The 110,971-nt window shown below is 69.8% G+C and carries 105 protein-coding genes and 7 pseudogenes (2 of these 112 only partly in view); 54 read left to right on the top strand and 58 right to left on the bottom strand.

Annotated elements, in window-relative coordinates; all coding sequences use genetic code 11:
- The 4 genes from ABTX78_RS08810 to ABTX78_RS08795 form a co-directional block, all read left to right on the top strand.
- On the top strand, positions 1-193 hold the final stretch of the coding sequence (locus ABTX78_RS08810; RefSeq protein WP_352206085.1) for a TspO/MBR family protein. It extends 335 nt beyond the left edge of the window; the window shows 193 of its 528 coding nt (coding positions 336-528); its start codon lies beyond the left edge, outside the window; its stop codon occupies positions 191-193.
- A 110-nt stretch (positions 194-303) separates the two neighbouring features.
- Positions 304-459: a DUF6131 family protein gene (locus tag ABTX78_RS08805; RefSeq protein WP_313942358.1), complete on the top strand. Its 156-nt coding sequence runs from the start codon at positions 304-306 to the stop codon at positions 457-459.
- 319 nt (positions 460-778) lie between these two features.
- Entirely contained in the window at positions 779-1,177 is a 399-nt protein-coding gene (locus tag ABTX78_RS08800) for an ACT domain-containing protein (protein ID WP_352206084.1), read from the top strand.
- A 140-nt stretch (positions 1,178-1,317) separates the two neighbouring features.
- Positions 1,318-2,013 (top strand): L,D-transpeptidase, encoded by a 696-nt coding sequence (locus ABTX78_RS08795; RefSeq protein ID WP_352206083.1) that lies wholly within the window; start codon positions 1,318-1,320, stop codon positions 2,011-2,013.
- 327 nt (positions 2,014-2,340) lie between these two features.
- Here the strand turns inward: ABTX78_RS08795 and ABTX78_RS08790 are convergent, their stop codons facing one another.
- Complete coding sequence (locus ABTX78_RS08790; RefSeq protein ID WP_352206082.1) at positions 2,341-2,487, bottom strand: hypothetical protein; 147 nt, start codon at positions 2,485-2,487, stop codon at positions 2,341-2,343.
- Between ABTX78_RS08790 and ABTX78_RS08785 the strand changes: the two genes are divergently transcribed.
- Positions 2,486-3,220, top strand: a complete 735-nt coding sequence (locus ABTX78_RS08785) for an NPP1 family protein (RefSeq protein ID WP_352206081.1) — start codon at positions 2,486-2,488, stop codon at positions 3,218-3,220. The two genes, ABTX78_RS08790 and ABTX78_RS08785, sit on opposite strands and share 2 nt — an antisense overlap.
- 66 nt (positions 3,221-3,286) lie before the next feature.
- Here the strand turns inward: ABTX78_RS08785 and ABTX78_RS08780 are convergent.
- From ABTX78_RS08780 to ABTX78_RS08770, 3 genes and pseudogenes are all read right to left on the bottom strand, one after another.
- Positions 3,287-4,140 (bottom strand): annotated as a pseudogene (locus ABTX78_RS08780) (alpha/beta fold hydrolase).
- Positions 4,141-4,238: 98 nt separating this feature from the next.
- The gene (locus ABTX78_RS08775; protein WP_352206080.1) at positions 4,239-5,195 is read right to left on the bottom strand and encodes an anti-sigma factor RsbA family regulatory protein; all 957 of its coding nucleotides are present in this window, start codon (positions 5,193-5,195) and stop codon (positions 4,239-4,241) included.
- A complete protein-coding gene (locus tag ABTX78_RS08770) occupies positions 5,192-6,019 on the bottom strand; it encodes an MEDS domain-containing protein (protein WP_352206289.1) in 828 nt (275 codons plus the stop codon). The genes ABTX78_RS08775 and ABTX78_RS08770 overlap by 4 nt, the downstream gene beginning before the upstream one ends.
- 394 nt (positions 6,020-6,413) lie before the next feature.
- Here ABTX78_RS08770 and ABTX78_RS08765 point away from each other — a divergent pair, with 394 nt between their 5' ends.
- Positions 6,414-7,637 (top strand): PP2C family protein-serine/threonine phosphatase, encoded by a 1,224-nt coding sequence (locus ABTX78_RS08765; RefSeq protein WP_352206079.1) that lies wholly within the window; start codon positions 6,414-6,416, stop codon positions 7,635-7,637.
- Between the two features lie 127 nt (positions 7,638-7,764).
- On the opposite strand, the gene ABTX78_RS08760 is transcribed toward ABTX78_RS08765, so the two are convergent.
- Complete coding sequence (locus ABTX78_RS08760) at positions 7,765-7,929, bottom strand: hypothetical protein (protein WP_352206078.1); 165 nt, start codon at positions 7,927-7,929, stop codon at positions 7,765-7,767.
- Positions 7,930-8,059: 130 nt separating this feature from the next.
- Between ABTX78_RS08760 and ABTX78_RS08755 the strand changes: the two genes are divergently transcribed.
- The gene (locus ABTX78_RS08755; protein WP_352206077.1) at positions 8,060-8,578 is read left to right on the top strand and encodes a hypothetical protein; all 519 of its coding nucleotides are present in this window, start codon (positions 8,060-8,062) and stop codon (positions 8,576-8,578) included.
- A gap of 202 nt (positions 8,579-8,780) precedes the next feature.
- Here the strand turns inward: ABTX78_RS08755 and ABTX78_RS08750 are convergent.
- Positions 8,781-9,720 (bottom strand): annotated as a pseudogene (locus ABTX78_RS08750) (alpha/beta fold hydrolase).
- Positions 9,721-9,899: 179 nt separating this feature from the next.
- Between ABTX78_RS08750 and ABTX78_RS08745 the strand changes: the two are divergent.
- The 5 genes from ABTX78_RS08745 (at position 9,900) to ABTX78_RS08725 (ending at position 13,646) form a co-directional block, all read left to right on the top strand.
- Positions 9,900-11,105, top strand: a complete 1,206-nt coding sequence (locus ABTX78_RS08745) for an LLM class flavin-dependent oxidoreductase (RefSeq protein WP_352206288.1) — start codon at positions 9,900-9,902, stop codon at positions 11,103-11,105.
- Positions 11,102-11,719, top strand: a complete 618-nt coding sequence (locus ABTX78_RS08740; RefSeq protein WP_352206076.1) for a CE1759 family FMN reductase — start codon at positions 11,102-11,104, stop codon at positions 11,717-11,719. Before ABTX78_RS08745 ends, ABTX78_RS08740 begins: the two co-directional genes overlap by 4 nt.
- Before the next feature lie 90 nt (positions 11,720-11,809).
- The gene (locus ABTX78_RS08735) at positions 11,810-12,262 is read left to right on the top strand and encodes a VOC family protein (RefSeq protein ID WP_352206075.1); all 453 of its coding nucleotides are present in this window, start codon (positions 11,810-11,812) and stop codon (positions 12,260-12,262) included.
- 335 nt (positions 12,263-12,597) lie between these two features.
- Positions 12,598-13,209, top strand: a complete 612-nt coding sequence (locus ABTX78_RS08730; RefSeq protein ID WP_352206074.1) for a dihydrofolate reductase family protein — start codon at positions 12,598-12,600, stop codon at positions 13,207-13,209.
- Positions 13,210-13,247: 38 nt separating this feature from the next.
- Positions 13,248-13,646, top strand: a complete 399-nt coding sequence (locus ABTX78_RS08725) for a hypothetical protein (protein WP_352206073.1) — start codon at positions 13,248-13,250, stop codon at positions 13,644-13,646.
- 50 nt (positions 13,647-13,696) lie between these two features.
- Here the strand turns inward: ABTX78_RS08725 and ABTX78_RS08720 are convergent, their stop codons facing one another.
- The 3 genes from ABTX78_RS08720 to ABTX78_RS08710 form a co-directional block, all read right to left on the bottom strand.
- A complete protein-coding gene (locus tag ABTX78_RS08720) occupies positions 13,697-14,776 on the bottom strand; it encodes a sensor histidine kinase (protein WP_352206072.1) in 1,080 nt (359 codons plus the stop codon).
- Positions 14,769-15,491: a response regulator transcription factor gene (locus tag ABTX78_RS08715; protein ID WP_352206071.1), complete on the bottom strand. Its 723-nt coding sequence runs from the start codon at positions 15,489-15,491 to the stop codon at positions 14,769-14,771. Before ABTX78_RS08715 ends, ABTX78_RS08720 begins: the two co-directional genes overlap by 8 nt.
- Before the next feature lie 66 nt (positions 15,492-15,557).
- On the bottom strand, positions 15,558-16,262 hold the full coding sequence (locus tag ABTX78_RS08710) for a VanZ family protein (RefSeq protein WP_352206070.1): 705 nt from the start codon (positions 16,260-16,262) through the stop codon (positions 15,558-15,560).
- A gap of 221 nt (positions 16,263-16,483) precedes the next feature.
- Here ABTX78_RS08710 and ABTX78_RS08705 point away from each other — a divergent pair, with 221 nt between their 5' ends.
- Positions 16,484-16,837: a VOC family protein gene (locus ABTX78_RS08705; protein ID WP_352206069.1), complete on the top strand. Its 354-nt coding sequence runs from the start codon at positions 16,484-16,486 to the stop codon at positions 16,835-16,837.
- A 103-nt stretch (positions 16,838-16,940) separates the two neighbouring features.
- Here ABTX78_RS08705 and ABTX78_RS08700 read toward each other — a convergent pair whose 3' ends face one another.
- On the bottom strand, positions 16,941-17,489 hold the full coding sequence (locus ABTX78_RS08700) for a DUF1062 domain-containing protein (protein WP_352206068.1): 549 nt from the start codon (positions 17,487-17,489) through the stop codon (positions 16,941-16,943).
- A 207-nt stretch (positions 17,490-17,696) separates the two neighbouring features.
- Positions 17,697-18,011, bottom strand: coding sequence for a hypothetical protein (locus ABTX78_RS08695; RefSeq protein ID WP_352206067.1), 315 nt, complete (start codon positions 18,009-18,011; stop codon positions 17,697-17,699).
- Positions 18,012-18,168: 157 nt separating this feature from the next.
- Here ABTX78_RS08695 and ABTX78_RS08690 point away from each other — a divergent pair, with 157 nt between their 5' ends.
- The gene (locus ABTX78_RS08690) at positions 18,169-18,915 is read left to right on the top strand and encodes a DUF1838 family protein (RefSeq protein WP_352206066.1); all 747 of its coding nucleotides are present in this window, start codon (positions 18,169-18,171) and stop codon (positions 18,913-18,915) included.
- A gap of 72 nt (positions 18,916-18,987) precedes the next feature.
- On the opposite strand, the gene ABTX78_RS08685 is transcribed toward ABTX78_RS08690, so the two are convergent.
- On the bottom strand, positions 18,988-21,990 hold the full coding sequence (locus tag ABTX78_RS08685) for an AfsR/SARP family transcriptional regulator (RefSeq protein ID WP_352206065.1): 3,003 nt from the start codon (positions 21,988-21,990) through the stop codon (positions 18,988-18,990).
- A gap of 162 nt (positions 21,991-22,152) precedes the next feature.
- On the opposite strand from ABTX78_RS08685, the gene ABTX78_RS08680 reads away from it, so the two are divergent.
- From ABTX78_RS08680 to ABTX78_RS08655, 6 genes are all read left to right on the top strand, one after another.
- Complete coding sequence (locus ABTX78_RS08680) at positions 22,153-23,895, top strand: glycoside hydrolase domain-containing protein (protein WP_352206064.1); 1,743 nt, start codon at positions 22,153-22,155, stop codon at positions 23,893-23,895.
- 36 nt (positions 23,896-23,931) lie between these two features.
- Positions 23,932-24,930, top strand: coding sequence for a penicillin-insensitive murein endopeptidase (locus ABTX78_RS08675; protein ID WP_352206063.1), 999 nt, complete (start codon positions 23,932-23,934; stop codon positions 24,928-24,930).
- 38 nt (positions 24,931-24,968) lie between these two features.
- A complete protein-coding gene (locus ABTX78_RS08670; RefSeq protein WP_352206062.1) occupies positions 24,969-25,706 on the top strand; it encodes a D-Ala-D-Ala carboxypeptidase family metallohydrolase in 738 nt (245 codons plus the stop codon).
- Between the two features lie 63 nt (positions 25,707-25,769).
- On the top strand, positions 25,770-26,087 hold the full coding sequence (locus ABTX78_RS08665) for a hypothetical protein (RefSeq protein WP_352206061.1): 318 nt from the start codon (positions 25,770-25,772) through the stop codon (positions 26,085-26,087).
- A gap of 44 nt (positions 26,088-26,131) precedes the next feature.
- The gene (locus ABTX78_RS08660; RefSeq protein WP_352206060.1) at positions 26,132-26,416 is read left to right on the top strand and encodes a hypothetical protein; all 285 of its coding nucleotides are present in this window, start codon (positions 26,132-26,134) and stop codon (positions 26,414-26,416) included.
- A gap of 235 nt (positions 26,417-26,651) precedes the next feature.
- Complete coding sequence (locus tag ABTX78_RS08655) at positions 26,652-28,166, top strand: SpoIIE family protein phosphatase (RefSeq protein WP_352206059.1); 1,515 nt, start codon at positions 26,652-26,654, stop codon at positions 28,164-28,166.
- 13 nt (positions 28,167-28,179) lie between these two features.
- Here the strand turns inward: ABTX78_RS08655 and ABTX78_RS08650 are convergent, their stop codons facing one another.
- The gene (locus ABTX78_RS08650) at positions 28,180-29,058 is read right to left on the bottom strand and encodes an alpha/beta fold hydrolase (RefSeq protein WP_352206058.1); all 879 of its coding nucleotides are present in this window, start codon (positions 29,056-29,058) and stop codon (positions 28,180-28,182) included.
- Positions 29,059-29,171: 113 nt separating this feature from the next.
- On the opposite strand from ABTX78_RS08650, the gene ABTX78_RS08645 reads away from it, so the two are divergent.
- A complete protein-coding gene (locus tag ABTX78_RS08645) occupies positions 29,172-31,181 on the top strand; it encodes an AfsR/SARP family transcriptional regulator (protein WP_352206057.1) in 2,010 nt (669 codons plus the stop codon).
- A gap of 24 nt (positions 31,182-31,205) precedes the next feature.
- Here ABTX78_RS08645 and ABTX78_RS08640 read toward each other — a convergent pair whose 3' ends face one another.
- Entirely contained in the window at positions 31,206-32,312 is a 1,107-nt protein-coding gene (locus tag ABTX78_RS08640) for an AI-2E family transporter (protein WP_352206056.1), read from the bottom strand.
- Positions 32,313-32,561: 249 nt separating this feature from the next.
- Here ABTX78_RS08640 and ABTX78_RS08635 point away from each other — a divergent pair, with 249 nt between their 5' ends.
- Positions 32,562-33,137 (top strand): AMIN-like domain-containing (lipo)protein, encoded by a 576-nt coding sequence (locus tag ABTX78_RS08635; RefSeq protein ID WP_352206055.1) that lies wholly within the window; start codon positions 32,562-32,564, stop codon positions 33,135-33,137.
- A gap of 491 nt (positions 33,138-33,628) precedes the next feature.
- Here ABTX78_RS08635 and ABTX78_RS08630 read toward each other — a convergent pair whose 3' ends face one another.
- From ABTX78_RS08630 to ABTX78_RS08620, 3 genes and pseudogenes are all read right to left on the bottom strand, one after another.
- Positions 33,629-36,454, bottom strand: coding sequence for a SpoIIE family protein phosphatase (locus tag ABTX78_RS08630; RefSeq protein WP_352206054.1), 2,826 nt, complete (start codon positions 36,452-36,454; stop codon positions 33,629-33,631).
- Between the two features lie 166 nt (positions 36,455-36,620).
- Positions 36,621-37,247 carry a DUF402 domain-containing protein gene (locus tag ABTX78_RS08625; protein ID WP_352206053.1) on the bottom strand — a complete coding sequence of 209 codons (627 nt, stop codon included), beginning with the start codon at positions 37,245-37,247 and terminating at the stop codon, positions 36,621-36,623.
- Positions 37,248-37,413: 166 nt separating this feature from the next.
- Positions 37,414-38,087, bottom strand: a pseudogene (locus ABTX78_RS08620) (alpha/beta hydrolase fold domain-containing protein); the annotation flags it as partial.
- Between the two features lie 122 nt (positions 38,088-38,209).
- Here ABTX78_RS08620 and ABTX78_RS08615 point away from each other — a divergent pair.
- On the top strand, positions 38,210-39,658 hold the full coding sequence (locus ABTX78_RS08615; protein WP_352206052.1) for a DUF1775 domain-containing protein: 1,449 nt from the start codon (positions 38,210-38,212) through the stop codon (positions 39,656-39,658).
- A gap of 153 nt (positions 39,659-39,811) precedes the next feature.
- On the opposite strand, the pseudogene ABTX78_RS08610 reads toward ABTX78_RS08615, so the two are convergent.
- A pseudogene (locus tag ABTX78_RS08610) lies at positions 39,812-40,177 on the bottom strand (FAD-dependent oxidoreductase); the annotation flags it as partial.
- 76 nt (positions 40,178-40,253) lie between these two features.
- Entirely contained in the window at positions 40,254-41,621 is a 1,368-nt protein-coding gene (locus ABTX78_RS08605; RefSeq protein ID WP_352206051.1) for a pyridoxal phosphate-dependent decarboxylase family protein, read from the bottom strand.
- 389 nt (positions 41,622-42,010) lie between these two features.
- On the opposite strand from ABTX78_RS08605, the gene ABTX78_RS08600 reads away from it, so the two are divergent.
- Positions 42,011-42,646: a DUF1345 domain-containing protein gene (locus ABTX78_RS08600; protein WP_352206050.1), complete on the top strand. Its 636-nt coding sequence runs from the start codon at positions 42,011-42,013 to the stop codon at positions 42,644-42,646.
- A 72-nt stretch (positions 42,647-42,718) separates the two neighbouring features.
- Here ABTX78_RS08600 and ABTX78_RS08595 read toward each other — a convergent pair whose 3' ends face one another.
- Complete coding sequence (locus ABTX78_RS08595; protein WP_352206049.1) at positions 42,719-45,019, bottom strand: FdhF/YdeP family oxidoreductase; 2,301 nt, start codon at positions 45,017-45,019, stop codon at positions 42,719-42,721.
- Positions 45,020-45,051: 32 nt separating this feature from the next.
- Positions 45,052-45,570: an SRPBCC family protein gene (locus ABTX78_RS08590; RefSeq protein ID WP_352206048.1), complete on the bottom strand. Its 519-nt coding sequence runs from the start codon at positions 45,568-45,570 to the stop codon at positions 45,052-45,054.
- A 932-nt stretch (positions 45,571-46,502) separates the two neighbouring features.
- Here ABTX78_RS08590 and ABTX78_RS08585 point away from each other — a divergent pair.
- The 3 genes from ABTX78_RS08585 (at position 46,503) to lexA (ending at position 48,964) form a co-directional block, all read left to right on the top strand.
- On the top strand, positions 46,503-47,240 hold the full coding sequence (locus ABTX78_RS08585; protein WP_352206047.1) for an MFS transporter: 738 nt from the start codon (positions 46,503-46,505) through the stop codon (positions 47,238-47,240).
- Positions 47,241-47,352: 112 nt separating this feature from the next.
- Positions 47,353-48,039, top strand: a complete 687-nt coding sequence (locus ABTX78_RS08580; RefSeq protein ID WP_352206287.1) for a DNA alkylation repair protein — start codon at positions 47,353-47,355, stop codon at positions 48,037-48,039.
- Between the two features lie 235 nt (positions 48,040-48,274).
- Complete coding sequence (lexA, locus tag ABTX78_RS08575) at positions 48,275-48,964, top strand: transcriptional repressor LexA (RefSeq protein WP_352206046.1); 690 nt, start codon at positions 48,275-48,277, stop codon at positions 48,962-48,964.
- 105 nt (positions 48,965-49,069) lie between these two features.
- Here lexA and ABTX78_RS08570 read toward each other — a convergent pair whose 3' ends face one another.
- The 4 genes from ABTX78_RS08570 to ABTX78_RS08555 form a co-directional block, all read right to left on the bottom strand.
- On the bottom strand, positions 49,070-49,543 hold the full coding sequence (locus ABTX78_RS08570; RefSeq protein WP_502993810.1) for a hypothetical protein: 474 nt from the start codon (positions 49,541-49,543) through the stop codon (positions 49,070-49,072).
- 171 nt (positions 49,544-49,714) lie between these two features.
- Positions 49,715-49,927: a hypothetical protein gene (locus ABTX78_RS08565; protein WP_352206044.1), complete on the bottom strand. Its 213-nt coding sequence runs from the start codon at positions 49,925-49,927 to the stop codon at positions 49,715-49,717.
- Between the two features lie 219 nt (positions 49,928-50,146).
- Positions 50,147-51,385, bottom strand: a complete 1,239-nt coding sequence (locus ABTX78_RS08560; protein ID WP_352206043.1) for a serine hydrolase domain-containing protein — start codon at positions 51,383-51,385, stop codon at positions 50,147-50,149.
- Positions 51,386-51,429: 44 nt separating this feature from the next.
- Positions 51,430-51,756: a hypothetical protein gene (locus ABTX78_RS08555; RefSeq protein WP_502993808.1), complete on the bottom strand. Its 327-nt coding sequence runs from the start codon at positions 51,754-51,756 to the stop codon at positions 51,430-51,432.
- 158 nt (positions 51,757-51,914) lie between these two features.
- Between ABTX78_RS08555 and ABTX78_RS08550 the strand changes: the two genes are divergently transcribed.
- Complete coding sequence (locus ABTX78_RS08550) at positions 51,915-52,523, top strand: GOLPH3/VPS74 family protein (RefSeq protein WP_352206042.1); 609 nt, start codon at positions 51,915-51,917, stop codon at positions 52,521-52,523.
- 110 nt (positions 52,524-52,633) lie between these two features.
- On the opposite strand, the gene ABTX78_RS08545 is transcribed toward ABTX78_RS08550, so the two are convergent.
- From ABTX78_RS08545 to ABTX78_RS08530, 4 genes are all read right to left on the bottom strand, one after another.
- Positions 52,634-53,176 (bottom strand): GNAT family N-acetyltransferase, encoded by a 543-nt coding sequence (locus tag ABTX78_RS08545; RefSeq protein ID WP_352206041.1) that lies wholly within the window; start codon positions 53,174-53,176, stop codon positions 52,634-52,636.
- Positions 53,177-53,245: 69 nt separating this feature from the next.
- Positions 53,246-54,181, bottom strand: a complete 936-nt coding sequence (locus ABTX78_RS08540; protein WP_352206040.1) for a DUF5996 family protein — start codon at positions 54,179-54,181, stop codon at positions 53,246-53,248.
- A gap of 183 nt (positions 54,182-54,364) precedes the next feature.
- Positions 54,365-55,303: an NADP-dependent oxidoreductase gene (locus ABTX78_RS08535; protein WP_352206039.1), complete on the bottom strand. Its 939-nt coding sequence runs from the start codon at positions 55,301-55,303 to the stop codon at positions 54,365-54,367.
- 420 nt (positions 55,304-55,723) lie between these two features.
- Complete coding sequence (locus tag ABTX78_RS08530) at positions 55,724-56,473, bottom strand: SDR family NAD(P)-dependent oxidoreductase (protein WP_352206038.1); 750 nt, start codon at positions 56,471-56,473, stop codon at positions 55,724-55,726.
- Positions 56,474-56,601: 128 nt separating this feature from the next.
- On the opposite strand from ABTX78_RS08530, the gene ABTX78_RS08525 reads away from it, so the two are divergent.
- On the top strand, positions 56,602-57,036 hold the full coding sequence (locus ABTX78_RS08525; RefSeq protein WP_352206037.1) for an Rrf2 family transcriptional regulator: 435 nt from the start codon (positions 56,602-56,604) through the stop codon (positions 57,034-57,036).
- A 550-nt stretch (positions 57,037-57,586) separates the two neighbouring features.
- On the opposite strand, the gene ABTX78_RS08520 is transcribed toward ABTX78_RS08525, so the two are convergent.
- From ABTX78_RS08520 to katG, 6 genes are all read right to left on the bottom strand, one after another.
- Positions 57,587-59,002, bottom strand: coding sequence for an amidase (locus tag ABTX78_RS08520; protein WP_352206036.1), 1,416 nt, complete (start codon positions 59,000-59,002; stop codon positions 57,587-57,589).
- 131 nt (positions 59,003-59,133) lie between these two features.
- Positions 59,134-59,571 carry a glutaredoxin domain-containing protein gene (locus tag ABTX78_RS08515; RefSeq protein ID WP_352206035.1) on the bottom strand — a complete coding sequence of 146 codons (438 nt, stop codon included), beginning with the start codon at positions 59,569-59,571 and terminating at the stop codon, positions 59,134-59,136.
- Positions 59,572-59,823: 252 nt separating this feature from the next.
- Positions 59,824-60,330 (bottom strand): acyl-CoA dehydrogenase family protein, encoded by a 507-nt coding sequence (locus ABTX78_RS08510; protein ID WP_352206034.1) that lies wholly within the window; start codon positions 60,328-60,330, stop codon positions 59,824-59,826.
- 129 nt (positions 60,331-60,459) lie between these two features.
- Complete coding sequence (locus tag ABTX78_RS08505) at positions 60,460-60,681, bottom strand: helix-turn-helix domain-containing protein (RefSeq protein WP_352206033.1); 222 nt, start codon at positions 60,679-60,681, stop codon at positions 60,460-60,462.
- Entirely contained in the window at positions 60,681-61,178 is a 498-nt protein-coding gene (locus tag ABTX78_RS08500) for a DUF2975 domain-containing protein (protein ID WP_352206032.1), read from the bottom strand. Before ABTX78_RS08500 ends, ABTX78_RS08505 begins: the two co-directional genes overlap by 1 nt.
- 236 nt (positions 61,179-61,414) lie before the next feature.
- The gene (gene katG, locus ABTX78_RS08495; RefSeq protein WP_352206031.1) at positions 61,415-63,631 is read right to left on the bottom strand and encodes a catalase/peroxidase HPI; all 2,217 of its coding nucleotides are present in this window, start codon (positions 63,629-63,631) and stop codon (positions 61,415-61,417) included.
- A gap of 619 nt (positions 63,632-64,250) precedes the next feature.
- Here katG and ABTX78_RS08490 point away from each other — a divergent pair.
- Positions 64,251-64,661: a Fur family transcriptional regulator gene (locus tag ABTX78_RS08490; protein WP_352206030.1), complete on the top strand. Its 411-nt coding sequence runs from the start codon at positions 64,251-64,253 to the stop codon at positions 64,659-64,661.
- Between the two features lie 221 nt (positions 64,662-64,882).
- Positions 64,883-65,254: a VOC family protein gene (locus ABTX78_RS08485; protein ID WP_352206029.1), complete on the top strand. Its 372-nt coding sequence runs from the start codon at positions 64,883-64,885 to the stop codon at positions 65,252-65,254.
- Positions 65,255-65,390: 136 nt separating this feature from the next.
- Here the strand turns inward: ABTX78_RS08485 and ABTX78_RS08480 are convergent, their stop codons facing one another.
- Positions 65,391-65,540 (bottom strand): hypothetical protein, encoded by a 150-nt coding sequence (locus ABTX78_RS08480; RefSeq protein ID WP_502993806.1) that lies wholly within the window; start codon positions 65,538-65,540, stop codon positions 65,391-65,393.
- A gap of 255 nt (positions 65,541-65,795) precedes the next feature.
- On the opposite strand from ABTX78_RS08480, the gene ABTX78_RS08475 reads away from it, so the two are divergent.
- The 4 genes from ABTX78_RS08475 to ABTX78_RS08460 all read left to right on the top strand — a co-directional run bounded on the left by ABTX78_RS08475 (position 65,796) and on the right by ABTX78_RS08460 (position 69,239).
- Positions 65,796-67,256, top strand: coding sequence for an MFS transporter (locus tag ABTX78_RS08475; RefSeq protein WP_352206028.1), 1,461 nt, complete (start codon positions 65,796-65,798; stop codon positions 67,254-67,256).
- 242 nt (positions 67,257-67,498) lie between these two features.
- Complete coding sequence (locus ABTX78_RS08470; RefSeq protein ID WP_352206027.1) at positions 67,499-67,711, top strand: hypothetical protein; 213 nt, start codon at positions 67,499-67,501, stop codon at positions 67,709-67,711.
- A 95-nt stretch (positions 67,712-67,806) separates the two neighbouring features.
- Complete coding sequence (locus tag ABTX78_RS08465) at positions 67,807-68,280, top strand: carboxymuconolactone decarboxylase family protein (RefSeq protein WP_352206026.1); 474 nt, start codon at positions 67,807-67,809, stop codon at positions 68,278-68,280.
- A gap of 35 nt (positions 68,281-68,315) precedes the next feature.
- On the top strand, positions 68,316-69,239 hold the full coding sequence (locus ABTX78_RS08460; RefSeq protein ID WP_352206025.1) for an RNA polymerase sigma-70 factor: 924 nt from the start codon (positions 68,316-68,318) through the stop codon (positions 69,237-69,239).
- Positions 69,240-69,324: 85 nt separating this feature from the next.
- Here ABTX78_RS08460 and ABTX78_RS08455 read toward each other — a convergent pair whose 3' ends face one another.
- A complete protein-coding gene (locus tag ABTX78_RS08455) occupies positions 69,325-69,582 on the bottom strand; it encodes a hypothetical protein (protein ID WP_352206024.1) in 258 nt (85 codons plus the stop codon).
- Positions 69,583-69,868: 286 nt separating this feature from the next.
- Here ABTX78_RS08455 and ABTX78_RS08450 point away from each other — a divergent pair, with 286 nt between their 5' ends.
- Positions 69,869-70,819: an aldo/keto reductase gene (locus tag ABTX78_RS08450; RefSeq protein WP_352206286.1), complete on the top strand. Its 951-nt coding sequence runs from the start codon at positions 69,869-69,871 to the stop codon at positions 70,817-70,819.
- Between the two features lie 114 nt (positions 70,820-70,933).
- On the opposite strand, the gene ABTX78_RS08445 is transcribed toward ABTX78_RS08450, so the two are convergent.
- Positions 70,934-72,112 carry an aminotransferase class V-fold PLP-dependent enzyme gene (locus tag ABTX78_RS08445; RefSeq protein WP_352206023.1) on the bottom strand — a complete coding sequence of 393 codons (1,179 nt, stop codon included), beginning with the start codon at positions 72,110-72,112 and terminating at the stop codon, positions 70,934-70,936.
- A 240-nt stretch (positions 72,113-72,352) separates the two neighbouring features.
- On the opposite strand from ABTX78_RS08445, the gene ABTX78_RS08440 reads away from it, so the two are divergent.
- Positions 72,353-72,991, top strand: coding sequence for a TMEM175 family protein (locus ABTX78_RS08440; protein WP_352206022.1), 639 nt, complete (start codon positions 72,353-72,355; stop codon positions 72,989-72,991).
- Between the two features lie 59 nt (positions 72,992-73,050).
- Here the strand turns inward: ABTX78_RS08440 and ABTX78_RS08435 are convergent.
- A pseudogene (locus ABTX78_RS08435) lies at positions 73,051-73,427 on the bottom strand (iron chelate uptake ABC transporter family permease subunit); the annotation flags it as partial.
- A gap of 290 nt (positions 73,428-73,717) precedes the next feature.
- Here ABTX78_RS08435 and ABTX78_RS08430 point away from each other — a divergent pair.
- From ABTX78_RS08430 to ABTX78_RS08420, 3 genes are all read left to right on the top strand, one after another.
- Positions 73,718-74,167, top strand: a complete 450-nt coding sequence (locus tag ABTX78_RS08430) for a helix-turn-helix transcriptional regulator (protein WP_352206021.1) — start codon at positions 73,718-73,720, stop codon at positions 74,165-74,167.
- Between the two features lie 5 nt (positions 74,168-74,172).
- The gene (locus tag ABTX78_RS08425; protein ID WP_313942272.1) at positions 74,173-74,583 is read left to right on the top strand and encodes a VOC family protein; all 411 of its coding nucleotides are present in this window, start codon (positions 74,173-74,175) and stop codon (positions 74,581-74,583) included.
- 447 nt (positions 74,584-75,030) lie between these two features.
- Positions 75,031-77,436 carry an ATP-binding cassette domain-containing protein gene (locus ABTX78_RS08420; RefSeq protein WP_352206020.1) on the top strand — a complete coding sequence of 802 codons (2,406 nt, stop codon included), beginning with the start codon at positions 75,031-75,033 and terminating at the stop codon, positions 77,434-77,436.
- Between the two features lie 100 nt (positions 77,437-77,536).
- Here ABTX78_RS08420 and ABTX78_RS08415 read toward each other — a convergent pair whose 3' ends face one another.
- Together ABTX78_RS08415 and ABTX78_RS08410 are read right to left on the bottom strand one after the other, a co-directional pair.
- Positions 77,537-77,938, bottom strand: coding sequence for a hypothetical protein (locus ABTX78_RS08415; protein WP_352206019.1), 402 nt, complete (start codon positions 77,936-77,938; stop codon positions 77,537-77,539).
- A 232-nt stretch (positions 77,939-78,170) separates the two neighbouring features.
- Positions 78,171-78,347: pseudogene (locus ABTX78_RS08410) on the bottom strand (helix-turn-helix domain-containing protein); the annotation flags it as partial.
- A gap of 128 nt (positions 78,348-78,475) precedes the next feature.
- On the opposite strand from ABTX78_RS08410, the gene ABTX78_RS08405 reads away from it, so the two are divergent.
- Entirely contained in the window at positions 78,476-79,123 is a 648-nt protein-coding gene (locus ABTX78_RS08405) for a dihydrofolate reductase family protein (protein WP_352206018.1), read from the top strand.
- A gap of 81 nt (positions 79,124-79,204) precedes the next feature.
- Here ABTX78_RS08405 and ABTX78_RS08400 read toward each other — a convergent pair whose 3' ends face one another.
- Together ABTX78_RS08400 and ABTX78_RS08395 are read right to left on the bottom strand one after the other, a co-directional pair.
- A complete protein-coding gene (locus tag ABTX78_RS08400; RefSeq protein WP_352206017.1) occupies positions 79,205-79,570 on the bottom strand; it encodes a transglycosylase family protein in 366 nt (121 codons plus the stop codon).
- 272 nt (positions 79,571-79,842) lie between these two features.
- Positions 79,843-80,388: an EF-hand domain-containing protein gene (locus ABTX78_RS08395; protein ID WP_352206016.1), complete on the bottom strand. Its 546-nt coding sequence runs from the start codon at positions 80,386-80,388 to the stop codon at positions 79,843-79,845.
- Positions 80,389-80,665: 277 nt separating this feature from the next.
- On the opposite strand from ABTX78_RS08395, the gene ABTX78_RS08390 reads away from it, so the two are divergent.
- The 5 genes from ABTX78_RS08390 to ABTX78_RS08370 all read left to right on the top strand — a co-directional run bounded on the left by ABTX78_RS08390 (position 80,666) and on the right by ABTX78_RS08370 (position 85,774).
- Positions 80,666-80,890 (top strand): hypothetical protein, encoded by a 225-nt coding sequence (locus ABTX78_RS08390; protein ID WP_352206015.1) that lies wholly within the window; start codon positions 80,666-80,668, stop codon positions 80,888-80,890.
- Positions 80,891-81,328: 438 nt separating this feature from the next.
- Positions 81,329-81,517: a hypothetical protein gene (locus tag ABTX78_RS08385; RefSeq protein WP_502993804.1), complete on the top strand. Its 189-nt coding sequence runs from the start codon at positions 81,329-81,331 to the stop codon at positions 81,515-81,517.
- Positions 81,518-81,818: 301 nt separating this feature from the next.
- The gene (locus tag ABTX78_RS08380) at positions 81,819-82,700 is read left to right on the top strand and encodes a serine hydrolase (RefSeq protein ID WP_352206014.1); all 882 of its coding nucleotides are present in this window, start codon (positions 81,819-81,821) and stop codon (positions 82,698-82,700) included.
- Positions 82,701-83,313: 613 nt separating this feature from the next.
- On the top strand, positions 83,314-83,982 hold the full coding sequence (locus tag ABTX78_RS08375; RefSeq protein WP_352206013.1) for a DUF427 domain-containing protein: 669 nt from the start codon (positions 83,314-83,316) through the stop codon (positions 83,980-83,982).
- Positions 83,983-84,034: 52 nt separating this feature from the next.
- On the top strand, positions 84,035-85,774 hold the full coding sequence (locus ABTX78_RS08370; RefSeq protein ID WP_352206012.1) for an MOSC domain-containing protein: 1,740 nt from the start codon (positions 84,035-84,037) through the stop codon (positions 85,772-85,774).
- Between the two features lie 70 nt (positions 85,775-85,844).
- On the opposite strand, the gene ABTX78_RS08365 is transcribed toward ABTX78_RS08370, so the two are convergent.
- Both ABTX78_RS08365 and ABTX78_RS08360 read right to left on the bottom strand, forming a co-directional pair.
- On the bottom strand, positions 85,845-86,219 hold the full coding sequence (locus ABTX78_RS08365; protein WP_352206011.1) for a hypothetical protein: 375 nt from the start codon (positions 86,217-86,219) through the stop codon (positions 85,845-85,847).
- Positions 86,220-86,364: 145 nt separating this feature from the next.
- Positions 86,365-86,913, bottom strand: coding sequence for a GNAT family N-acetyltransferase (locus ABTX78_RS08360; protein ID WP_352206010.1), 549 nt, complete (start codon positions 86,911-86,913; stop codon positions 86,365-86,367).
- A 108-nt stretch (positions 86,914-87,021) separates the two neighbouring features.
- Between ABTX78_RS08360 and ABTX78_RS08355 the strand changes: the two genes are divergently transcribed.
- Positions 87,022-87,198 (top strand): hypothetical protein, encoded by a 177-nt coding sequence (locus ABTX78_RS08355; RefSeq protein ID WP_352206009.1) that lies wholly within the window; start codon positions 87,022-87,024, stop codon positions 87,196-87,198.
- Between the two features lie 72 nt (positions 87,199-87,270).
- Here ABTX78_RS08355 and ABTX78_RS08350 read toward each other — a convergent pair whose 3' ends face one another.
- Entirely contained in the window at positions 87,271-88,326 is a 1,056-nt protein-coding gene (locus ABTX78_RS08350) for a PP2C family protein-serine/threonine phosphatase (RefSeq protein WP_352206008.1), read from the bottom strand.
- Positions 88,327-88,832: 506 nt separating this feature from the next.
- Here ABTX78_RS08350 and ABTX78_RS08345 point away from each other — a divergent pair.
- Together ABTX78_RS08345 and ABTX78_RS08340 are read left to right on the top strand one after the other, a co-directional pair.
- A complete protein-coding gene (locus ABTX78_RS08345; protein WP_352206285.1) occupies positions 88,833-89,744 on the top strand; it encodes a permease in 912 nt (303 codons plus the stop codon).
- Positions 89,741-90,499, top strand: a complete 759-nt coding sequence (locus ABTX78_RS08340; protein WP_352206007.1) for a TIGR03943 family putative permease subunit — start codon at positions 89,741-89,743, stop codon at positions 90,497-90,499. The genes ABTX78_RS08345 and ABTX78_RS08340 overlap by 4 nt, the downstream gene beginning before the upstream one ends.
- A gap of 73 nt (positions 90,500-90,572) precedes the next feature.
- On the opposite strand, the gene ABTX78_RS08335 is transcribed toward ABTX78_RS08340, so the two are convergent.
- The gene (locus ABTX78_RS08335) at positions 90,573-92,858 is read right to left on the bottom strand and encodes a SpoIIE family protein phosphatase (protein WP_352206006.1); all 2,286 of its coding nucleotides are present in this window, start codon (positions 92,856-92,858) and stop codon (positions 90,573-90,575) included.
- Between the two features lie 275 nt (positions 92,859-93,133).
- Between ABTX78_RS08335 and ABTX78_RS08330 the strand changes: the two genes are divergently transcribed.
- On the top strand, positions 93,134-94,096 hold the full coding sequence (locus ABTX78_RS08330; protein ID WP_352206005.1) for an SLAC1 family transporter: 963 nt from the start codon (positions 93,134-93,136) through the stop codon (positions 94,094-94,096).
- Between the two features lie 24 nt (positions 94,097-94,120).
- Here the strand turns inward: ABTX78_RS08330 and ABTX78_RS08325 are convergent, their stop codons facing one another.
- The 5 genes from ABTX78_RS08325 to ABTX78_RS08305 form a co-directional block, all read right to left on the bottom strand.
- On the bottom strand, positions 94,121-95,362 hold the full coding sequence (locus tag ABTX78_RS08325) for a cation:proton antiporter (protein WP_352206004.1): 1,242 nt from the start codon (positions 95,360-95,362) through the stop codon (positions 94,121-94,123).
- A gap of 287 nt (positions 95,363-95,649) precedes the next feature.
- On the bottom strand, positions 95,650-98,691 hold the full coding sequence (locus tag ABTX78_RS08320) for a 3-keto-alpha-glucoside-1,2-lyase-like domain-containing protein (protein ID WP_352206003.1): 3,042 nt from the start codon (positions 98,689-98,691) through the stop codon (positions 95,650-95,652).
- A 604-nt stretch (positions 98,692-99,295) separates the two neighbouring features.
- On the bottom strand, positions 99,296-99,874 hold the full coding sequence (locus ABTX78_RS08315) for a snapalysin family zinc-dependent metalloprotease (RefSeq protein ID WP_352206002.1): 579 nt from the start codon (positions 99,872-99,874) through the stop codon (positions 99,296-99,298).
- A 252-nt stretch (positions 99,875-100,126) separates the two neighbouring features.
- Entirely contained in the window at positions 100,127-100,573 is a 447-nt protein-coding gene (locus ABTX78_RS08310; RefSeq protein WP_352206001.1) for an ankyrin repeat domain-containing protein, read from the bottom strand.
- A 159-nt stretch (positions 100,574-100,732) separates the two neighbouring features.
- Positions 100,733-101,569 carry an alpha/beta fold hydrolase gene (locus tag ABTX78_RS08305; RefSeq protein ID WP_352206000.1) on the bottom strand — a complete coding sequence of 279 codons (837 nt, stop codon included), beginning with the start codon at positions 101,567-101,569 and terminating at the stop codon, positions 100,733-100,735.
- A gap of 246 nt (positions 101,570-101,815) precedes the next feature.
- Between ABTX78_RS08305 and ABTX78_RS08300 the strand changes: the two genes are divergently transcribed.
- The 4 genes from ABTX78_RS08300 to ABTX78_RS08285 all read left to right on the top strand — a co-directional run bounded on the left by ABTX78_RS08300 (position 101,816) and on the right by ABTX78_RS08285 (position 105,042).
- Positions 101,816-102,367, top strand: coding sequence for a DUF1707 SHOCT-like domain-containing protein (locus tag ABTX78_RS08300; RefSeq protein ID WP_352205999.1), 552 nt, complete (start codon positions 101,816-101,818; stop codon positions 102,365-102,367).
- A 412-nt stretch (positions 102,368-102,779) separates the two neighbouring features.
- Complete coding sequence (locus ABTX78_RS08295; protein ID WP_352205998.1) at positions 102,780-103,235, top strand: acyl-CoA thioesterase; 456 nt, start codon at positions 102,780-102,782, stop codon at positions 103,233-103,235.
- A 150-nt stretch (positions 103,236-103,385) separates the two neighbouring features.
- A complete protein-coding gene (gene nadE / locus ABTX78_RS08290; protein WP_352205997.1) occupies positions 103,386-104,249 on the top strand; it encodes an NAD(+) synthase in 864 nt (287 codons plus the stop codon).
- Between the two features lie 295 nt (positions 104,250-104,544).
- Positions 104,545-105,042, top strand: coding sequence for a pyridoxamine 5'-phosphate oxidase family protein (locus tag ABTX78_RS08285; protein ID WP_352205996.1), 498 nt, complete (start codon positions 104,545-104,547; stop codon positions 105,040-105,042).
- A 188-nt stretch (positions 105,043-105,230) separates the two neighbouring features.
- Here the strand turns inward: ABTX78_RS08285 and ABTX78_RS08280 are convergent, their stop codons facing one another.
- The 6 genes and pseudogenes from ABTX78_RS08280 to ABTX78_RS08255 form a co-directional block, all read right to left on the bottom strand.
- A complete protein-coding gene (locus ABTX78_RS08280; protein ID WP_352205995.1) occupies positions 105,231-106,307 on the bottom strand; it encodes a mechanosensitive ion channel family protein in 1,077 nt (358 codons plus the stop codon).
- A gap of 204 nt (positions 106,308-106,511) precedes the next feature.
- Positions 106,512-107,411: pseudogene (locus ABTX78_RS08275) on the bottom strand (aminoglycoside phosphotransferase family protein).
- A gap of 188 nt (positions 107,412-107,599) precedes the next feature.
- Positions 107,600-108,238 carry a histidine phosphatase family protein gene (locus ABTX78_RS08270; protein ID WP_352205994.1) on the bottom strand — a complete coding sequence of 213 codons (639 nt, stop codon included), beginning with the start codon at positions 108,236-108,238 and terminating at the stop codon, positions 107,600-107,602.
- Positions 108,239-108,287: 49 nt separating this feature from the next.
- Complete coding sequence (locus ABTX78_RS08265; RefSeq protein WP_352205993.1) at positions 108,288-109,511, bottom strand: DUF418 domain-containing protein; 1,224 nt, start codon at positions 109,509-109,511, stop codon at positions 108,288-108,290.
- 171 nt (positions 109,512-109,682) lie between these two features.
- A complete protein-coding gene (locus tag ABTX78_RS08260) occupies positions 109,683-110,786 on the bottom strand; it encodes a sensor histidine kinase (protein WP_352205992.1) in 1,104 nt (367 codons plus the stop codon).
- A protein-coding gene (locus ABTX78_RS08255; RefSeq protein WP_352205991.1) for a response regulator crosses the window boundary here: on the bottom strand, positions 110,783-110,971 show its end. 477 nt of this gene lie beyond the right edge of the window; 189 of the gene's 666 nt are visible here — the last part of the coding sequence; its start codon lies beyond the right edge, outside the window; its stop codon occupies positions 110,783-110,785. The genes ABTX78_RS08260 and ABTX78_RS08255 overlap by 4 nt, the downstream gene beginning before the upstream one ends.

Raw genomic sequence — 110,971 nt, 5'->3', positions numbered from 1 at the left:
CCCGCGTGCCGGCCTCCTCGGCACCCTGGCGCTGGACCTGAGCAACACCCATCTCCTCGTCCGCACCGCGATCAGCAGCCGGTCGGCGGGCGCCGCGCTGGTGCCGTACGCCGCCTGGTGCGCGTTCGCCACCGTCCTCAGCGCCGACCTGGCCCGCCGCAACCCCGGCAGCGTCCGACGGCGGCCGGCGTGAGCGGTCCTGGGCGTATGCCACAGCATCAATGACGGATGCGGATCTCGCGTGGTTTATCGCGTCGAGATGAGGCAACCCGGCTGGTGCGGGACCCACCATCGGAGGACGCAATGATCATTCTCGGTCTCATCCTGCTCATCATCGGTGCCATCGCCGGCATAGGCATCCTGTGGACCATCGGTCTCATCCTGATCGCGGTCGGAGCCGCTCTGTGGATTCTGGGAAAGGTGGGCCACGCCGTCGGTGGTCGCCAGCACTACTGGTGACCCCTGCTGACCGCCGTTTCGCCGGCCGGTGAAGCGGTGCGCCCGCACAACGGGACAGGGCAGGCACCCCTCGGGTTCTCAGGGGCGCCTGCCCTGTCGCTGTCCGTGGTCGACCGGGTTTGAGGAGTGACCCGCGCGGGGCCCTGGGTGCTCGCGGCATGAGCGTTTGCCGCGTGACGGCCGCGAGCCGGGTGTGAGCACCACCGGTGGGCGGTTCTCCGCAGCCCCCGAAGCGATGGCCCGTTCCGCGCCGCTGCCCGAAGCCGCGGAAGGTGCCGGCCCGCGTCCCGGTGCCCCTCCGGCGGATAGCGTAGTGATCATGAGTGGTGAGCGGGACCTTCGGAAACTGCTGAGCGGTATGCGCCCCGAGCTGAACCCCGGACGCTTTGTCTTCACCTCGGTCGACGGCGTTGTCCCCGGCGGCGTCGACCCCGTGGTCACGGTCACGGAGCCGGAGGGGCTGACGTTGGTGCTGCCCGTCGAGGAGGCCGACGCGGCCGGGCTGGCCTACGACTACGTCGCGGGCTGGATCACTCTGCGCGTCCACTCGGCCCTGGACGCCGTGGGTCTGACCGCCGCGGTCGCCGGCGAACTCGCCGATGCGGGCCTGAGCTGCAACGTCGTCGCCGGATTCCATCACGACCACCTCTTCGTCGCCCATGAGCGCGCGGTCGAGGCTCTCGGTCTGCTGGAGGGGCTGGTGCGGCGTTCCGGATGATCTGACATGACTCGTACCTTGCTGTGGCTGTTGTCACATACGGGCCCAGGGGGTGGAACTGGTGCGTGGTGCAACTAATGTGGCTTCCCTGCCGTCTTCCAGGCGTCAGCGCACCACTGCACGAACGAGGAGTGTCAGCCGTGGGGGACATACGTCGCCGGGGTGCCGTCGTACTCGGGATAGCCGCCCTGGCCGCCCCGCTCTCGGTGGTCGTGGGGAGCACGACCGCCCAGGCGGCTTCCTGCACGGCAGGGACCGGGACCTACCAGAAGCAGGTCGAGAGGTTCCTCGGCCGCCCGGTTGACGGCAAGCAGTCGGTCAGCGACTGCAAGGCGATCCGAGCGTTCCAGACCAAGCACGCGATCAGCCCCGACAAGGGCCTGGCCGGCCCCGTCACCTGGGGCGTCATGGATCTCATGAACCGGCAGAAAGCCGTCGGCCGGAACCCGAACAAGGCCGGCACGTGCCCCGTGAACAAGGGCCGGATCGCCTGTGTCGACCTGACGCTCCAGCTCAGCTGGATCCAGGACGGAACGAAGCTCGTCCACGGACCGGTACCCGTGCGCACCGGCCGTGACGGGGACGAGACCCGTACCGGCCTCAAGAAGGTCTCCTGGCGCGACATCGACCACGTCTCCGGCCTGTACGACGCGCCGATGCCGTACAGCCAGTTCTTCGACGGCGGCCAGGCCTTCCACTCGGTCGGCATCAGCGTCTGGGCGCAGCCCGGCTCGCACGGCTGCGTGAACATGACCAAGACCGACGCCGCCGCGTACTGGAAGCTGCTCCGCACCAACGACGACGTCTTCGTCTACGGCCGCAAGCCGGGCACCTGAGCGCACCGCGGTTCTCACGGCAGTCGTCCGACGGCCGGTCCCTCTGAAGGGCGTGCGCGACCGGCCCGGCCGATGAGTGAGCCAACTCCGGTCACAGTGCAGCCATTCGCCTGCGTCTCCTGAACAACACCGGGCAGAATCTGCGCTGTTCGGCTTCATGCCCATGCCGTGCGGGGGGCATCCGCGGGCCCAACTCCCCTTCCCGTATGCAGTATTGGGCGTTCCTTCACCGGAGCGACATCTGTCCACTCTCCGAAGAGCGACGGAAGTGGGAGACGGTGCTCCGGGCATGCCGCAGCCGGGCTGCCCGTCCCGCCACGGTGTCGATCAGGAGGACGCAGTGAACAAAAGATGGTCGTCGAAGGCCTTCGGGCGCCCCGCGCAGCCCGCCGTGTCCACGGACGGTGCCTCCACGGCCAGGAAGCCGGCCAGGAAGCCGGGCCGGTCGCTGCGGCTGGGCAGACTGTCGCTCATGAGCTTCGCCGGAGCCGTCGTCCTGGTCGTGGCGTCGCCGGCCACCGCCTTCGCCGACCCTCCGCGCGCCCTCCCCGGCAACGCCAACGGTCTCGAGCAGACATTCCAGCCCGCCTACGACTACGACCGCGACGGCTGCTACTCCTCTCCCGCCATCGGCCCCGACGGGACGATCGCCCCGGGCCTGAAGCTCGGCGGTGACGTCAACGGCAGCTGCCGCGATCTGTCCGACCTGGAGAACACCAACGGGTACTCCCGGGAGAAGTGCAACAACGGGTGGTGCGCGATCGTCTATGCGCTCTACTTCGAGAAGGACCAGGTGTCACTCGGCGGCGGCAGCCTCGGTCACCGCCACGACTGGGAACACGTCGTGGTGTGGGTGCAGAACAACCAGGTCGAGTATGTGTCGACCTCCGCGCACGGAGGGTTCACGGTCCACAACCGTTCCCAGATTCGCTTCGACGGGACGCATCCCAAGATCGTCTACCACAAGGACGGCGTGAGCACCCACACCTTCCGTGCCGCCAACTCCGGTGACGAGCCGCCGGAGAACCACAGGGGTACGTGGCAGTTCCCGACGCTCGTGGGCTGGAACGGCTACCCCGCGGGCCTGCGCGACAAGCTGAGCGCGGCCGACTTCGGCAGTGCCACCCTGGGCATCAAGGACGATCAGTTCAACTGGCACCTGTCCAGGGCCAAGCCGGCCAACATTCCCTTCGACCCGAACGCCTGACGGTCGGTCCCGGCCCCCCTCCGCATGCGGACGGGGGCCGGTGTCTGTCGCGGTCTCCGGTGACCGTCATGCGGGACGCCCGGGCTGCTGCTGGGCGAGGAACGCGCCCACGGTGTCGCGGAAACGGAGCGGGGCGTCGAGCCACGGGTAGTGCCCGGCGCGCGGCTGGACGGCCAGTTCGGCACGGGGAAACAACTCCGCGATGGCGGCGGCGACACGGGGGAGCGGACCACTGTCCAGGGCCCCGGCGAGAACCAGCACCCGGGCGTCCAGGGAGGCCATGACGGCCCGCGCTGCGGAAGGGTCGAAGGCCCCATGGGTGGCGTACTCCTCCGCCGCCTCGGCGTTGCTCTGTTCGACCTCGGATGCCGCGTGTGCCTGCGCTGCCGTGTCCCAACGGCCGTATAGGGGCTGATCGCGTCCCAGTCGGCGTCGGTCGCCGAGCCCGCCCAGACGGCTTCCCACGCGTCCTGGGCGGATGTGAACCACGGCTCGGCGGTGCGCAGGGCAGCGGCTCGTGGCGGTGCCCCTCGGTGAAGTCGATGCCGAGCGCACGCGCACGGGCGGTGATCAGTGAGAGGGAGCGCACCCGCTGCGGGTGTCGCGCAGCGTGGAGCAGCGCGAGATCACCGCCCGCGGAGTGGGCGAGTACGTCGACGCGATCGAGTCCGAGATGTTCCCGCAGCCCTTCGATGTCCTCGACCTGCCGGTCGCAGTGATAGGTCGCGGGGTCGTCGGGAAGGCCTGATGCGCCGGTGCCCCGCAGGTCGAGCAGGCCGGCGTTGCTTCGACAGCCCGCCGAGATCGCCCAGATACGCGGAAGCGCGCATGGGTCCGCCCGGAATGCAGAGCAGCGGTTCACCCTCTCCCACGAGGTGATAGGCGAGTACGGTCCCGTCGGAGGCGGTGAAGGCAGGCATGTGACAACCCTCGTACGACGTGGACGATCACAGCAAGTCGATGGTCCCAACGGCCCCTTGCGGTGGTGCCGTTGGCGGGCGGGCGCTCGCCCGCGTTGTCAGCGGGTGAGCGCCATGTGGAGTCGTAGCGTCAGGCCCGTATCCGCGGCCCGTACCTCGACGAGGTCGCAGAGGTGGTGGATCATCCAGAGGCCTCGGCCACCGTTGGCCGAGGTGATGGACGGCCGGCGGCGGCCCGCCAGGGGGTTGGACAGCCGACCGCTGTCGCGCACTTCAGCCACGGCCGAGCCGCTGTCGTTCGTCCACAGGCGCAGTGTGCCGCTGCCGCCGCCGTGAGCGATCGAGTTGGCGGTCGCCTCGCTGATGGCGAGTACGAAGTCGCTGCGTCGCCCGAAGTCGAGTGAGGTGCCGAGAGCCCACGTCTCGGCGTGTTCGCGTACGAGACCGAGCTGGCCCCCGCTGTAGGCGATCGAGGACGCCTCGGCCGGTTCCGGAAGCGGCTCGTCGCAATCGGCGCAGACGACGGCGGGGTCGACGTACGCGGGACTGGCCAGGTGGCTGCCGTCCTCGATCAGTGTGGGGTGGGTGCGGCGGGCGTCCGCGACGATCGACTCGCCGAGCCGGTCGACGTCGTAGGGACAGAGAATGGTGGCCGCTCGGCCAGCGAATGCCGTGTTGATGAGTGCTTCGTGCCGCGTTGCTTCGAGGACTTCCTCATGGGAACGGGACGGCCAGATCGGCTCGCCGACGATGCGGGCGGACCGCCCCGCGTGGCGGTCGGCGAAGCCCTGCAGAGCGGACAGGATGCGCCCGGGGTTGACGCCGAGGACGGTCATGTCCTTGAAGTCGACACCGTGTCCCGGATCGCCGATGCTGTCGCGCAGCGCGGCCAGCTGTGGCCCGGGTACGGCCACGAGCACGGGTTCGTCCGCCTCCAGCGCCCGGGTGACGAAGCCGCCCACCTGAGCCACGTACTCGTCGAGACCGCGGTAGAAGAGGCCGGGGTGGACGAACGCTTCGGTCTGCGGCTCCCGGGGAACCTGCGTTTCGCTCATGCTGCCACCTCCAGCACCGTGCACTCGTCGGGGAACAGTTCGGCCATCCGTTGCAGCGAGGGTGGCGGCCACTGCAGTACGAGGCGGCGGCCCTGACTCCTGATGGTGCCTGCCGTCTCCACCAGTGCTCCCACCGCGGCCAAGCCGAAGAACCGTGTTCCGGAGAGGTCGAGACGGACCACGTTGCCGGGCATGCGGGGCAGGGTGTCCAGTACGGCCGACAGGACGGTGCCGGTGTCCGTGTCGGCGTCGCCGCGCAGCCGCAGGCCGGATCCTTCGGTCAACGGGACGGCCGTCAGGGGCGCGTCGACCCCCGCGACTTCGGTGAGCGAGGGCGACAGATGGAGGTGATGGGCGGCGAGCAGGACGTCCGAGGGCGTGTCACGCCGGTCGTAGAGACATATCCCGGTCAGCGGGAGATCCGCGTACACCTCTGCCTCGACCCGCAGTTCGTACTCCAGCAGCCGGTCGCCCCCCGGTGGTCGCCGCAGGTGCCAGTTCATCTCGCCGACCACCCGCAGCCCCGGATATCCCTGAGCCACGGCTTCTCCGCAGGCTTCGCGCAGCCCCGCGATCAGCAGATCCGGGTCGAAGGGGAGCCGCTCCAGGTAGCTCCGGTGGGTGTCCGTCACCCGCAGCTGCCCGCTGCTCAGCAGCGTGTCCACGTCCACGCCGCCGGAGCGGAGCAGGGAGGCGATCGCCGACGGCTCGGCCGTGTCCGCGAAGAAGTGGACCCGCTGGCCCTGCGCCACTCCCTCACGCACCGACGCGGTCACCGTCGCGGCCCACTCCGCGCGACTGCGATAGGCATGGCAAGCGTGCACGCCCCGTGGCGGGGCCGGTCGACCGCCGCTGACTGCAGGCACCGTTCCTCCTTGCCAAGCGGTGGTTCCCTGACGCCTCCGTGTACCGCCCGAAGGTCGAGACTACAAGGCCGGAATTCGCCGCGCAGAGGATCCGCCCCGGAGAGTGACGGAGGTGGCCGCCGGGCCGCGTCGGTGTAGTCGGTGTCCTCGGTGTCGTTCGGCGGAGGGCGTGGGCACCAACCGACGGGCGGGGAGGCCGGGCCTTCCCGATCCCGACCCTGCCCATCGGGTCACACGGTCGCTGTCCCTCGTGCTCCGCATGCCAACCCTCGCGGAAGGGGCAGAAGGCTCGTAAATTGATCAGTGGTGAGTGGTGAGCGGCGAGGCAGCAGACATGTGAGCACGTGATGCCATGAGACTCGACTACGCAGCGTTGTTCTTCGCGACGCCCAGTCCCTGTCTCGTGCTGGACCCGGATCTCATCATCGTCGACGCCAACCTCGCGTATCTCCGGGCGACGGTCCGCACCAGGGAGGATCTGGTGGACCGCTACGTTTTCGACGCCTTCCCCGACAACCCCGGAGACCCCGACGCGGAGGGCGTGCCGAGCCTGGCGTCCTCTTTCCGCCGAGTCCTGGAGACCCGCAAGCCGGATTCTCTGGCGCCGCAGCGCTACGACATACCGCTCGTGGACACCCCCGGGCAGTTCGAGGAGCGGTGGTGGTCCACCACCAACACGCCCGTCTTCAGCCCGACCGGCGATGTCGCCTGGATCCTCCACCGGGTCGAGGATGTCACCGCCTTCCTCCAGGACATTCGCCGGCAGGATCCCGACAGGCAGCGGGAGGCGGGGATGGAAGCGGAACTCTACGCCCGTTCCCGGGAGTTGCAGCGCGTCAACGAGGAACTGCGGCAGGCGCACGCACGCGAGCGCCAGGTCGCGGTGGCCCTCCAGGAGGCGATGCTCCACGTGCCCGACCTGGACAAGCACCAGGACATCGCCGTGCGCTACCTGCCCGCCGTCGGATCGCTCAACGTGTGCGGTGACTGGTACGACGTCGTCGACCTCGCGCAAGGCGTCTTCGTCCTCGCGGTGGGGGACGTGGTGGGGCACGGTTTGCAGGCGGCCACCGTGATGGGCATGCTGCGCAGCGCCCTGAGCGCCTCGGCGCGAGCCGTCGAAGGACCGGCCAAGGCTCTCGAAGTGCTCGGTCTCTACGCCCGTTCCGTCGAGGGAGCCGTGGCCACCACCGCCGCCGTGGTGACCGTCGACACCAGCCGGTGTCTCATGACCTACAGCTGCGCCGGTCACCCGCCACCCATCCTGATGCGCCCGGACGGCAGCTGGGAAGCGCTCGACCAGGCGACTGATCCGCCCCTGGGCGCCCGCCCCTCCCACGTCTCCCGCCCTCAGGCGAGCCGCCCCTACACCCCCGGCGCCATGCTCGCCCTCTACACGGACGGACTCGTGGAGAGACGGGGCGAGGACATCGACGTCGGACTGGGCCGCCTCGCGGGCGCCCTCTCCCACCACCGGGAACTCGGCGCGGAACGCCTGGCCGACACCGTGCTGCGCGAACTCGACGTCAGCGGCGGGGCGGCCGACGACATCGCGCTGGTCATCGTCCGGCTGTGACCGCGCGGGGCGGGGCCGCTGTCGCCCCGCCCCGGGGGCAGTCCTCGGGGGTCGGCGGAAGGAGCGCGGCGCGGACCCCCCGGCCGGCTCCCCAGGGTGGCCTTCGTCCCGGCCGCCTGACGGCCCGTCACCCGGACATCGGAGCAACGGCCAGTGCGGCGGTCCAGGGGTGGTAGCGCTTCTGGGCGCGTGCGGAGTAGACGGGCCCGTGCTGGTCCAGGTGCACGAAGTGGTGCAGCCGGCATGCCTGAGTACTCCTGGCCTGACGGCTCGTGGTGGGACGGTGTCCCATCCGGCCACCCTCGCGGCGTGCCCCACATGTGATCAGCGGGAGATGTGATCTTCATGCCGCGTTCATCTCGTACTCACGTTTGATCCAAGCCCTGGGGGGGCCTCAGCCATGTCCGAAATACCGCCGACCCTTGACCGCAGACGCCTGCTCCGCCTCGCTGCCGCGGGTGCGCCGTCGCGGCTGGGGGGGGACCTTCGCCGGGCCCGCGTCCGTCGCGACGGCCGCTCCCGTCCCCACACCGTTCCCCGGGATTCCGCGCTCCCTCGCCCTGAGCGTCCCGCGCGGTGTCGACGGGAGCGCGCCACTGCCGCCGCTGCCCGACCCGATCTCCGAGGGCCGGATCGCCAAGCCGAGCCGGAGCATCCCGCACGCCCCGGGTGCACCCGACCCCCGGACGGTCACCGACGACGTTCCGACGGAGCTGCCGTTCGCCTTCAACCGGACCGGGTACACGATCGCCACCGATCTGCCCGACTACCTGCGGCCGTGGCGGGACCGTCCCACCACGTGGGCGAACGTCACCCCCAACTCGGAGCACGTCTATCTGGATTCCCAGGGCGTCGTGCAGTACCGGCCGGGCTGGAACGAGCCCGGCTACGACCAGCCCGTGTGCCCGTCCGTCGTGATCTGGTTCGCCGCGACCCAGTAGCCGGTCAGTGCGCCGGCGGTGATCTGGCACATCGGCCGGCCGTTGACGATCGCCCTGCGGTCGAAGGGCGCGTTGGACGGGTTGGCGAACGCGACCGTCTTGTCGCGCGCAGCGGTCGTGACCGCCTGTCCTGCGGCCGGACTTCACGCGGGGGCGGCGGTCGGCGGGTGCCCGGTCACAGGCGGCCTCTCGACAGCCGGGCTCAAGCGCAGGCTGTGAGGAAGTCGATGAGCGCCGCGCTCACTTCGGCCGGACGCTCCTGCTGGGTCCAGTGACCGCAACCCGCCAGCTCGATGGGCTTGCGGTACAGGCGGGGCAGCAAGTCGGGCAGGCGCTCGATGAGTTCGGGCGTGCCGGGGAAAGCGGGCACCGGGTCCCGGTCTCCGTAGATGTAGAGGGCGGGAGACGTGACGACGGCGCCGTGCCACGGCGCGGTCAGTTCCCAGTTGCGGTCGACGTTGCGGTACCAGTTCAGCGCCCCGGTGAAGCCCTGGGCGAAGCTCTCGGCGAGGGCGTCGAGATCGTCCTCGGTGAACCACTCCGGCAGTGCCTCGGGGTCCGGCATGGTGGCGAGCCAGCCCCGCTCGGGGTCGACCAACGGCTGTTGCCTGGCGTCGGGGGCATCGCCGGATGCCGCGTAGAAGATCTTCCGCAGAGCGGTGCGCCGGTCTCTGTCGAACTCGGCGTCGGCGACACCGGGGCGGTTGAAATGGTTCCAGTAGAAACGGCCGTCGAACTTCTTCTCTATGACCTCCAGCGGAGGTGCCGCCACGGAAGGGAGGCGGCACGCTCAGGCCGGCCACGCCGCGCACCATGTCCGGCCGCAGCAGAGCGGTGTGCCAGGCGACCGGGGCGCCCCAGTCGTGCCCGACGACGTACGCCTTCGCCTCGCCCAGCGCCCGGATCAGGCCGACGACGTCACCGACCAGGTGGAGGATGCTGTACGCCTCCACGACGGCGGGGTGATCGCTGAGGCCGTATCCACGCTGGTCGGGCGCGGCCACCCGGAAGCCCGCGCCGGACAGCGGGGCGAACTGGTGGCGCCAGGAGTGCCACGACTCGGGGAAGCCGTGCAGGAGCACGACCAGGGGGCCCGAGCCTTCCTCGGCGATGTGCAGCCGCACCCCGTTCACGTCGATCATCCGTTGCTCCACCATGTGATCGAGCCTACGCTCCGTGATCTTCCGCTGCGCGCGCGCGTGACGCCGGCTGGAGGGGTGCGCAGGGGTTCTGCGGGACAGGATCGTGCGTGACAAAATGGGAGAGCCCCGGGCAGTAGAGCCAGAGGGAGCTCGGAATGGAATCTTCCGAAGCGTCTGGGATGCAATTCGGGATCTTCACGGTCGGTGATGTCACGGCAGACCCCACGACGGGGCGCACCCCTGCCGAGTCGGAGCGCATCCAGGCCACCGTCGCGATAGCGCGCAAGGTGGAGGAGGTCGGACTCGACGTCTTCGCCACGGGCGAGCATCACAACCCGCCGTTCGTGCCCTCCTCGCCGACGACGCTGCTCGGTTACATCGCCGGACAGACCGAACGCATCATTCTGTCGACCTCGACCACCTTGATCACGACCAACGACCCGGTCAAGATCGCCGAGGACTTCAGCGTGCTCCAGCATCTGTCCGGCGGACGCACCGACCTCATGCTGGGACGAGGGAACACCGGCCCGGTCTACCCGTGGTTCGGGCAGGACATCCGCAAGGCCATCCCGCTGACCGTGGAGCACTACGGTCTGCTGCGCCGCCTCTGGCGCGAGGAGGTGGTGGACTGGGCGGGGGAGCTGCGTAGTTCGCTCCAGGGCTTCACCCTTGCGCCGCAACCCCTGGACGGTGTCCCTCCCTTCGTGTGGCACGCGTCGATCCGCACGCAGGAAGTGGCTGAGCTGGCGGCCTACTTCGGTGACGGATTCTTCGCCAACCACATCTTCTGGCCCGCCTCCCACACACGATCGATGGTTGAGCTGTACCGACGGCGGTTCGCGCACTACGGCCACGGCCGGCCGGAGCACGCCATCGTGGGTCTGGGCGGGCAGGTCTTCATGCGGCGCAACAGCCAGGACGCGGTCGACGAGTTCCGGCCCTACTTCGACAACGCGCCGGTCTACGGGCACGGCCCGTCGCTGGAGGACTTCACCTCGATGACGCCGCTGACGGTCGGATCACCGGCTGAGGTGATCGAGAAGACGCTGGGTTTTCGTGAGTACGTCGGCGACTACCAGCGTCAGCTCTTCCTCATCGACCACGCCGGCCTCCCCCTCAAGACGGTGCTCGAACAGCTCGATCTGCTCGGGGAGGAGGTGGTACCGGTACTCCGCAAGGAGTTCGCGGTCGGCCGGCCGGCGGATGTCCCGGCTGCACCGACTCATGAGTCCCTGCTGCGGGCCCGGCGGCGCGAGGAGAATCACGTGCCCGAGGACGGGCCGGCGAACTCATCCGAGCAGAAAACCGGGAACAAAGCCGAGAACGAACCCGGGAACAAAGCCGAGAACGAACCCCAGAACGACGACGATCCGGATACGCGATGAAACTCACCATCATCTCCGGCGGCCTGCGTGAGCCGTCGTCGACGCGACTCCTCGCCGACCGACTGGTCACCGCACTGACCGGTGAAGTCGAGAAGTCCGGCGACCCTGTCGAGGCGTCGTTCGTGGAACTGCGCCGGCTCGGCCACCCCATCATGGACGCGATGCTGACCGGATTCGCGGGGGAGTCCCTGGAGTCGGCCTTTGCCAGGGTCGCGGAGGCGGATGGTGTCATCGCTGTCACCCCGGCGTTCAACGCCTCCTTCGGCGGGCTGTTCAAGTCGTTCTTCGACGTACTGCCGGAAGACACCCTTGCCGACATGCCCGTACTCATCGGCGCAACCGGTGGGACCGAGAGGCACTCTCTGGTCCTCGAACACGCTCTGCGGCCGATGTTCTCCTATCTGCACGCGATCGTGTCCCCCCGCGCGGTCTACGCGGCCACCAGTGATTTCGGTTCTCAGACGGGGGCCGCCCTCGGCGAACGCATCACGGCCGCCGCGGCCGACTTCTCCCGCCTCCTGCGTGCCTGTGGTCCGCGGGCCCGCCGGGAGGTGGCCGACGAAGACCTCGCGTCCATGCAACAGCTGCTGGGCGGTGCGGTGGCCGGCCCCTAAGGTCTGTCGTTTCCGGCAATCCAAACGAGAGGCCCTGGATGTAGCCCGGCCCGCGTCGACCGCGGCGTCCACAAGGTGAAGGGCTGTTCCATGCGTAACGAAGATCTTCCGGCCCCCGAGACAGGGTTGGTCCTCACACACTTCCTCACCGTGGCGGACGTCCCGCGATCACGTGCGTTCTATACCGACGTCCTCGGTGGCGAGGTCGTCCTCGAAGAGAACCCGTGCATCGTCAAGCTTGCGAACAGCTGGCTCCTCATGAATCCCGGCGGCGGACCGACCCCCGACAAACCCGACGTCACGCTGCACCCGCCGACCGATCCGACGACGGCCACGAGCTTCCTCAACATACGCGTGGCCGACATCGAGAGCGTCTATCGCGAATGGAGCGCCAAAGGTGCCGAGTTCCTCACTCCACCGATCGACAGGAAAGCCGAGATCCGGTGCTATGTCCGCGACCCGGACGGGTATCTCATCGAGGTCGGGCAGTCCACGGGGTTGTTGAAGGGGGTTCTTGCCGACCCCCCGGCCGGCGATGAATGACGGGTCTCAGGGCGTCGGCACGGGCGTGCCGGTCGGTGCGTGCGCAGACACCTCGACGGGTGTGTGCGGCTGAGGTGTGGCCCGACTGCTCGGGTGGGCACGAGTGTGTCTGCGGGACGACCGCGACGCCTTCGGACCTCCGGCGAGGGCCGTAGAAACCCCCCTCGCCAACCTGATCATCAGCATGCACGGGCATCGTTCCAGACGTCCGAACCAGACCCGTCCACGTTGATCAAAGACATAGTGGCACCCCCTGACCAGGCGCCATCCCGCACCGGCGGCAAGGTTTCACGGCTCGGCGATGAGTCCGGGCCGCGGATCGGGTCTGCCCTTGTATGACGCGCATCATCGCTGACATCTCGGTCTCCCTCGACGGCTTCGTCACCGGCCCCGATCCCGGCCCCGACAACGGCCTGGGCACCGGTGGTGAGGTTCTGCACACCTGGGCGTTCTCCGACGACCCCGACGACCGCCGGGTCCTGCGCGAGGCGACCGCCCGCTCGGGCGCCGTCGTCCTCGGACGGCGGCTCTTCGACATCGTCGACGGGCCGAACGGCTGGGACGACACGACCGGCTACGGCGCCGGCGAGGTCGGCAAACCGGCGTTCGTCGTCGTGACGGGTTCCCCGCCGGATTCGGTGCGGCTCACCGACCTGGACTGGACGTTCACCGCCGATCTGTCCGACGCCGTCACTGCCGCGCGCGAACGTGTCCTGGCGGCGTCGTCGGCCGGCGGCAAGGACCTCGACGTCGTCCTCATGGGCGGCGGCGCCACGATCGGCTCGGCGCTGGACGCCGGACTGGTCGACGTGCTGACGTTGCACCTCGCGCCCGTCGTGCTGGGCGCGGGGACGCCACTGTTCACCGGCGGAGCGCCCCGCACGCTGGTACAGCGGAGCGTGATCGTGACATCCACGGCGACGCACCTGACGTACGACGTTCTCTGACAGCGTCCGTGGAGTCGGTGCTCGCCTAGGCTGATCGGATGTTCAATCGGTTGCAGGTCGGAGTGTTGCCGCCGGGACATCGGTGGCCTGCCCAGGCGCAGCTGCGGATCGACGGCGAGGACGCGGTCGCGCAACTGGTGGGCGAGGGGGGCCGCGGCCCACTCGCGGACGACGTGTTGCCTCCTGGAGGTCTCGGCCCGCTGTGGGCGACCGGCGAGGGGCGACGGGTGGAGTTGGGGGAACCCGAGTGCACCGGTGGTTGCTGCGGCTTTCTCTCGGTGTTCGTGCAGCGGCACGGGGACGTTGTGGAGTGGTCCGACTGGCAGACGCCCGGTGACGAACCGCGGCCACCGGAGTTCCACTTCGAGGCCGATCTGTACGATGCCGAACTGACCCGAGCCCTGGCAGAGAGACGGCGGCAGCTCCCCACCGCGTAGCCTCGCCCGGCTGCTCGACGACACAGCGGGCCATGCTCGGGATGCCGCCCCTACCGCGTGCCGGGCAGCCGGACCGTGACGAGGAGACCGCCGGCGGAGCGGGGGAGGAGATCGAGGGTTCCGTCGTGGGCGCGCACGACGCTGTGCACGATGGCCAGGCCCAGGCCGACGCCGGCGTGCTCGTCGGTGCGTACCCGTTCCGTGCCGCGCTGGAAGGGTTCGGTGAGCGTCGGTACCAGTTCCGGCGCGAGCCGGCGGCCCGAGTTCTCGACCCGCAGCACGCTCGTGTCGCCGTCCGCCTCGGTGTGGACCGTCACGGTGCCGTCGGCGGGGACGTTGTGGACGACGGCGTTCTGGACGAGGTTCGTCACCATCCGCAGCAGGAGCTCCGCGGAGCCGCTGGTGCGGGTCGGCCCGCCGGTGACATCGAGCGTGATACGGCGCGTTTCGGCGAGGGGAAGCAGTGTTTCGGCGGCTTCCTCGGCGATGAGGGAGAGGTCGACGCTCTCGCGGGTGAAGTTCCCGCGGTCGCCGCGGCTCAGCAGCAGGAGCGCCTCGGTGAGGTCGATCGCCCGCGTGTTGACCACGTGCAGGCGTTCGATGAGTTCGCCCCCGTCCCGCGTGGGGTCCTTGCGGGCGACGTCGAGGAGCGTCCGTGAGATCGCCAGCGGGGTGCGCAGTTCGTGGGAGGCGTTCGCGGCGAACCTCTGCTGTTCCGCGACGTGGGACTCGAGTTGTCGGAGCATCGAGTCGAAAGCGTCGGAGAGCTCCCGGAATTCGTCCTGGCGGCCCTTCATACGGATCCGGTGGGACAGTGATCCCGACTCGGCCGACCGTGCCGCATCGGTGATCTGTGTGAGGGGTGCCAGCATCCGGCCGGCGAGGATCCAACCCCCCAGCAGGCCGAACACGAGCAGGAGGACCATCGCCACGGCGGCGGCGGGGGCGAAGATGCGCACCAGGAGGTAGCGGTTGGGCGCGATCCCGAGAAGGCCCTGGGTGTTGTCGGGGACGTAGCGCAGCAGGAACACCCACACCACGGCCAGCAGGAGAGCGCCGGCGACGGCGAGGAACCCTGCGTAGCTGAGGGTGAGTTTCCATCGGACGCTGAGCCCGGGGCGTCTATCCATGCGTCGTGCGGGGGGTAGTGCCCGTGCCGGGGCTGGTGTCCGTACCGGGACCCGTACCGGTGTCGATCCGGTAGCCGACGCCGGGCACCGTGGCGATGATCCACGGTTCGCCGAGCCGTTTGCGCAGGGCGGAGACGGTGATGCGCACGGCGTTGGTGAGGGGGTCGGCGTTCTCGTCCCAGGCCCGTTCCAGCAGCTCCTCGGCGCTGACGACCCCACCCTCGGCGGCGACGAGGACTTCCAGCACGGCGAACTGTTTACGGGTGAGCGCGACGTAGCGTCCGTCGCGGAAGACCTCCCGGCGGAAGGCATCGAACCGCAGGCCCGCGATCTCCCGGACCGGGGGCCGGGCGTACGCACGTCTGCGGTCGAGCGCCCTCAGCCGCAGGACGAGCTCCCGCAGCTCGAAGGGCTTGGTGAGGTAGTCGTCGGCGCCGAGTCCGAACCCGGTTGCCTTGTCGTCGATGCGGTCGGCAGCGGTGAGCATGAGGATCGGGATGCCGCTGCCGGAGGCGACGATGCGCCGGGCGACCTCGTCGCCGGAGGGGCCGGGGATGTCGCGGTCGAGAACCGCGAGGTCGTAGGAGTTGACGCCGAGCAGTGCCAGGGCGGTATCGCCGTCGCCGGCGATGTCGGCGGCGATCGCCTCCAGCCGGAGACCGTCACGGACGGCTTCCGCCAGGTAGGGCTCGTCCTCCACGATCAGTACGCGCATGACCGAAGCCTAAGCAGGAGACCCTATCGCCGACGTATGCGAAGACCTGCGCCACCGGCCGGCGACTCAGCCCGCCGGTGCCATCGCGGGCCGAGACCGGTCCGACGGCGCTTCCACCGCGGTACGCCACCAGCGGCGCGACGCCAGCGCGGCCAGCACGGCGCCGGTTGTATTGACCAGTACGTCGTCCACGGAGGACACCCGGTCCAGCCGCAGGACGTACTGTGCGGTCTCCACGAGGACCGAGCACCCCGCCCCGAGCGCCAGGATCCGCGGTACGGACGTCACCGCCGCGAACCGCATCGGGGCGAAGAACCCGAGCGAGGCGAAGACCAGCAGGTTGCCGACGATCCCCAGCGGCCCCATCGTGACCAGATCGCGCAGCGGTACCAGGCTCACCCGGGCGGGGACGATGCCTGCCCCGCCGCCCGGCATCATGGTCAGCCACAAGAACGGCACCGTCCCGTGGACCATGCCCACGTCGGCGAGCGACATCCGCCACGCCGATCCGACTCCCGCGGTACGCCGGCGGCGCGCCAGAGCCCACACCACCAGCGCGGACAACGGCAGTGCGACCAGCGTCATGAGCACCACACCGTTGAACGTGTCGAAGCAGCCGTGCCACCGCCCCGCCATGCACGTCGGAGCGGACATCATGAGGGGCCGCCACAGGACGAACAGGGCGCTCGCCACACAGAGGATCGCCAGGCCGATGAACACGGTCCCGCGCGCGCGGCGGGCCGGTGCCGACAGGGGTGCGTTGTGGTTCATACCTCCATGGAAGACGGAGCGCTGTTGCGGTGACGTATGCGGTTTTCGATACGCCGGCGATAGGCAGGCCCGCCCCCGGAGCAGGAGGCCGATCTGGCCGAGCGGTGTCCTTGTGGCTCCCGCAACCGGCTGCTGAACAGCCCTGATGGGGCCTTCTCAGGCCCTGCGCCCACGAGTTGGCCGCTGTGACGCGCCCTACAGCGCTGGTCTAAGCTCGGCCGATGACCTTGGAATGGGAGCAGGTAATCGTCCACTCGGTGGATCCGGCGGCGTTGGGGCAGTGGTGGGCCGAGGCTCTGGGATGGGTTGTGGTCCACGCCTCCGACGACGAGTTCGAGATCCGCCCGGCGCCGGATCGCCTGCCGGGCCTGGACTTTGTCCGGGTCGACGAGATCAAGACGGCGAAGAGCCGACTGCATCTCGACTTCAGGCCTGACGACCAGGCCGCCGAGGTGGCTCGTCTTGTGGCCCACGGCGCACAGCATGTCGACATCGGCCAGGGTGAGCAGTCGTGGGTTGTCCTCGCGGACCCCGAGGGCAACGAGTTCTGTGTCCTCGGCCAGCGGCGTCAGTGAGCCGGCTGGCCGAACTCCGCGTGCCCGCCGGCTGGTGAGGGTGTTCCTGGGCCCAGGGCCTGTCCGGTGGGATTCGCCGGACTGGCCCTGGGCCGGAGGGGACTCAGCGCTTCAGCGTGAAGGTGAAGTCGCCGGAGAGCTTGCCGCTCAGCCGGACTGCCGACACGACCTTCCCCTCCGTGATGAGCCTTTCCACCTCGGCCCGCGGAAGACCGCAGCCTTCAGCGATCAGTCGCACCGGCCGGACGGGGATCCGGGCCGTGAAGCGGACCGAGATGTCGATCACCTCGCGGTCCAGATGATCTGATCCGCCGGTGTCGAGGCGCCAGGCGTTGTGCCAGTCGAGGGCGATGCGGTTGCGTCGCCGCACGTGCGGATCCTGGAGCAGTTCAGCTGTCAGAGCAGGGTCGTTGTCGTGCAGCCGGTCCAACAGCTCGGGCCGTACGGTGCGCACGTTCACCCGCTCCAGGACGGTGAGCTTCGCTGTGTCCCCGCAAGCGGTGCAGAGCACGAGGAGCCAGGCGTCGATCAACTTGTGGTTCGCGTTGACGCGGAATTTTCCGCTTGCCCGGAAGCGCGCGGACGCGCAGGCGTGGCATCGGCGGAGGACGAGCGGCAGGCAGGTGGGCATGACCACCCAGTCGTTGAGCACAGCAGTACACCGGTTTCAGTGAGAAGACCGCAGCAAGAAGGAGCGCGGCGCACAGGTGCGACGCGCGACGATTCAGCGCTCGGGAGGTCTCACAGGGTGTACAACGGCACGTCCTTGCCCAGACGACTTGGTTCGGCAGCACGGTAGTGGCCCTCAGCGGTAGCGCTCCACCGGTTTTCGGGTCAGGCGGTTCGAACCGGGTGGGGCTCATCCCCAGCCGCCTCCCACCCCCCTGCTCACCAGGAACGAGTCCCGCAACGCCGTACACGGTCCGGGGACGAGTTCGTCGAAGCGCTCGGCGAGTGCCGTGAGCGCGCGCCTGTGCGCGTGGGCGCTCGGTGCCGTGTGAGCTCGCCGCGCGACCTCGCCTCCGCGGGTGTCGAGCAGTTCGTCCAGGGCCGGTTCGGCCAGTTCCGCGGCTCGGAGCAGCTGGCCGCGTCCCTGGAGGTTGACGGCCTCGAACCTCTTCTTCTCCACGGTGTAGGAGAGCAGGTACAGCCGTCGTGCGAGTGTCAGGTGCACCGTGGTCCATCCCGAGAGTCGGGCCGATGGCGGTGGCCGCGAGGTGATGTCGGGCCGCCCGGCGGTCGCTGTGCCGGCTACTCGGTCGCCGTTCGTCCGCCCAGATGCCGGGCGAGGAAGCGTTTCCTCTGGGCGGCGACGGCGCAGGGTGGTCCGTATGACCACACCCGCAGAGTCGTTCCGCTCCTTCGCCCGCACCCGTGCTTCGCTCGATGGCGCGGAGGTGACCTTCTGGTGGTCCGGCGACGTGTACTCCTGGGCTCCCGACGAGCCCTACCGGCGCCTCTTCGGCTTCGAAGGGCTCAATGTCGCCCGCCTGGTCCAGGACCCCGATGCCGGACCGGACGCCTTTCAACTGCTGACCCGCGAGGCAGCCTTCTACCTGGACCCCGCAACGCGCGAGATCCTGGAGACCTGGGAGGACCTGCCGGTGGTGCACGTCTGGAACGACCCGGCCAACCAGCGGTGGCGCCCCTTCCCGATTCCGACGACCGAGCTCGGCGAGCAGGTCTGCTTCAGCCTGGAGATCCCGCTCTCCTACCCCTCGCCGCTGCCGGTGGCCCAGTACCCCGTCCACTCGGCCGGCGACACCTACAAGGCCCTGGAGCTCTTCCAGTTCTTCGCCGACCGCGCCGACCTGGCCGGCCCCGCGCCCAGCGTTCCGGCCACCATGTCGTGGAGCCGTATGTCCCCGTGGCTCCCCTGGATGGCCCGGGGGCAGCGGCCCGGCGGCCTCACCTTCCACTGCCGGGGCCGCAAGCTCGGCTCGTACGCGGAGGTCCCTGAGCGCACCCGTGCCCACATCGCCGCCCACCACCCGAAGTTCGCCGAGGCGCCGAAGCAGTGGAGCGAGCCGAACGAGACGAGCTGGACGTACTTCCGCAAGCTCAACCCACCGCAGTAGGCGGCAGGTTGCCCGACGGCTCGTCTCGCCCGGCGAGTCCGCGCCATCGCGCCCGCAAGCGCCCCGGCAGCCTCAGTGCGCGGCCACCGGTGCCAGGTGCCCGCCCAGCCGGCGCCGGGAGGGCGTGAGCGCCGGGCGCAGGTCGGGGGAGAGGCCGAGAGAGGCGCGCAGGGCCGTCGCCTCGTGACGGGCCCGCTCGCCGGGGCCGTCCTCCTCGTGGATGTCGGCGAGGACGTCGAGCGTCCGGGCGGTCCAGTAAGGAGAGTCGAGCCGCCGCCAGATCGCCAGCGACTGCCGGGCGCTCTCCATGGCCGCGGGCCGGCGGCCCGCGTGCAGATGCAGATCGGCCAGCGCCCGCAGGGTGATCGCCTCGCCGAAGCGTTCGCCGAAGCGGCGGTACGCGGCCAGGCATCCGTCGAGGATGCCTTCGGCGCGTTCCGTGTCACCGTGCACATCGGTGAGGTGGCCGAGCCACTGCAGGACGTGCACCTCGCCGACATGGTTTCCCTGGCCGGTGGCGATCCGGTGGGCCGTCTCCAGCCGCTCACGGGCGGCGGCGAGCCGGCCGAAGGCGAGTTCGACGAGGCCGAGGCAGCGCTGCGCCGAGAACTCGCCCCGGCGATAGCCCGCGGTGCGCGAGAGCATGAGCGAGCGGCCGAAGGCGATACGGGCCGCGGCGGTCTCGCCGCGTTCCAGATGTACGGTGCCGAGCGCGCACAGCGCGTAGGCCTCGGCGCGGGCATTGCCCGTCTCCCGCGCGGCGGAAATCCCCTGTTCCAGCCGGCAGGACGCCTCCCGGTACCGGCCGCGCAGCCGCAGCAGGACTCCGAGGCCCACGGCCGCCGCCGCCTCCCCCGGGTCCGGTCGCCCGCGCAGCGCGTAGGCGTCCAGGGCCCGCTGGAAGCTCGTGATCGCCTCGCCGTAGCGGTCCTGGGCGGTGTTGAGTTCGCCGAGCCCTCGGTGCATGACGGCCTCGCCGAGCCGGTCGCCCGCCGCGCGTGCGGCGGCCAGCGCCGTCTCGTGGGTGTCGCGCCAGTCGTCGAAGTGCGCGGCGGACTCGAAGGAGTCGGCGAGTGCGGCGGCGAGCCGCCACGCCGTGCCGGGCTCGGCCTGGCGCACCAGCGCACAGACCGTGGTGCGTTCCGCACTCAGCCAGGCGAGCGGCCCGGCTGGCAATCCGTAGGCGGCGGGCGGGTTCCAGGTGGCCGGCAGTGTCGGCACCGGACCCGCGAAGCCGGAGGCGAGGGCCCGGTCGGCACGCTGCGCGAGATGCAGATAGGCGGTGCAGACGCGGGCGAGTGCGGCCCGTTGCTCGTGCGGCGGCTCATGCGCGGCGGCCTGCTCCTGCGCGCACAGCTGCACGAGGTTGTGCATACGGAAGCGGGGTTCGCCGGTGGCGTCGGGCGCTGCGACCTCCAGCAGCCGGTTGTCGACGAGGCGGTCCAGGGCGCGTTCCGCCTCCGCGGGACCGCAGTCGAGGAGGGCGCCGACGACCCACCCGGGAACGGTGGGGGCGGAGAGCAGGCCGAGGAGGCGGAAGGCGCGCTCCGCGCTCGGTTCGAGGGCCGCGTAGCTCAGCGAGACGCTGGCCCGTACCGCCAGATCCCCGGCGATCAGCTCGTCCAGGCGCCGGCGTTCGTCCGCCAGGGCGTCCGCGATGCGGCCGGGGGAGAGATGGGAGCGGGTGGCCAGCCGCGCGCCGACGATACGCAGCGCGAGGGGCAGGTTCCCGCACTGGCGGACGATGCGCGCGGCGGCTTCGGGGGAGCGCCGGGTGCGGTCGTCGCCGACCGCGCGGGCCAGCAGGCTGTGTGCCTCGTCGTCGGGAAGCAGCCCGAGGTCGAGGCGCCGGGCCCCTTCCAGGCCCGCGAGCGCGCTGCGGCTGGTGGCGAGGACGGCACTGTCGTCGGTTCCGGGCAGCAGCGGCCGTACCTGTCGCTCGCTGTGGGCGTTGTCGAGGACGACGAGGACGCGGCGGTCGGCGAGTTCGGCCCGGTAGCGCCGGGACCGTTCCTCGAGTCCGTCGGGGATGACGCCGCCGCTCACCCCGAGGGTGCGCAGGAGCGAGAAGAGGATGTCGCCGGGCTCGGCCGGATGCTGGGCGGAGGTGCGCAGATCGGCGTAGAGCTGGCCGTCGGGGAACGCGTCGCGCAGCAGATGCGCCGCGTGCACCGCGAACGCGCTCTTGCCGGCCCCGGCGACACCCGAGACGACGACGATGCGCGGTGACCCGGCGGCAGGGCTGCCGAGCAGGCCGAGCGTCTGGTCGAGGTGTGTCTGTCGTCCGACGAAATCCGGGACCGTGGGGGGTAGTTGACAGACGGGCTTGGCGATCCGGGGTCCGGTGTCGTCGAGTACGGTCCGCAGCGCCTCCTGGAGCCAGGCGCCCGGGGCGACGCCCAGTTCCTCGTGCAGGAGGCGCCGGGCCGAGGCGAACGCGTGCAGGGCGTCCGATCGGCGTCCCGAGCGATGCAGGGCGATCATCAACGTGGCCCACAGTGACTCGTGCAGGGGCTGTTCGGCGAGCAGGGCGCCCAGTTCGGCCGCCACCTCGCCGTGCATGCCCGCGGCGAGTTTGGCTTCGGCGAGAGCCTGGCGTGCGGTCAACCGGCACTCCTCCAGCCGTGCGGACTCGGCCAGCACCGACGGGGTGGGCAGGACGTCGCCGAAGGCCCGCCCGCGCCACAGCTCCAGGCCTTCGGACAGGATACGCACGGCCTCCTGCGCCTGCCCGCCGGCCAGTGCGGCGCGCCCGGCGGACGTCAGGGCGGCGAACCGTTCAGCGTCCGACTCGCCATCCCCCAGGGCGAGTTCATAGCCGCCGGACCGGGTGAGCAGTCCGCTCTGCGCCGTTCCGAGAACCTTCCGGAGCCGGTGCACGTACACCTGGAGGGACTTCGCCGCCGAGCTCGGGACCTGATCGCCCCACAGCTCGTGGATCAGAGAGTCGGCGGAGACGAAGTGGTTGGCGTCGATGAGCAGGAGTCCCAGCACCGCACGCTGCTTCGCCGCATTCACGGACGTCCACTGCGTGCCGTCGAAGACTTCCAGCCGCCCGAGGATTCGGTATCGCATCACACCGCCCAGGTCGCGCTCGGATCGTGCGGCCGTGGCCCGGGACTGCCTGCCAGTGGCCGATGTGAGCATGCCAAGCCGCGCTACCGTCGCGCAACCACCGTGCTACTACCGCCCGGTAGACACAGGTCTCCACTTCCGTGAACCGGCAGGAGACCGCTGATGGAACCGCGTGCAGTCAGGGGCCGACGTCTGTGGTCGGTGACAGCGATGCTCCTGGCCCTGATGGGCGGGGTGGCCGTGGCGCCCGCCGGGGCCGATCCGGTGAACAGCGGTACACGTACGGTCGATTACCACGGCTACGCGATCGACGTGCCGGCGCGCTGGGAGGTCGTCGACCTCACCGAGCAGCCCGACGCGTGCATCCGCTTCGACCGCCCTACCGTCTACCTCGGGCGCCCCGGCGCACGCAGCGACTGCCCGGCGCACCTTGTCGGGCGAACCGCCGGCCTGCTCGTCGAACCGCTCGACGCATCCTCCGCGCAGCGGATCACCGGCGCCACGGCGCGCGCGGTCGGCGGCACGGCCGTGGCGCCGACGCCGGTGTCCCGCAACGCCGAGATCAAGGTCGCCGTCGAGGACGCCGGAGTGCTCGTCACCGCGGCCCACACACCCGAGACCGAGCCGGCCGTACGCCGCGTACTCGACTCCGCGACCCTCGCCGCCGGAGCCGAGCGAACCCCGCTGCCCGGCCGCGCCGGGGCCCTACCCCTGGCCGCCGCCGGTCCCCAGCCCGGCACCTTCGCCGGCAAGGGCTTCGACGCCTGCGCCGCGCCGTCCGCCGCGACCATGAACGCCTGGTACGCGAGCTCTCCCTACCGCGCCGTCGGCGTCTACATCAGCGGAGCGACCCGTGCCTGCGGTCAGCCCAACCTCACGGCGAACTGGGTGACGGACCAGACCGCCAAGGGCTGGCGGCTGATGCCCATCGATGTCGGCAAGCAGGCCCCGTGCTCCACCTTCTCCAACAAGATGTCCACCACGCCGGCCACCGCCCGGTCCCAGGGAGCCGCCGCCGCCGACGCCTCCGTGACCGCCGCACAGTCGCTCGGCATCCCCGGGGGCAGCGCCCTCTACAGCGACATCGAGGGCTATCCGTCCACCGCCTCGTGCAAGGCGTCCGTGCTGTCCTACCTGTCCGGCTGGACGGATGCGCTCCACGCCCGGGGCTACCTCTCCGGCCTCTACTCCAGCGCCTCGTCGGGCATCCGGGACGCGGCCACCGAGTACGGCAACAGCGCCTACAGCCGTGTCGACCACATCTGGTACGCCTGGTGGAACAACGCCGCCGACACCAACACCGGCACCTACGTCCCCGCCGGCTACTGGGCCGACCACCAGCGCATCCACCAGTACGCGGGTGATGTCTCCGAGACCTGGGGCGGCGTCACCGTCAGCATCGACCGCAACTACCTCGACGTCCGTACGGCCACGACGTCACCCCCGGGCTGTTCCACCACGAACCTCGACTTCACCGCGTATCCGACACTGACGTCCGGCTCCACGGGCAGCCGGGTCAGCGCGGCCCAGTGTCTGCTCAGGAGCGCCGGACACGACCCGGGTGCGGGCACACCCACCGGCACCTACGACGCCGGTACGGCGGCCGCCGTCCGCTCCTTCCAGACCGCTCGCGGGCTCCCCGCCGACGGCATCACCGGGCCCAGGACGTGGACGGCCCTGCTCTCCCGCGGCTCCACCCCACTCATCCGCACCGGATCGACCGGAGAAGCCGTGACACGGATCCAGCGCGCCCTGACCGCCGCGCTCGGACGCACGGTCGGCATCGACGGCGTCTTCGGCTCGGGCACGGAAGCGGCCGTCCGCGACTACCAGTCCTCCCGTGGGCTCTCCTCGGACGGTATCGCCGGACCGGCCACCTGGTCGGCACTCCAGTCAGGGAAGTAGGGGCACGCCATGCAGCCCGCACTCACAGCTCGCGCCATGCGGCACAGGCTCCGCGACCACGGCCGACTCCCTTGGCGCGCCTGGCTGTTCATCGCCGCCGCGGTCCTCCTGATGGCCGGTGTCGGCGCACCCGCCCACGCTTTTCCCCAGGCCTTCCCCCCGACACAGAGCGTCGGCAACCGAGGAGCCGACGTCGTCGCCCTGCAGCACCTGCTGACCGCGCACGGCCGGAGCCAGAGCGCCGACGGGATCTTCGGCTCCGGGACCGCCGGCTCCGTCCGGGCCTTCCAGAGCGCCGAGGGTCTGGGCGTCGACGGGATCGTCGGACCCGCCACCTGGGCCAGGCTGTTCGTCACCGTACGGGGCGGCGACACCGGCCCCGCGGTCAAGGGCGTGCAGTCCCTGCTCAACGCCAAACGCAGCGCCGGGCTGACCGTCGACGGGAGCTTCACCGCCGCGACCACCGCTGCCGTCAAGGCCTTCCAGACCCACGCAGGACTCACCGCCGACGGCATCGTCGGGCCGGACACCTGGAAGAACCTTCTGTGGCACTACGAGTACGCCGCCTTCGGCTCCGGCAGCGGGCTCTGTGACGTCGACCCGGACGGCAACACCACCGCCAACTGGGCCACGGCCGCCGCCGTCGCCCAACTCGAAGCCGCCGCGGCGTCCTTCGCCGCCACCGGCAACGGCAGGATCCCCATGGGTGACGCCGGCTTCGAACACGGCGGAGCCATCGACGGACACGCCAGCCACCGCGTCGGTCTCGACATCGACCTCTGGCCGGTGCGGACCGACTCGGCCCAGTGCACCGGCTCCCGCATCACCTGGCAGTCCGCCACCTACGACCGGGCGGCCACCCGCAGCGTGGTCCAGGCCGTCCGCGCCGCCGCCCCCGGCCACGTCGCCCTCGTCTTCTTCAACGACCCACAGCTCATCTCCGAGGGGCTGACGACGCAGTACGCCGGACACGACAACCATCTGCACGTCCGGTACTGCGAAAAGGTCCACCCCAACAGCCTCTACGACTGCTGATCCCCGTCCCCCGCACGTACGTCGCACCTGGAGGTCCCATGACCCACCGCATCGTCAGATCCGTCCTCGCCCTGGTCCTGCTCGCGGCCGGTCTGCTCGCCGGCTCGCTCGTCACCGCCGGAACGGCTCACGCGGACGGCTGTTACACCTGGAACCGCACTCTCTCGCAGGGCGCAGCCGGCGCCGACGTCACCCAACTGCAGATCCGCGTCGCCGGATATCCCGGCTACGGAGGCGTACTCGGCATCGACGGCGACTTCGGCCCCGCCACCAAAGCGGCCGTGACCCGGTTCCAGCAGGCCTACGGCCTGCCCGCCGACGGGATCGCCGGCCCCGCCACCTTCGAGCGGATCTACGCGCTTCAGGACAACGACTGCACGCCCGTGCACTTCTCCTACGCCGAACTGAACACCTGCAACACGACCTGGGCAGGCGGCGCGGTCTCCGCCGGCACCGCCAAGTCCAACGCCCTGCGCACGATGTGGAAGCTGGAGGCCATGCGCCACGCACTGGGTGACCAGCCCCTCCGGGTCACCAGCGGATTCCGGTCGACCGCCTGCAACAACGCCGTCGGGGGCGCGGCCGGCAGCCGCCACCTCTACGGCGACGCGGCGGACCTCGGCGCCGGCCCGCACTCGCTGTGCAGGCTCGCCCAGCAGGCCAGGAGCCATGGATTCAACGGCATTCTCGGCCCGGGCTACCCCGCCCACGACGACCACGCACACGTCGATCACCGCCCGTCCCGCTTCTGGTCCGCGCCCTCCTGCGGCATCTGACCGGCAGCGATCCAGGCGCCCGTCTTCTCGAAGCACCCCACCCACTGCTCAGGGAGCACGTGCATGAAGACCATCGGACAGGCCGCCGTGGCCTGCGCTCTGCTAGCGGGATCAATCGTTGCCACCTCGTCGACGGCCCACGCGGATCCCACGACGCCGGACCACGCCGTCATCGTCTGCGACAGCGCGAGCTTCTACGACAACTACGACAGCGCGCACGGACCGACCGGGCTGAAGCGCACCCTGCTGCGCGGCAACAAGGTCGGGCACACCCGGGGAGCGCACCCGGTCTACAACGGCTGGGCGGCGACCTTCGACTTCGGCCCCAACGACTGGGGGTACGTCCGACAGGAGTGCCTCGGCGGCTTCGGCTCCTGGTAGCCCCCGGCGTCCGACCAGCTCCGGCACCCACGAAGGAGTCACCGATGAAACGCACACCCCTGCGCGCCGCGGCCGTCCTCGGCCTCGCGTTCGCCGCCGCCCTCACCGTCACGCCCGCCCGAGCCGCGAACGGGACCGTCGGCGAACGCGAGACCGTCTGCGCCACCGATCTCTTCGTCCGTGTGACCGCACCGCACGGAGCGTGGATGGGCACGCTCTACCGCGGCCAGACCTTCCTCGTCGAGAAGGTGAACGGGGACTGGGTCTACGGCTTCGCCTACGGGGACATCAACCGGCGGGGCTGGGTCCAGAACGGATGGTTCTGCTGACCGCAATCCGCACGGGTCACCCACGGGCCGCCCACTGACGCACCGACGGTGGTGATCCACAGGGAGCGGCCCCGGTCTCCGGGGCCGCTCCACACGCCGTCCGGGACCCGCGACCAGCCGCCAGTGCCGAAGCTGCCCCATGAGGGGGACGATGGAGGTGGCGAAGACGCGCAAACCGGGCCACGGCTCGGACCGGCGCCCTGCCGGTGGCGGTGTATGCGAGAGGAGGCCTGGAATGGGTGCGGCCGAGTCTTTCCGGGCCGGTCCCTACACGGGGCCTGCCCCCAGCGCGGCGACGGGCGGCCTCCTCGACGTTCTGAACGTGGCGGCGATCCTCCTCGACGACGAAGGCAGGATCGATCTGTGGAGCCCGCAGGCCGAGCTTCTCTTCGGCTACACCGCCGACGAGGCTCTCGGCAGATACGCGGGCCGCCTTCTGGTCCACGAGGAGCAGCGGAAAACGGCTCTGGGGATGTTCGCCCACGTCATGGAGAACGGCGAGAGCTGGGCCGGAGTCTTTCCCGTACGGCACAAGGACGGCAGCACCCGGCTGGTGGAGTTCCGCAACATGCGCCTGCTGGACGACCAGGGCGACTACTACGCCCTCGGGCTCGCCACCGACCAGGCCACGCTCCGCCAGGTCGAACGAGACCTGGCGCTCTCCAACCGACTGGTGTCCCAGTCCCCGATCGGTCTGGGTGTGCTGGACACCGATCTCCGGTACGTCTCGGTGAACCCGGCGGAGGAGCGGATGAACGGCCTACCCGCCGCCGACCACGTCGGCCGGCCCGTCCATGAGGTGCTGCCCTTCCTGGACGACACCTTCGAAAGAACCATGCGCAGGGTCCTGGCCACCGGAATCCCCGTCCTCGACCAATACACCAGCGGCCGCACCTTTGCCGATCCGGACAACGAACACGCCTGGTCGATCTCCTTCCACCGCCTCGAAGCACCCAACGGAGAGGTGCTGGGGGTGGTGACCTCCAGTGTGGACGTCACCGAGCGTCATCGTGCCGTGGAGGAGCAGCGCCGTACCGTTCTCACGCTCCAGCGCAGCCTGCTGCCGCACCCGCCGCCGAAACGGCCCGGGCTGGCGCTCGCCGCCCGCTACCAGCCCGCCCAGAAGGCGAGCGAGATCGGCGGCGACTGGTTCGACGTCATCCCGCTCGCCGGTGACAAGAGCGCCCTCGTCGTCGGAGACGTCATGGGCAGCGGCGTCAGCGCCGCGGCCAACATGGGCCAGCTCCGCACCGCGACCCGCACCCTCGCGGGCCTCGACCTCGACCCTGCCGAAGTCCTCCGGCACCTCGACCACATCACCGACGAACTCGAGCAGGACACCATCGCCACCTGCGTGTACGCCGTCTACGACCCGCACACCGCGCAGTGCCGCATCTCCCTCGCCGGCCATCTGCCACCGGCCGTCCTGCGCATCGACGGACGACGCGAGCTCCTGGACCTGCCCACCGGCACCCCGCTCAGCGTCGGCGGAAACCACTTCCACAGCACCACGATCGACCTGGACCCGGGCGACCAGCTCGTCCTGTACACCGACGGGCTGGTCGAGAGACGGGACAAGTCCATCGACGACCGCCTGGACAAGCTGCTGGGACTTCTGGACGACCCCCACCGCTCGCTGGACGAAACCTGCGAGCTGCTCCTGAGCACGCTGCGTCACGCGGGTGACCACGACGACGTCGCGCTGCTCATCTCGCGGGTCCTGCCCTCCCTGCGCAGGGTCGAAGGCTGATCCGTGGCCCGTCTCAGCCGGTCATGAGCGCGCGGAGCTCCCCGGCAACCTCCGCCGGCGCCTCCTCCGCCATGAAGTGGCCGTACGCGACGCAGGTGTGCCGAAGCCGCGGTGCCCAGGCACGCCACAGCGCCGCGGCGTCGAAGCCGAGTGCGGCGCCCCAGTCCTGCTGGAGAACACCGACCGGCATCGTCAGCCGGCTGCCCCTGTCCCGGTCCGCCCGGTCGTGCTCGATGTCGATGCCCGCGGAGGCGCGATAGTCCGCCACGATCGAGGGCACGGCGTCGCGGCAGGCGTCCAGATAGGCGGCGCGCACGTCGAAGGGGACGGCCGCGGGGTCACCGGTCCAGATGTCGAGGAAGTGGCCGAAGAAGGCGTCCGGAGCCGCGGCGATCATCTTCTCCGGCAGCCCCTGCGGCTGCGCCATCAGATAGAGGTGGAAGCCGACCGCGGCGTCGACGCCGCGCATCACCTCCCACATGTCCAGCGTGGGCAGCACGTCGAGACACGCCAGATGAGTGATCGCCTCAGGGTGGTCCAGCCCTGCGCGGAAGGCGACGAGTGCTCCGCGGTCGTGCCCGGCAAGAGCGAACCGCTCGTGTCCCAGCGCACGCGTCAGGGCCACGATGTCGGCAGCCATCGTGCGCTTGGCGTAGACGGTGCCATCGGTCTCCACCGGCTTGTCGCTGGCTCCGTAGCCACGCAGATCCGGGCAGATGACGGTGTGGTCGGCCGCGAGGTCGGCGGCGACATGCCGCCACATCAGGTGCGTCTGCGGGAATCCGTGCAGCAGGACGACCGGACGACCCGAGCCGCCGACGGCGACGCTGAGGGACACGCCGTCGGCGACCGGTACGCGGTCGTAGGTGAATCCGGGGATGCCAGGCGCCATGGGGGTGCTCTTTCGGTCGGTGAAGCAGATGCTCCGAGTCTCCCCGCGGCGAATGAGCATCCGGTGAGCGCGCTACCGTGACCTGGGGCGATGCCTTGGAAGGGCGGTCACGCGTGCAGGTCACGTTCGGGGTGCTGGGGCCGGTGGTGGCGTGGGACCGCGCCGGTGACGCGATCGAGTTGAAGGGTCCGCGGCACCGCGCCGTACTGGCCCGGCTGATCGTCGCCCGCCGCCGTGTCGTCCCCGTCGGCCGCCTCGTCGAGGACCTGTGGGCCGATCCGCCGCCGGGCGCCGTGGGAGCGGTCCGCACGTTCGTGTCCGCCCTGCGACGCGGACTGGAACCGCAGCGCCCGCCCCGCACCCCGGCGAGGCTGCTGGTCACCCAAGGCCCGGGGTACGCGCTGCGCGCGGAGCACGACGCCGTCGACGCCTGGCGCTTCGACCGGGCCGTCACCACAGCCGCGACCCTGCCACCCGAGCAGTCCCTCGCCCTGCTGGACGAGGCGTTGGCGTGGTGGCGCGGCCCGGCCTACGCGGAGTTCCCCGACGAACCATGGACCCGCACCGAGCGCTCCCGGCTGGCGGAGCTGCGGCTCCAAGCCGCCGAGAGCCGCGCCGAGACGCTGCTTGCACTCGGAGCGGCCGCCCGTGCCGTGTCCGACCTGGACGCACACGTCGGCGAGCACCCCTGGCGCGAGGACGCGTGGAGACTGCTCACTCTCGCGCTCTACCGCAGCGGCCGCCAGGGCGACGCCCTCACCGTGCTGCGCCGGGCACGCACCCTCCTCGTCGAGCAGTTGGGGGTGGACCCCGGCCCGCGGCTTCGCCGTCTGGAGGCGGACATCCGCGCCCAGGCCCCTCATCTGGACCCGGCGGCCGGCGCGGGCGGTCCGGCCGGCCGGGTATGGGCCGAAGCGGCAGCCGACTACGACCGGACGGTGGGCCCCGGCGCCCGCGCCCGCCTCGAGTCGACCGTGAGCCTCCTGCGCAATCTCGCCGTCACCTCAGGAGGCGGGTTGCAAACGGCCCGCCGGCACCGCGTGGCAGCCATCGCGGCGGCTGAGGAGTCCGCGGACGCGGAACTGATCGCCCGCGTGATCGGCGCCTACGACGTGCCCGCGATCTGGCCCCGCGTCGACGACCCCGAGCAGGCCGCACAGGTCGTCGCGGCAGCCGAACGGACGCTCGCCGCGCTGCCGGAAGACGCTCACCCCGCCTCGCGCGCCCGGCTGTTGGCCACGATCGCCCTGGAGACCCGCGGCACGGTTCCGGGGCGCCGCCCCGACGCCGCCCGGCAGGCGGAGGAGATCGCCCGGCGGCTCGACGACCCGGCGCTGCTGGCCTTCGCCCTCAACGCCGTGTTCATGCAGTCCTTCGACCACACAGGTCTGGCCGGGCATCGGGCACGGACCGGAGACGAACTGGTCGCCCTCGCCGCACGGCACGGCCTGGCCACGTACGAGGTACTCGGACACCTCATCGGCATCCAAGCACGCAGCGCCCTCGGGGACTTCGAGGCCGCCGACCGGCACGCGACCGCCGCGGACCGCCTGGCCGAGCGTCACGAGCTGCCTTTGGTGGGCGTCTTCACACAGTGGTACCGGGCGCTACGGCTCGACGAGACAGGCGAAGTACGGCCGACGGAGGTGGAAGCCGCCTACCGCGCCGCCGCCGCGCGACTCGACGGCGCCGGCATGCCCGGCCTGGAACACGGCCTGTTGCCCCTCACCCTGCTGTGCCTGCGGCTGCGTACGACCGGGCCCGCGCCGGCCGACGACCTGTCGGCCACTCCCTCACCTCCGGCCGAGGACCGGACCGACTGGGGGCCCTACGAACCGTGGACGCGTCCCCTGGTCCTGCTCGCCCAAGAACGCCGCGACGAGGCCGCCGCGGCGCTGAGCCGGCTTCCCGACCCGCCCCGCGACCTGCTGTGCGAGGCGCTGTGGTGCCTCGCGGCACGTGCCGCACTCGCACTCGGCGACCTGACGGCGATGGAACGCGCGTATGCGCAACTCCTGCCCGCCGCCGGGGAACTGGCCGGGGCCGGCAGCGGCATGCTCACCCTCGGCCCGGTCGCGCGGTATCTCGACGCCCTCGCCGCCGCACTCGGGCACACGCGCTGACACCTCGCCCGCGTGCCACGACCGCTACGAGGGGACGGCGGCGGGGTCGTCGGCCGTCGGAGCCGGCGGCGGATCGCTGAGCTGCTCGCGCACGTAGTTCCAGACCACCGCGATCAACGCGGCCACCGGTACCGCGAGCAGACTGCCCACGACCCCGGCCAGGTTGCCGCCGAGCGCCACGGCCACCAGCACCATCGCGGCGTGCAGGCCGAGCCCACGGCTCTGGATGATGGGCTGGAACACGTTCCCTTCGAGCTGCTGCACCACGATGATGATCGCCAGCACGATCAGCGCGTCCGTCAGACCGTTCGACACCAGCGCGATGAGCACCGCGACCAGCCCGGCGAACAGTGCGCCGACGATCGGGACGAACGCCGAGACGAACGTCAGCACCGCCAGCGGAAGCACCAGCGGCACACCCACGATCCACAGGCCGAGGCCGATGAACACGGCGTCGAGCAGACCGACGAGCGCCTGGGAACGCACGAACGCGCTCAGGGTGTCCCAACCGCGCGTGGCCACGGTCGGGATGTCGGTGGCGAGCCGGCCGGGGAGCTGACGGGTGAGCCACGGCAGGAACCGCGGACCGTCCTTGAGGAAGAAGAACATCAGGAAGAGCGCCAGAACGGCGGTGACCACACCGTTGAACACGGTGCTCACTCCTGTGACGACCGTGGAGGCAATGCTGCCGACGCTGCTCTGGAGGCGCGCCACCCCGGAGTCGAGGGCCTTGGTGATCTGGTCGTCGCCGATGTTCAGGGGCGGCCCGGCGGCCCATTCGCGCAGCTTCGCGATGCCTTCGACCACACCGTCGGTCAGCTCACCGGACTGGGACGCCACCGGCACCGCGATGAGCGCCGCGACCCCCACGGCGACAAGGAGGAACAGCACGGTGACGACCGACGCCGCCAGAGCGGGGCGCCACCCGTGCCGGCGCAGGAACCGCGTCAGGGGCCACGTCAGCGTGGTGAGGAACAGGCCCACTATGAGCGGCCAGACGACCGACCACATACGGCCGAGTACCCACAGGGCCACCGCAGCCATGACGAGGACCAACAGCAACTCGGCGGACACACGCGCCGACGTCCGGAGCGCGGCGGCGGTTTTTCGGGAGCTCAACCTGGCAGACATGGGGTCACCTTATGGGTACTCGCCTCGCACTTCTGTATCCGCTGCCCCTTCAGCAACAGCCGCGGGTGTGTCGTAGCGGGCCGGTCGCCGCGAACGGAGTTGCCGCCCCGCCCTCAGCTCTTCCCCGAGAGAGGAAAGAGCGCGTCTTTGGGCCTCTTTGTGGCTGAAAGCTGCGAGTTATGCAACGTACGCGTCGTTCATCCGTCTCACAAGGCGTACGGGTAACTCATCGATGTGGGGGAGCAGAACATGCGGCGACACTGGGCAACAGGTGTGGCACTTGCGCTGGCGGGGGCGGGACTTGTGGCAGCGGTGGGACCGGCGGGAGCCGCGACACGGCCGGCAACGGGCGCCGCGGCACCGTCCGCGTGCTCGACGGTGTGGGGCAGTACCGTCGAGCAGGCCCTCGACACGGACTCGAAGCCGCTGCGGAACGTGACCACGTCCCGGGGCGAGTGCTACGACCGCATGGTCTTCGACGTCAAGGGAGCGACGGGCAGGCTCGGCTACTACGTCGGCTATGTCGACGCGTTCCACCAGGACGGCTCCGGCGACCCGATACCGGTCGGCGGTGGTGCCGTTCTGGAGGTCTATGTCTCCGCCCCGAGCTACGACCCGATGACGCTTCGTCAGACGTATGGCGGGCGGGCCGCGAAGCCCCTGCCGGGCGTGGACGTGACCGGGTACAAGACGTTCAAGGACACCCGGTTCGGCGCGAGCTTCGAAGGACGCACGCAGATCGGGCTCGGTGTCCGCGCGAGGCTTCCGTTCCGGGTGCTGCAGTCCGGCGACAAACTGATCGTGGACGTGGCCCACACGTGGTGACCCGCGCGACTGAGGCCTGGTTCCGGTAGGGAGGCTGTCCCGCGCCGGCCGTCACGGTGCGGAGCGGGGCAAACCTCCCGTGCGCCCGTATCACCGGGGTGGCCTAACAAAAGGCGCTCCTTGGTGGCGGACATGGTGGCATGTAGGTGAAGAGTGCTGCCTAGCCAGAGGAGCCGAGGCATGTACGAGATGTGGGCCGGAGCCACTGCCGCAGGTGGGGATCCCGCCTGGCACGTGCTGGCGCCGGACAAGACCAAGACGCTCTGTGGCCTCCGACGGTCCGAGGACCAGGAGGAGTACTCCACAGAACGACACTGTTTTCCATGCATGACCGCCTTCCAGCACGTCATCGAACCACCTGAGCGCGTGCGGTGAGCTGACAGCACCGGGATCGTGTCCGCAGGAGCGCCGGCAAGGGGTGTTCACCCCGCCCCGGCGCTCCTTCGGCGCGTGAACCCGCCCCGCGCAACCCCGCCCAGGCGCGTCGCCGCTCACCACGACATGGCGTCCAGGAGTTGGTCCATCGCTGGCTGCGGCGCGTCGAACAGTGGCTGTTCGGTCCAGATGACCTTCCCGGCGGGCGTGTACCGGATGCCCCACCGCCGGGCGAACTGGGAGACGAGGAAGAGCCCGCGACCGCCTTCGTCCGTCGTCGCCGCATGGCGCAGATGCGGGGCGGTGCTGCTGCCGTCGGACACCTCGCAGATGAGGCTTCGCTCGTACAGGAGGCGCACATGGACGGGTTCCGCGCCGTAGCGGACCGCGTTGGTGATGAGCTCGCTCAGAATCAGCTCGGTGGTGAAGGCGATGTCCGCCAACCCCCACTCCTCCAGCTGACGGCCGCACGCGGCGCGAACGGGAGAGACCGCCGAGGGGTCCAGGGGCAGATCCCATTCCGCGATCCGCCAGGGTTCGAGCAGGCGGGTCCGGGCCACCAGCAGGGCGATGTCGTCCGTACGGTCCGGCTCCACCATCGCTCGGACGACGGCCTCGCACATCTCCTCGGGCGTCCGGTCCCCGCCTTCGGTCAGGGTGCTGCGCAGGAGATGGAGCCCGGCGTCGATGTCGCGGTCCCGGTGCTCGACGAGGCCGTCGGTGAAGAGGACCAGGCCGCTGCCCTCGGGCAGCTGCAGTTCGACCGTTTCTACCGGCAGGACGCCGACTCCCAGCGGCGGGGAGACGGGCATGTCCGGGAGGAGGTCCACCGTGCCGTCGGGGCGGACCAGCGCCGGAGCCGGGTGCCCGGCCCGGGCGAGACAGCACCGGCCCGAGGCGGAGTCGTAGACCGCGTACAGGCACGTCGCGCCCGCGACGCCGTCGCCGCCTTCCTCCTCCTCGATCCGGGTGACCAGTTCGTCGAGGTGTCCCAGGATCTCGTCGGGCGGCATGTCGAGGGTGGAGAAGTTGTGGACCGCCGTGCGCAGCCGGCCCATGGTGGCCGCGGCATGCATGCCGTGTCCGACGACGTCACCGACGACCAGGGCGACCCGGGCGCCGGGAAGTGGGATGACGTCGAACCAGTCGCCCCCCACCCCCGCGTGCGCCGGCAGATAGCGGTGCGCCACGTCCACGGAGTCCTGCTCGGGCAGCACCCCGGGCAGCAGGCTGCGCTGGAGAGCCACGGCGAGGGCGTGTTCGCGCGTGAAACGACGGGCGTTGTCGATGGCCACGGCGGCACGCGCGGCCAGTTCCTCGGCGAAGGAGAGATCCTCGGGCTCGAACGGCGTGGTGTGCTCCGTCCGCCAGAAATTGGTGACCCCCAGGACGACGCCCCCGGCCCGCAACGGCACCGTCACGAGCGAACGGATCCCGTAGGCGAGAGCCGCTTCCGCTCCGGGGGGATCCTGGGCACGCCAGCCGTGCGCCACCATCAGGTCGGCCTCCCGCACGCCGTGACCGCTCGCCAGTGCCGCGGCCATGGGGGTCGTGGGGATGTCGAACCCGATGACGTCGCCCACCGGCTGGAACGGGCTGTCGGTGCGGCGACCGCTCAATGCCGCACGCCGCAGATCCGCCTCGACGCTCGACGGCTCCTCGCCCCGTACGACGCTGTCCAGCAGTTCCACCGTCGCGAAGTCCGCGAACCGGGGGACCGACACCTGAGCCAGTTCCTCGGCGGTCTGCCGCACATCCAGTGTGGTGCCGATCCTGACCCCCGCCTCGTAGAGCATGCCGAGGCGCTCGCGAGCCACCCTCGCCGTGCCGGTCAGGGCGCTCAGCTCGGTGGTGTCGCGCAGCGTGGCCACCGTGCCGGGCACGCCCGCACGAGGTGCGGTCGGCCGTGTGTTGACGGCCAGCAGGCGGTCTCCGGCGCGATGCACCTCGTCCGTCACCTCTCGGCCCGAGGCGAGCAGTTCGGCGATGTCGCCGTCGAGGCCGAGATCGACGATACGGCGCCGCTCCGCACCCGGTGGAATCTCCAGGAGTTTGCGCGCTTCGTCGTTGGCCAGCACCAGCCGGCCGTCGCCCCCGATGATGAGAACACCTTCCCGTACCGCGTGCAGCACGGCATCGTGATGCTCGTACATGCGGGTCATCTCGGTGGGGCCGAGGCCACGGGTCTGGCGGCGCAGTCGCCTGCTCACCAGCACGGCGCTGATCGTCGCCAGCGCGAGTGCGGCGGCGGCACAGCCGAAGAGGACGGGCATCTGACGGTTGACGTAGGCGCCGATGTGGTCGATCCGGACGCCGGCGGCCACGAGACCGACGACGGTGCCGTCGGCATCGGTCACGGGGACGACCGCGCGCGCCGCGTTGCTCGGGTCTCCCCGGAAGATCTCCGTGAAGGCTTCCCCGGACGCGGCGCGTTCGATCCCTTCGGCCCGCAGACCGATCAGCGTGCGATCGGAATCGGCGAGACGGATGCCCGACGGGCTCATGACCGAGACGAAGTCCACGCCCGAGCCGTGCCGGGCCTCTTCGACGTGGGGCTGCAGGGCGGGGGTCGGTGCCCCGGATCTCAGCGCCGCCTCGGTGCCCGGAGCATCCGCGAACGACTCGGCGGCCGCGAGCGAGCGGTTCTCGGCGTTCTGCTGGCCGTCGTGCTGCGCTTCGAAGGAGAGCGCGGCCACTGCGCCCGCGATCAACACTGCGGCGACGACGATCTGAAGGATGAGCACCTGCCCGGCGGCGCTGCGCTCACCGAGGAAGGCACGCAGTCCGCGCCGCCGTGATCTCCCGGGCGCCGAGGGCGAGTTGGCCGAAGGAGTGCTCCGCTCGCGCTGTGCGGCAGGGTGCGCGTGGCGCTTGCCCCAGAACCGGGCGACCGACGAGCGGAGCGAGGAAAGCGCCGAGCGAAGGGGAGAATTTCCCGTCATGCCCTTTTTGTAGCACTGAGCAGCTCACATATCGCCCTGACGAGGAGGGGTGGAGGCCTCTCTTTCCCTGGCACGCGGGTGCGGCGGGTCCCGGCGTGCGGGTGCGGCCGCACCCTGCGCGCTTGTGGAGCGAACGCTCGGGACCACAGGGCTCCAGTGGACCGAGTCAGATGCCGACGTCCGCCACCGTGACATTCTCCAGGGCCAGCGGCCCGGGCACCTCGGCCGCCGCCGGAGGCTGCCAATCGCGCCACTGCTCCCACCAGCAGTCACCTGCCTCGATCAGCCGCACGACCTCGTCAGCGGCGGCGCGCACGGCCTCCGCCTCACCGGGTCCGAAGCCGCCTGCGCGCACTCGTTCCTCGAAGTGTTCGACGTCCTTCCACATGAAGGGGGACCCGTCGGCCGGGATCAGCAGGTCGAGCTCATGGTCGAGGGTGTCGAAACCACGCTTGGTACGTCGCATGGGCCGCTGGAAATTGACGTACCAGTCCTTGAGTTCGGCACCCTGCCAACGCGCCCAGACCGCGTATCCGTCCCCCGCGCGCTGCAACTGGAGAACACCGGTGGACTGCCAGGAGTGGTCGAAGGCCGCCCACGGGTGCAATCCCCAGGAGAAAGCGCCGCGGCCGAATGTCAGCGGCGTCCCTTGGGCCAGGTACACCGCAAGAGTGCGGCCATCGTCGGCAACCACACGTACGGGATAGACCAGCCACTCGCGATCATCCAGGATCTCGCGCCGGACGACGACCTGACCTGCGGAAAAGCGGGGTTCCATGCGGCGGGATTCCATGCGTTTCACCCTAGCGAGGGAGGTGACGACGTACGCCGCGGCCCCCGCCCACTCTTCCGTAAGGCACCGTCCCGCCGCCCGAGTAGGAGGATGGATACAGAGGCCCTCGGATGTGACGGCCCGGGGGCCTCACCGGCGGGGCCGGGCGCCCCCTGGCCGACGAACTTCACACGCGAGCGGTCAGCACCCTCGCGAGCCAGTCATTGCGGGTCCTGCGTGCCGCCGCCGATACCCTCACCTGCGGATACAGCGCGTCGAAGCCATGGAAGCCTCCCGCCCAGACATGCAGTTCCGCCTGGCCGCCTGCCGCCCAGATCCACATGGCGTAGTCGGCGTCCTCATCACGGAAGACCTCTGCCGAGCCGGCGTCGATGTAGGTGGTCGGCAGGCGCGAGAGATCGTCCGCGAGAGCGGGGGAGACGTAGGCGGGCACATCCTCGTCCGCGAGGCCGCCGAGTACGGATCGCCATCCGAACTCGTTCATCTCGCGCGTCCAGACGGTCGGCACGCCGGAGTACTGCCGGCTGGAGGGGGTGATGTTGCGATGGCCGAGCATGGGGCAGATCAGCATCTGGGCGGCGATCACCGGCATACCGCGGTCGCGGGCCATCAGCGTCACACCGGCGGCGAGGCCGCCGCCCGCGCTGGCACCGGCGACGACGACACGGGAGGGATCCACGCCCAGGTCCGCCGCGTGCTCGAAGATCCAGCACGGCCCTGACAGCAGTCGTCGACCAGGGTCGTGCCGGTGGCCTCCGGCGCCAGCCGGTAGTCCACGGAGACGACGACGGCGCCGAACTCGTCGAGCCACTCCAGCGGGATGTCGATCTGCGAGAAGCGGCAGAACATCGACGTCTCGGGCGGCTTCAACCTCTGACCCACCGCGGGTGGGATGCGTTACAGGACGCGATTCCCGAACCCTGGGGCCAGGAACTGCGGTGATGATCCATGATGGGTCCGCCATGCCGTGGACCAGCCGTACTCGCGCCGCGCGCCGCATCGGACAGGAACCGAGCAGCGGCGCGCCGGTGTGCGCTGTCCGGGCCGGGGTGTTCGCGGGCATCGGTACGGCGCTGGCGGTCACGGGACATCATCTGGCCTCGGGACATCCGGTGCCGTGGCGGGCCGTGCTGCTCGCCGGCGGGCTGCTGTTCGTCCTGGCCCTGCCGCTCGTGCGGTCCGCGCGTTCGCTCCCGACCGCGCTCCTGGCCACCGCGGCAGCCCAGGCCGCCCTGCACGTGTGGTTCCTCCGCATCGTCGGGCGGGAACCGGGCCATGAGGCACACGCGACGGCCTCGCACGACGGTCCCGGCGCGGCATGGCAGACCGCTCACCACGATCCTTCGATGACGGCCGCGCATGTGATGGCCGCCCTGTTGGTGGCCTGGTGTCTGCATCGTGCGGACACCGCGAGCCGCCTCGTGGGACTCCTGGTCGAGATGCTCGGCGGTGTCGTCCTACGGCTGGTACCGGCCGGCATCCTCCCCGTCGTGTCGCGCGCTGTGCCGGCGGCACGGACGCGGTCACCGTCACAACCGCGCACATCCCTGGTGCTGGCGCACGCTGTCGTGCGCCGAGGCCCCCCGACGGCGTTCGCCCCCGCCGTCCGACCTCGTGGCGCTTTTCCCGCGCCCGCCAGCCTCAACCCACCATGGGAGTCACCTGTGTCCCGCACCACCCGCGCGCGCATCGCGCGCCGCTTCTCCGTCGTGGCCGGCGTCGTCCTCGCCGTCTCGGTCGCCCTCGCCGCCCCGGCCTCGGCCCATGTCGAAGTCGAATCGGAAGGCGCCGCCGCCCTGGCGCAGAACGTCAGGCTGAACTTCTCGGCCGAGTCGGAGTCTGATCAGGCCGGGATCACCAAGCTGGAGGTGATCCTGCCCGAGGGAATCCTCCCGTCCGACATCGCCTTCAAGAAGGGCCCCGCGGGCTGGAAGCTGACGCCCACGGCCCGCGGCTACGCGGTTTCGGGCCCGAAGGCCGCCGTCGGCGCTGACGTCGCCTACTCCGTCGTCGTGCGGCAGCTCCCCGATGCCAGGTCCGTGGCGTTCAAGACCCTTCAGACCTACAGCGACGGCGAGGTGCACCGCTGGATCGAGTTGGAGAAGCCCAGCAGCGACGGGCACGGCCACGGACACGGCAGTCCGGCTCCGGTGCTGGAACTGAAGGCGGCAGCCCCGGGCGCGAAGCCGGTGAGCCCCACTCCGACCACCGAGCCCACCACGGCCGCTCCCACCCCGGCCACACCCTCCGCGTCTGCCACGGATGACGGCAAGGGGGCGGAGGAGACCGCGGAGACTTCGGACAGTGGCTCCTCGCCCGTTCTTCCCCTCATCATCGGTGTCGTCGTCATCGCTGCTCTGGGCGGCGGCGCCTGGTGGTTCAAGCGCCGTGGCACGGCGGGCGGCGCCTGACGAGGAGGCCGCGCCGGACGGCTTGCGCCGGGTCGTCGGCGAGGGAGCGACGGCGGTGGACGCCGCCCACGCACCCCTCCCCGGCGACCCGCCGCACCTGCACGGCTGTGGCCTGAACGGCCTGGACATGCAGCGCCCGGGGCGCGTTCCGCTTCATGCGGCCCGGTCGTCGAAGGCGCCAAGCATGTCCAACAGAGGCTGTGGAGCACGTCGTTGAAGATGACATCGAGGCCTTCCGCGGACTGGCGGGCCGTCTGTTCGCCGCGAGGGAAGAGGATGTCCTCGTACGAGTGGAGTGCCCTCTCGACATCGTGCGGATGCGCGGCCGGACAGCGCCCCAGGTCCGTGCCGTCGATCATGGCAAGGCTGGCTCCTTCGCCGGGCGAACGGTGACATCGGATGAGCCGAGTCGCCGAGCAGGGTCACTCCCGGCACCCGCTCCCATCGGTGGCCGACGGGCAGGGCATGGATCAGCCGCGGGACCAGGGAGCCTTCCGCATCGGCGACCAACTGCCGCAGCGGAGCCGATGCTCGTCACGAACAAGTCCGTCGGGTGCCGCGCGGGGGTGGCAGGTCCTGAGGCCGCGCGACGGCGTCAGGCGTCGGCCGCCGCCCGCCGGATCGCGGCGAGTGCGCGCCTCACGTCGTCGTCGGTCGTCGACCAGTTGCTCACCGAGATCCGCACGACGCGTCGGCCGTGCCAGGTGGAGCCGCTGATCCACGCCGTGCCGTCGTCGAGCAGCCGGGCGAGCACCCGTTCCGTACGCTCGTCACCGCCGAACTCCGCGCAGACCTGGGTGAACACCACGTCGTTGAGCACCGTCGCGCCGTCCATCCCCGCGATACCGGCGGCGAACGCCGAGGCATGCCGGCACAGCCGCTCGACCAGGTCGGCCGCCCCCGACCGGCCGAGGGACCTGAGTGCGGCCCACACGGTGAAGGCTCTGCCGCGCCGGGAGAGCTCGGGGACCTTGTCGCTCGGGTCGCCGCGCTCGTGCAGGATGAGGTAGTCGCCATGCAGACCCATCGCCGTCCGGAGCGCGAACGGGTCGCGCACGATGGCGAGCCCGCAGTCGTAGGGGACGTTCAGGGTCTTGTGGGCGTCCGTCGCCCAGGAATCCGCGTCCACGCAGCCCGCCGTCAGATGTGCGTACGCGGGGGAGGCCGCCGCCCACAGCCCGAACGCGCCGTCGATGTGTACCCATGCACCCGCCTCGCGTGCCGCACGGATCGACTCGACGAACGGATCGAAGGCGCCGGAGTGGATGTCTCCGGCCTGGAGGATCACGATCGTGGGGCCCTTCCCGCCGGTCGCCAGGGTGCTCCGCAGGGCCGCGGGCCCGATGCGCCCCTGATCGTCCGCCGCCACCGGTTCGGGCTGTCCGAGGCCCAGGTAGCGCAGCGCCAGGTCGATCGACATGTGGCGGTTCGACCCGGCGACGACGCGCACGGCCGGCCCACCCGCGAGTCCGTCCCGGGCCACGTCCCTGCCGGCCTGCCGCAGCACCGCATCGCGCCCGGCGGCCAGGCACGTGAAGTTCGCCATCGTGGCGCCCGTGGTGAAGCCGACGGCGCACTCACCGGGCAGGCCGAGCAGATCGAGCAACCAGGCGCTCGCGATGTCCTCGACGGCCGTGTACGCGGGAGAGACGGCGGACATCACGGCGTTCTGGTCCCAGGCGCTGACCAGCCAGTCCGCGGCCAGCGCAGCCGGTTCGGCGCCGCCGACCACGAAGCCGTAGAAGCGGCCGCTGGGAAACGCGGTGAGTCCCGGATCACAGGCCGTGGCCAGCAGGTCGACAACGTCGGCGGGTGCACTGGGACCGTCGGGCAGTTCGGCACCGAGCGCGCTCACGATCTCGTCCACCGAAGCCCGGGCGGGAACCCGGCGGTCGGACAGGCTCGCCAGCCAGCGGACGGCATGGCCGTACGCCTGGTGGAGCGCCGTCTCGCGCGGGTCCATACCTCGGACTATGGGACAGTCGCCGGGGCCACGCAAGCGCAGTCGCGAGCGGACACCGAAGGGGTCGACTCGGCGTCGAGACGGGTCAACAGAGTGCCCGCGCCCACACATCGACCGGGCCGCGACCGGGTCGGTCGACCGAGCATCTCGGACGGAGCGCTCGTACCCCGCCTCACCGACATCGCCGCACGGCCGCGCGGACGCACACGTCGTCTTCGACCCGACCGCACCCGTCGGCGAGGAACGCGCTGTCCGCGGCACCACGAGGTGCGCACCGCCGGGCGGATCCGGTCCCGGCAAAGGCAGCCACATCCGGCACGCTTCTTCACGCGCGCACTCGAGGTGCGTTGTCGGGCCGGGTGATCACGGTATGGCTAACGTGATGACCCATGAGTACCTGGTTGCCGCTTTCCGCGGTCCCACGACTTGCCTGCGCGGTGGTCGTCGGAGCGGTGACCGGCCTGATCGTGGGATTCTCGACCGGTCCGCTGCTCGGAATTCTCTCCGGAATCGCCGCCACGGAGACGGTCTTCGTGGTGATGGGCTGGATCGTGTTGTGGCCGATGAACGCCAAGGCCACGCAGGCCAACGCCCAACGCGAGGACTTTCAGCCCGCGGTCGATGAATTCGTCGTCGTCGGGGTCGCCCTGTGCGGGCTGGTCGCCATTGTGCTGTTGCTCCTTCTGGGCAAGTCCGACTCCGGCCAAGCCGCTGCGGCGACCGCACTCGCCGGCGTTTTCATGGCCTGGGCGGCGCTCCATCTGATGTACACCACGCGCTATGCGTTCATCTACTACCTACCGCCCGCAGGCGGAATCGACTTCAACTCCGAACGCCCGCCGGCATACAGAGACTTCCTGTACTTCAGTTACAACCTCGGCATGACCTACCAGGTCTCCGACACCGACGTCTCGAGTTCGAAGATCCGGTCCATCGTGCTGCGGCATGCACTGCTCTCGTACGTCTTCGGAACCAGCATCCTGGCGACGACCATCAACCTGGTGACCGGCATCGTCACCGGCTGACCCCGGTGGCCGCGACGTGTGCCGTCGCGGCCGCACGCCCCCGGGCACCGGCCCGCCCCGCGCAGGTGACAGTCACTCCACTCGGACCGCGGTGGGCTCCAGACGGACCACGATGCCCTTGGCGGTCGGCTGGTTGCTGGTCCGGGCCACGCTGTCGAGCGGCAACAGGACATTGGTCTCGGGGTAGTACGCGGCGGCGCAGCCAGGAGTCGTCGGGTAGGGGACGACCACGAAGTCCTCCGCCCGTCGCTCGGCGTTGTCCGGCCACACGCTCACCAGATCGACGTGCTGGCCCTTCGTCAGACCCAGCTGGGACACGTCCTGCGGGCTGACCAGGACCACGCGGCGGCTGCCGTGGATGCCCCGGTAGCGGTCGTTGTTGGTGTACGGGATGGTGTTCCACTGGTCGTGGGAGCGCAGGGTCTGGAGCAGCAGATGTCCCTCGGGCGCGTGTGACATCTCCCAGTCGTTGCAGGTGAACATGGCCTTGCCGACGGTCGTGGGGAAGACACCCTCGTTGACCGGATTCGGCAGTCTGATGCCTCCGGGCCGGGAGACCCGGCGGTTGAAGTCGTGCAGCCCCGGCACGATGCCGGAGATCCGGTCGCGAATCGTCCCGTAGTCGGCCTCGAACTGCTTCCACGGAATGCCGGCCTTGCCGTCCAGCGTCCGCATGGCCAGCCGGCAGAGGATGGCGACCTCGCTGAGAAGGATCGGGGACGCCGGCTCCAGGCGCCCCTGGGAGGTGTGGACCTCGCTCATCGAGTTCTCCACCGTCACGAACTGATGGCCGGTGGCCTGGATGTCCTGCTCGGTGCGGCCGAGGGCCGGCAGGATGAGAGCGGTCCCGCCGCAGACCGTATGGGACCGGTTGAGCTTCGTGGAGATGTGGGCGGTCAGGCGGCACTGCCGCATGGCATCCTCGGTGACGTCACTGTCCGGAGCGGCCCGGACGAAGTTCCCCGCCACGCCGAGGAATACCTTGATCCGGCCTTCGCGCATGGCTCTGATCGAGTTCACCGAGTCGAGCCCGTGGGCCCGCGGCGGTTCGAACCCGAACTCCTGCTCCAGCGCGTCGAGGAAGGAGTCGGGCATCTGCTCCCAGATGCCCATCGTGCGATCGCCCTGGACGTTGCTGTGTCCGCGTACGGGACAGGCACCCGCTCCGGCCTTGCCGAGGTTGCCGCGCACCATCAGGAAGTTCACGATCTCCCTGATGGTGGGGACGGCGTGGGTCTGCTGCGTGATCCCCATGGCCCAGCAGACGATGACGCGTTCGCTGTTCAGAACCGCGTCCCGGACGTCGTAGATCTCTTCCCGGGTCAGTCCGGTGGCGGTGAGGACGTCGTCCCAGGCGATGGTTCTGGCGTGGCGGTAGAACTCCTCGAAGCCGCTGGTACTGGAGCGGATGAAGTCCTGGTCGAGCACTGTGCCCGGCCGTGCGTCCTCCGCCTCCAGCAGGAGCCGGTTCAGGCACTGGAACAGTGCGAGATCGCCTCCGCTGCGGATGTGCAGGAACTGATCGGCGATCTGGACACCGCGTCCGATCACACCGCGGGCCTTCTGCGGGTTCTTGAACGCCAGCAGTCCGGCTTCGGGCAGGGTGTTCACCGCGATGATGCGGGCGCCGTTGCCCTTGGCCTCCTCCAGCGCGGAGAGCTGCCGTGGATGGTTCGTCCCGGGGTTCTGTCCCACCAGAAAGATCAGGTCGGCGTGATGGAGGTCCTCCAGGCTCACCGTCCCCTTGCCGGTGCCGAGGGTCTCGTGAAGAGCAAAGCCGCTGGACTCGTGGCACATGTTGCTGCAGTCCGGCAGGTTGTTGGTGCCGAAGACCCTGGCGAAGAGCTGCAGGAGGAAAGCGGCCTCGTTGCTGACCCGGCCGGATGTGTAGAAGACCGCCTCGTCGGGTGAGTGCAGCGCCTTCAGCTCATCGGCGAGCAGGCCGAACGCGTCGTGCCAGCTGATCGGCTCGTAGTAGTCCGAATCGGGCCGCTTGACCATCGGCTCGGTGAGCCTGCCCTGCTGGTTGAGCCACAGATCGGACCGCCGGCCCAGTTCGGAGACCGGATGCCTGCGGAAGAAGTCGGCGGTGATGCGCCGGGTCGTCGCCTCGTCGTTGATGTGCTTGGCACCGTTCTCGCAGTACTCGTTGAGATGCCGGTGTCCGGGGGTGGGATCCGCCCAGGCGCAGCCGGGGCAGTCGATGCCCCCCACCTGATTCATGGTCAGCAGCGTCACTCCGGTACGTCTGACCGACGTCTCCTCGAGGGAGTACTCCAGGGCATGGGTCACGGCGGGCACTCCCGCCGCCCATGTCTTCGGAGGGGTGACGGTCAGTCGCTTGTCCGGCTCTTCACCGGGGGGCTTCTTCATCGAGCTCGCTCTCTCGCTCTCCAGCGGACGGATCAGCCGACAGGCCAGTGCGGAACCCGGCTTCGGGGCGGCTCCGGTTCCGCGGGTTCGACGCGTCCGTTGCGGATGACTCCCCGCCAGGCCCCGCCCTCCTGGCCCAGCCCCTCGATGAACGCCTTGAAGCGACCGAGTTCGGATCGGAGCACACGCCTGGTGCACCCGGAGGCGGAGGTGTGGAGGCGCGCTGCCCTCTCCGGCCCCGTATGGATGCGTACGACGACCGTGGTACGGCCCGGTGCGGTGGCGCGGAACGACACCTCACCCCGATGGCTGAAGCCGCGACCGAGGGTCTGCCACACCAGGTGGGAGTCCGGCAGTTGCTCCACGATCTCCGCGTCGAACTCGCGGCGCACCGGACCGAGCCCGACGACCCAGCGGGTGAGGGTGGGCCGGACCTGTTCGACGCTCTTCACCGTGGACATGAACCGCGGGAAGCTCTTGAACTGGGTCCACTGGTTGTAGGCGGTACGAACCGGCACGCCGACGTCGATCGTCTCTTCAACGGTAGTCATGGCTCACCTGTCTCAGGCACTGATGCACTCAGTGTCACCGCCTGGGCGACAGATCGCCATCTGAGTCGCGGAGCGTGACGGTTGGCTCCCGGCGGAGCGCGGCGGAACAATCGGCACGCCACGCCCGGGCCGGGCGATCGGCATGGCCGTCGGTGCCCCGCTCATGGCCGCGCCGGCTCGCACCCGGCCCGTCCGGTACAGCCTCCTCGGGTCCGTCCTTGTGTGCCTGGCCCGTTCGCGGGTGCTTCCACCTCGACCTGTGCCGTACGGGTCGAGGTGGGCACCTGCTGGGCCGCGCGGGATCCTCTTCCCCAACGCGGGCCCGCCGCACACAATCGGTGTGGCGTTGCCCCCAGGCGACGTCAACAGGTCTGATCGCGTGGTGAGTTGCCGCCCAGGAGCGGCTTCGGCGACAGCGTGACGACGCGCCCGGATGTGCGAAAGGTCGATGGAATTGTCCACATCCGCAACCCGCTATCGGGACTTGATGGCTCGTAAGCCATTGCGGTGGGGCCTGGTCGTACTGGCGAGCAAGACCCCGGTGGCCATGGCACCCCTGGCCCTCGTGTTTCTGACCCGGCAGAGCCCGTACGGCTACACCTTCGGCGCGCTCCTCGCCTCGGTGTACGTCCTGGGAGAGGTGGTCGGGGCGCCTCTGCTCGGGGCCCGTCTGAGCCGGGGCCGTATGCGGCGGCAACTGTCGTTCGGGCTGATGGCGGGGGCGAGTGCTTTCGGTGCGCTGCCGCTCGCGGTCTCCGCCCCGCCCGCCGTGCTGATCGGTCTCGCCTTCGTGGCCGGCGTGGCTCCGGCAGCCTGCCCCGGAGGTGTGCGAGCGATGCTGACCCGTCTGGTAGCCGACCACGCGGTGCCCCGCGCACTGAGTGCCGAGGCCATGCTGACGCAGGTCGTCTGGGCCGCGGCCGCCGGGCCTGGTGGTCCTCCTGGCTCTCCAGGTGCACCCGGGGGCCCCGCTGACGGTGGTCGCGCTGCTCGCCGCCGGCGCGTCGATCCTGCTGCTCCGGCTCCCGGAACCGCGGGAGCCCGAGTCTGCCGGACCGCCGAGCGGGCCGATGGCGGCGACCCTGCTCACCGGCTGGCCCGTCTACCTCACCAGCGCGGCCTCCATGTCGATGCTGGCCACCGCGGAACTGGTCCTGCCGGCTCTTCTGGAGGAGCGGCACATCGCGGTGGGGTGGGCGGGGCCGCTGCTCGCCGGTTTCGCACTGGCCGGCGCGGCGGGCGCGTTCTGCTACGGCCTGCGGACCTGGCCGGGCTCGGTACGGACCCAGAGTCTGGTGTTCCTCGTCGTCACCTCGGGGTGCCTCGGTCTGGTCACCGTGCTCCCCGGTGTGACAGGCATCGCCGCAGGCCTTCTGCTGACGGGGGTCTTCCAGGCAGGAGTCATGGTCGCCCGCATGCTCAGCCTCCGGGAACGCCTACCTCAGCACGCGCATGCTGCCGCCTACTCCGTCATGTACGCGGTCGGCGGTGTGGGCTACAGCCTCGCCGCGTCCCTTTCCGCCGTGGTGTTGGACCTGGCGAACGCCTCGGTCGCTATTCTCGGCGGCGTCACTGTCACCCTCCTCATCACCGGCGTCAGCGCCCTGGCCGAACGCCGTCGCCTCGTGCCCCGCATCCGGCAGCCGGGCCGAGCCATGGGCCCGCACTGAGGTGAACCGCGGACCGGTCTCGTGCCGATGGCGGCCGCAGCCCCGGCGTGTACGACAGAGGTCCGCCTCCGTCGTAGGCTGCACCACGCACGTGATGGAACTGGAGGCTGACATGGCCGTGACGACGCCGACCGAGACGACGGTGGCCGAGGTGATGGCCGAGCTGGCCGCCCTCGACGACCCCAAGGCACGGGCGGTGAACGAGCGGCACGGTGATGATCACGGCGTGAATCTCGGCAAGCTGCGCGCGCTCGCGAAGCGGCTGAAGACGCAGCAGGAACTCTCGTGCCGTCTCTGGGAGACGGGTGACACCGCGGCGAGACTGCTGGCTCTCCTGATCTGCCGCCCGAAGGCGTTCGACCGTGACGCGTTGGACGCGATGCTGCGCGAGGCGCGCACTCCCAAGGTGCACGACTGGCTCGTGAACTATGTGGTCAAGAAGAACCCGCACTCCGAGGACCTGCGTCAGGCGTGGTTCGCCGATCCGGATCCCATGGTCACGAGCGCCGGCTGGGCGCTGACCACCGAACGCGTCGCGAAGAAGCCCGAGGGCCTCGACCTCGCGGGACTCCTCGATGTCATCGAGGCGGGGATGAAGGACGCCCCGGCTCGTCTCCAGTGGGCGATGAACCACTGCCTGGCCCAGATCGGCATCGAGCACGCCGACTACCGCACCCGCGCGCTCGACATCGGTGAGCGCTTGGAGGTGCTCAAGGACTACCCGACGTCCCCGGGCTGCACGTCTCCGTTCGCGCCCATCTGGATCACCGAGATGGTGCGCAGGCAGAGGGCCGAGTAGGCGGCTCACGGTCACGTCCGGCCGCACCCGACACCAGCGGGTGTGAGGGAATCACGTCGCACCATGCGCTCGGCGGTTGCCGGGGAGTACGGCGCGCTGCTGGGCCCGTCGAGCCGCCGCCCGGACCGTACCCCCTCGACCCCGCTCACCGGCCGGCGAAGGTCCCTCCTGTTCCCTTTGCGTCACTTGGCGGGTTAGTGTCCCTGCGTAAGGATCAAGGGCAGGGGTGGGACACATGCATGCAGACGAACCAGCGCGCCGGGGACGCCCGCCGGGCGGGCAGACGGACGCGGACGGTTTGACGAGCAGGCAGGCCGCCGTGGTGAACTTCATCGAGCAGACCGTGGCCCGCAAGGGATATCCGCCGTCGATGCGCGAGATCGGCGAAGCGGTGGACCTCAAGTCGACCTCGTCGGTCGCGCATCAGCTGATGACGCTGGAACGCAAGGGCTTCGTCGAGCGTGACCCCCACCGCCCCCGCGCCTACCGGGTCCGCCGACGCCTCAGCTCCGACACCGGCCTCACGCCCGCGCCGCCCCGCACACAGGGGCACACGGCCGATGTGCCGCTTCTGGGACGCATCGCCGCCGGCCCCCCGATCCTCGCCGACGAATCCGTCGAGGACGTCCTGACCCTGCCGAGGCGACTGGTCGGCGAGGGCGAGCTGTTCGCGCTGACCGTGGTCGGCGACAGCATGATCGACGCGGCGATCCGCGACGGCGACATCGTCACCGTCCGCCGCCAGCAGACCGCCGACCACGGTGACACGGTGGCGGCCCTCCTCGACGGCGAAGCAACCGTGAAGCGCCTCCACCGCGAAGCGGGCGAAGTCTGGCTGATGCCGGCGAACCCGGCCTACCAGCCGCTGCGCGGCGACCAGGCACGGATCCTCGGCAAGGTAGTGGCACTCATGCGGCGCTTGTGAGGTCGCCGAGTGTTGGGGGCACGGACGGGGCGCCTCTGGTGATCCGCCACGCCGCCTCAGCGGTGGAGTGAGGGCGCAACCGGCAGCTGGTCGCAATCCGCCGCGCTACCGGACCGGACCGCACTCGTCGATCACGACCGTCGGCTCCGACAGGAAGACGTCCCGGTCGACGGTGCCGTAGGCGATGTTGAACGTGTCGAGCCAGTACGACCAGTCCCGGATGCCCAGGGCACTGGTGAACCTGTAGTTCAACTGCCACCGGACCCACTGGCCGTGGTACAGCCGAACCGCCGGCGGTCGGCGCCGGCGAGGTGGCAACCCGAAGAGTGGCTCCACGCGTGCGAGCACCCGGAGCCGATCTCCTTCGTCCCGCAGGCTGATGTCGATGTCGCGGAGAGCCTTCTGGCTCGCACCCGGCTCGAATTCGTCATCCTCGGCCATGCGGACAACGTGGGCGAACCCAGCGGGCAGTTGGGGCAACGAGAAGCCCGCCTGGGCCGCGTTCCTGCGGGCAGCGGCCTCCCCGCCCCGGGACTGTTTCGTCCAGGACGTCCTGATCCACTGCACCGTGATCTCCACTGCACCCGCCCCTCACCGGGAGCCTACGGTCGGTCCCCCCGGGCGTCACCCGAGTTCCCCCGCATCTTCCTCGCCGGTCGCAGGGTTGCCGCGATCACTCCCCGAGCGGTCGCCGGTGCGGTCCACCGGCGGGGGGCGCGGCAGCGAACCGTGCACCGGATGCGCAGTGGGTCAGTCGGGCAGCGGAATGCGGATGACGGGGTCGAAGGGGCGCTTGTTGAAGCCGCCGCGCACATTCCGGCAGTTCGGTGCCGTGCACATGAAGAACCCCCCGACGTGCCTCAGGCTCGTGCGTTCCTTGAGCCAGGTCTTTTCCCGGCCGGTCAGCGGGCGATGCGGTTCGTCGGAGTCGCAGGTGTAGCAGAACTTCGTGTTGCGCGGCACGACACCTCCTGAGCAGGACGGGCCAAGGTGCCAGCATATGCGGATATGCGAGTGTCATGCCGTCTTAGGAACCGATTGTGCGACCGAATGCCTGCGAGTGACGGACCTGACCGGCTGCGCTTGTCGTAGGGAAGAGCGGGGGCGTGGGCGACGATGTGCCGGCCGCCCTGACCTGCTTCCGCGAGCGCCTGCATCCCGGGGCGGGATCACCCTCCTGCGTCACGGGGAGGGCGTCGCGCTCGGTGTCGGCCGGGCCGGAACCACCGGGAGGTTGTACACGTGGTTCGGCGTCACGATGCTGGTGATCGCCTGGCCGAGGAGGGTGCTCGGCTCCTCCTCGTTGTGCACGACGTCCGTGTTGAGCAGCACCACCAGCGTGGCCTCGGCCTCGGGCAGATACATGGTCAGGGACTCGTACCCGGGCAGGGAACCGTTGTGCCCGATCCACCCCTGCACGTTGAAGATGCCCAGGCCGTAGGAGGCGCCGGGGACGGTCGTCGGGGCGGTGTCGAGACGTTGTGCCTGGGTCGCGGGCTTGAGCAGGCTGCCCGTGGCGAGGATGCGCGCCCATGAGCGCAGGTCCTGGAGGTTGGAGATCACCGCTCCCGCGGCCCAGGCCCACGAGGGGTCCCAGTCCGTCGAGTTCGCGATCTTGCCGTCGGGAGTCTGGTTCGTATAGCCCTGCGCGTGCGGATTCGGGAACGTGGCGTCGGTCGCGAGGAAGGTGTTGCGCAGCCTGGCGGGCCGCGTGATGTTCTGTGAGATGAAGTCCTGAAGCGGCATTCCGCTCGTCTTCTCCACGACGAGACCCAGCAGGATCAGATTGGTGTTGCTGTACTGGAACTCCGCGCCCGGCTGAAAGTTCACCGGGTGCTTGAAGCCGTAGTCCAGCAACTGCTGTGGTGTGAAGGGCTTCCGGGGGTCGGTGAGGAAGGCTTTGACGAAGTCGTCGTCCATCGTGTAGTTGAACAAGCCGCTCCGCATGCCCGCCAGTTGACGCAGAGTGATCCGGTTGCCGTTGGGGACGCCGGCGATGTACTTGTCGATGGTGTCGTCCAGCCCGACCTTGCCCTGGTCGACCAGTTGCAGCAGGGCAGTCACCGTGAACGTCTTGCTCTCGCTGCCGATCCGCATGTTCATGTCGGCTTCCATGGGCGCGCCGGTGCTCTTGTCCGCGACACCGAAGGTCCGCAGGTAAGTCCCCTTGTCGGGCGCCGACACGGCCACCGTCACACCAGGTATCGCCGCTTCGCGCATCACCTGCTGGATGGCCGTGTCCAGGCGCGCGGAGACGGACGCGTCGAGGTTCGGGAATGTGGCGCCCGGGGAGGGCGATACCGAGCCGGAGGGGTCCGGGGTGGGCGCACCGTACGCGCCTCCGGCCGTTACCGGTATGACCAGCGCCGCCCCTACGGCCACAGCTACGCACGCCTTGCGCCAACTCTTCGGTGAACTCACCACGGCGAGCCTCCTGCCATCCGATGGCGACAGTCACGTTCAGGCTAGAGCCGTCCTTGGAGTCCCGCGCGGCGGCACCGACTTGCGGTCCGGGCGCGGACGGGGTAGAGGATCGGACCGGGTGGGATCGACAGAGCTCTTGGCGGGCGGGGCCTCTTCTCGCCGTGCGCGGCGGTGTATTCGGCGGCGAGCCACGGGGCCAGATCGTCCATGAGCGTGCTGTCGGCGTCCGTGACGGCTCCGGCGGCGCGGGTGCGCCGCCGTTGCAGCGCGAGGGCGAGGTCGCCGTTCGTCTCGCGGGCGAGCAGGGACGTGGAACGATAGCGGGATAGTTGTTGAGCGAGGTCGTGGGCCGGCCCTCGTCCGCTCATGACGCCACTCCGCCCCTTCAACGGCGTGCGGCCGAGCAAGGCCGGGCGTACCTCCCGAATGGTGGTGAGCCCGCGACACAGCGCGGATGCGGGTGCCGCCCGTGCTCCGTAGGCTCGTAGGAGGCATCACCGTCGACACAGTGGACGTGAGGCCCTACATGACCACGCCGCGAACCCTGCTGATCGTCGCCATGGACAGCGCCACCAGCGGACCTGTGGAATCGGGCGACCTGTCCCTCGCTCTCGCCGGGGCCGAGCTGATCGACCTTCTGGATGCCCAGGCCATCGGGCTGGACGACGATCGGATCGTTCCCGGGACCGAGCCGGCACCGGCCGACCGTCTCCTGGCCGAGGCCGCCGACTCACTCGTCTGGGACGAGCCGTACGAGTCGGTCGGCGACTGGCTGTGGCGCAGAGGCAAGGGCCTCGCCGTTGCCTACACGGCCGCCCTCGAGGACGACGGACTGGTGACAAGGCCGCGCAGCCGCAGTCACCCCTTCCGGGGCGGTCCGCCGGTGGTGGCCACATCGCCCGCTCGCACCGAGGCGATGGAGCGCTGGGGGTCGCGTGAGCCCGTCCTCGCAACCCTCGCGGAATCCATCGGAGTGCGTGGCGAGCAGGGCAGCGATTCTCCGGAGGTCACCGACGACTCCGTGGCGACAGTGCTCGCCGGGGTCAACGACGCACTGGTCGAACTTGAGGCCGTACGGCAACGACGGAACATCGAAGAGGCCGCCTTCGACAACGTCTGGCGCGGCCTGGAATGACGTCCGGCGCGCCACGCGGTCAGCCGGCGTCCTGCTGACGGCAGGGCCCATCGATCACGCGGTGTGGGGCCGTCCCCGTGAGCCCCGCCCCCGGGCAATCGAGCGGCCCCTCAAACCTGCGCATCCGACTTCCAGTCCTGCGTGAGGAGCCCGAGCAGCACCTCGTCCAGGAACTCGCCCATCACCCAGGCCGAGGAGCGCAGCACGCCCTCGCGGACGAAGCCGTTGCGCTCGGCGGAGCGCAGCATCGCGACGTTGTCCGACAGCGTCTCGATCTGCAGTCGGTGCAGTCCGCGCACGACGAAACCGTAGTGGCACAGCACCGCGACGACGTCCGTGCCGTAACCCTTGCCCCGGGAGGACGGCAGCAGCCCCAACCCGATGTGCGCGAACCGGTTGTGGTTGTCGATGCCCCACAACACCGCGGTGCCGACCAGGGCGCCGCCGTCCAGCTCCACCACGGAGAACGGGACGTGTCCCTCCTCCTTGTCGTCCACAACGAGCCGCGAGTCCTTCGTGCCGGGAGTGATCGGCCGCCACGGCCTGCCCTCGGAGCGGGAGGCGTTGACCACGTCGTCGTAGAGCTCGGCCCGCAGGATCGGGATGTCGTCCTCGTGCCGGGCCCTGAGCCCGACCTTGCTGCCGCTGAGCATGCACGCTTCCTATCCGACGGCCTCGGCCTGCGGCAAACGAATAAGCCCTCGGTGCGGCGGGTCCGCCCCTCAGGAGCGGAGCACGGGGTCGGTGACACCTCCGGGGCAGGCACGGCGGTCGATGTCCCAGTCGGCGAGCTCGGCGGCGGACCGGTAGACGCACTCGTAGAAGTCGAGAACGGTGTCCCGCGGGTTCGGGCTGTTGCGGACGTCCTCGTAGTCCAGCGTGGCCAGATGACTGCCACCTCGTTCCACCCACTGTGCGGCCTCCGGACGAAGAGGTCGCTCGCCGAGCCCGCCGGGCTCGGGTGCCGCGTAGGAGTAGAAGGCAGGCTGGGGGAACGTGTCGTCGCCGAACCAGAAGCCGGAGCTGATGACTTCACGCGAGTACGCCTCACGGGTCACCGGGTCGACACTCGCCGGCTGGTCGATGACACGGTCGGAGAACCGGGTGACAGCGATGTCGAAGGTGTGCCAGAAGTGGTGGACCGGGCTGACCTTCCCGGAGAATCCGGCGGAGAACTCCTCCAGCAGCAGATTGACCTGGCTGAGCACCTGCCAGTAGCGGTTGATCCAGAACGGGTCGTACGCGGCGTGCTCCGTGTCGTCGGCGAACGCCCGGCCGGCGTCGGGCAGGTCGAAGGGGTGGGGGAGCGCGATGGTTGCCGCCGCACCCACCGCGCGCAGGGCGTCGAGCGTCTCGCGGTAGAACGACGCCACGGACTGCCCGACGAGCGGGAACGAAGCGGTCAGGCCGTCGAGCGAGTGCGCCGTCAGCCGGTGGTCGACGAAGTCGAAGTCGATCGTGAAGATGGACGTGCCGTACGCCCCACCCATGGGGCGGGTCGTGATGCCCCGCCCCGTCAGATGGAACGGAACGTTCCACCAGTGGTTGCGCCGTACGCTCCCCGCCAGCCGGATCTTGCCGACGATCTGGGTGAACCGGTGCAGTGTCTCTTTGGAGTCTTTCCACTCCGACAGTGGAAGTGCGGGAAACAGGTCCACGGTGTGCCCTTACGCTCGTTGTGCTGCGCCGCTGCACGGCTCGGTCGGTCGATGGGTGGTCCTACGTCAGCGGCGCCGCAGCGCCTTGTCGGAGAGTGCCGGCGGTCTGTAGTACGAGTCTGTCGTGCTGCGCACCGTGGCAGGCGGGTGCACGTGTGATCCGCCGGGTGGTCGGGGGAGCGGTCAGGGGATGGTGACGACGACCTTGCCCCGAATGTGCTTGGTGGCGAAGTCCTTGACTGCCTGCGGGGCGTTCGCGAAGGGGTAGCGGGCGCCGATCTCCACCCGGAGCCGTCCGTCCGCAGCCCGTGCAGCGAGGTCGTCGAGCTCGCCGGGCTGTGCCTGGAACGAGCCGATGTAGACGGACTCGACGTCACGTCCGAGGTCGGCGGGCCCGTACAGCGGCGAGACCAGCCGGCCGCCCGGGCGGACCGCGCGTGCCGTACTCGCCAGCCCCTCACCCGAGTTCACGAGGTCGATGACGACGTCGACGCCGTCGGGCGCCAGACGCAGCACCTCCTCCACCACATCCGTCCGCTTGTAGTCGACGGTGTCGTCGGCACCGAGACCGCGCAGATACTCCACGTCCTCGGCGGTCGAGGTGGCGATCACGCGGGCACCGATCGCGTGGGCGAACTGCACGGCGAACATCCCGATCCCGCCTGTCGCCCCGACCACGAGCACACTCTCGTCGGCCGTCGGCCGGACGGCACGGAGCAGATTCACCGCCGTCAGTCCGGATTCGGGAATGGCCGCCGCGTGCAGAGAGTCGAGACCTCCGGGACGCCGGGCGAGCATCGGCCCGGGCGAGGCCATCGTGTACTCGGCGACGGCGCCCGCGCTGCCTCCGGTGAAGGCCAGGACCGGATCGCCCGCCGAGTAGAGAGTGACGTTCTCGCCGACCTCGACGACGGTTCCCGCGGCGTCCATGCCGACCACCAGCGGGTGCTCTGCCGGGAAGTTCTCCTTCGCCGCGCCGGTGATCAGCATCAGGTCGAGCGGATTGAGCGATGCGGCCTCGACCTTGATCAGGACCTGGTCCGGACCGGGGGTGGGGGTCGGGTGGTCGGTGACCGTGACCTGGTCCAGCGGAACGTAGTCGGGCGCGACAAGGGCTTTCATCGGGTGGCTCCCTGACGTGGCGTAAGAAGCGACCCCGCGGGCGCACGTGGCGGCTCCGGGCGCCCGGTGTGAGCGCCCTTGTCTCTTCTACGCGGCCGTCCGGACTCAAGCGAGGAGCCTGACCGTGGGAGGGGCCGAACGGGCGTCGTCCGTCCGCTCCTGGCTGCCGGAGCTCCGCTGCCGTGCGTGCCGACGCTCGTCCGGCCGGGAGCACCGAGCGGGAACGCCGGAGCGGACCAGGGACAGGAGGACGGAGGAGGAGTCCCTGCCCGGCAGGAAGCTCGCATTCATCAGCTCCTGAGAGCTCGTGACACGATCACGATCCGGGCTTCTCGAGGCGTGTCCACGCACGCGCGGGTCGTCGGTGGTGCGCGCCCCGAAGGCGCGATGTCCTTCGGGGCGCGCGGCAGGGGTTCTGGTTCAGGCGTTGTAGCCGCCGTGGGCGTCCAGCACCGCGCCCGTGACGTACGACGCGGCGGGGCTCGCCAGGAAGGCGATCGCCGCGGCGATTTCGTCGGGGTGCCCCATGCGTTGCAGGGACAGCGAGCTGAGCAGGGCATTGAGGGTCTCGGGGTCCGGCGGTTGCATGCCGCCCTCCATCAGTCCGGCCTCCACGACGTTGGCGGTGATGTTCCGGGGCCCGAGGTCGCGTGCGACGCCCATGGTGTACCTCTCGATCCCGGACTTGGTCGCCGAGTAGTCGGCAAGGCCGGGGGCGCCGACCCGGGAGCCCAGTCCGGAACTCACCGTGATGATGCGGCCGCCCGTGCGCAGCACTCGGGAGGCGGCCCGGATGACGGCGATCACGCCGAGGTAGTTGGTGGCGTGCATCCGGTCCAGCGCGGCGGTATCGGCGTCCGGGTCGTCCACCGTGCCGGCCACGGAGATCGCCGCGTTGTTGACGAGGATGTCCAGGCCGCCGAAGTGCGCGACCACGTCGTCGATCAGCGCCGGCGCCCGGCTCGTGTCTGCCTGGTCGGACGCGAAGGCGATGGCCTTCGCTCCCTTGGCGTGCACCTCGTCGACGACGGCCTGCGCCTGCTTCTCGGAGCTGACGTAGGTGAAGGCGACGTCGGCACCCTGCTCGGCCAGCAGGCGTACGGTCGCGGCTCCCAGTCCGCGCGACCCCCCGGTGACCAGGGCGACCTTGCCCGTAAGTGGCTTGCTCATTCTTCTCACCTCGTTGATTGACCCTTCCTACCAGTCATAACACTAATTGTTACGACAGCCGGTTGCAACTATTACTGTTACGACTGCACTGTCGTAACATGAAGCGTTGCGGCCGAGAGGAGGGGTTCATGAGTGCCAACAGCAGGTTGACCCTTGCCGCCCACGCGCTGGCCTGGATCGGTCTCTACCAGCGCCAGGGCCATGAGGTCGCCACCTCCGAGCAGATCGCGACCAGCGCGAACACCAACCCCGTGGTGATCAGGCGGCTGCTCGGCGAGCTGCGCAGAGCCGGGCTCGTGGAGTCCCGGCGGGGTGTGGGCGCGGGCTGGTCGCTGGCGCGCGAGCTGGGGTCGATGACCTTGCTCGACGTGTACGAGGCAGTGGAACCCGGCCCGCTGTTCGCGATGCACCGCAGCGCCCCGGACCAGGGGTGCGTGGTGGGTTATGGCATCCAGCCGGCGATGCAGTGCGTCTACGAGGGCATCGAGGAGACATTGAGACACGAGCTGGCCCGCGTCACGCTCGAGAACGTACTCCGGGACGTACTCGCGGCACCTCGCTAGCCTCCCCGTTACGCCCTGACATCACCAAGAGCCCATCCATGCCCAGGCCGGCGAACAGCCTGGCAACCGGTCACGCCAAAGACGGTTGCGGTGTTGGACCGTGTCCTACGAGCTCGTAACGTGATCGTGTTGAAGTGCCCTGGTCCGGCGTGACCGACGTGACGATTCCGCCGTACCACCGCGGCCGACGTCAACGACGTCACCCAGACCCTCGCACTGGTCGATGGCATCCCGCCCATGGCCGGACGACCCGGCCGCCTGCGCCGTCGCCCCGACTCACTTCTCGGTGACAGGGAGCTACGACTCCAATCCCAACCGGCGGAAGTTGCGCAAGCGGCGGATCTTGCCAGTCGCCTCCCGCAAGGGCGCCCCGAACATCTAGGGCCCGGGCAAACTCCGTTACGTCGTGGAGCAGACCTTCGCCCTGCTCCACCAGGTCAAGCGCCTTGCCGTCCGTGGGGAACGCCGAACCAACTCCACGCTCCCTTCATCTCGTCGGCCTGCAGTCTCATTGCTGGAGACAACCTCAAGAAGGCCGCCCATGATCGTGTTACGAGCTCTGAGCGGGATAGCCGGGCGGTTTCCGTCCGGCCCAGGGGCGCGCATTCTCCAGTTGCGCGGAGAGCGACAGCAGCGTCGGCTCGTCGTCCCGCCGGCCGACCAGTTGCACCGCGAGGGGCAGCCCGTCGGGGGAGAAGCCCGCCGGCACCGAGGCCGCGGGGTTGCCGGTGACGTTCCACAGCGCGCAGTACGCGATCATCGGCATCGACCGCAGCGCGGCACGCACCGTGCCGGTGCCGCTGAGCTGCCCGGTCGCCGGCGGGAGCCCCGCCATCGTCGGGGTGAGCAGCACATCGATCCGCTCGAAGACTCTGTTCGCCTTGGCGGCGGTCCGCTCGCCCTGTGCGAGGGCCCAGCGAGTGACCCGGGGCCGGACCCAGCTGCCGAGTCGCACCGTCTCGCGGGTCCGCCGCTCGAGCCTGCCGTAGTGGTCCATCGCGAAGGCCTCGGTCCGCAGACCGGCGAACCACTGCGGTATGAACGCGGCCGTCGGGTCGGGGTAGTGCGGGTCGACCTCTTCGACGTGGTGGCCCAACTCCGCCAGCAACGATGCCGTTTCCTCGACTGCCCGGACGACGTCCGCCGCCGGTCGTACGCCGAGAGAGGCCGACTTGGTCGACCAGCCGATCCGCAGCTGCCGCGGTTCGGTGGCCGCCGCGGTGGCGAACGAGGTGGCCGGGTCGGTGGCCCGGAACATGTCGCCGGGCACAGAGCTGCGGATCGCGTCGTGGACGAGTGCGGAGTCCAGCACGGAGCGCGTCAGGGGGCCGAGCACGCCCAGTCCCCACCAGAGGTGGGGATGCGGGGAGGTGCTGACACGGCCGCGCGAGGGCTTCAGGCCGAACAAGCCGCAGCTGGCGGACGGAATCCGGATCGATCCGCCGCCGTCGCCGCCGATCGCGGCAGGCACCAGGCCGGCCGCGACGGCCGCGGCCGAGCCACCACTGGACCCGCCGGGCGAATGCCCGGGTGCCCAGGGGTTGAGGGTGGCGCCGTGCGCCGACGACTCGGTGAAGGGGAAGAGGCCGAACTCGGGCATGTTCGTCTTGCCGATGACTACGGCCCCGGCTGTGCGCAGCCTGCGTACCACCTCGCTGTCGGCTGCCGCGGGCCGGTTGTTGGCGGCCGTCCCGAACGTCGTCACCTGGCCCTCGACGTCGTTCTCCTCCTTGATCGCAACGGGCACTCCGTGCAGCGGGCCACGGTCGGCCCGCGGGGTCGCGTCCCGGCGGGCGGCCTCGGCGAGGGCTTGTTCGGCCATCACCACGGTGAAGGCCGCGAGGCTGCCGTTGTGCTGTTCGATACGGGTGAGGAGCAGCTCGGTGAGTTCTCGAGCCGACACATCTTGGGCGCGGACGGCCTTCGCCTGTCCGTCGACACCCGCATAGGCAAGATCGTCAGTCATGACGGGAAACTACATCCGCTCGGGGGCGGGGGAGAAGGGGAGGCGCGCTCCCTCTCCTTGAGCCGAGCGGGCGGTCGTCCGGACGCGAGCTGCCAGAGAGGACGCCGGCGCGGGGACTGCCCCGCTCCCCGTCACACAGAAGCGTCGAGCTGTTCGCGCACCCGAGCAGGGTCGGGATTCACATGGGGCCGGCCCGCCATGAAGACCGTCGGCACGGTCTCATTGCCGTCGTTGACCGCCCGCACCTCGGCCGCACCGGCCGGGTCACGCCAGATGTCGACCCAGTGCACCTGGCGTGCCCGCCGGCCCAGCCGGATGCGCAGGCGAAGGCAGTACGGGCAGCCCGGACGCCAGAAGACGATGGGCCGGCCGTCGACCGCGCTGCGGCGCTGCGCCTCCTTCGCACCGATGGACCTCGGGAAGATCAGTGGCGAGTTCGCCGCCGCGAGCAGCACGAACAGCAGCAGGAGCGCTACGGCGGTACCGGGGCTCCCTCCGCGGATCAGCCCGGTCGCCACGAGTGAGCCGCAGAGCACGAGCAGCAGAGGCGAAATCCAAGCGCGCGTCATGGCACACAGCCTACGGGCCGTCCCGTCCCCGGTGGATCGGCGTGCGGCGGCGGATGCGGTGTGGGGCAGGGCGGATGGTTGTCCTCGTACTGGGCGTATTCGGCGATCCGGCAACGCGGCGAGGTGCCGTAGCCGTCGTCGTGCGCCCGCTGGGGATGCAGTTCGTGACGCGCGCTGCGAAGGGATGGCGTGCGTCGTTGAGGAAGTGGTCGCCGATGTCGCGCAGACGGTGGGCGGCGGGCATCTGCGCGGTCAGCACGCGCGCGTTGCGCCAGAACCTGTCGAGTCCTCTGGCTCCGTCCGAGTCGTCGGCGCGGTGGTCCGTTGCAGTAGGCGCGTGGTGGTGTCCACGGCGGTTCTGCCGGTGACCGCTTCGGCGGCGGAGACGAGCACGGCGACGTCCGCATGATGGTCGACGCGCAACTCCGGCCCCAGGGCCACCGCATCGGCCAGTTCCTGCGTCGCGTGCTCGACGACCGTCGCGGCGGTGTGGGTGCCGATCGCCAGTTCTCCGTAGGAGAGGAGGAGGTACGGATCGTCGCTCGGCCGCTCTACGTAAGCACCGCCCATTGGGGTGGCCGCCGGGACGGGCGGTGTCGTACGGCTGATGTCCCGCGCCTCTGTGAGAGCCCCCTCGGTGAGCCCGAGCGCGACATGAGCGAGCAGAAGCCGAAGGGCGAGCGGCGCCAGGGCGGTGAAGGGGTGTGGTGTGCTCGTCGCGGGGAAGGGCGCACACAGCACATGATCCGCCCTGCTCACCGGCACGTTGTCGAAGTCGGCGCTGCCCGCGCCCGCCAACCGCTGCCCGATGCGCTCGTTCGCCGCCTCGACCAGGACGCGGGAATGCTGCCGCCGGCGGCCGACCGTGTCGACCGCCGACGGCGGGCGTCAGACGTCTGCGGTGTCCTTGCACTCCCAGCGCAGCAGATCTCCCGGCTGGCACTCGAGCACTTCACAGAGCGCGGCGAGCGTCGCGAAGCGCACCGCCTTGGCGCGGCCGTTCTTGAGCACGGCCAGGTTGGCCGGCGTGATCCCGACGCGGTCCGCGAGCTCGCCCACGGACATCTTCCGCTTGGCCAGCATGACGTCGATGTCGACGGCGATCGGCATCAGATCACCTCTGCCAGCTCGGCCTGCATCTGCGCCGCCTCGACGTCGCGCGCGACGGCCTGGGCGAGCAGCATCCGCAGTACCAGCACGATGAGCGCGACCCCCAGGACCGCCATGACGCCCCCGCCCAACAGCAGGACGATCCCCGGGGGGACGGCCTCTCCCGGAGCCAGTACGACACCGAGCGCGAACAGCAGGATCGCTGCCGCCACGATCGCGCCGATCACGATGTGGACGTACCGGAAGGCGGCGTCGGAGAAGACGGTGCCGCGTCGGACCATCGTCACCAGCCGCCATACGCAGACCAGGACGACCTGGACCGTCACGATGCCGAGAACCGTGATCACGAGGAACGGGGTGCGGAGGTACGCGACGTCCGGGTCGAGACTCTCCATGTCGATGGCCAACAGGGGCACCATCACGGCCTGGACGAACACCGAACCGGCGAGCAGGCCTACGAGTACAGCCCGCAGCGCAAGGACTGTCAGCTTTCCCATCACGTCTCCTTCGATCGAGCAGCGATGGAAATCTATCGAGAAACGATAGGTGTGGCAAGTGACGGTCCGCCGTACGAGGGGTGGGGGGCGCAGTCGTCACCTCCGCCTGCGCACAGCTCGGGCAGACACGCGCACGAACGACGGGAGGGGCACACATCCGCCTGGCTGTGAGCCCCTCCCGTCGTCCTGGGCCGGCTCGCTCTCGTACGAGCACGAGCCGGCCCGGACGCCTCGGATCAGACGAGGTCGAACCGGTCCAGGTCCATGACCTTGGCCCACGCCGCGACGAAGTCGTTCACGAACTTCTCCTTCGCGTCGTCGCTCGCGTAGACCTCCGCGAGGGCGCGCAGCTCGGAGTTCGAGCCGAAGACGAGGTCGGCACGGGTGCCGGTCCACTTGACGGCACCCGAGGCGTCACGGCCCTCGAAGGTCGTCTGGTCGCCGGAGGTCGACTTCCACGTCGTGCCCAGGTCGAGCAGGTTGACGAAGAAGTCGTTGGTCAGCACGCCCGGGGTGTCCGTGAACACGCCGTGCGAGGACTGGCCCTGGTTGGCACCCAGGACGCGCAGACCACCGACGAGGGCGGTCATCTGGGGCGCGCTCAGGGTGAGCAGGTTGGCCCGGTCGAGCAGCAGGTACTCGGCCGGCAGGCGGTTGCCCTTGCCGAGGTAGTTGCGGAACCCGTCGGAGGACGGCTCCAGCGCGGCGAACGACTCGACGTCCGTGTGCTCCTCGGTCGCGTCCACACGGCCCGGCGTGAAGGGGACCTCCACGTCGAAGCCGGCGTCCTTGGCGGCCTTCTCGACCGCGGCGGCACCGCCGAGGACGATCAGGTCGGCCAGAGAGACCTTCTTGGCACCGGAGTTGAACTCCGACTGGACGCCCTCCAGGACGCGCAGGACCTGAGCGAGCTGGTCCGGGTCGTTGACCTCCCAGCCGTTCTGCGGCTGCAGACGGATACGGGCACCGTTGGCACCGCCGCGCTTGTCGCTGCCGCGGAACGTCGAGGCCGACGCCCACGCGGTGGAGACCAGCTGCGAGGCGGTCAGGCCCGACTCCAGGAGCTTGGCCTTGAGCGCCGCGGCGTCCGCGGCGTCGATGGCCGCGCCCTCGGCCTGCGGCAGCGGGTCCTGCCACAGCATCGTCTCCGCCGGGACCTCCGGGCCGAGGTACAGGGACTTCGGGCCCAGGTCACGGTGGGTCAGCTTGTACCAGGCGCGGGCGAAGGCATCCGCGAACTCGGCCGGGTTCTCGTGGAAGCGGCGCGAGATCGGCCCGTAGATCGGGTCGAGGCGCAGCGCGAGGTCGGTCGTGAGCATCGTGGGCAGGCGCTTCTTCGACGCGTCGTGTGCGTCGGGGATGATCTCCTCGGCGCCCTTGGCCACCCACTGGTTGGCGCCGGCCGGGGACTGGGTCAGCTCCCACTCGTAGCCGAAGAGGATGTCGAAGAAGTCGTTGCTCCACTGGGTCGGCTTGGTGGTCCAGGTGACCTCCAGACCGGACGTGATCGCGTCGCCGCCCTTGCCGGTGCCGTGGGTGGACTTCCAGCCCAGGCCCTGCTCCTCCATGGAAGCGGCCTCGGGGTCGTTGCCGACCGCGTCGGCCGGGCCGGCGCCGTGGGTCTTGCCGAAGGTGTGACCACCGGCGATGAGGGCGACTGTCTCCTCGTCGTTCATCGCCATGCGGCGGAACGTCTCGCGGATGTCGCGGGCCGCGGCAATCGGGTCCGGATTGCCGTTCGGGCCCTCCGGGTTGACGTAGATGAGGCCCATCTGGACCGCGCCGAGCGGGTTCTCCAGCTCGCGGTCGCCGGTGTAGCGCCGGTCGTCGAGCCAGGTGGTCTCGGGACCCCAGTACACGTCCTCGTCGGCCTCCCAGACGTCGGCGCGGCCGCCGGCGAAGCCGAAGGTCTCGAAGCCCATCGTCTCCAGCGCGACGTTGCCCGTGAGGATCATGAGGTCGGCCCAGGAGATGGACTGGCCGTACTTCTTCTTGACCGGCCACAGCAGACGGCGGGCCTTGTCCAGGTTGCCGTTGTCCGGCCAGCTGTTCAGGGGGGCGAAGCGCTGCTGCCCACGGCCGCCACCGCCGCGGCCGTCGCTGATGCGGTAGGTGCCGGCGCTGTGCCAGGCCATACGGACCATCAGCGGGCCGTAGTTGCCGAAGTCGGCGGGCCACCAGTCCTGCGAGGTGGTGAGCACCTCGGCGATGTCACGCTTCACCGCCGCCAGGTCGAGGGCCTGGAACGCCTCGGCGTAGTCGAACTCCGCACCGAGTGGGTTGGCGACGACCGGGTCCTTGGCAAGGATCTTCAGATTGAGCCGCTCCGGCCACCACTGGCGGTTTCCACCGCCCTGGGTGGGGTGCGCGGCGCGATCATGCGCGACGGGGCAGCCGCCGCCTGAGCCCTCCGTTTTCGGGTCGGTGACGATTGCGTCGTGGTTCTCGGACATGGAAATCCTTCCGGAGGGGGCGGATCGCTGTGCTCAGGTACTGCGGTCGGTGGAACGGTCGTGCAGGCCCGGTCGGTCAGGTGGGCCTGGTGAGCCGGAGGCCGTGGTCGTCACCGGCGGGCGGGCGGCTGTCGTGCGGGACGCTCGGCCGTTGCGGGCGACGACGCGAAGCGCGGTCTCGAAGCGAGTCCGCGGGCCGGTGGTGCTTGCCCGGCAGGACCCGGGGTGCGAGTCCTGCCGCGACGGGCACGTGGAGGGTTCCGCGCCGGGCGGGGGTGTGATGCGGCTCACGCGATCGCTCGTCCCGGAGGGATTCGGAGGGAGTCGTCTCGATGAGAGGACGTCCGCCGTTCCGCCGGTTTCGGGGAGCGCCACGCGGGCGGCGGCCGTCACCTGCGCGCCGGCCCGGCACAACCGCTCGGCGGTGGTCGCGTCACGTCTTCTCTCCTGTCCTGCGGGAACAGTCGGGAACAGTCCTGTCCCTTGGCTATTGCCGGAACCGATCCTACGATGGACAGAGTCCAGGTCAACACGTGTGCCAAGCTCGTATTCAATCGGAACCCTGGCGTCCGCCGGGTAGCCTTCGGGTATCCCGCCGCATCTGAATAGGTGAACCGATATGAGTGACCTGCTGGAGCGACTACGAGGGCGTGGCTGGCGGATGACCTCCCAGCGGCGTGTCGTTGCGGAGGTTCTCGCCGGCGACCATGTGCATCTCACGGCCGACGAGGTGCATGCCCTCGCCGTGCAGCGGCTGCCCGAGATCTCCCGGGCGACCGTCTACAACGCCCTGGGCGAACTGGTCCTGCTCGGTGAGGTCATAGAGGTCTCCACGGACGGCCGCGCGAAGCGCTACGACCCGAACGCGCACCACCCACACCAGCACCTCGTGTGCTCGCAGTGCGGCACCGTCCGGGACGTCCACCCGACGGGCAATCCGCTTGCAGACCTCCCGACGGAAGAACGGTTCGGCTTCACCGTGTCGCAGGTCGAGGTCACCTACCGCGGACTGTGCCCGACCTGCGCCTAGATTCGCTTCGGCCATCGCCTGTCTTCCCGAGCCCCTGCAGCGCGCCGCTCGGAATCCAGGTGCGTGGACGGCGAGACCAGCGGGGGACAGACAGTCGGTGAGCTGGACGTGTGCGCTGGAACGTGACCTGGAGGACAGCGCCTGCACGGCTGCCGCAGCAGGCCCGGCCGGGCCCTGACGTCGAGCCCCTGTCCGGGGGATCGCCGGGCACACTGGGCGACATGCCTGTCTCGCTGCATCACATCGTCATCGACGCCCACGACCTGCCTGCCCTCGCCCGGTTCTGGGCCGGGGTGCTGCGCTGGCGGATCCTGTCCGAGCGGGAGCGGGAGGTCGTCATCGGGCCGGACGAGACCGCGCCCGTGGGGATCTGCTTCATGCCGGTGACGGACCGAAAGGTCGTCAAGAATCGTCTGCACCTCGACCTGACGTCCGCCGCCGAGGACCGGGAGGCCGAGATCGAGCGCATCCTCGCCCTCGGCGCGAGCCTGGCCGACGTCGGACAGACCGGCAGCGAATCGTGGACGGTGCTGGCCGATCCGGAGGGGAACGAATTCTGTGTGGTCCGCCCGAAGGAGACGCTGATCGGGTAGCCGTTGCGGTCCGCACGATTGCGCGACAGCCCGGCCGCTCACACAGAACACGCAGGTGCTCAGCCGTCCCTCAGGGTGCTGCCGATGAGAACGCGACGCCTGATGCAAGCCGCACCGTCCCGTCCAGCGCCCGCAGTCAGCCGATGATGAGCGGGAGTGTCACCGCCCACCCGCCCAGTACGGTCTTCTCCCCGTCGGTCAGGGCGCGCCGTCCGGTGCCGACCAGCAGCGCGTCCCTGTCGGAGAACGAGGCGGGGAAGGTCGTCCCCGCGATCTTCTCCAGCATCTGGCGGGACTGGGCGAGAGCGGATCGCGACGGGAGCGAGGAGGGACTGGGCTTCCGGGACGCAGCCGACGCCGACGGCAAGGTCGGCCTGAGCGACGGATGACGCGCGAGGGTCGTTGACCGGAATGGTGAGCGGCCGCTGTATAGGGTCTTGGCAACCGTCATCCTCGGCCCAGGCCGCCCCGCGCCGCATTCGACGGGACTTCGCTGCACGCCGTGAGCGCAGACATGACTTCGATCATCAGGAGTGCTGCCGTGCCATCCAGTAAGACGTCTGCGCCCGATGGTCTTGGCCGCAACCGTGAGACCGCGATGCTCGCGCTGCTGTCCTTCGCCATGCTGATCGTCTCGCTCGACCAGTACATCGTGGTCGTGGCACTTCCCGACATCGCCCGTGATCTCGGCTACTCCGCGCAGACACTCCAGTCGGTCATCAGCGCTTACGCGGTCGCCTCGGCCGGCTTCCTGCTGTTCGGTGGACGTGCCGCCGATCTGCTCGGACGGCGGCGCGTCCTCGCCACCGGCCTTGCGCTCTACGCAGCGGCCGCCCTCGTCGGAGGGCTCGCCACCGGGCCCGGAATGCTGCTCGGCGCCCGCGCCATTCAGGGGCTCGGCGGGGCTCTCGTTTTTCCCACTACCCTGGCGCTCATCAACACCACCTTCGCCGAAGGCCGGGCCCGCAACCGCGCGTTGGGGATCTGGGGAGGGTCGGGTGCGGCGGGGCTCGTCATCGGTGTGCTGCTCGGTGGGATTCTGACGCAGGCGTTCGGCTGGGAGGCGGTGTTCTTTGTCAACGTAGCCCTGGCAGGGCCCGCGCTGGTGCTCGCCTTCGTCATCATTCCTCGGGACGGAGAACGCGAAAGGGAACGCAAGTTCGACCTGCCGGGGGCGCTCAGCGTCACCTTCGGTGTCACGCTCATCGTGTTCGTCCTCGTTCAGGGCCCCGGACTGGGGTGGCTTTCGCCGGGCATTGTGGTGAGCGCTGTGGCGGGCATCCTGCTCCTCGGAGCGTTCTTCGTCATCGAGCGGCGCAGCAACGACCCGTTGATGCCGACCGAGTTGCTCTCCAACCGCAACCTCATCACTGGTGTGTTCATCGCCTTCATGTTCATGGCGACCTTCGGCTCCGTGCTCTACTTCCTGTCCATCTACTTCCAGGAGATCCTGGGCTACGACCCGTTACAGACAGGCGCCGGCTTCCTCATCCCCACGGCAGTGGTCGTGGCCGGTTCGACTTTCGCCGGCCAGCTCGTGACGCGGTTCGGTCTTCGGCGCACTCTGGCCGCGGCTCACATCATCGGCGCGCTCGGCGCCGTCGGACTCGGCCTCGCGATCTCGCCGGACGGTACCTACGTCGAACTCGTCCCCGGCCTCGTGGCGCTCAGCGTCGGCGACGGAGTGGTCTTCACCGGGATGTTCATCGCCGCCGCCACGGGAATCCCTGACCGGCAACAAGGCATCGCCTCCGGCATCGCGTCCACCGGCTCGGGAGCGGGCGCGGCTGTCGGTCTCGCCATCCTGGTCCTGGTCGCGACCGCGGGTCTGGACGGCCTCACCGGTGAGGAGCTCCACGCCGCCACCGCCGAGGGAATCAGAACCGCGCTCCTCGCCGCCGCGGGCGGCATCGTGCTGACGTTCCTGGTCGCCCTGCGCCGGTGCCCGACACAGCCCGAACAGGGCCTCGCTCCTGTGCCGTACCAGACCCGCCGCTGCTGACCGCGCACCGACAAGCTGCTGGTAGCGGACCTGACGGACCGTTGAGCAGGTGCCGGCCCCGCCGGATCCACTGATTGGCACGTCCCGCATGACGTCTGGCATGCTGCTCACCTTCGGTCCCGACCGCCGGACACGCGAGTTCACCTGCGACTGCTGCCAGGCACCCGTCGAACGGTCCTGGAAATTCGTTCATGCCGACGGTGCTCCACACGCGGTGTACTGCGCGCCGTGTCGGCCCCGTGATGGGCCAGACCACGCCTGCCTCCACGCTGGTCACCGCCGGCCTGGCTCATCCCGATGGGCCGCTCTTCGGGCTCAAGCTCGACCGCGCGGCTGTCCTGCAGCATCCCCGGCTGAACGAGTTCTGGAAGGTCTCCGACTTCATCCTGGAGAAGGACCCCCTCGCACGTGGCCACCTCCTACGGGCGCTGAGCACCGCCGCGGCAGGCCTGTGAGCGCGGATGACGCAGGTCACACCCGTCCATGTCACACCGCGTCGCGCCACCTCGTCTCAGGTGTGTACCCACTGACCACCGCAGAGGAGCACACCATGGACGCGCGACTGAACTACTTCGCCAGCCCGACCGCCGGCAAGGTCATCAAGTACGTCATGTCGGCGGGCAAGGAGCTCAAGGACGGGCCGGTTCCGATGTCGACCCAGGAGTTGGTGGCCCTTCGGGTGAGTCAGATCAACGGCTGCGCTGTCTGCGTCGACATGCACACCAAGGACGCCGCCGCGGCCGGTGAGACCGCGGTGCGGCTGAATCTGGTCGCCGCGTGGCGGGAGGCCACGGTCTTCACCGAGGCCGAGCGTGCCGCGCTGGCGCTGGCCGAGCAGGGGACCCGGGTCGCGGACGGGGCCGGTGGGGTCAGCGACGAGGTGTGGGCGTACGCCGCCAAGCACTACGACGAGGAGCAGCTCACGGCCCTGGCGATCCTGGTTTCCTTCATGAACATGGCGAACAGGATGAATGTCATCACACAGCAGCCGGCCGGCAGCTACGAGCCCGGACAGTTCCACTGAAACGGCCATCGGCCTGATGTGAGGGAGGGGTTGGCGTGAGCAAGGTCGAGGAGTTCGAGGAACTGCGGCCGCTGCTGTTCTCGATCGCCTACCGGATTCTGGGCAGTGTGACTGAGGCCGAGGATGCGGTGCAGGAGACATGGCTGCGGTTCGACGGCTCGTCGACCCGGCCCACGTCGACCAAGGCCTTTCTGTCGGCTGCGGTGACGCGGATCGCCATCGATGTGCTGCGCTCCGCTCGGGTGCGACGGGAGGAGTACGTGGGCCCGTGGTTCCCCGAGCCGCTGCTCAGCGATCCGTACGAGGATCCGGCGCGGGCGGTGGAACTGGCCGACTCGGTGTCGATGGCCGCGCTGTTGCTGCTGGAGCGGCTCAGCCCGTTGGAGCGTGCGGTCTTCGTGCTGCGGGAGGTGTTCGCCTTCGGGTTCGACGACGTCGCCGCGGCGGTGGGGCGTTCGGAGGCGGCGTGCCGGCAACTGTTGGTGCGGGCGCGGCGGCACATGGAGGCCGGACGGCCGCGGTTCGCGGCGGACGGGCAGGAGCAGCGGGAACTGGCGACGCGGTTCTTCGACGCCCTGAAGGACGGCGATGTGGAAGGACTGCAGGCTCTGCTGGCCGCCGATGTGCAGCTGGTCGGGGACGGCGGCGGCAAGGCCCCGCAGCTGGCCAGGGCCGTGACGGGTGCGGAGAAGGTGGCCCGGTTGCTCGCGACGTTCATCCTCCGCGTGGTCCGGCTCGACGTGTCCTTCGAGCCGCACCAGATCAACGGCCGGCCCGGAGCGGTCTTCCGGGACCGGGACGGAAAGGTGCTTCACATTCTGGCCCTGGACGTCCTCGACGGGCGGATTCAGACCATCCGCGGAGTGATCAATCCCGACAAGCTCGGCCACATCGGCCCGGTCGCCGACGCGTGGGCCATCGACCGCGAGGTGCGGCAGGCTCGCCGGCGGATGAACTGACCGCGGCACACCGGTGGTCCGGCTCCTTTGCCCGGGCGTCGACACCTGCCTGACGGGTCGTCGAGGAAGGACGTCCCAGCCGTGGTCAGCCGTCTTCGGGATCCAGCTCGAACGTGAAATAGATGCTCAGCGTGTAGGGCTCGTCCTCGTCGTACGCGTAGTCCCACGCCACGTCGACGAGGAAGACCTTCTGTTCCGCCACCCACTCCTGGGCTTTCCCGAAAGCTTCCGCGGCAGTTGCGGCGGGGAAAAGCTTCCTGGCCATCGGATGCACCTGGCTGTCGGCATCCGAATCGTCGAAGTCTTCCGGAACATCCAGGCAGAGGCCGGGATCGAACTCCATGGACTACGTCCTTTCCGTCGGTCCACCCGTATCAGCCGTCTACCCGTATGCGTCGGCGGAGGCGCCCCAGGGGCCCTCCGCGCCCGACGTTCACGACCGTGCCCGTTAAGACCGCGGCGCATGCGGAAGGGTTGCTTCTGCCGGACACGCGGCGAGCTGCCGTAACCCGTCCGCCGGTGCGACACCAGGCACCGGCCCTCGGCCGTGCCCAGGTCAGGACGCGCAACGGGTGAATTCGGCGTGGTCCCTCACCGGGGTCCGGTCGTAGGGTGGCGCCGTGACGACGATGGCGGAACAGACACGGACCGGCCGGCTCCTCTACGGATGCATGGGGCTCGGCGGCAGCTGGGACCACGAGCCCTACACCTCGAAGGACATCGCGGTCGCGGAAGCCGCCGTGGAGGCGGCCCTCGACAGTGGCATCACCACGTTCGACCACGCCGACATCTACCGGAACGGCAAGGCCGAAGCAGTGTTCGGCGAGATCCTCGGCCGTGCGCCGGAACTGCGGGACCGCATCGACGTGCAGACCAAGTGCGGCATCCGTCTCGCCGACGGGGACCACCCGGGGATCTACGACCTGCGCGGCACCACCATTGTGGAGCGCGTGGAGGAGAGCCTCGCCCGGCTGCGTACCGACGTCCTCGATGTCCTGCTCCTGCACCGGCCGGACCCGCTGGCCGATCCCGACGATGTCGCCGAGGCACTGACGTCACTGCACCGGCAGGGACTCGTGCGGCGTTTCGGTGTCTCGAACATGAGCGCCGCGCAGATCGCACATCTTCAGCGGGCGCTGGAGCTGCCCCTGGTCGCCAACCAGTTGGAAATGAGTCTTCAGCAGCGGGACTGGGTCGAGGCGGGCGTCGTGGTGAACACCCCGCAGGCGGCGGCCGGCGGCTTTCCCTTGGGGACGCTCGAGTACTGCCGCGCCAACGGAGTGCAGCTCCAGGCGTGGGGCGCCCTCGCCCAAGGGCGTTACTCCGGGCGCCAGGAGACACCGGAGGAGCAGGCGACCGCACGGCTCGTGGAGGCGTTGGCCAAGGAGAAGGACACGACCCCCGAAACGATCCTGCTGTGGTGGCTGCAACGACACCCCGCGGACATCGCACCGGTCATCGGCACGGCCCGCCCCGAACGCATCCGGGCCTGCCGGGATGCCGCGACGGCGGAGCCGCGGCTCAGCCACGAGGAGTGGTACGACCTGTGGATCACGGCCCGCGGAGCGGCGCTGCCGTAAGGCGTCGGGACGGGTGAGTGAGGCCTTGCCCGCGTCGGGGTCGGGCCTCCGCCCGGAAAGGCGCGCGCGGTCGTGCAGCGCGGGTGCCCATGCCGGTGCCGTGGGCGGTCCCGGTCAGGCCTTCCGCGCGGCCTCCGCGACGACCTCGACGGTCCGGTCCAGTTCCGCCTCGGTGTTGTAGTAGTGCGGGGACAGACGCACCAGCGGGTGAACTCCCCTGTTCAGGGTGTCGAACTGGGTGTGCTCGGCGACAGTGGTCGACACGTTGATGTCGTGGCGCGCGAGGACAGCCGCGAGGTCGTGGGTGTCCAGTCCTTCGACCTTGGCGGTGACGATGGCGCAGCGGTCGCGGCCGAGGTCGTACGTCGTGACACCGGGCAGCGCGTCGAGTCGGTCGCGCAGCCGGGCGCCGAGCGCGATGCTCCGCCGGCCGATCCGGTCCATGCCCAGTTCGAGGGCTTGGACCACGGCGGCATCCAGGCCCAGGACGTTGGCGTAGCTCATCTCCCAGGAGGCGAAGCGCCGCGCGCCCTGGTGCCAGTTGAAGCCGTTGCCGCCGTCCCAGGTGGCGGCTTCGATGTCGTTGACGAACGGGTCGAGACGGTCGAGCATCTCCGTCCTGACCCAGAGGAATCCGGTGCCGCGCGGCCCCCGCAGGAACTTTCGGCCGGTAGCGGTGACCATGTCGCAGCCGAGGGCCTCGACGTCCACGGGGAACTGTCCGATGGACTGCGTCGCATCGAGGAGGAACGGCACCCCGGCCGCACGGGCGATCCGTCCGATCTCCTGCGCCGGGTTGACCAGGCCGCCGCTCGTGGGGACATGGCTGATGCCGACCAGCCGGGTGCGCGCGTCGATCAGGTCGGCGAGGGCCGCGGTGTCAATCTGACCTGACGCGTCGTCCGGGACCACGACGACCTCGACGCCGGTGCGCCGGGCGGTCTGGAGGTAGGCGAGGACATTGCTGCCGTACTCGGCGCGGCCGGTCAGGATCCGGTCGCCCGGCTGGAAGGGGAGCGAGTAGAACGCGGCGTTCCAGGCGTGGGTGGAGTTGTCGAAGAGGGCCACCTCGTCGGCCCGTCCGCCGATCAACTCGGCGAGGTGTTCGTACGTGGCGTCGATCCGTTCGCGTTCCTGCCTCGCGGCCTCATAGCCACCGATGGACGCCTCGAGCTCCAGGTGCGCCGTCACCGTGTGCAGCGTCCGCCGGGACAGCAGCCCGGCTCCGGCGTTGTTGAGATGCACCCGGTTTGCGCATCCGGGGGTGTCCTGGCGCAGTGCCTCGATGTCCACGTGAACGCTCCCTCATCGGTCGGGTGCTGTGACCTCTACCCGGTCGCGGCACCGCATCTCGGGCACCGGCCATGCGCAAGCCTGCCGGGGCGCGCGGAGGTCCGCGGCGTGCGCCGTCACGAACACGGAGTTCGCCGGACAGGACCCGGCAGTCCGGCGGCTGCCACACCTTTGGAGCGATCGGGGGAGGGCCCGGAGCGGTGACCGGAAAGGGCGGCGTCACGTCCGTAGCGTGGCCGCGTGGCGCGGATCGACGAACCTGAGACAGCGGGCCTGGCGGGGGACCCGGGCCGGCTGCTGGCCCTGTCCGACGGCATCTTCGCCATCGCGATGACGTTGTTGGTGCTCGATGTCGCCGTACCGGACGATCTCGGCATACGCGACTTCCAGGAGTCGTTGCGCGGTCTGTGGCCCAAAGTGGCGGCCTACGGCTTGAGCTTCACCATCCTGGCGGCGTTCTGGATGGACCACCGAAGGATCTTTCTGTGGGTACGCCAGGTCGATGACGCGGTTCTGCGGGTGTCGCTGTCCGGTCTCGGCGCGATCGCGCTGCTGCCCTTTCCCACGTCCCTGCTGGCGGAGTACCCGGCCCGTACGGTCTCCGTGGCGCTGTACGCGGGCACCATCGCCGTCACCAACCTGCTGCATCTCGCGCTGTTCGCCCTCGTGTGGAGGCGTTCGCGGCTTCAGCACGAGCCCATCGGCAACCATGTGGGCCGTGCCGTGGTCGCCGACCTCGTCATCTCGATCGTCGTCTTCGGGGCGTCGGTGGGCATTGCCTTCGTCTCCCCGCGCGCGGCGATGTGGAGTTGGGCCCTGCTGCTGCCGGTCAAGGTCGTGATGGGCCGGCGCGCCCAGACAGGCGCGCGGACGCGGTGAACCGCCTGGGGCGGCCCGCCGGCAGGCCGCCCCAGGCGGTTCGACGCGGGCACCGACCGCTATCGGCGGCTGCGCACGAGCAGGTGGAAAAAGTACGGCGTACCGACTATCGCCGTCACTAGCCCCGGCGCCCAGCTGGGCCGGGGCGATCACCGTGCGGCCGAGGAGGTACGCGACGCGGACCAGGGTGGCGCCGGGGATCACCGCGACCGGAATCACCCGCACGTGGCGTCCGCCCACCAGAGCACGGGCCGCATGGGGTGCCACCAGGCCGACGAATCCGATCCATCGAGGGTCGGATACCGCAGTCGCACTGAGCAGGACGCTCAGGACGAGGAAGCCCAGTCGCTCCCAGGGGAAGACCAATGCCGAGCAGTCGCGGCGTGTGGTCGTCGAAGGAGACGAGGTCGAGTTCCGTGCGGCGTACGAACGCGACATGCCTCGCGGTCACCGCTGTGACCAGGAGGCGTCAGGTGCGGCGCAGCACCCGGTTCGCGGAGGCCGCGGCGACGGCGGCCATGTCGCTGCCCGCGGTGCAGCACAGTGTCATGCGCTTCAACCAGCGGGCAAGGGGGCGGTGTCGAGCCCGGCGCTGCCGGGGCGGCATGCGTCCCCGGACGTCCCGGCGGAGACCGGGAAACGGTTCCCGGACTGTGCCCCTTCGCGCCGGTGCGACCGTACGAAGTCGACAGATGTCGGCCCCGGCGACGACGTACGATCTCCTGTGTGGCCAGCAGACCCGACCCGGCGCCGAACCTGCGCGATCTCGCACGGCTGCGCCGCGTCCGCGACCGGATGGACCGGGAGTACGCCCAGCCGCTGGACGTCGAGGCGCTCGCCCGGGGCGTGCACATGTCCGCCGGGCACCTCAGCCGGCAGTTCCGGCAGGCCTACGGCGAGTCGCCGTACAGCTACCTCATGACGCGGCGCATCGAGCGGGCGATGGCGCTGCTGCGGCGCGGCGACCTCAGTGTCACCGAGGTCTGTTTCGAGGTCGGCTGTTCGTCGCTGGGCACCTTCTCGACGCGTTTCACCGAGCTCGTCGGCATGCCGCCGAGCACCTACCGCGAGCAGGCGACGAGCGCGACGGCGGGGATGCCGTCGTGCGTGTCGAAACAGGTGACCAGACCGGTCAGGAATCGAGAAGCGCGGTCTCCCGGGCCGGGACTAGCGTGACGGCCATGGACATCACCATTCACGCGAGCTTCCTTCCGCAGGACGACCCGGACGCCGCCCTGGCCTTCTACCGCGACGCCCTCGGCTTCGAGGTCCGTGGAGACGTCGGATTCGACGGGATGCGCTGGATCACGGTCGGTCCCGTGGGCCAGCCCAGCACCTCCATCGTGCTGCACCCGCCGGCCGCGGACCCCGGGATCACCGACGACGAGCGCCGCACCATCACCGAGATGATGGCCAAGGGCACCTTCGGGAGCATCGTCCTGTCGACCCCCGACCTCGACGGCACATTCGCACGGCTCCAGGCCACCGACGCGGAGGTCGTCCAGGAGCCGACCAAGCAGCCGTACGGCGTTCGCGACTGCGCCTTCCGCGACCCGGCAGGCAACCTGCTCCGTATCCAGGAGCGGAGCTGAGCTGAGCCGCCGGGCTTTCCGGCCCACGGTGTGAAGGGGCGGAGCGGCGAAGGACAAGGCCGTCCACGGCCGGGGCCAGCCCCTGCCGGTCCGTTGTTGCCGGTGCTGCTGCCCTGGACCGGTACGACGGGACGCTGCCGGCCCCGCCGACCGGCATGGACGCGAGCCCACCGCAGGCGCCCGGGCGCGGTGTGCCCCGCAGCCGGGCCCGGGACGTGGCAACCGAAACGGCAGGGATGGCGTCATCATCGCGTCGAATGGTGCGAGCCCGCCCGGCGCCGACCGGGCGGGCTTCGCGTCACCACCGCCGATCACCCGGCTGGCGGACCATGGCCACGACCCCTCGGCCAACGTAGAACCCTGCATACTGCTCGAAGCTGGGCAGATCCAGCCAGGCGACGCCGACGGAGACCGCCGACGCGGTCCCGCCAGACAGATGGAGACACGATGAGCAAGGCCACGAGACCGGATGCGCAGTCGCCTGCGCTGCACGACGCCGACAGCCACGACATGATCCGCGTGCACGGCGCGCGGGAGAACAATCTCAAGGACGTCAGCATCGAGATCCCGAAGCGCCGGCTGACGGTGTTCACCGGCGTCTCCGGCTCGGGCAAGAGCTCTTTGGTGTTCGACACGATCGCCGCGGAGTCGAAACGGCTCATCAACGAGACCTACAGCGCGTTCCTCCAGGGCTTCATGCCGTCGACGGCACGGCCCGAGGTCGACGTCCTCGACGGGCTGACGACCGCGATCACCGTCGACCAGCAGCGGATGGGCGGCGATCCCCGCTCCACGGTCGGCACCGCCACCGACGCCAACGCGATGCTGCGCATCCTCTTCAGCCGGCTCGGCCATCCCCACATCGGCCCGCCCAGCGCGTACTCCTTCAACACCGCCTCTGTCCGGGCGAGCGGTGGGATCACCGTGGACCGCGGTGCCGCCAAGACCAAGACCGTCAAGGCGACCTTCGAGCGCACCGGCGGCATGTGCACGCGCTGCGAGGGCCGGGGCAAGGTCTCCGACATCGACCTGACCCAGCTCTACGACGACTCCAAGTCGATCGCCGAGGGCGCGTTCACCATCCCCGGCTGGAAGTCGGACAACGTGTGGACGGTGGGGATCTACGCGGAGTCCGGCTTCCTCGACCCCAACAAGCCGATCCGCAGGTACACCAAGAAGGAGATGCAGGACTTCCTCTACCGCGAGCCGACCAAGGTGAAGGTCAACGGCGTCAACCTCACCTACGAAGGCCTGATCCCCAAGATCCAGAAGTCGTTCCTGTCCAAGGACAAGGAGGCGATGCAGCCGCACATCCGGGCGTTCGTCGAGCGGGCGGTCACCTTCACCACCTGCCCCGAGTGCGACGGCACCCGGCTGGCCGAGGGAGCGCGGTCATCGAAGATCAACGGGAAGAGCATCGCCGACGCCTGTGTGATGGAGATCAGGGACCTGGCCGAGTGGGTCCGCGGCCTCGAGGACCCCTCGGTGGCGCCGCTGCTCACGGCGCTCCAGCAGACCCTCGACTCCTTCGTGGAGATCGGTCTCGGCTATCTCTCGCTCGACCGTGCGTCGGGCACGCTGTCCGGCGGTGAGGCGCAGCGCGTCAAGATGATCCGCCACCTCGGCTCCTCGCTCACCGATGTGACGTATGTCTTCGACGAACCCACGGCCGGCCTGCACCCGCACGACATCCAGCGCATGAACCGTCTGCTCCTCCAGCTGCGGGACAAGGGCAACACGGTGCTCGTCGTGGAACACAAGCCGGAGGTCATCGCGATCGCCGACCACGTCGTCGACCTCGGCCCCGGCGCCGGTACCGAGGGCGGCACCGTCTGCTTCGAGGGCACCGTAGAAGGGCTTCAGAGCAGCGACACCATCACCGGCCGGCACCTGGATGACCGGGCCTCCCTCAAGGAGGAGGTGCGCAAGCCCACCGGCGCGCTGGAGATCAGGGGCGCAACGGCGAACAACCTCCAGGGCGTGGACGTCGACATTCCGCTCGGGGTACTCACCGTCATCACCGGCGTCGCTGGCTCCGGCAAGAGCTCGCTCGTGCACGGGTCGATGCCCGGACAGGCGGGGGCCGAAGGTGTGGTGTCGATCGACCAGAGCCCGATCCGCGGCTCGCGGCGCAGCAACCCGGCGACGTACACCGGACTGCTCGACCCGATCCGCAAGGCGTTCGCGAAGGCCAACGATGTGAAGCCGGCGCTGTTCAGCGCCAACTCCGAGGGTGCCTGCCCCACCTGCAACGGCGCCGGCGTCATCTACAGCGACCTGGGGATCATGGCCGGTGTCGCCACCACCTGTGAGGACTGCGGCGGGAAGCGGTTCGACTCGTCAGTGCTGGAGTACCGCCTCGGCGGTCGCGACATCAGCGAGGTGCTCGCGATGCCGGTGACCGAGGCCGAGGAGTTCTTCGGCGCGGGGGAGGCGTACACACCGGCCGCGCACCGGATCCTCCAGCGGCTCAACGACGTGGGGCTCGGCTACCTGACCATCGGCCAGCCGCTCACCACGCTGTCCGGCGGCGAGCGGCAGCGCCTCAAGCTGGCCACGCACATGGGAGACAAGGGCGGCGTATACGTCCTGGACGAACCGACCACCGGCCTCCACCTCGCGGACGTCGAGCAACTGCTCGGGCTGCTCGACCGCCTCGTCGACTCCGGCAAGTCGGTCATCGTCATCGAGCACCACCAGGCGGTCATGGCGCATGCCGACTGGATCATCGACCTCGGCCCCGGCGCCGGCCACGACGGCGGCAAGATCGTCTTCGAGGGCACACCGACCGACCTCGTCGCCGACGGTTCCACCCTCACGGGGGAGCACCTCGCGGCGTACGTCGGGAGCTGAACAACGGGCCCGGGCGCTGACGTGTCCCGACGTGGAACCTCCGGCATGGAAGGTTCCACGTCGGGGCCTTGCCGCGAGCGCGGACCGAGCGGCGGCGCGTTCAATCCGCCTTCCTGAACACCTCCGACATCCCGTCGCCCGTCTCCCGGCCCAGCAGTCCCCTCGCGTCCGGCCCGATCAGCCCGACGCGCGTGGCGAGTTCGCGGCCGTGCACATCGACGGCCGCCTCGATCAGGCTCGCGAGCGCGTCCAGCGCGGTCCGGGCGCGGGAACGGGCGACCGCCCCGCAGCCGATGGCGATCAGCGCGGCCGGCCACCACCAGCAGGCGAGCAGGGCACAGCCCACGGCCCAGGAGGCCAGACGGGCCGCGGCACTGAAGGAGTCCCGGCCCGCCCGGATCTCCTGTACGGCGGGTTCGGGAAGGATCAGCCACAGCCGCGGCCACAGCACGGCGAGGTCCACGCCGTACGCGGCCTCGACGCGGTCCGCCGTCGCCTGCATACGGTCGCCGTACCAGGTGGGCCGGGACGGTTCGCGCAGCGCGATCCCCTCCCGGGTGCCTCCGGGACAGCTCGATGGCCGCCCTCGGGACAAGGGCGCTGAGAACTGTCTGGAACCCGGCGAGTCGTACGCGTCCGGAACGAAGGCCCACACGCGCGGCCAGTTCGACGGATGCGGCATCCAGTCGCCCCAGGATCTCGGTCGCCCGTTGCGCCAGCAGCTCCCCCTCGGGCGTGAGCCGGATCCCGCGGCCCACGCGCTGGATGAGCTTGGCCCCAGTGGCGGCTCCCAGCCGCCCCAGGTGGTGGCTGACCGACGGCTGCGAGTAATGCGGCTCCTTCGCGGCTTCGGCTACCGATCCGTGCCGGGCAACCGCCGCCAGCAAAGTGAGGTGGGTCAGGTTCAGCATTCATCAAGCCTATTGATGGGATCGGCGCGGAATTGGCATAAGACGTCGTGCCACCGGGAGGGCTACCTTCGCCTGGTGGCCGAGCTGATCCGCCGAGGCCACGCCAATCGGAGGAAAGGAACACGACCATGTCCCTTGCCCGCGTCCAGCACATCGCTGTCTCGCTCGACGGGTTCGCGACCGGCGAAGGTCAGAGCCTCGAAGAGCCGTTCGGCCACGCCGGCGAACGGCTGCACGAGTGGATGTTCGCCACCCGATGGGGCCGCACGATGCTGCATCAGCCCGGGGGCTCGGGCGGCGTCGACGACGCCTTCCTGCGGCTGTTCACCGCCGGGATCGGCGCCGAGATCATGGGCGCCGGGAAGTTCGGCTACCCCGGCTGGCACGAGAACCCGGACTGGAAGGGCCCGTGGGGCGCCAACCCGCCGTTCCACACACCGGTCTTCGTCCTCACCCATCACCCGCGCCCGTCGATCGAGATGGAGGGCGGCACGACGTACCACTTCATCGATGCCTCACCTGCCGAGGCGCTCGCGACGGCCCGCGAGGCCGCGGGCGGCCAGGACGTACGCATCGGCGGTGGTCCCACCATGGTTCGCGACTTCCTGACCGCCGGGCTCATCGACCACATGCACATCGTGGTGGTCCCGATCCTGCTCGGCCGAGGCGTACGGCTCTGGGACGGGCTGGAGGGCCTCGAGAAGGACTACGACGTCGAAAGCGTCTCCACGCCCAGCGGGGTCACCCATGTGACGTTCACCCGCGCGGGTCGGTGAACCGCCCCGCACGGCAGACGGGGGCGGTTCGGGCGTCGCCTCGGCCGGCGACCAGGTCCCGGACCGCCCGCGCGTGGCTCGTCAGTGCCGGGCGCAGGACCAGGCGCCCATTCCCTGCATGGCGGCGAGCCTCTTGGCCGTGGCGATCTGCTCCCTCTTCGTGGCCAGATCGGCGCGTGGCGCGTACTTGAGGCCGCCGGCCGCCGCCCAGCTCGAACGGGTGAACTGCAGACCTCCGTAGTGGCCGTTCCCCGTGTTGGCCTTCCAGTTCCCGGAGGACTCGCACTCCGCGATGGCGTCCCAGTCGACACCGGCTTGGACCGCGGCCCGGGGCGCGGACGCCTGGGCGGCTCCAGCACCGAAGAGCAGGACAGGGGCGCAGGTCAGAGCTACCGCCAACGACCTGACAGGCAGTCCGTACCGGTGGTTCTTCTGGTGACGACGCATCAGCAACCCTCTCGCTCGGAAGCCCGGCCGCGGCAGCGGCGGAGCACAACCGAACGTAAGCGGGCCGGGTCGCCCCGGCACACCAAGAGCGTCCATCAGCGGCACAGGGCATCAGGAGCAGCCCGTTCGGCGGATCGGTGGGGCGGCGTCCGGGTGAGTGTGCATCCCTGACGTCGATCTCCTGATGGTTCACCAGGGGGGGCGGGTCCCTCCCGATATCCCGACGAATGATCTCCAGGGTCAAGGTGTGAGCGGGATCCCGACGACCTGGCTCAGGAGACCCCCAGGAAGATGCCGCCCGGCGTGTTGAGATCGTCGTTGTAGAGGTGGAACGCGCGCAGCGACCGGGCCACCTCCCGCTGGGAGATGAAGGCGTCGCGGTCCAGATCGAGTCGCTGAAAAATCGCCGCGGCATCACCGTCGGAGATCTCGCAGAAGGCCAAGTACCTGGCGAACTCGTCACGGTTGATCCGCTTGTCACCGTCGACGTCCAGGATGGTGAAGATGGCCTGGGCGATGTCTTCCAGCACCTGGGAGGCGTGCGCTCCGTAGCCGGCAGCGCGGTGCGCCGCGACGAACTCGTCCTGGGACAGCCGGTCCCGTCCCGGAGTCGCCTGCGCGAGTAGTCCCAGCCACTGAGCCCAGTAGGCCCGCTCCAGCGCCTTGATCTTGGCGTCGCTCTCCGCCAGCCCGTAGCCGGTGACGTACCGGTTCACGATTCGCTGGTAGTTCTCCCAGGTGACGTATCGGTCTTCGTCGGTGTCCAGCGCGGCGAAGAGCCGCCGGAGTCGGCGGGTGAGGGGATCGGCTGTCGCCATGGTTCCAGGTCCTCCGGGGAGCTCATTGACAGTGCCTGCACAGTGAATCGGTGTCGTGGGTGTCGCGGCCACGGTCGGTGGCTGCCTTTTTGGCGGGCCGACTCTCCGAGGAACTGACTTCGGCGTGTGAGACGTGCCCGGGGCGCGGAAGGTTCACCCCTCACGGGACGAACTCGTGCCCGGTGCCCGGTGCCCGGTGGCCGGCGGTGGCGGTGGCGGTGGCGGTGGCGCAACGTGTCTCCACCGTCAGGTTCCGTCGATCACGTAGCGTCTGCGCATGACTGTTTCTCTGTTGCTGCCCGGGCCGGGCGGGAGCATGTCCGAGACCGTGGGCACCGAGGTCTTCCGCCACGACGGCGAGGAGGACCGTTACGAGTACGAGATCCATGCCAGTGGGGCTCTCATCGTGTGGAGCATCAAGAGGGGCGCGGCCGACGCGATTCTCGAGGCGTACGGGCCGGGGGCCTGGCTCAAGGTGAGCGGGTCGGTCTACCAGCCGTAGTCCGCGGGCGGCGTGCCGCGGCGGCCCACGGCTTGCCCCCTGTCCATGAGGGCCGAGAGCTCCGTTGGGTCCCCGACTTCTCCGGCACGGCATGCCGGATAAACACTGTGCACGACTGGTCCGTGCGGTCGTGAGCATTCTGCCTTCGGGTTCCTTGTCCGGACAGGGCCTTGAGCATCTTCTGAGGTGTTCCGGTCAAGTGTGGGGTGCCGGGTGGCGGCCGCCGTCGAGCTGCTTCACCGCATGACCGCGTCACCGTGTCTCGGGGGCTGAACGGGTGCCCGGCCGGACGAGCTCGCGTGCTCGTTCCCGAAGTTGGCGTGAGCCCGCCACCGCGGTGACGAAGAAGCCCCGGACCATCCGCGGGACACCGTACGCCTCCGTACCGCGCAGACCCTTGCTTTCACGTCGGCCGAGATCGCCCGCCACGGCGAGGACATGCGGACCGCGCCGGAGACCGCCGAGGCGTTGTCCGAGCTGCTGGAGGACAAGATCCGGATCATCGACACGCGCATGGCCCAGCTTGCCGCGCTGTGCGCCGACCTCGAAGCGCGCGCCCGTACGGCGTGTCCGCTGCGGCCGGTCGGTCAAGCGGCTGAGACACCAGCCGGCCCGGCCGCCGGTTGAGCCGACCACAGGGTCAACCACCGGCCCGGGGCGACGAATGGGTTGACGAATGTCACACACCCAAGAAACGCCCGCAATGGCTTCATATCGGACATACCGGCCACGCTGTTGCTCCCCTTGCCCTGTTAGCGTCGCCGTCGTCCGGGGTCGCGTCGCTTGCATGTCCGTCGGACGACGAGTGCCTCCCAGCCTCGGCGCTCACGCCACGGTCCCAGCAGCGTCGGCCGCCGGCGTCCGACCGCGAGCGGACCGAAGCCATCGGACCTGAAGCGACCGCAGAAGCACACAGGACGGAACCCCCATGCTCCGAACGCACCTACCGCGCCGCGCAGCACGGTGCCTCGTCACGGTCCTGGCCACCGGAACCGTGATGGCCGGGCTCGGGGCCACCGGCGCGGCCGCGGCCGGCACCGGTTCGCGTGCGAGCGCCAAGGTCGGCGATTCACAGGTCACCTGCACATCGCACCGGCCCGGGCTGGCGAGCCGTCTGTCCCAGGACATCGCCGGCGCGCTGCGCGGCCGCCAGGGCGCTTCCGCTCTCGCGATCTACGACCGCACCACGGACACCTCGTGCACCTTCCGGGCCGGCGCGCGGTTCGACTCCGCGAGCGTGGTCAAGGTCACCGTCCTCGGGGCTCTCCTCCGCAAGGCCATGGAGGAGGGCCGTCACCTCACTCCGCGCGAGGTGACGCTGACCAAGGCCATGATCACCAAGTCGGACAACGACTCGACCTCGGCCCTGTGGCGCCAGCTCGGGCCGAAGAGCGTGCAGCGCTTCCTGGACCTGGCGGGCATGCGGGAGACCGTCCCGGGGCCGAAGGGGTACTGGGGCCGCACGCAGATCACCGCCGGTGACCAGCTCAAGCTGCTGCGCCTGCTCACCTCGCAGAACTCCGTCCTCGATCAGGACGCCCGCGCGTACGCACTCGGCCTGATGAACCGCGTCGTCCCCGCCCAGCGCTGGGGCATACCGGCCGGGGCCTCCGGCACGGCGACCGTGCATCTGAAGAACGGGTGGCTGGAGCGCGACGCCAAGGGGTGGCGGGTGCACAGCGTCGGTGTGTTCACGGGCCGCGGCCACGACTACGGGATCGTCGTGCTCTCCGACGGCAACCGCACGATGAAGGACGGGATCGCCGGCATCCAGGGCGCCGCCCGCGCCATCAACCGCGATCTTCCCTGAATCCGGCGCCGCCTCTGGTGCCGGCGCCCGCTTCGGCCCTTGTAGCGGCCCCTGCCTCCGGCGCGGCCCGCCGGCTCCGGGCTCCGGCGCCCCAATGGCCGGCTCCTCACTGAGAGTCTTCACGGTGCTCGACTCGCGGGCAAGGCCCGGTAGAGCCGCTGCGCGAGGTGAAGCTGAGCTGGGTGAAGACCTTGCGCAGGCCGTACGGGACAGGGCGTGCGCTGAGGATAGGCGGATGCCGATCATCCCGGTCCGACACGCCGTCGCGGGCCGTACGGTGATCTGGACCTGCCGGGCGGTGAGGCCGGTCGTGCCTGGCCGCGTGGCTGCTGGTGGATGGTCCCGCCGGTGGCCTGCCGTTCGCCGGCGGCTCGCTCGGCGAACCCGGCCACGCCCATGGTGTCCGGCATCTGTGCACCGTGCGCCGTCGCTCGCGTGCGTCGGTGCGGCGTCGTTCCCGGCGAAGCAGTACCCCCGTACAGCAGGTGCGCGTGCGCAATCGAAGCGCAGCCGGGTTTTGCCGAGGTGGAGATCGTCTCTTGGTACCGGCGGTCCCCCGTGTCTCGTCGCTCGGCAGCTCCTGCGACCGTGCCTGAGCCCCAGGGCCCAGTCGGTGCCGGTAGCCGGCCATCTCGGCGAGCCGGCCATAGGCCCCCTCGCGGTCTCGGGCCTCACCGCAGAGCGCGGCGGCCTCGATCGGCTCGACCAGCGACCCGCACATCGAGCCGAGGTCCGCGTCGTACGCGGTGGCACGCCGCCCGTCGACCATGGCCTTGCCGTAACGACCGAGGCCGTTGTGGGGCGTGGTGCTCGCCCAGCGGCGAAGGTGATCCCGATTCCCTCGCCGCGCCCGGTCACGTCCAGCGGGGCATTGCCGGTACGGGATGCCCTGGCCGCGTCGCCACGCACCGCGGCCGAATCCAGGGCGCCGGTAAGGCGCGATGACGCTGCGGGTTGTGGGCGTAACCGCCTGCAGTCCCTCGATCAGCGACGAAACGGCGCGACCAGGTCAAAGGCACGGGACGAAGGCCGGACCTTCTGTCCCTCCAAGGGCCTGGCCGGCTATTACGACATCGCCGGGGCCCGTCGTGCGGCGTGGTCGTACGAAGACGCCTACACCGAGGTACAGCGCATCTCCGGCCTGGTGTCGTTTGAGCCGGACGTCGTCGAGGTGCACCTCGGCGGCGTACGACAGAGCCTGGAACCGGGCCAGAACATGGTCTCGCACGGCGTCGACCGCAACCTCACGCTCGACGAAACGACGGCCGCCGGACTGCCGTGACCTGTGTCGTCGTAGCCGCAGGGGCCGACGGTGCCCGGGGAAGGAGCGACCGATGCCCACACTGCTGTCAGTGAACGTCGGCATGCCGAAAGACGTGTCCTGGCAGGGCAGGACCGTCCACACCGGTGTGTGGAAGCACCCGGTCGACGGCCCCGCGATGGTCCGCCGGCTCAACATCGACGGTGACGGCCAGGGGGACATGGCCGGCCACGGCGGCGAGCAGCGGGCCGTGCTCGTCTACCAGATCGACTCCTACCGCCACTGGCAGCAGCACTTCGGGCGCGACGACTTCGACTACGGCCAGTTCGGGGAGAACCTCACGGTCGACGGCCTCCCCGACGACGAGGTCTGCATCGGCGACCGGTACCGCATCGGCGAGGCCGAGTTCGAAGTCACCCAGCCCCGTGTCACCTGCTACCGCGTCGGCCTGCGCCTCGGCCGACCCGAGCTGCCCGCACTGCTGGTCAGCCACCACCGCCCCGGCTTCTACATGCGGGTCCTCCACGAAGGGCACATCGAGGCGGGCGACCGCATCGAGAAGACCGCGACCGGACCCGGCAAGCTGACCGTGGCCGACACCGACGCGCTGCTCTACCTCCCCGGCCGGGACCCGGCCAAGCTGCGCCTGGCGCTGCAGATCCCCGCCCTGAGCCCCGGCTGGCAGAGCTCGTTCCGCGAACTGCTCGATGCCGCAGAGCGTCCCGGCACCGCCGCCGCGACCACCTCCGCCGGACCGGCCTGGGACGGCTTCCGCGAGCTGCGCGTCGCGGAGGTGGTCCCCGAGAACACGACGGTCTCCTCGATCCACCTGGCCGCCCCGGACGGGACCCCGCTGCCGCCCGCCCGCGCGGGCCAGTACCTGACACTGCGGATCCCCGGCGCGGGCCAACCGGCCCTGATACGCAGCTACTCACTGTCCTCGAGCACCGATACCGGTCACTACCGGTTCAGCGTCAAACACGAGCCGCACGGCACCGCGAGCGGATACCTGACCACGAAGCTGCGGCCGGGGGCGGTTCTCGAAGTCGCGGCCCCTCGCGGCGAGTTCGTTCTCGCCGAAGGGACCGGCCCGGTCGTCCTCCTCTCCGCCGGTATCGGCCTCACGCCGGTGCTGTCGATGCTGCACGAACTCGCCAACCAAGACAGCGGCCGCGAGATCTGGTGGATCCACGGTGCCCGCAGTCCACGGGGACACCTACTGGCCGCCGAGGCGCATGCCCTGGTCGCCGCACTGCCGCACGCCCACGAGCACGTGTTCTACAGCGCGGCGACACCGGAGGAACGGAACCGCGTCCACGCCGTCGACGGACGTCTGACCAGGGACAGACTGATCGCGCTGTCTCTTCCGTCCGACGCGACCGCCTACATCTGCGGACCCACCGCCTTCATCGCGGACATGCAGGAGGCACTCACCGCGGCCGGCATCGTCCCGGCCCGCATCCACACCGAGTTGTTCGGAACCCTGGCGTCCATCACCCCCGGCCTCATCAGGCAGTTCACCCGGCCACCCCACCAGCCAACGGGGCCTCCCGGCACCGGCCCGCTGGTCACCTTCGTCCGCAGCGGCATCTCCGTGCCGTTCCCGGACGGCAAGCGGAGCATCCTCGAACTCGCCGACGCCTGCGACGTCCCCACCCGCTGGAGCTGCCGCACCGGCGTCTGCCGCACGTGCGCCACCAGCGTCATGTCCGGTGGCGTCACCTACGCCCCGGAGCCGCTGGAGCCCCCACCCGTCGGCGAGGTGCTCATCTGCTGCGCCCAGCCGGACAGCGACATCGTCCTGGACATGTGAGGACGCCCGTCGTCATGCACACACCCGTCGTCCGACACATCCGCGGGGCAGCGGCCTGCGTCCGGGACCGTCACCGAGTCGCTCTGCCGCCCGGGTCCGGGTCGTACGGCGGAGACCGTCTGTTCCGGACGGCGTCCGACCGGCTGATGACGCGCCGGAGTTCACGGGCGCTTCGAGGTGTCAGGGCCTGCATCACGGTGTCGAGAAGAGAGCGGGCTTCGAGAGGATCGGGGCAGCAGTACGCGTGCACGTTGCCCCACTCGTAGTCGTGCCACAAATCGCGCTCCGGACGGTGGACGTAGTCCTTCCACAGGCGCACGGCCGCGGTGACGTCTCCTGGTTGGAGATAGTTGCGGGTGCGCTCCAGTGAGGCGATCTCGGACAGTGCACGCGAGGACAGGCCGTCGATGACCGGGCGTGCCGCCGGAGGCCTGTGGTGGGACATACCTGTCCGAAGGGGTGCGGGCCGGCTACGCGGCATCGGCCTTTCGGTTCGTCGTCATGCCGTGCATGGTGTCACGATCTCGAACGATGTCTCGAACGAATTCCTCTCCGTCCTGGGGCGTGCTTCATCAGCCGCGCCGAACGACTCAGACCTCGGGAAGGGACGGATCGGCTGTCCAGGGGGCCGGTGCGCTGATGGCCCAGCGTTCGTGATCCCGCCAGCCCCCGTCGATGTAGAGGTAGTCGGGCGAAAGTCCCTCGTAGCGGAAGCCCAGCCGACGGACCACGGCGAGGGACGCCGTGTTCGCCGGCTGAATGTTGGCCTCCAGCCGGTGGAGCCGCAGGTCGGTGAAGGCGTGCTGCACAGTGGCGTTGAGCCCCTCGGTCATGTAGCCGTGCCCTGCGGACGGGGCGAAGGCCGCATAGCCGAGAGACGCGCCCTGGTAACGGCCCCGGATGATCGAGTTGATGTTCACCATGCCGGCGGCCGCACCGGTCTCCCGGACACGGACCAGAAAGCCCTGGTTGGTGCCGTCCTCGAAGCGGCGCATCCAGGCCCGGAAATCCTGGGCGGTAGAGGGCAGTTGCATCCATGGCCGGTGCAACTCCGAGCTGGCCCCTACGAGCGTGCAGAACTCCTCCTGGTCAATGAGCGTGAGTGGGCGTAGTTCAATCCGTGACGGCGGCGTGGGCATGGACCAACGTTATGGGCTGTGCCGTCAACGGCTCATCGGACCGCGCGGCAACCGCCTGGCCGCGGGCACGGCTGCGGTAGCGCAGCGGTGACTCGCCCACCCCACCACATGGAGGGAATCGGCGGCGTGTACCTCAAGGACAACGACATCTCGAAAACTGGACACGACCCGCAGCCCCTCACCGGCGCCGAGAAGGCACCCCCGGCCGACGTCGTCCCGCACGCCATCGACACCCGGTCCGCGCGGCGGCTCCGGGAGCCGAGCGAGGAACTGATCAAGAGGTGACCACCCCTGGAGAACGGCCGCGGCAGCCGCCCCAACGGTCCGGGGCACTCACACCGGTATCCCTCCGAGAGATCAGTCCGAAGCGGTGTCGGCTCTCCTCCTAAGGACCAGGACCGCCGTGTCGTCGGACGGCCTGCCACCGGTGTGCTGTTGCAGCTCCCGGTGCAGCGTCGCCCCGATGTCGCGGGGAGCCACCTCGCCCCAACGGGTCACCCGGTCCTCCAGCGGATAGAAGGCGCCCGCGGCGTTGCGGGCTTCGGTGACGCCGTCCGTACAGAGCAGCAGAGTGGAGCCGGGCGGGAAGTCGAACCACTCCACTGTGCGTGGCTCCGGAGTCAGCGACGCCAGACCCAGCGGAACCGACGGTTCGCGGCGCAGTGCAGGTCCTGCCTGATCACCGTGCAGAATGTAGGGCTCGACGTGACCACAGTTGATCGCCTGGGCTTCCGGTCCGGAACCGATGCCGAGGACGAGGGCCGTGACGAAGCGTTCTCGTTCTCCCGCCTGTGCGGCGAAGGAGTTGTGCCGCAGCACCGAGTTCTCGAGAGCGTCCACCACCGCCGTGAGCGTGGGCGCCGAGACCGCGGACTCCCGGAAGGCCGTCAGCACGGCGAAGGCCGCGCTGATCGCGGACAGACCCTTCCCCTGGACATCGGCGATGAACACACGGCTCCCGTACGGCGAGTCCACGACCTCGTAGATGTCGCCCCCGACCCGGCTGTCCTCCTCCACCGGCTCGTACAGGCCCTGGACGAGCAAGTTGTCGGTCAGCAGGGGAAACGGGCGCAGGATCTGGCGCTGCAGAGCGGCCGCGGCGGAACGCAGCCGGGCGATCTCGCCCTCCCTGCGGGCGCGCTGGGCCGCTCCGGCAACACTCAGGCTGGTGAACACGAGCGCGAAGACGACCACTCCCACGTCCGCCGCGAGGGTGTCGAGCGGCGTGTCGATGAGGGAGGCGACGATGACGACGTTGACCCAGACGGACGCGAACACGGTCTGCCGGACAGTTGCCCTTCCGGCGAACAACGCCGGCAGCACGACGAGAAAGGGAGCCAGCCTGGTCTCCCTGCCGAGGACCAGGCCTGTCAGCGCCAGGACCACCGTGACACCGACCAGCCAGAACACCACGACTCGCCAGGGGAGCGGGGCCGGGCGCGAGCCGCGGCTCTTCACCGCATCCGGTGCATCAGAATCGTTCGAGGCGCGCACCGTTGCTCCTGCCCTCCGGCCGACGTCGTGACAGCGCCCACGGTCCTGCCCGCACGGTCCGGAACCGGTCCGAGCCGAGACTTCACGCCGGAGCAGCGGAGCACCGAGGGCGCCGAGACATCCGTATCCCATGGCCGGTGGTTGTACGTGAGGGAAGGGCGGCGTCACTCGGATGTCCCACACCTAAGGGCGTCGAGGGCGTGCCGGGACGGAGTGATCATCCTTCCCGGAGCCCGTGCGGAGGCCGCCGAAGACAGTCCCGGCCCGCTGGCTATCCTGACCTTCTTGTCCTGGAGACCGGAGCGCAGGTGCCACAGACGGAGCTGTCCCAGCAGCCGCAAACAGACCCGGACGACGCCGCCGAGCACCATGCGTACGACATCGTCGTCTCGGTCGCCGTCGGCGTGCTGTCGATGTCCCTGCTCATGGCACTCGGATGGGTGCTGGGCGGTACGCAGTGGCTGACGCATCCGGGCTTCCAGGCCTGGTCGACCATCTTCGTCGCGATCACCGTGCAGGCCTTGCCGTTCCTCCTGCTCGGCACGCTGATCTCCGGGGCGGTCAACGCCTTCGTGCCGGCGAGCGTGTTCAGCCGCATGCTGCCGCGCAATCCCGCGCTCGCGGTACCCGTGGCGAGCGTGGCGGGGACGGTGCTGCCGGGCTGCGAATGTGCCTCCGTGCCGGTCGCGGGAAGCCTCATCCGGCGCGGGGTCACACCGGCAGCCGCCTTCGCCTTTCTCCTGTCGGCCCCGGCGGTCAACCCCATCGTGCTGGTCTCCACCGCCGTCGCGTTCCCGGGCGCCCCCGAAATGGTCGCGGCCCGTCTTGTCGCTTCGCTGGCCACGTCGGCGGCGATGGGCTGGCTGTGGCTGAGGTTCGGCCGCACACAGTGGCTGCGGATGCCCTCCCGGCACAGTGGTCATCAGCCCGGGCACGGCAGATGGGAGGAGTTCCGCCTCGGATTCCAGCACGACTTCCTGCACGCCGGCGGGTTCCTCGTCCTCGGCGCCATGGCTGCCGCGGCCTTCAATGTCACCGTGCCGCGGTCGGTGCTGGACACCTTCGCCGACTCGCCCTGGTTGTCCGTACTCTTCCTCGCCGTGCTGGCGATCGTCCTCGCTGTCTGCTCCGAGGCCGACGCCTTCGTCGCCGCCTCGCTGACAGGCTTCTCCCCGACGGCCCGGCTCGCGTTCATGGTCGTCGGCCCCATGGTCGACCTCAAGCTGATCGCCTTGCAGGCGGGCACATTCGGCCGGGCCTTCGCGCTGCGGTTCTCCGCGGTGACCGCGGTGGCGGCAGTGGCCTTCAGCGCTCTGACGGGTTGGTGGGTGCTGTGAACCGAAAGGCCCAATCCCTACTGCTGCTCATCACCGGCGCAGCCGTACTGCGGGCGTCGTTGTTCAGCGACCTGTGTCTGCGCTACGTGAAGGAAGGACTGCGGCCCTATCTCGTCATCACCGGCTTCGTCCTGGTTCTCGTCGGACTGCTCGGTGTGCTGCGCGACGTACTGCCGTTCGCCGCACGGCAACGCGCGGAGACCGGACAGCAGAGTGATGGCGCGCCGTCGGACGGGCACGATCACGCGAGGGGCCCGCTCACGTCCTGGCTGTTGCTTCCGCCGGCACTCGCCCTGCTGTTCTTCGCACCTGCCGCGCTCGGTTCGTACACCGCTGCCCGGACCAGCCCGATGGTGGTGGAGCACTACGAACGGTTCGAGCGGCTGCCCGCGGGAGCGGCACCGCTGTCGCTGACCGAGTTCATCGCCCGGGCCCAACAGGACGACAGGAAAAGCCTCCAGGGGCGTACCGTCCTGTTGTCCGGTTTCGTCACGCCCCGCAAGGACGGTACGTGGGGTCTCACCCGGTTGCAGGTCGCCTGCTGCGCGGCCGATTCCCAGTCGTTGAGCGTGACGATGCACGGAGTGCAGGCGCCGCCCGCCGACACCTGGGTCGAGGTGTCCGGCACCTGGCACCCGGTGGGCGAGCTGGGCACCCGTACCGCCGCACTCGCACTCGACGTGACCTCGCTGAAACGGGTCTCCCCCCCGTCGACTCCGTATCTCGACCGCGCGCCGGTTCCCGGGCCGGGGTAGCGGTGGTCCGCTCGACGGACACGGCCGTCCTGTCGTACCGGCGCGCCGGAACCCGTGCACACGCAGGAGGCTGCTACGCCTCGTCCTCGTCGAGCGCCTCCTCGACCCAGATGATCTTTCCGTGGGGTGTGTAGCGCGTTCCCCATCGTCGAGCGAGCGCTGCGATGATCAGCAGGCCCCGGCCGTTCTCGTCCTGTGCCCGGGCGTGACGCAGATGGGGTGCTGTGGCTGCCTCGTCGGAGACTTCGATCGTCAGCGAGCGGTCGCGTATGAGACGGACCGTCGGGTTGCCGCTGGCGTGGCGGATCACATTGGTCACCAGCTCACTGACGATCATCTCTGTCGTGAACGCATGGGCTGCGAGTCCCCACTCCTCCAGCTGGTGACCGGCCTTGTCCCTGGACTCGGCTACCGCGGCGGGCTCCCTGCTGCCTGTCCAGGTGGCGACGGAGTCGGCAGGAAGGCGATGGGTGAGGACCGCCAGCACGGCAGCCCCGTCGTCCGGTTGCTGCCCCAGCAGGCTGTGAACAATGCTGTCGCAGGTTGCTCTGGGATCGTGGGCCGCACGGGCGGCGGCCTCGCGCAGCTGGGCCATATGCTCCTCCGCGCGGGCGCCGGGCTCCAGGAGCGACTGTGAGTAGAGGGTCAGCATGCTCTCAGGAGCCAGGGTCACCCGGCTCATGTCGTAGCTCGCACCCTGTCCGAGTGGGGGACCGACCGGTACGTCCACGGCGGTCACGTCACCGTCGGCGGATGTCACAAGCGGCGCGGGCCAGCCGGCCGAAGCAACGGAGAGTTCCCCGGTCACGGGGTCGTAGACGGCATACAGACAACGGGGGGATTCCACGCCGGCGGGCCGTACCCCCGGCTGCGGACGAGCGACGGCGGGGAGGATGCGACCGGTGGCATCGTCCAGATGGGCCAGCAGCTCGTGGGGCGGCAGGTCGAGTGCGGCCAATGTGTCCAGGGCCGTACGGAATCGGCCCATGGTCACGGACGCGTCGAGTCCCTGCTGCGGCACCTGTCCGATGGCCAGACCGACACGGGCTCCGGACAGCGCGATGACATCGAACCAGACCGTCTGCCGGGATCCGGGTGTGTAGAAGTGTGCCGTCGTCACCCCCGAGAGCTCCGGGAATGCTCGCGGGAGCAGGCTCCGCTGAAGCGCGACGGCGGTGGTGTGCTCCCTGATGTAGCCGCGCGCGTTCTCGATGTGCACGCAAGCCTTGGCGCTCACCTGCTCGGCGAGGCCCACATCGAGGGTGTCGAACGGGATGGGGTGGCGTGGTCCTCGGTAGAGGCTGACCAGCCCCAGGAGACGCCCCTGGGAGGACAGAGGCAGCACGATCATCGAATGGACCCTGGCCTTTCTCAGGGCGCCTGCCCGAGCGGCGTCGTGCATGAGCCAGTCGGACGGCGACGTGCGCGGGTCCATCAGCCGGGGTCTGAGGTCGGCCATCACCTGCGTGTAAGGGGTCGGGGACACGAAGTAACTCATCTCGCCGACGGAGTAGACGGGTTGCAGCTCGCCCGGCGCCTCGAAGGCGGCCCGGCGCATGGGCACATCCGTGCCGACCGGCGTCGCCGGAGCCTCGGCTCCCTGCAGAACCGCGTCGATGAGGTCGACCGAGACGGCGTCGGCGAAATCCCGTGTGGCGACGGCGGCGAGTTCCTGCGCTGTCCGCATCGCGTCGAGTGTGGTGCCGATCTCTGCGTGCGCCCGGGCGAGAAGGTGCGCCGCCGTCCGGTCGCGTTCGGGATCGGTGACGTCGTGGATCACGGCTCCGACGCCGATGGTCTGCCGAGCGTCCTGGAGCCGAAACGCGGTGACGGCGAAGACACGGGGCCGATGCTGAGCGTCCTGCCCGTCGACCCTGCCCTGGACAGCTGGTTCGCTGCCGTCCAGCGCCTGCCGGAGAACCGCGGCCAGGGGGAGGCGCGAGCCGAGGTCCGCGACGCGGTGCTGGAGTACGTCGGAGGCCGGCCGCCCGCGCATGGCCAGGGCCGCGGCGTTGCTGCGCAGGACGCGAAGCTCCGTGTCGTAGATCTCCAGCCCGGCGGTGGACTGCTCGAATGCCGAGTAGTCGAAGACCGCTTCGATGTGCGCCGCCCGGAGGCTGGGGGCTGTGCCGCGGATGTCGACGACGGTCTCCGTGCCGTCGCGGCCGACGCTGAGCAGCAGTACGGCCGGCGCCGGCGCATCGCCCTCCGCCGTCAGACGGTCCAGGAGATCGGCGAGAAGGCGGCCTGCGGGTTGTCCCACCGGGTCGGCGGAGAGGGCAGGACACCTGCCCGTCGGGTCACGCCAGCTGGAGACGTTCCCGCTGTCGTCCAGAGTGAACGAACTCTCGTGTGCCATCGGCGGCACCTCCCCTCGCACAACCCTGCCGGCTCCTCCCGCCACGCGGCAGCGATCCGGCTGTGCGGCACACTTTCCAGCTTGACGGGGGAGCGCGGTGTCGGCAACCGGCCGTCGCCCACCGCCACCCGCCGACGATCCGGCCACCGCGCGGGGTCATGCGCAGCCGAGTAAAGTTGTCGGGTCTGCAATCGTGCCCGGGTGCGCCTCTGGTCCCCTCAGTCGGACAGCACCCACATCACCGCATCCACACCGTCAATGCAGGACCGGGTGCCATGAGTTCGATCGCGCAGTCCTCAGCGAAAAGACTGGTCAGTCTTCCCCACTTTGCCATTCCTCTGGGATTTGCCGGCCTCGGCGGCGCATGGGCGGTAGCGGCTACGATGCTGAAGGCGCCCGAGTGGGTCGACGACACCTTCTTCTCGATCGCCGCGGTCCTGTGGATCCTGTTCTCCACCGTCTACATCGGCGAGAGGCTGCGCAACACCCGCGAGTTCCGGGACGACAGAGAAAGCGCGGTCTCCGGAGCCGGGGCCGCATTCCTGCCGGTTGTCGGGATCCTGCTGATCGTGCACTTCGGTCAGTACATGCCTCTCCGAGCGGCGAGAGTTGTCTGCTGGATTCTCGTTGCCGCACTGGCGACAGTGGCCGCCCAGCTGTTCGCGCACTGGCTGACCGGGCACCTGACCTTCAAGCAACTGCATCCCGGGTACTTTCTCCCGCTGGTGGCGGGGCCGTTCATCGCCAGCCTCGGCCTCTCCAGCGTTCAGGCCATTCCGGCTGCGAGGACGGCTCTGGGGGTCGGCATCTTCTTCTGGGTCCTCATCGGCGGCGTCATCACCGCTCGGCTCATCACCGCCGGCCCTCTCCCCGGGCCGGTCATCCCTTCGCTCTCCGTGCTGCTGGCCCCGCCTGCGACGGGAGGGATCGCGACGTTCTTTGCGTACCCCGGGCCCGTAGGCCCCCTCCAGCTCGCCTTCTTCGGCATATTCATCATGATGGTGCTCATCCAGATCGCCCTCTTCAGGGTGTACATCAATCTTCCCTTCGATCTGAATTTCTGGAACTTCACCTTTCCCGTCTCGGCTTCGGCCAACTACGGGCTCCACTGGCTCGGCGAAGCGACCTTCGACGGCCGGCGACAGCTGGCCTGGGCGATCGTGTGCCTGGCCACCGTCATCGTGCTCGCGATCGCCGCGGCGACGGTGCGCAGCCTGCTTCCGGACAGCCGAACCTGACCGCCCGCACGTCCGCCCCGCCCGTCACGGGCCGTGGCCGGGCTGTGCTTCCGCATGCTTCTCGGACTGGGCTGCGCCGGTGCGCCGGGCGTACAAGCGCGCGATCGGCTCGGTGCTCAGCCCGTGCAGCACGATGCTGAGCATCACGGTCATCACCATGATGCGGACGATGAAGTCCGCCTGTTCGCCGGGCAGATCGATGACCGCGAGCGACCCGAACACGATCGATGTCACGCCGCGTGGGCCCATCCAGCCGAGGAACAGTTTGTCCGACTGCTTCAACCCGCTCCCGGTGAGCACGAGCAGTACGGGGAGCATGCGGACGAGGGTGACGACGAGGAGCGCGTACAGAATCACCGAAGCCTGGAAGCCGTCCCAGAAAGCATTGTTGACGAGCTGCCCGAACAGGAACCAGAGCGCCAGGGTCATGAGCGCGACGAGGTCGTCGGTCATGGCCGCCGCACTCTCCGGGAGCCACCGCATCGCCGGGGCGAAGAACACACCGGCGACGAACGAGGCGACGAACCCGTTCCCTCCAACCGCGCCGGAGAGGCTGTACGCCGCCACCGGGACGGCGAGCACGCCCAATCTCGTGGCCGAGGGGTGTGTCCACCCGTGCGACCAGGACGTACGCAGCAGCCACCCTGCGGCACCGCCGACGACCAGGCCCGCCGCCAGCGCCCAGCCGGCCGCTTCGACCGCTTGCAGCAGCGCGTCCGCGTAGTCGGCGTGTGAGCCGTGGGATTCGGCGGCAACGGCGACGCAGAGCAGGAAGACCGGCGAGGCGATGCCGTCGTTGAGGCCTCCTTCGACGTTGAGCACCTCGCGCAGCCGCGCCGGGATGCGGGTGTCCCGGACGATGGCGGCGGTGGGGGCCAGGTCGAGCGGGACGACGACGGTGGCCAGAACCGCCAGCAGCCAGCCCGACTGATCGGGAAAGATCAGATACCCGGCCAGAAACGCGGCGCCCAGCGTGAGCGGCAGCGCACCGCCGAGCAGACGGAGGACGAGCCCTTTCTCCCGTCCGAGGATTCCCCCGGGAACCTCGATGGCGTCCACGAAGAGCAGCAGGGCCAGAACGACCTCCACCGCGTGCTCGAACACGGCGGTGTCGAGGTCGAACCGCAGCGGGGGATGCGAGCCGGCCGTCAGCGCGATTCCCGCGCACATCATCGCGATGGGTGCGGTGATGCTCCATCGCGACAGCCGGTGGGCGAGAAGCGCCCACACGAACAGAATTCCGGCAATGACCGCGACGGCAAGCATGCCACCCGCTTCCTCCTCTGCGCGTCCCCCCGGGACTCGCAAAAGCTTAGGCGGGGCGGGGCACGGAGCCATTGACGACGCTGCGGAGGAATGCGTCGACTTCGGTGGGCGGGTGCGGGCATGAACTCGACGGCGAGAATTCGGCTGCACCGTACGGTCCGGGGCGTTCGTCGTCGCGTGCGGCTCCCCGCACCCCGCTGGGCGGGGTGCGGGGAGCCGCACGAGTTCGGGCCGTCAGAGCCAGGCTATGGCCGAGGCTCATGCACTGCCGGGGCACATCCCGGGTGTCAGTCCAGCGGCTCGACCCAGATGTTCCTGAAGCGGACCTTGTTGCCGTGGTCCTGGAGCCTGATCGCTCCCGCCGCCGCCGATTCCGCGTCGCCCGCGCCGGTCGGGCCGTCCACCGCCACGTTGTCGTGCACCTTCTTGCCGTTCCACACGACCGTGATCCTGGCGTCATCGGTCTTCTTGCCCGCGGCGTCGAAACGGGCCGCGCGGAAGACGATGTCGTACGTCTGCCAGGTCTCGGGTGCGGTGGAGGCGTTGAGGTCGGCCGCCTTCTTGTTGTAGATGGACGCGGCCTCGTTCGCGGCGAGTTTCTCCACTCCGAAGGAGTCCAGGATCTGGACCTCGTACCGCTCCTGGAGATAGATGCCGCTGTTGCCGCGGTCCTGCCCGGTGACGTCGTCCGGCAGCTTGGGCACCCGGAACTCGGCGTGCAGTTTGAAGTCGCCGAACGCCTGCTTGGTGCGGATGTCGCCGCAGCAGACCTCGATGGATTTGTCGGCCGTGTGCGGCCAGTCGGCGCTGCGCCCGTCGGTGTGCTGCCAGGCGGTGGAGACGCTGCCGCCGGAGAAGAGGTCGATACGGCTGCCGGGTCTGCGCACCTCGATCATGTCGAGGTTGACGTGACCGGTGTCTTCGGCCCGATAGCTGTAGGTGATGGTATTGCGGCCCTTGCGCAGGGCGAGCCGCTCGGTCTTGGTGGACCAGCGGTTCCAGGCGCCCGTGAAGGGGAGGCCGGTCTGCTGTGCCTGGCCGCCGTTGACGCTGACACCGAGGGTCTTGGTGCCGGTGAAGGGGTGCGGGCCGTTGGCGTACCGCAGTCCCACGTCGTAGCTGCCCTTCGCGGGCGCCTCGACCTCGAAGGTGGCCGTGGCTCCCTGCGTGCTGAAGCCGTCGACGAAGCCACCGCCGGTGTAGCCGGCGTGCTCGGTGTCGATGTCGGCCCCGCCGGACAGGCGCGCCGATTCCGCGTCGTAGGAGGTGATGGGCTGCTCGGGACCGGGGCGCGCGTTCAGCGTGTACCAGGCCTCGGTGGACCAGAGTTGCTCACCGGCGTCCGAGGCGAAGGGACGCGGCGAGCGCACGTGCACCACCCGGTCGGTCTTGAGGCCGGGGATGGTGAGCCGGACGGTTCGACGGTCGTCGGAGAGCCGGGCGGCCGTGACGGGGAGCACCTCCTCGTCGACCTTGGGTCCCCCGTACGCCGGGGTGGGGACATAGCGCCACTGCTCGACGGAGTAGGCGCCGTTCGTCAGCCTGGCAGCGGTCTCCTTCGACAGGGGTTTGGTGTAGGTGAGGTCGAAGCCGTCGCGGGTGGCGCGCATGGTCTTGATGTCGAAAGCGGTTTTGCCGTTCGGCGTGAGCTTCTGCAGGCCGAAGCGGAGTTTGCCTTCCTGGCCCCAGTTCCCGTCGGCGCCGAGGCCACCGGCGTAGATGGCACCGTCCGGTCCGGTGCTGACGCGGGTGATGCCGGCCTCCAGACCCTGCGTGTGCCGGAACACGGCGCCCTGGTACTCGCCGTCCACCTTCTCCAGGTCCGCGCGCTGGAGTCCGCCGTAGGTGACGTCGCCGAAGACCATCTGCCCGGCGAAGGGCCCCTTCTTCAACAGCATCGGTGTGCTCGGGGAGTTGGCGATCTCGTTCTGCGGGAGCCAGAGCACCGGCTTGCTGATCGTGCGGTCGTCGAACGGGCCGTCCGGGTTGGTGTAGTGGTTGAAGAAGCGGTCCTGCTCGACGTGGACCAGCTTGGAGGCGGGCAGCCAGCCGCCCTGGTTGTCGGTGACGAACAGCTCGTTCTGCGGGCCCCGCCCGATCCCGTTCGGCGTACGGAGGCCGCCGGCCAGGTAGCTCACCTTTCCGGTCTTCTTGTTCACCTTGATGGTGGTGCCACGGTTGGCGGCAGGCTGCGGATCGGTGGTCGCGCCGCCGTAGTTGATGGCGACGGAGAGGTTCAGATAGAAGTCTCCCTTCTCGTAGAGCAGGCCGAAGGCGAACTCGTGGAAGTTCCCTCCGTACGGCCACTCGGAGATCTTTCGGATCTCGTCCGCCGCGTTGTCGCCCTCGATGTCGGAGAGTTCGGTGAGCTGGTGTTTCTCCGAGACGTACAGCTTTCCGTCGACGTACGTGATCCCCATCGGCTCCTTGAGGCCGCCGGCGATCTTCTTGAAGGTGACCTTCTCCGGGCCCGTGTCACCGGTGACGTTGTCGAGGACGTACACCTCGCCCTCCGTCTTGGTGCTGCCGCCCCACGTCGTCACGGCGAGCCGGCCGTCCGGCAGCCAGTCCATCGCCGAGACTTGCGGCTCGAAGCCCTCGGGGCGCAGATCGGTGAGGGTGTAGCCGGGGTTGACGGAGTTCAACGGGAGCCCGTCGCCGGGGGTGTCGTAGCTGCCCTCGCACTCCTTGCGGCCGGGAGCAGTGACACGGACGACGCCGGCGTCGGTGCTGAGTACGGAGTTCGGCACCAGGGTGAATGCGGCGGCGCCCGGCGGCTTCCACTGCAGAGTGACCTGCTGATCGCCGCCGCGGTCGAAGTGGTCGATATGCAGGGCGTGGTAGCCGGGTGTCAGGGCCAACTCGCCGTCCTTGGGCTCGGCACCGTGCAACCCGTCGTGGTCGACGACCTTCTTGTCGCCGATGAGCAGGCGGGAGCCGTCGTCGCTGATCAACCGGAAGGCGTACGTGCCGTCTGCGGGGACGTTGATGTTGCCGAGGATCTGCGACACGAAGTTGTCGGTGAAGCCGAAGCCCTCGGTGGAGGACCAGTCGACGGTGGGGATCAGCTTGTCGACATTGGGGGTCTGGGCCGGTTTGAGATCGCAGAGCTTGCTCAGCGGGGACTGGACGTCGAAGACGCGGAGGGTGACGCCGGGTTCCTGGGGCGGTAAGTCCGCGAAGGGCCTCTCGCTCGGAGAGGGCTTCTCGTCCGCGTCGGCGACGGGGGCCGCGAGGCCGCCGGTGAGAAGGGCGGCGAGGAGCAGCCCGGTGATTCTGCGTGGTCTACGGCGAATGGTGCGGAGGTTCGGGGCCTTGCGTGGCGTCACTCTTCCTCCTGCTGGGCGCTGCGAAGCGGCGCGTCCGGGGGCAGGCCTCGGACGCGGAGTGGTGTGCGTCCGCGTACGGGTGCTGCGGCGGCATTCCGCCGTGAGGCACGCAGACTTCCGTGCGAAATCGACGCCCAGCGTACGAAGGGCACCTCGAACCGTCCATACTTTGTCCTCAACGAGTGGAAACTCGCCTGGTGTTGACCAGGACGGCTCCTTGTGCGCATGTGGCTTCCGAGGCCGACGGCCACCCGAAGGGGCTCGCGGCGTGGGACGGTCATCCTTGTGGGGGCGGACCGGCGTCCGTCCTGCCCGGCAGTAGGTCAAGCACCGTCAGCCGTTGCCCCCGAGCCCGCCGCGAGGCCATCGGGCGTGACCGGGCAAGGTCTTCGATCCCTGTCCCTGTCCGCGCTCGGCGCCTTGGCCCGGCCCGAAGCCCCGGGCGACAGGCGGTGCGGCGGCGGCGTCGCGCCGGCGGAATCCGCCGACGGGCGGCCCATTGATCTGTCCCGTCGCGCAACGCGACAACGCGGCATCGGCGCAGGCGAGGTGCCTGATCGGCGAACCGGGGGTCGGGCACCTCGCCCTGTGATCGTCCTACCGGCTACGGCGCGTCCACCAGGATGCGTCCGTTGGCCGGGGTGCTCACGACGCCGTTGGCGTAGGCGGATTCCACGCGGGCCTGCTCAGCCGCGTTCGGAACCGCGTTCCTGCAGCTGGTGCCCGCGCTTGAACCCGACATCAACTGGGAGCACGGGCCGGGCTTGGTGTCGGGCAGGCCCAGGTTGTGGCCTATCTCGTGGGCTGCGATACGGGTCTTGTCATGGCCCTGGGTGACTGCCTGGCTGCCGAGTTCGACACGGGCCTGACCACCCGGACGGACCGGTCCGAGTGTCGCCTGCGGCCAGCCGCTCGTGGCCACGATCTGGATCTCGGCCCGTGTTCCCGGCGCGGCCTCGACCAGTTTCACGTTGTCGACGTTCGAGTTCCACGCGGCGACTCCGGCGGCGATCGCCGCCTCCCAGCCGGCCGCACGGCTGTCGTCGTAGCGGAGTGTCACGGTCGCTGCCGAGTTCTTCGACTCGGCCTTCCCGTGTGCGGACGAGGCGTTCGCCGTCGGTGCTGTGATCAGGGTGATCACAGCGGTGGCGCCGGCGGCTTTCAACCATAAGGAGTGCGGCATTGCTGTCCCTTCACTCGTGGGGGCTCGGCTCCGTACGGAACCGAAAGTGCGGGAGAGGGCGGGCGACTGCAGACGGACGGAGCCCGGCGGGCAGTTGCCGAAATCTCCCGGGGGATTCGGAACGTGCCCATCACCGCGTACTGGCCATGCCCCTGTCAAGTACGCCTGCGGGTCGGTGAGTTGCCGACGTCGCCCTCGCCCGGCTCGCCCGAACCCTTCGTGTGTACGGCTCCGGCTCCCAGCCCTCCACGGTCACCCGGGCGGTAGGCGTGCGTCGGAGCTGTGGATGCGGGACCCCTGCTGGGGGCGACCACGCTGACTCGGGCGTCGCACGACCCACCGCAAGGCCCGCATGAGGACTGAGCCATTGCAGGGGCAAGCTCGTCGGCCGATGTGCGCCTGCAGCAACTTCACTGCTACGTCGTGGTTGTAGGTCACGGCCACGTCCATGGGGGTGCGGCCGTCGGGGTCAGGCGACTCCGGGTCGGCACCGAACGCCAAGAGAACGGCTGTGGTGTGGATGGTCGGCGGCTTCCCCCTCTGCAAGGCGCCGTCACCTTCAGCGTCCAGCGCATGCGTCAGCAGCGTCATGGTGCTGAACACTTCATCGGGGTCGCCCCCGTCGGCCAGTAGCCGTGCCAAGGTTTCGGTGTCTTCGAGTTCGACAGCCTGGTGGGCGGGCGTCCAGTAATTCTCCACGGCGAACGCTAACAGGACGGATCTCGCGGAGGCCGCGCACCTGGGGGAGTGGCAGCCCTTCCGCGTCTTCCCCGTCGGACACCCTGATCGGAGCTGTTCGACCGGGGCGTTTTGCCGCACACACAACATCGGCCCGACCAACGCATACCGGCGTCGGAGCTACCGGTCGGACCGGGCGAGGAAGTCGACAAGAGCGGCTGTGAGTTCGGCGGGCGCGTCCTCTTGGACGAGGTGGCCCGCGCCGGCGATCGGCTCGAATCGGGCGTCCGGGATGCGGGCGGCGAGCTCGCGTCCCTTCGCCACGGGAATCCAGGTGTCGTCGTGGCCCCAGCACACCAGTGTCGGGATGGCGATCTCGCCGTACCGGTCCTGCACCTCTTCGGTGTGGAGCTGGTCGGCCTGGGCGATCTGCCGATAGAAGGCGGGCTGGCCGAGTTCGCCGAGCCAGGGTTCGACGAGCCGGTCGCGGACTGCCGGGTGCAACCCGCGGCTGCTGGCCGAACTCACGTACTCCCGCAGCAGCGCGTGGTGCAGCGCGGACGGCAGCTGCTCGAAGACGTCGGAGTGCTCGCCGACGAGCCGGAAGAACGGGGACCCCCACGGCGTCAGGGCAACCGGGTCGACCAGGGCGAGGGCGCGGTAGCGGGCGCCGTGCAGCAGATGTGCCCGCAAGGAAACCGCGCCGCCGAAGTCGTGGGCGACCACCAACGGTTCTTCCAGTTCCCAGTGCTCCAGGAGTTCGGTGAAGACCCTGCCCTGGGCTGCGAGGGAGACATCCTGCCCGGTGTACTTCTCCGATGCCCCGTAACCGGGCATGTCCCACACGAACACCTGATGACGGCGGGCGAGGGAGCGGGCGACAGCGCGCCATACGTACGAGGAGAAGGGTGTGCCATGGAGGAGGACTACCGGTTGCCGACCGGGTTGTCCGAGGCGGTCCCAGCGGACGTCGCCGGAGGTGCTGCGGAATGTCTCGGTCAGCTGCCATTCACTCACGGGCGTTGCTCCTCTCGTTGTGCCTCTGGTCCAGGTTAGGGATCATGTCGGATCCGAGGCCCCGGCACAGCCAAGGTTCCGGGGGTCCGGCACCGCCCAGGGCTCGCAGGAAGGCTCGGGCAGTGCATCGACCGAGACTCGATCCCTCGGCTGCGTGTGTGAGGGGGCGACCCTCCTCCTTGCACGCCCGGCATCCGATACGGACCTGAACGGCCTCGTATCTCCAAGGCGCACTAGGCTGGAACGGTGACGTCCCTACCGGAGGACCCGACACGACTGATCGTCGAAGACGACCGCGACTCCGCCGTGCAACGCCTGCAAGAGGCATACGCCGAAGGGCACATCTCGCACGAGGAGATGGACGAACGCCTCGGCCGGGTGCTCATTGCCACAACCGGGAGCGAGCTCGTGACGGCCCTCGGGTCGCTCCCGGCGGAGAAGGCGGCCACGACGGCCACGATCGGCGCCGCGAGCGGTCGGATCAAACGGCGCGGGGCTTGGCGGGTGCCTCGGATCCTCAAGGTCGAGTCCGCTTTCGGAAAAGTGCACCTGGACCTGTCCCGGGCCGTCATCGAGGACCCGGTGATCGACATCGAGCTGCAACTCGGCACCGGCAGGGCCAAGATCACGGTGCCTCGCGACGCGATCGTCGAAGTCGAGGGGCTGACCACCGGGTGGAAGGACACGCTCTACAAGCCCCCGCGGCGCTCCGGCCCTGGCGGGCCGACAATCCGGATCTCCGGGGCCATGGGGTTCGGGCGGTTGAAGATCCGCCACGCTCGGCGTGCGTACCGCTGAGAAGAGGGGCTGACGGCTGTCCATCGAGCCTGTCCTGTCCGGCCGTCCCGTCGCGCAGGTCACAGCCGGAATGGGCATCTCGCGAGCAACGGCCCACAACGGGATGCGGCGCCGGAAGACGAGGGCCGGCTCGGCCTGCACGGACGTTCCGGCTGGCCCCTCCAGGACGCCGCACCGGACCCGGCGGCCCTCCGCCGTTCAGCCGCGCCAACAACACTCCAGGTCAATACACCTGGAGCCGTGAGTCGTGTCCGTCTGCCCAGTGACGTGTTGGTGAGAAGGTGCAGCGCGGTGCAGATACGTTCCGCTGGTTCGGTGGCTGCCTGAGGTACGGGGCGGCAGCTGATGTACCGAGCGGTGCAACGTATGCAAGGTGGCCAACGACATTGGCAATGCTGGAAAGAAGGCTCTCGTGAGCGACGTATCTCAGGAATCCGCGTCCGAGTACGGCGTCTTGCGCCTCCTCGCGGTGTACTTCGACGATCTCGACTCGTTCGGGATGCTGCACAACAGTCGCTACGGCGTTCTGGCCGAGCGTGCCTGGGTCGCCTACTGGCAGGAGAACCAGGTCGCGTTCGCCCGGGACTGGGCCCTGCTCGACGACGGATACAACGTCGCCAAGGAACTGCACGTCAACTTCGACATGCCGATTACGCGTCCCGGCGGATACGGCGTCCACCTCTGGGTGGAACGTGTGGGCCGAAGCTCGCTCACCTACGGATTCCGGGTCTGCTCGGCCGACGGCGCCACCACCTACGCCCGCGGCCATCGAATCGTGGTCCGACTCGACCGCGAGACGCTGAAACCGACCACGTGGACCGAGCGGACGCAGGAGTTGCTGTTGAGGATTCTCCGGCCGGAAAACTGACGTGCCCTGTACGAGGGCATGTGTGATGTCGTGATCAGTGGGTGGTTGTGCCCGGGTCCGTGGGACATGCCGCTGGTCTCTGGTCTGCCGAAAGGCCCTCTGTAGGGTGGGGCGGCGACAGCGCATCGTGAACCGCACCAAGGAGCAGAAGTGACCAGCCAGCCGGCGTCCAACGCCCTGCAGCAGGAGATCGCCCGAGAACTCATGGTCGGCGAGACCTTCGATGCCGAGCGGGAGATCGAGCGCCGGGTTGCCTTCCTCGCCGAGCAGCTGACCACCACCGGCCTGCGCTCCCTGGTGCTCGGCATCAGCGGCGGCGTCGACTCCACGACGGCCGGTCGGCTGTGCCAGCTCGCCGTCGAACGGGTTCGGGAAGCCGGGTACGAGGCACGGTTCTACGCGATGCGGCTGCCCTACGGCGTTCAGACCGACGAGCACGACGCCCAGCTCGCGCTGTCCTTCATCCGCGCCGACCATGTGCTGACCGTCGACATCAAGCCCGCGAGCGATGCGGCGCTCGCGGCCTCGCTGGCCGCTGACGTGAGCTTCCGCGACGACCACCACCAGGACTTCGTGCTCGGCAACATCAAGGCCCGGCAGCGCATGATCGCACAGTACGCGGTGGCGGGCGCTCACGAGGGTCTGGTCGTCGGCACGGACCACGCGGCCGAGGCGGTCTCCGGGTTCTTCACCAAGTTCGGCGACGGCGCCGCCGACCTGGTCCCCCTGTCCGGACTGACCAAGCGCCGGGTGCGTGCCGTCGCCGACGCGCTGGGCGCGCCCGCCGAACTGGTGTGGAAGATCCCGACCGCCGACCTGGAGACCCTCGACCCGGGAAAGACCGACGAGGACGCGCTCGGGGTCTCGTACGACGCCATCGACGACTTCTTGGAAGGCAAGCCGGTGGACGAGCGGACCTTCGCGGCGATCGTCAGCCGGTACCGCCTCACCGATCACAAGCGCCGGCTGCCCGTCGGCCCTCAGTCCGGCGCGAGCGAGGACTCGGCCGGTTGAGCCGCCCAGTTGACCTGACGATGAGTTGAGCGCCTTCGCCTGACACCCGGTCAGGCGAGGGCCGAGTTGACCGCGCCCGTCCGGCCGAGCAACTCCCTGACCTCGTGGCGGCATTGCGCGTCGCCGCGCGCCCGCACGGCCTTGTCAGCCGACCTTCGGGTGTCATGACAATCGAGCTCGAGATGTTTTCGGGAATCGTGCTCCTCGGATGTCGAGAACGTCGGGCCTGCTCCGTCCCCGGGACACGAGCGGCCACGGACAAGCGCTCGACAACGCCGACGAAGGAGCGATCACCATGCAGCCGACCGAGATCACCGAGATCCTGAACCGGCCGATCAGCAAGGAACTGCTGGCCCGCGACCTGACCCGCCTGGCCTACGTCGCCAAGGACGGCACACCGCGCAGTATCCCGATCGCGTTCACCTGGAACGGCTCGGAGATCGTCCTGTGCACCACGAAGAACGCCCCGAAGCTGCCCGCACTGCGCAACAACCCGGCCGTCGCCCTGACCATCGACACCGAGGTCCACCCGCCGAAGATCCTGCTCATCCGAGGGCGGGCCGAGCTGGACGTTGTCGACGGCATCCCGGACGAGTATCTCCGGATGAACGGCAGCTACGCGATGACACCCGAGCAGCGCATCGAGTGGGAGGCCGAGGTCCGCTCCCTCTACGACGGCATGGTCCGGATCGTCATCACCCCGACCTGGGCGAAGCTCATCGACTTCGAGACTACCCTGCCCACCGCTGTAGAGGAGCTGATCCGGCAACGGGCCGAACGTCAGCACGGTTGAGATCGGTGCGTCCAGAATCGGCGCAACCGCGGGTCGAGACAATCTCGAAAGGCACGATCGGTGATGGGCGAGCTCGCACACGGTCGGCCCTGGTCGCCGGCCGACCGATGTTCCCCTCGGCGGGGAACACCGGCCGGCCGCTCAGGCAGCACCCGCGCAGACTGCTGTGCAGGCCCGTTCGGGGCCGTCTACGGGATCATCGGCAGCGTTCCGTCCCGCTGCGGAGGAATGGCCACGCCGTTCTGCTGGAGCGTGACGGCCCGCGCCGGAGAAGGAATGCGGATTCCCTCCAGACGGAACCGCTTGTGCAGCCGCTTGATGAACTCGTGCTTGATTCTGTACTGGTCGCTGAACTCCCCGACGCCGAGGATCACCGTGAAACCGATCCGCGAGTCCCCGAAGGTGTGGAAGCGGACAGCGGGTTCGTGGTCGGGGACCGCGCCCTCGACCTCCTTCATGACCTCGCTGACCACCTCGGAGGTGACGCGCTCCACGTGGTCCAGGTCGCTGTCGTATGCCACGCCGACCTGCACGAGCAGGGTCATCTCCTGTTCCGGGCGGCTGTAGTTGGTCATGTTAGTGCTCGACAGCTGTGCGTTCGGGATGATGACAAGGTTGTTGGAGAGGTTGCGTACGACGGTGTTGCGCCAGTTGATGTCGACGACGTACCCCTCCTCCCCGCTGGTGAGGCGGATGTAGTCGCCGGGCTGGATCGTCTTCGAGGCGAGGATGTGGATGCCCGCGAAGAGGTTGGCGAGGGTGTCCTGAAGAGCCAGCGCGACCGCGAGACCGCCGACGCCGAGGGCGGTGAGCAGCGGGGCTATGGAGATGCCCAGAGTCTGCAGGACGACCAGGCATCCGATGGCCAGGACGACGACGCGGGTGATGTTGACGAAGATCGTGGCCGATCCGGCCACTCCGGACCGTGACTGCGTGACGGCTTGGACCAGGCCGGTGATCACGCGCGCCGCAGTGATCGTGGCGGCGAGGATGAGCAGCCCCGACAGGACCTGATTGACCGTGTGGTTGACCCGGTCGGTCAGCGGCAGCGCCGCCGCGGCGGCCGTGACCCCGCCGGTGAGCGCCGCGACCGGCACCAGTGCCCGCAGCGCGTTGACCAGGACGTCGTCGCCGCTCCAGCGCGTACGGGTCGCGTGTTTGCCCAGCCAGCGCAGGAGAAGACGCAGCAGGAGGCCTGCCGTGAGCCCGACGGCCACCCAGATTCCCGCGACGATCCAGTCGTGCGGCGTGAGGTCTCGGTTCACCGACTGCCTCCCACCGCATCAGGAAGAGGCCGTACGTCCGGTATGTGATGTGTCGTCAACTTGTTGCCGCCTGCTGCTCGGTTCCAGAATGTGCGAAGCCGCCGGTGACGAGACGCGTCGTCGAACCGTCGGTCCGCTCATCTTCCTGCATCCGCGGGGCTCTTCGCGTCACAGTCGACGGGGTCCGCCGACGTGTCACGCGGCTCACCGGTCGATGAGGGCCTGGGTGATCTGGCGGGTGGTCTGCTCGTCGACCCGGGGGTTGACGGCGGCGTACGTTGTGAAGGCGTTCAGACCTGTGGCCAGAGCCCAGCCGCGCCCACGCGCCAGGTGGCATCGTCCACGTCGAGCGCGGCACGGAAGGCGGCCCGGCTTCCCGCGGACATCAGGGTGAAGGCGATGGTCAGATCGCAGGCCGGGTCGCCGATGCCGAGTCCGCCGAAATCGATGACCGCGCTGAGGCGGCCGTCGACGGTGAGCAGATTGCCGGTGTGGAAGTCCCCGTGGAACCAGACCGGCGGGCGGTCCCATGCGGGAGCGCTGAGCGCCGCGTCCACAGCGCCGTCATTGACACGGCGTCGAACACGCCGTCGACCTGTGCGATGGCCGCCCGCGTGGACAGGTCGCGGTCGGCCAGTGAACCGCCGGACAGGTTGTCACGGAGGTCCTCGGCCGGGACGGCTCCGGCCTCGAACATTTGAAGACTGGCCAGGAACTCCGCCAGTTCCACGGCGGCCACGGAGGAGTCGGCCAGCGCCGCGACCGTCGCCACCTCGCCGTCCAGCCAGCGGGACACGGCCCACGGCCACGGATAGCTGAAGTCGGGCCGCCCCACTGCCAGCGGTACCGGGATGGCCAGAGGGAGATGCGGGGCGAGCCGAGGGAGCCACGCGGACTCCTTCCTGGCCTGCCCGATGGCTCCGGCATGGCGGGGGAGCCGGACGGACAGTACGTTGCCCAACCGGTGGATCACGTGGTCGAGCCGGCCGGGTCGAGCAGTTCCAGGGGCAGTTCGGCCCCGTGCGGGAACTGCGTGGCCACGAGGCGCCGGACCAGGTCTGTGTCGATCAATGGGCGGATGTGGGAGGTGTGTTCGGCCGTCAAGAGCGGCTCCTGCGGTCGGCCCGCCGGCGCGGCGGGCGGTCGCGGCCATCACAGTACGCAGGAAGCTCTCCCGTCGAGCGATTTAGCGCCCGCCTACGACAATCCGGTCGACCCACACTTCGCCACGCCCGCAGGCGGCCACCCGCGCCGGCCTCGCACCCCAGCCCACGTGCGGCTGAGGGCGACGATCACAGGGAGACGAGGCTCTCGTCACGGGTTGCGTCGGCGGGCGAAGGCTCTACGACCGACGGCCAACGTTGTACGGGAGCGGCGTAGCCGAGCCGGGTACTCCAGCTCCACCGACCGTTACGTGAGGTGAGGGAGAGCACGGACGACGGCACGTCGAGGTGCCAGAACGCTCGTGCCGGTGCGGCCATGGCATGGACGAGCGAGGCCCGGACGACCGCCGGTTCGGTGACGGCCAGTACGTGCCCCGCATCAGGCGGGACGCTGCTCAGCCAGTGCGCGGTCCGCCGACAGAGCTCGCGTACCGACTCGCCTCCGTGCGGTGTGGCGTCGGGATCCGTGAGCCAGGCGGAGAGCCCGAGGGGGTCGCCTGCCGCCACGTCGCCGACCGTACTGCCGTACCACCTGCCGTGGTCGAGGTCGCGCAACCCCGGTTCCGGTGTGGTCTCCAGCCCGAGGCTGTACGAGGTCAGCGCGCAGCGGGTCGAAGGCGCCCGCACCGCAACCGAGTGGCGAGGCAGTGCCGCTATCGCCGCCGCTGCCCCACGCACGGCGCGCTTGCTTCGGGGACCGTCGCCGAGGCGGGTGTCCGTGAGGGGGACCGGGGCGGTCGCACACAGAAATGTCAGTGTGACGGTCATGGCGTTGACCTCCTCTTTCCGGCCGACGACGCGGGTCGGTTCCCGCGAGTCAGGTGATCAGGCGGGCGGGTTCGGTGGCGGTGTGCAGCAGGTACTCGAGCGGTCCGCGCCGGAAGACCCTCGTCCAGGCGAGGGCGAACAGCATGGCCGCGGCGATGAAGGCGAGAAGGACGGGCAGGGCGGCGGAGTCCGACATGTCGTCGATGCCCAGGGCCTTGATGGCGAGGATGTGGCCGACGTAGGCGGTGAGCGAGATCGAGCCGACGGCGATGACGGGCGCGGCCCACCACCGCAGGCGCGCGGAGTGTGCGGTGGCCATGAGGCAGGCGGCCAGGACCACCAGTGCGGTGCCGGTGTTGCCCATGATGGAAAAGGTCGTCTGGCTGTGCGGTGCGGCCACCAGCAGCCAGTCGGGAACACCGGTAACCGGGTCCTCGCCCACGCCGTCGGACCACCATGCCGATGTGGCCGCTGTGGTGTCGGTCGCCGCGTTGACGGCGGCCTGAGCGCCGGGGACCAGGTGCAGGGCCAGCCAGGAGCTGCCGTAACCCAGTACCGCCAGCGCACCGCCGCCCACGGCGAGGTGGGTGAGAACACCGGGCCGGGCCAGGTCGAGCTTCGCGACCGCCATCCCGGCGACGATGAAGGGCAGCCAGGTCAGAACCGGATACGGACCGGTGACGAACAGCTCGACGAGTCCGTCCGTGCCACTGACCCGGGCCAGGGGATCGTGAGCGATGACGGCGTCGGCCCGGCTTCCGCCGTCGACCGCGGCTCGCAGCAGATACAGGACCTGGGGCATGACGAGCGCGGTAGCCGCGGCGACGAGCGCCAGTGTGGCCGGGCGCAGCCGGTACAGCGGCAGCGCGAGCACGAAGAGCAGCCCGTAGGCGGAGAGGATCACGTCGACATCGGTGTCGAGAGCGGTCAGCGCGTAGCCCAGGGCGATGAGGATGGCCGCGCGGATCAGTACCCTGCCCGTCGCCTGCCGCCCCGCACGACCGGTACGCGGCTGCGGGCGGCCGGTCAGCAGGACCAGAGTGAAGCCGGCGAGCAGGGCGAACAGCGTCGCCGAGCGGCCACGCGCTGCCTCCAGCAGCCAACCGAGGGGGCCGCCCACGGACGGATCGGGACCGATGTGGGCCGCGAACATGCCGAAGATCGCCAGACCGCGTGCCAGGTCGAGGCCGATCAGCCGTCCGGTCGACGACGCACGGAAGGGTGAGTCGTCCGCCGGGGCGGACGCCACCACCGAAGGCACGGCGTGCGTCATAGGCACCAGGGTTGGCGAAACGGCCCGGGGCAACCATCCGGCAGATGTCCGGAACGGTCCCCGCCGACCGGCTGGCGGACCCGTGCCGCTCGGCCGAAGCCGGCATGTGGCGCCCGCGCAATGGTGGTTTCCCGGCGACGGACAGGCCCTCGGATCCGGGGAGCGGAGCGGTCAGGCTCTGCCTTCGGCCGGCAGTTCCAGATGAAGTGCGTAGCCACCGTCCGCCGTCGGGCCGGAGGTGACGCTGCCACCGAGGAGCGCGGCACGCTGATGCAGGCCGATCAGACCGTACTGCGCGCTGGGCAGGGGGAGTCCGGGCCTGGTCGGGGCGGTGTTGACGACGGTCGTCCGTACGGTGCCGCCCTCGTGGCGGATGCTCACCGTGGCGGCGGCACCGGGCGCGTGCTTGCGTACGTTGGTCAGCGCTTCCTGAACGGTGCGGTAGATGGCGCGCTGGACGGCCGGCGAGAGGCCGTTGGGCAGGTCCGTCCGCAGCTCGGCCTCGATACCGCTGCCGTCGATCAGTTGCTGGAGGTCGGCCAGGGACGGCTGCGGGGTCAGCTCCGTGGGGCGCCCCCCGGAGGCGCGCAGGACGCCGACCATGTGCCGCAGCTCCTCCAGGGTCTGCACGCTCAGCCCCCGGATCGTGGCCGCGGCTTCCTTGACCTCGGTGTCCCGGCTGCCGACCTGGAGTGCACCGGCGCGTACCGCGATCAGGCTGACCTGGTGGGAGACCACGTCATGCATCTCCCGGGCGAGCTGCGCGCGCTCCTTGGCCAGCACGGTCTGGTCGGTCAGCATCCGTTCGTGGTCACGTGCTTCGGAGATCTCGGTGAGCCGCAGCGACAGATCACTCCGGGTCTGGACGAGCTGGCCGAGGAAGACGGCCGCGGCCGCCGTCGCCCCCGTGTAGCCCAGCGTGATCAGGGTCGAGGTGTCCGACAGGTCGAGCTCCGGTGACGGCCACGACGAAATGTCACAGATCGTGTACGCCGCGACGCACAGTCCCAGCAGGAAGCGATGGCGGGAGAGCGAGCCGAGCGTGTACAGCGCGGCCAGCCCGGCGAAGATCGCGTCGGACAGCAGGATGGCCGGCAGGGTGAGCAAGAAGGTGAGCAGGGGCAGGCGACGGCGCAACAGAAGGGAGAGGGAGGCTCCCACAGAAAAGGCCAGACGCAGCGGCTCGTCGTCGTCGACATGGACCCAGACGTCGAGGAGCGAGACTCCGACGAGGACGGCGTCGACGATAGCGGCGTGCAGGCGTCGGTCGGTCATCCGCGCTCCTGGTCCCGCGGCTGCTTGAGAAGGCGCGCCCGCTCGGCGAGCAGGGCGGCCTGGACGCGGCTGGTCACCTCCAGCTTGGTGAGGATGGCGCTCACATGGTCCTTGACGGTGCCGGTGCTCAGATGCATCCGGGTGGCGATGTCGGTGTTCGACAGTCCCTCGGCGACGAGGACGAG

It is taken from the genome of Streptomyces sp. NPDC096193 (assembly GCF_040302905.1).
Lineage (GTDB): Bacteria > Actinomycetota > Actinomycetes > Streptomycetales > Streptomycetaceae > Streptomyces.
This window is presented reverse-complemented; position numbering and strand designations above follow the sequence as displayed.

What these genes read in the sequence shown, in the direction of transcription:
- ABTX78_RS08325 (WP_352206004.1), bottom strand. Translation starts at nt 95,362, where the DNA reads ATGCTTGCCGTCGCGGTCATTGCCGGAATTCTGTTCGTGTGGGCGCTT.
- ABTX78_RS08635 (WP_352206055.1), top strand. Translation starts at nt 32,562, where the DNA reads ATGCGGCGACACTGGGCAACAGGTGTGGCACTTGCGCTGGCGGGGGCG.
- ABTX78_RS08790 (WP_352206082.1), bottom strand. Translation starts at nt 2,487, where the DNA reads ATGAGCGACAGTCTGCCCAGCCGCAGCGACCGGCCCGGCTTCCTGGCC.
- ABTX78_RS08405 (WP_352206018.1), top strand. Translation starts at nt 78,476, where the DNA reads ATGTCCCTTGCCCGCGTCCAGCACATCGCTGTCTCGCTCGACGGGTTC.
- ABTX78_RS08590 (WP_352206048.1), bottom strand. Translation starts at nt 45,570, where the DNA reads ATGACTACCGTTGAAGAGACGATCGACGTCGGCGTGCCGGTTCGTACC.
- ABTX78_RS08470 (WP_352206027.1), top strand. Translation starts at nt 67,499, where the DNA reads ATGGGCCAGACCACGCCTGCCTCCACGCTGGTCACCGCCGGCCTGGCT.
- ABTX78_RS08715 (WP_352206071.1), bottom strand. Translation starts at nt 15,491, where the DNA reads ATGCGCGTACTGATCGTGGAGGACGAGCCCTACCTGGCGGAAGCCGTC.
- ABTX78_RS08740 (WP_352206076.1), top strand. Translation starts at nt 11,102, where the DNA reads ATGAAACTCACCATCATCTCCGGCGGCCTGCGTGAGCCGTCGTCGACG.
- ABTX78_RS08650 (WP_352206058.1), bottom strand. Translation starts at nt 29,058, where the DNA reads ATGGCGCCTGGCATCCCCGGATTCACCTACGACCGCGTACCGGTCGCC.
- ABTX78_RS08690 (WP_352206066.1), top strand. Translation starts at nt 18,169, where the DNA reads ATGACCACACCCGCAGAGTCGTTCCGCTCCTTCGCCCGCACCCGTGCT.
- ABTX78_RS08285 (WP_352205996.1), top strand. Translation starts at nt 104,545, where the DNA reads ATGCAGCCGACCGAGATCACCGAGATCCTGAACCGGCCGATCAGCAAG.
- ABTX78_RS08580 (WP_352206287.1), top strand. Translation starts at nt 47,353, where the DNA reads ATGGCCGTGACGACGCCGACCGAGACGACGGTGGCCGAGGTGATGGCC.
- ABTX78_RS08465 (WP_352206026.1), top strand. Translation starts at nt 67,807, where the DNA reads ATGGACGCGCGACTGAACTACTTCGCCAGCCCGACCGCCGGCAAGGTC.
- ABTX78_RS08615 (WP_352206052.1), top strand. Translation starts at nt 38,210, where the DNA reads ATGCCGTGGACCAGCCGTACTCGCGCCGCGCGCCGCATCGGACAGGAA.
- ABTX78_RS08660 (WP_352206060.1), top strand. Translation starts at nt 26,132, where the DNA reads ATGAAACGCACACCCCTGCGCGCCGCGGCCGTCCTCGGCCTCGCGTTC.
- ABTX78_RS08515 (WP_352206035.1), bottom strand. Translation starts at nt 59,571, where the DNA reads ATGACGCGCGCTTGGATTTCGCCTCTGCTGCTCGTGCTCTGCGGCTCA.
- ABTX78_RS08805 (WP_313942358.1), top strand. Translation starts at nt 304, where the DNA reads ATGATCATTCTCGGTCTCATCCTGCTCATCATCGGTGCCATCGCCGGC.
- ABTX78_RS08685 (WP_352206065.1), bottom strand. Translation starts at nt 21,990, where the DNA reads ATGCGATACCGAATCCTCGGGCGGCTGGAAGTCTTCGACGGCACGCAG.
- ABTX78_RS08415 (WP_352206019.1), bottom strand. Translation starts at nt 77,938, where the DNA reads ATGCAGGCGACGGCGGACCGCGTCGAGGCCGCGTACGGCGTGGACCTC.
- ABTX78_RS08355 (WP_352206009.1), top strand. Translation starts at nt 87,022, where the DNA reads ATGGAGGGAATCGGCGGCGTGTACCTCAAGGACAACGACATCTCGAAA.
- ABTX78_RS08450 (WP_352206286.1), top strand. Translation starts at nt 69,869, where the DNA reads ATGGCGGAACAGACACGGACCGGCCGGCTCCTCTACGGATGCATGGGG.
- ABTX78_RS08260 (WP_352205992.1), bottom strand. Translation starts at nt 110,786, where the DNA reads ATGACCGACCGACGCCTGCACGCCGCTATCGTCGACGCCGTCCTCGTC.
- ABTX78_RS08735 (WP_352206075.1), top strand. Translation starts at nt 11,810, where the DNA reads ATGCGTAACGAAGATCTTCCGGCCCCCGAGACAGGGTTGGTCCTCACA.
- ABTX78_RS08600 (WP_352206050.1), top strand. Translation starts at nt 42,011, where the DNA reads ATGAGTACCTGGTTGCCGCTTTCCGCGGTCCCACGACTTGCCTGCGCG.
- ABTX78_RS08385 (WP_502993804.1), top strand. Translation starts at nt 81,329, where the DNA reads ATGCGGACCGCGCCGGAGACCGCCGAGGCGTTGTCCGAGCTGCTGGAG.
- ABTX78_RS08395 (WP_352206016.1), bottom strand. Translation starts at nt 80,388, where the DNA reads ATGGCGACAGCCGATCCCCTCACCCGCCGACTCCGGCGGCTCTTCGCC.
- ABTX78_RS08670 (WP_352206062.1), top strand. Translation starts at nt 24,969, where the DNA reads ATGACCCACCGCATCGTCAGATCCGTCCTCGCCCTGGTCCTGCTCGCG.
- ABTX78_RS08745 (WP_352206288.1), top strand. Translation starts at nt 9,900, where the DNA reads ATGCAATTCGGGATCTTCACGGTCGGTGATGTCACGGCAGACCCCACG.
- ABTX78_RS08315 (WP_352206002.1), bottom strand. Translation starts at nt 99,874, where the DNA reads ATGCCGCACTCCTTATGGTTGAAAGCCGCCGGCGCCACCGCTGTGATC.
- ABTX78_RS08380 (WP_352206014.1), top strand. Translation starts at nt 81,819, where the DNA reads ATGCTCCGAACGCACCTACCGCGCCGCGCAGCACGGTGCCTCGTCACG.
- ABTX78_RS08500 (WP_352206032.1), bottom strand. Translation starts at nt 61,178, where the DNA reads ATGGGAAAGCTGACAGTCCTTGCGCTGCGGGCTGTACTCGTAGGCCTG.
- ABTX78_RS08335 (WP_352206006.1), bottom strand. Translation starts at nt 92,858, where the DNA reads ATGGCACACGAGAGTTCGTTCACTCTGGACGACAGCGGGAACGTCTCC.
- ABTX78_RS08595 (WP_352206049.1), bottom strand. Translation starts at nt 45,019, where the DNA reads ATGAAGAAGCCCCCCGGTGAAGAGCCGGACAAGCGACTGACCGTCACC.
- ABTX78_RS08390 (WP_352206015.1), top strand. Translation starts at nt 80,666, where the DNA reads ATGACTGTTTCTCTGTTGCTGCCCGGGCCGGGCGGGAGCATGTCCGAG.
- ABTX78_RS08265 (WP_352205993.1), bottom strand. Translation starts at nt 109,511, where the DNA reads ATGACGCACGCCGTGCCTTCGGTGGTGGCGTCCGCCCCGGCGGACGAC.
- ABTX78_RS08800 (WP_352206084.1), top strand. Translation starts at nt 779, where the DNA reads ATGAGTGGTGAGCGGGACCTTCGGAAACTGCTGAGCGGTATGCGCCCC.
- ABTX78_RS08775 (WP_352206080.1), bottom strand. Translation starts at nt 5,195, where the DNA reads ATGAGCGAAACGCAGGTTCCCCGGGAGCCGCAGACCGAAGCGTTCGTC.
- ABTX78_RS08425 (WP_313942272.1), top strand. Translation starts at nt 74,173, where the DNA reads ATGGACATCACCATTCACGCGAGCTTCCTTCCGCAGGACGACCCGGAC.
- ABTX78_RS08625 (WP_352206053.1), bottom strand. Translation starts at nt 37,247, where the DNA reads ATGGAATCCCGCCGCATGGAACCCCGCTTTTCCGCAGGTCAGGTCGTC.
- ABTX78_RS08535 (WP_352206039.1), bottom strand. Translation starts at nt 55,303, where the DNA reads ATGAAAGCCCTTGTCGCGCCCGACTACGTTCCGCTGGACCAGGTCACG.
- ABTX78_RS08705 (WP_352206069.1), top strand. Translation starts at nt 16,484, where the DNA reads ATGACCTTGGAATGGGAGCAGGTAATCGTCCACTCGGTGGATCCGGCG.
- ABTX78_RS08270 (WP_352205994.1), bottom strand. Translation starts at nt 108,238, where the DNA reads ATGACCGTCACACTGACATTTCTGTGTGCGACCGCCCCGGTCCCCCTC.
- ABTX78_RS08530 (WP_352206038.1), bottom strand. Translation starts at nt 56,473, where the DNA reads ATGAGCAAGCCACTTACGGGCAAGGTCGCCCTGGTCACCGGGGGGTCG.
- lexA (WP_352206046.1), top strand. Translation starts at nt 48,275, where the DNA reads ATGCATGCAGACGAACCAGCGCGCCGGGGACGCCCGCCGGGCGGGCAG.
- ABTX78_RS08345 (WP_352206285.1), top strand. Translation starts at nt 88,833, where the DNA reads ATGGCACTCGGATGGGTGCTGGGCGGTACGCAGTGGCTGACGCATCCG.
- ABTX78_RS08720 (WP_352206072.1), bottom strand. Translation starts at nt 14,776, where the DNA reads ATGGATAGACGCCCCGGGCTCAGCGTCCGATGGAAACTCACCCTCAGC.
- ABTX78_RS08655 (WP_352206059.1), top strand. Translation starts at nt 26,652, where the DNA reads ATGGGTGCGGCCGAGTCTTTCCGGGCCGGTCCCTACACGGGGCCTGCC.
- ABTX78_RS08630 (WP_352206054.1), bottom strand. Translation starts at nt 36,454, where the DNA reads ATGACGGGAAATTCTCCCCTTCGCTCGGCGCTTTCCTCGCTCCGCTCG.
- ABTX78_RS08680 (WP_352206064.1), top strand. Translation starts at nt 22,153, where the DNA reads ATGGAACCGCGTGCAGTCAGGGGCCGACGTCTGTGGTCGGTGACAGCG.
- ABTX78_RS08480 (WP_502993806.1), bottom strand. Translation starts at nt 65,540, where the DNA reads ATGCTGGAGAAGATCGCGGGGACGACCTTCCCCGCCTCGTTCTCCGAC.
- ABTX78_RS08665 (WP_352206061.1), top strand. Translation starts at nt 25,770, where the DNA reads ATGAAGACCATCGGACAGGCCGCCGTGGCCTGCGCTCTGCTAGCGGGA.
- ABTX78_RS08365 (WP_352206011.1), bottom strand. Translation starts at nt 86,219, where the DNA reads ATGTCCCACCACAGGCCTCCGGCGGCACGCCCGGTCATCGACGGCCTG.
- ABTX78_RS08710 (WP_352206070.1), bottom strand. Translation starts at nt 16,262, where the DNA reads ATGAACCACAACGCACCCCTGTCGGCACCGGCCCGCCGCGCGCGCGGG.
- ABTX78_RS08545 (WP_352206041.1), bottom strand. Translation starts at nt 53,176, where the DNA reads ATGCTCAGCGGCAGCAAGGTCGGGCTCAGGGCCCGGCACGAGGACGAC.
- ABTX78_RS08555 (WP_502993808.1), bottom strand. Translation starts at nt 51,756, where the DNA reads ATGAGCGGACGAGGGCCGGCCCACGACCTCGCTCAACAACTATCCCGC.
- ABTX78_RS08360 (WP_352206010.1), bottom strand. Translation starts at nt 86,913, where the DNA reads ATGCCCACGCCGCCGTCACGGATTGAACTACGCCCACTCACGCTCATT.
- ABTX78_RS08605 (WP_352206051.1), bottom strand. Translation starts at nt 41,621, where the DNA reads ATGGACCCGCGCGAGACGGCGCTCCACCAGGCGTACGGCCATGCCGTC.
- ABTX78_RS08400 (WP_352206017.1), bottom strand. Translation starts at nt 79,570, where the DNA reads ATGCGTCGTCACCAGAAGAACCACCGGTACGGACTGCCTGTCAGGTCG.
- ABTX78_RS08730 (WP_352206074.1), top strand. Translation starts at nt 12,598, where the DNA reads ATGACGCGCATCATCGCTGACATCTCGGTCTCCCTCGACGGCTTCGTC.
- ABTX78_RS08520 (WP_352206036.1), bottom strand. Translation starts at nt 59,002, where the DNA reads ATGACTGACGATCTTGCCTATGCGGGTGTCGACGGACAGGCGAAGGCC.
- ABTX78_RS08505 (WP_352206033.1), bottom strand. Translation starts at nt 60,681, where the DNA reads ATGCCGATCGCCGTCGACATCGACGTCATGCTGGCCAAGCGGAAGATG.
- ABTX78_RS08550 (WP_352206042.1), top strand. Translation starts at nt 51,915, where the DNA reads ATGACCACGCCGCGAACCCTGCTGATCGTCGCCATGGACAGCGCCACC.
- ABTX78_RS08485 (WP_352206029.1), top strand. Translation starts at nt 64,883, where the DNA reads ATGCCTGTCTCGCTGCATCACATCGTCATCGACGCCCACGACCTGCCT.
- ABTX78_RS08490 (WP_352206030.1), top strand. Translation starts at nt 64,251, where the DNA reads ATGAGTGACCTGCTGGAGCGACTACGAGGGCGTGGCTGGCGGATGACC.
- ABTX78_RS08420 (WP_352206020.1), top strand. Translation starts at nt 75,031, where the DNA reads ATGAGCAAGGCCACGAGACCGGATGCGCAGTCGCCTGCGCTGCACGAC.
- ABTX78_RS08725 (WP_352206073.1), top strand. Translation starts at nt 13,248, where the DNA reads ATGTTCAATCGGTTGCAGGTCGGAGTGTTGCCGCCGGGACATCGGTGG.
- ABTX78_RS08675 (WP_352206063.1), top strand. Translation starts at nt 23,932, where the DNA reads ATGCGGCACAGGCTCCGCGACCACGGCCGACTCCCTTGGCGCGCCTGG.
- ABTX78_RS08785 (WP_352206081.1), top strand. Translation starts at nt 2,486, where the DNA reads ATGAGCTTCGCCGGAGCCGTCGTCCTGGTCGTGGCGTCGCCGGCCACC.
- ABTX78_RS08455 (WP_352206024.1), bottom strand. Translation starts at nt 69,582, where the DNA reads ATGGAGTTCGATCCCGGCCTCTGCCTGGATGTTCCGGAAGACTTCGAC.
- katG (WP_352206031.1), bottom strand. Translation starts at nt 63,631, where the DNA reads ATGTCCGAGAACCACGACGCAATCGTCACCGACCCGAAAACGGAGGGC.
- ABTX78_RS08765 (WP_352206079.1), top strand. Translation starts at nt 6,414, where the DNA reads ATGAGACTCGACTACGCAGCGTTGTTCTTCGCGACGCCCAGTCCCTGT.
- ABTX78_RS08525 (WP_352206037.1), top strand. Translation starts at nt 56,602, where the DNA reads ATGAGTGCCAACAGCAGGTTGACCCTTGCCGCCCACGCGCTGGCCTGG.
- ABTX78_RS08330 (WP_352206005.1), top strand. Translation starts at nt 93,134, where the DNA reads ATGAGTTCGATCGCGCAGTCCTCAGCGAAAAGACTGGTCAGTCTTCCC.
- ABTX78_RS08370 (WP_352206012.1), top strand. Translation starts at nt 84,035, where the DNA reads ATGCCCACACTGCTGTCAGTGAACGTCGGCATGCCGAAAGACGTGTCC.
- ABTX78_RS08640 (WP_352206056.1), bottom strand. Translation starts at nt 32,312, where the DNA reads ATGTCTGCCAGGTTGAGCTCCCGAAAAACCGCCGCCGCGCTCCGGACG.
- ABTX78_RS08760 (WP_352206078.1), bottom strand. Translation starts at nt 7,929, where the DNA reads ATGGGACACCGTCCCACCACGAGCCGTCAGGCCAGGAGTACTCAGGCA.